Origin of the sequence: Rhizobium sp. BT03 (genome assembly GCF_030053155.1) — a bacterium.
Lineage (GTDB): Bacteria > Pseudomonadota > Alphaproteobacteria > Rhizobiales > Rhizobiaceae > Rhizobium.
Genome location: NZ_CP125640.1, coordinates 3,351,104 through 3,464,732 on the forward strand (window position 1 = coordinate 3,351,104; position 113,629 = coordinate 3,464,732).

At 62.5% G+C, this 113,629-nt stretch carries 104 protein-coding genes, 1 tRNA gene and 2 pseudogenes (2 of these 107 cut by a window edge); 45 read left to right on the forward strand and 62 right to left on the reverse strand.

The genetic code is table 11. The features are described from left to right. From QMO80_RS16380 to QMO80_RS16410, 7 genes are all read right to left on the reverse strand, one after another. Positions 1–737: the 5' portion of a pilus assembly protein gene (locus QMO80_RS16380; RefSeq protein ID WP_283197487.1), read on the reverse strand. The gene continues 466 nt to the left of window position 1, outside the view; 737 of the gene's 1,203 nt are visible here — the first part of the coding sequence; its start codon is at positions 735–737; the stop codon falls past the left edge of the window. A gap of 110 nt (positions 738–847) precedes the next feature. Next, positions 848–1,726: a transglutaminase family protein gene (locus QMO80_RS16385; protein ID WP_283197488.1), complete on the reverse strand. Its 879-nt coding sequence runs from the start codon at positions 1,724–1,726 to the stop codon at positions 848–850. 5 nt (positions 1,727–1,731) lie between these two features. Further along, positions 1,732–4,149 (reverse strand): circularly permuted type 2 ATP-grasp protein, encoded by a 2,418-nt coding sequence (locus QMO80_RS16390; protein ID WP_283197489.1) that lies wholly within the window; start codon positions 4,147–4,149, stop codon positions 1,732–1,734. 30 nt (positions 4,150–4,179) lie between these two features. Then, positions 4,180–7,506, reverse strand: coding sequence for a DUF2126 domain-containing protein (locus QMO80_RS16395; protein ID WP_283197490.1), 3,327 nt, complete (start codon positions 7,504–7,506; stop codon positions 4,180–4,182). A gap of 98 nt (positions 7,507–7,604) precedes the next feature. Next, positions 7,605–8,987, reverse strand: coding sequence for a sensor histidine kinase (locus QMO80_RS16400; RefSeq protein ID WP_283197491.1), 1,383 nt, complete (start codon positions 8,985–8,987; stop codon positions 7,605–7,607). Continuing rightward, positions 8,984–9,661 (reverse strand): response regulator transcription factor, encoded by a 678-nt coding sequence (locus QMO80_RS16405; protein ID WP_184694782.1) that lies wholly within the window; start codon positions 9,659–9,661, stop codon positions 8,984–8,986. The genes QMO80_RS16400 and QMO80_RS16405 overlap by 4 nt, the downstream gene beginning before the upstream one ends. 95 nt (positions 9,662–9,756) lie before the next feature. After that, the gene (locus QMO80_RS16410; RefSeq protein ID WP_283197492.1) at positions 9,757–11,625 is read right to left on the reverse strand and encodes an adenylate/guanylate cyclase domain-containing protein; all 1,869 of its coding nucleotides are present in this window, start codon (positions 11,623–11,625) and stop codon (positions 9,757–9,759) included. 416 nt (positions 11,626–12,041) lie between these two features. Here QMO80_RS16410 and QMO80_RS16415 point away from each other — a divergent pair, with 416 nt between their 5' ends. The 6 genes from QMO80_RS16415 (at position 12,042) to QMO80_RS16440 (ending at position 17,666) form a co-directional block, all read left to right on the forward strand. Continuing rightward, positions 12,042–12,911, forward strand: a complete 870-nt coding sequence (locus tag QMO80_RS16415; RefSeq protein WP_283197493.1) for an ornithine carbamoyltransferase — start codon at positions 12,042–12,044, stop codon at positions 12,909–12,911. Between the two features lie 64 nt (positions 12,912–12,975). After that, on the forward strand, positions 12,976–14,022 hold the full coding sequence (locus QMO80_RS16420) for an ABC transporter substrate-binding protein (protein ID WP_283200206.1): 1,047 nt from the start codon (positions 12,976–12,978) through the stop codon (positions 14,020–14,022). Positions 14,023–14,305: 283 nt separating this feature from the next. Next, on the forward strand, positions 14,306–15,250 hold the full coding sequence (locus tag QMO80_RS16425) for a tripartite tricarboxylate transporter substrate binding protein (protein WP_283197494.1): 945 nt from the start codon (positions 14,306–14,308) through the stop codon (positions 15,248–15,250). Continuing rightward, the gene (locus tag QMO80_RS16430) at positions 15,247–15,738 is read left to right on the forward strand and encodes a tripartite tricarboxylate transporter TctB family protein (protein WP_283197495.1); all 492 of its coding nucleotides are present in this window, start codon (positions 15,247–15,249) and stop codon (positions 15,736–15,738) included. The genes QMO80_RS16425 and QMO80_RS16430 overlap by 4 nt, the downstream gene beginning before the upstream one ends. Before the next feature lie 89 nt (positions 15,739–15,827). Further along, a complete protein-coding gene (locus QMO80_RS16435; RefSeq protein ID WP_283197496.1) occupies positions 15,828–17,345 on the forward strand; it encodes a tripartite tricarboxylate transporter permease in 1,518 nt (505 codons plus the stop codon). Positions 17,346–17,495: 150 nt separating this feature from the next. Further along, positions 17,496–17,666, forward strand: coding sequence for a hypothetical protein (locus tag QMO80_RS16440; RefSeq protein WP_012558938.1), 171 nt, complete (start codon positions 17,496–17,498; stop codon positions 17,664–17,666). Between the two features lie 159 nt (positions 17,667–17,825). Here the strand turns inward: QMO80_RS16440 and QMO80_RS16445 are convergent, their stop codons facing one another. Beyond that, on the reverse strand, positions 17,826–18,917 hold the full coding sequence (locus QMO80_RS16445; protein ID WP_283197497.1) for a DUF475 domain-containing protein: 1,092 nt from the start codon (positions 18,915–18,917) through the stop codon (positions 17,826–17,828). Between the two features lie 346 nt (positions 18,918–19,263). Here QMO80_RS16445 and QMO80_RS16450 point away from each other — a divergent pair, with 346 nt between their 5' ends. Further along, on the forward strand, positions 19,264–19,509 hold the full coding sequence (locus tag QMO80_RS16450) for a hypothetical protein (protein WP_283197498.1): 246 nt from the start codon (positions 19,264–19,266) through the stop codon (positions 19,507–19,509). 58 nt (positions 19,510–19,567) lie between these two features. Continuing rightward, the gene (locus QMO80_RS16455; protein WP_283197499.1) at positions 19,568–19,762 is read left to right on the forward strand and encodes a hypothetical protein; all 195 of its coding nucleotides are present in this window, start codon (positions 19,568–19,570) and stop codon (positions 19,760–19,762) included. Positions 19,763–19,817: 55 nt separating this feature from the next. On the opposite strand, the gene QMO80_RS16460 is transcribed toward QMO80_RS16455, so the two are convergent. Then, positions 19,818–20,330, reverse strand: a complete 513-nt coding sequence (locus tag QMO80_RS16460; protein WP_283197500.1) for an MgtC/SapB family protein — start codon at positions 20,328–20,330, stop codon at positions 19,818–19,820. A gap of 229 nt (positions 20,331–20,559) precedes the next feature. Between QMO80_RS16460 and QMO80_RS16465 the strand changes: the two genes are divergently transcribed. After that, positions 20,560–21,285: a hypothetical protein gene (locus QMO80_RS16465; RefSeq protein WP_283197501.1), complete on the forward strand. Its 726-nt coding sequence runs from the start codon at positions 20,560–20,562 to the stop codon at positions 21,283–21,285. Positions 21,286–21,354: 69 nt separating this feature from the next. Here QMO80_RS16465 and QMO80_RS16470 read toward each other — a convergent pair whose 3' ends face one another. The 4 genes from QMO80_RS16470 to cpdR1 form a co-directional block, all read right to left on the reverse strand. Next, on the reverse strand, positions 21,355–21,849 hold the full coding sequence (locus QMO80_RS16470; RefSeq protein WP_283197502.1) for a hypothetical protein: 495 nt from the start codon (positions 21,847–21,849) through the stop codon (positions 21,355–21,357). Positions 21,850–22,009: 160 nt separating this feature from the next. After that, positions 22,010–22,204 carry a hypothetical protein gene (locus QMO80_RS16475; protein WP_283197503.1) on the reverse strand — a complete coding sequence of 65 codons (195 nt, stop codon included), beginning with the start codon at positions 22,202–22,204 and terminating at the stop codon, positions 22,010–22,012. A 116-nt stretch (positions 22,205–22,320) separates the two neighbouring features. Beyond that, positions 22,321–22,395 (reverse strand) — tRNA-Val (locus QMO80_RS16480). A gap of 84 nt (positions 22,396–22,479) precedes the next feature. Then, positions 22,480–22,842, reverse strand: a complete 363-nt coding sequence (gene cpdR1 / locus QMO80_RS16485) for a response regulator CpdR1 (RefSeq protein WP_003542883.1) — start codon at positions 22,840–22,842, stop codon at positions 22,480–22,482. A 187-nt stretch (positions 22,843–23,029) separates the two neighbouring features. Here cpdR1 and QMO80_RS16490 point away from each other — a divergent pair, with 187 nt between their 5' ends. Beyond that, a complete protein-coding gene (locus QMO80_RS16490; protein WP_012558931.1) occupies positions 23,030–23,911 on the forward strand; it encodes an N-formylglutamate amidohydrolase in 882 nt (293 codons plus the stop codon). Positions 23,912–24,178: 267 nt separating this feature from the next. Next, complete coding sequence (gene hisN / locus QMO80_RS16495; protein ID WP_283197504.1) at positions 24,179–24,952, forward strand: histidinol-phosphatase; 774 nt, start codon at positions 24,179–24,181, stop codon at positions 24,950–24,952. 27 nt (positions 24,953–24,979) lie between these two features. Here the strand turns inward: hisN and QMO80_RS16500 are convergent, their stop codons facing one another. Further along, positions 24,980–25,954, reverse strand: a complete 975-nt coding sequence (locus tag QMO80_RS16500; protein WP_283197505.1) for an alpha/beta fold hydrolase — start codon at positions 25,952–25,954, stop codon at positions 24,980–24,982. A gap of 425 nt (positions 25,955–26,379) precedes the next feature. Between QMO80_RS16500 and QMO80_RS16505 the strand changes: the two genes are divergently transcribed. Beyond that, on the forward strand, positions 26,380–26,850 hold the full coding sequence (locus QMO80_RS16505; protein ID WP_283197506.1) for an Hsp20 family protein: 471 nt from the start codon (positions 26,380–26,382) through the stop codon (positions 26,848–26,850). Between the two features lie 63 nt (positions 26,851–26,913). Here QMO80_RS16505 and QMO80_RS16510 read toward each other — a convergent pair whose 3' ends face one another. Next, positions 26,914–27,918, reverse strand: coding sequence for a bile acid:sodium symporter family protein (locus QMO80_RS16510; protein WP_283197507.1), 1,005 nt, complete (start codon positions 27,916–27,918; stop codon positions 26,914–26,916). Between the two features lie 91 nt (positions 27,919–28,009). Between QMO80_RS16510 and QMO80_RS16515 the strand changes: the two genes are divergently transcribed. Further along, the gene (locus QMO80_RS16515; RefSeq protein ID WP_283197508.1) at positions 28,010–28,864 is read left to right on the forward strand and encodes a LysR substrate-binding domain-containing protein; all 855 of its coding nucleotides are present in this window, start codon (positions 28,010–28,012) and stop codon (positions 28,862–28,864) included. Between the two features lie 13 nt (positions 28,865–28,877). Here QMO80_RS16515 and QMO80_RS16520 read toward each other — a convergent pair whose 3' ends face one another. Then, a complete protein-coding gene (locus QMO80_RS16520; RefSeq protein ID WP_283197509.1) occupies positions 28,878–29,930 on the reverse strand; it encodes a low specificity L-threonine aldolase in 1,053 nt (350 codons plus the stop codon). 540 nt (positions 29,931–30,470) lie between these two features. On the opposite strand from QMO80_RS16520, the gene gltB reads away from it, so the two are divergent. The 3 genes from gltB to QMO80_RS16535 all read left to right on the forward strand — a co-directional run bounded on the left by gltB (position 30,471) and on the right by QMO80_RS16535 (position 37,723). After that, a complete protein-coding gene (gene gltB, locus QMO80_RS16525) occupies positions 30,471–35,192 on the forward strand; it encodes a glutamate synthase large subunit (protein ID WP_283197510.1) in 4,722 nt (1,573 codons plus the stop codon). 217 nt (positions 35,193–35,409) lie between these two features. Then, on the forward strand, positions 35,410–36,864 hold the full coding sequence (locus tag QMO80_RS16530; protein ID WP_071090930.1) for a glutamate synthase subunit beta: 1,455 nt from the start codon (positions 35,410–35,412) through the stop codon (positions 36,862–36,864). A 223-nt stretch (positions 36,865–37,087) separates the two neighbouring features. After that, on the forward strand, positions 37,088–37,723 hold the full coding sequence (locus QMO80_RS16535; protein WP_283197511.1) for a hypothetical protein: 636 nt from the start codon (positions 37,088–37,090) through the stop codon (positions 37,721–37,723). Positions 37,724–37,757: 34 nt separating this feature from the next. Here QMO80_RS16535 and QMO80_RS16540 read toward each other — a convergent pair whose 3' ends face one another. Further along, complete coding sequence (locus tag QMO80_RS16540; RefSeq protein ID WP_283197512.1) at positions 37,758–38,999, reverse strand: SGNH family hydrolase; 1,242 nt, start codon at positions 38,997–38,999, stop codon at positions 37,758–37,760. Between the two features lie 62 nt (positions 39,000–39,061). Next, complete coding sequence (locus QMO80_RS16545) at positions 39,062–40,285, reverse strand: lytic murein transglycosylase (RefSeq protein WP_283197513.1); 1,224 nt, start codon at positions 40,283–40,285, stop codon at positions 39,062–39,064. 205 nt (positions 40,286–40,490) lie between these two features. On the opposite strand from QMO80_RS16545, the gene galU reads away from it, so the two are divergent. After that, positions 40,491–41,378, forward strand: coding sequence for a UTP--glucose-1-phosphate uridylyltransferase GalU (gene galU / locus QMO80_RS16550; protein WP_064840699.1), 888 nt, complete (start codon positions 40,491–40,493; stop codon positions 41,376–41,378). Positions 41,379–41,512: 134 nt separating this feature from the next. Here galU and QMO80_RS16555 read toward each other — a convergent pair whose 3' ends face one another. Genes QMO80_RS16555 through QMO80_RS16565 form a run of 3 tightly spaced genes read right to left on the reverse strand, consistent with a single transcriptional unit; the run spans position 41,513 to position 47,683 of the window. After that, positions 41,513–42,748, reverse strand: a complete 1,236-nt coding sequence (locus tag QMO80_RS16555; RefSeq protein ID WP_283197514.1) for an aromatic ring-hydroxylating dioxygenase subunit alpha — start codon at positions 42,746–42,748, stop codon at positions 41,513–41,515. 34 nt (positions 42,749–42,782) lie between these two features. Further along, positions 42,783–45,236 (reverse strand): FAD-dependent oxidoreductase, encoded by a 2,454-nt coding sequence (locus tag QMO80_RS16560; RefSeq protein WP_283197515.1) that lies wholly within the window; start codon positions 45,234–45,236, stop codon positions 42,783–42,785. Beyond that, positions 45,233–47,683 carry an FAD-dependent oxidoreductase gene (locus QMO80_RS16565; RefSeq protein ID WP_283197516.1) on the reverse strand — a complete coding sequence of 817 codons (2,451 nt, stop codon included), beginning with the start codon at positions 47,681–47,683 and terminating at the stop codon, positions 45,233–45,235. The genes QMO80_RS16560 and QMO80_RS16565 overlap by 4 nt, the downstream gene beginning before the upstream one ends. A gap of 133 nt (positions 47,684–47,816) precedes the next feature. Between QMO80_RS16565 and QMO80_RS16570 the strand changes: the two genes are divergently transcribed. Next, positions 47,817–48,668 carry a LysR family transcriptional regulator gene (locus tag QMO80_RS16570; RefSeq protein WP_283197517.1) on the forward strand — a complete coding sequence of 284 codons (852 nt, stop codon included), beginning with the start codon at positions 47,817–47,819 and terminating at the stop codon, positions 48,666–48,668. A gap of 182 nt (positions 48,669–48,850) precedes the next feature. Here QMO80_RS16570 and QMO80_RS16575 read toward each other — a convergent pair whose 3' ends face one another. Next, positions 48,851–50,392, reverse strand: a complete 1,542-nt coding sequence (locus tag QMO80_RS16575; RefSeq protein WP_283197518.1) for an outer membrane beta-barrel protein — start codon at positions 50,390–50,392, stop codon at positions 48,851–48,853. 143 nt (positions 50,393–50,535) lie between these two features. On the opposite strand from QMO80_RS16575, the gene QMO80_RS16580 reads away from it, so the two are divergent. Then, positions 50,536–51,531 (forward strand): SIS domain-containing protein, encoded by a 996-nt coding sequence (locus QMO80_RS16580; protein ID WP_283197519.1) that lies wholly within the window; start codon positions 50,536–50,538, stop codon positions 51,529–51,531. Positions 51,532–51,545: 14 nt separating this feature from the next. Here the strand turns inward: QMO80_RS16580 and QMO80_RS16585 are convergent, their stop codons facing one another. The 13 genes from QMO80_RS16585 to QMO80_RS16645 form a co-directional block, all read right to left on the reverse strand. Then, a complete protein-coding gene (locus QMO80_RS16585) occupies positions 51,546–52,001 on the reverse strand; it encodes an NfeD family protein (protein ID WP_283197520.1) in 456 nt (151 codons plus the stop codon). 3 nt (positions 52,002–52,004) lie between these two features. Then, positions 52,005–53,042 (reverse strand): SPFH domain-containing protein, encoded by a 1,038-nt coding sequence (locus QMO80_RS16590; RefSeq protein ID WP_283197521.1) that lies wholly within the window; start codon positions 53,040–53,042, stop codon positions 52,005–52,007. Positions 53,043–53,189: 147 nt separating this feature from the next. Further along, positions 53,190–54,224 carry a ferrochelatase gene (gene hemH / locus QMO80_RS16595; protein ID WP_283197522.1) on the reverse strand — a complete coding sequence of 345 codons (1,035 nt, stop codon included), beginning with the start codon at positions 54,222–54,224 and terminating at the stop codon, positions 53,190–53,192. A 124-nt stretch (positions 54,225–54,348) separates the two neighbouring features. After that, positions 54,349–56,319, reverse strand: coding sequence for a 5'-nucleotidase C-terminal domain-containing protein (locus QMO80_RS16600; RefSeq protein ID WP_283197523.1), 1,971 nt, complete (start codon positions 56,317–56,319; stop codon positions 54,349–54,351). Between the two features lie 304 nt (positions 56,320–56,623). Continuing rightward, positions 56,624–56,941, reverse strand: a complete 318-nt coding sequence (locus QMO80_RS16605) for a hypothetical protein (protein WP_283197524.1) — start codon at positions 56,939–56,941, stop codon at positions 56,624–56,626. A gap of 25 nt (positions 56,942–56,966) precedes the next feature. Then, the gene (gene omp10, locus QMO80_RS16610) at positions 56,967–57,335 is read right to left on the reverse strand and encodes an outer membrane lipoprotein Omp10 (protein ID WP_071090891.1); all 369 of its coding nucleotides are present in this window, start codon (positions 57,333–57,335) and stop codon (positions 56,967–56,969) included. Positions 57,336–57,505: 170 nt separating this feature from the next. Further along, complete coding sequence (locus QMO80_RS16615) at positions 57,506–58,957, reverse strand: homospermidine synthase (RefSeq protein WP_283197525.1); 1,452 nt, start codon at positions 58,955–58,957, stop codon at positions 57,506–57,508. 130 nt (positions 58,958–59,087) lie between these two features. Beyond that, positions 59,088–59,456 carry a type II toxin-antitoxin system RelE/ParE family toxin gene (locus QMO80_RS16620; protein WP_283197526.1) on the reverse strand — a complete coding sequence of 123 codons (369 nt, stop codon included), beginning with the start codon at positions 59,454–59,456 and terminating at the stop codon, positions 59,088–59,090. Positions 59,457–59,458: 2 nt separating this feature from the next. Continuing rightward, a complete protein-coding gene (locus QMO80_RS16625) occupies positions 59,459–59,710 on the reverse strand; it encodes a transcriptional regulator (RefSeq protein WP_283197527.1) in 252 nt (83 codons plus the stop codon). A 97-nt stretch (positions 59,711–59,807) separates the two neighbouring features. Beyond that, a complete protein-coding gene (locus tag QMO80_RS16630) occupies positions 59,808–60,092 on the reverse strand; it encodes a YciI family protein (protein WP_283197528.1) in 285 nt (94 codons plus the stop codon). A 2-nt stretch (positions 60,093–60,094) separates the two neighbouring features. Beyond that, a complete protein-coding gene (locus tag QMO80_RS16635) occupies positions 60,095–60,724 on the reverse strand; it encodes an aminotransferase class IV family protein (protein WP_283197529.1) in 630 nt (209 codons plus the stop codon). After that, on the reverse strand, positions 60,721–61,827 hold the full coding sequence (locus tag QMO80_RS16640; RefSeq protein ID WP_283200207.1) for an aminodeoxychorismate synthase component I: 1,107 nt from the start codon (positions 61,825–61,827) through the stop codon (positions 60,721–60,723). The genes QMO80_RS16635 and QMO80_RS16640 overlap by 4 nt, the downstream gene beginning before the upstream one ends. 267 nt (positions 61,828–62,094) lie before the next feature. Further along, entirely contained in the window at positions 62,095–63,948 is a 1,854-nt protein-coding gene (locus QMO80_RS16645) for a M3 family oligoendopeptidase (protein WP_283197530.1), read from the reverse strand. Positions 63,949–64,155: 207 nt separating this feature from the next. Between QMO80_RS16645 and QMO80_RS16650 the strand changes: the two genes are divergently transcribed. After that, positions 64,156–65,700: a sigma-54 dependent transcriptional regulator gene (locus QMO80_RS16650; protein ID WP_283197531.1), complete on the forward strand. Its 1,545-nt coding sequence runs from the start codon at positions 64,156–64,158 to the stop codon at positions 65,698–65,700. A gap of 178 nt (positions 65,701–65,878) precedes the next feature. Further along, positions 65,879–67,711, forward strand: coding sequence for a DUF882 domain-containing protein (locus QMO80_RS16655; RefSeq protein ID WP_283197532.1), 1,833 nt, complete (start codon positions 65,879–65,881; stop codon positions 67,709–67,711). A gap of 162 nt (positions 67,712–67,873) precedes the next feature. Here QMO80_RS16655 and QMO80_RS16660 read toward each other — a convergent pair whose 3' ends face one another. The 3 genes from QMO80_RS16660 to QMO80_RS16670 all read right to left on the reverse strand — a co-directional run bounded on the left by QMO80_RS16660 (position 67,874) and on the right by QMO80_RS16670 (position 69,372). Continuing rightward, positions 67,874–68,137, reverse strand: a complete 264-nt coding sequence (locus tag QMO80_RS16660; protein ID WP_003585771.1) for a DUF2312 domain-containing protein — start codon at positions 68,135–68,137, stop codon at positions 67,874–67,876. A gap of 91 nt (positions 68,138–68,228) precedes the next feature. Then, a complete protein-coding gene (locus QMO80_RS16665) occupies positions 68,229–68,534 on the reverse strand; it encodes a DUF1244 domain-containing protein (RefSeq protein WP_283197533.1) in 306 nt (101 codons plus the stop codon). Between the two features lie 49 nt (positions 68,535–68,583). Further along, positions 68,584–69,372 carry an N-formylglutamate amidohydrolase gene (locus tag QMO80_RS16670; protein WP_283197534.1) on the reverse strand — a complete coding sequence of 263 codons (789 nt, stop codon included), beginning with the start codon at positions 69,370–69,372 and terminating at the stop codon, positions 68,584–68,586. Between the two features lie 212 nt (positions 69,373–69,584). Here QMO80_RS16670 and QMO80_RS16675 point away from each other — a divergent pair, with 212 nt between their 5' ends. The 3 genes from QMO80_RS16675 to QMO80_RS16685 all read left to right on the forward strand — a co-directional run bounded on the left by QMO80_RS16675 (position 69,585) and on the right by QMO80_RS16685 (position 72,274). Beyond that, positions 69,585–70,070, forward strand: a complete 486-nt coding sequence (locus QMO80_RS16675) for a DUF1036 domain-containing protein (RefSeq protein ID WP_184343277.1) — start codon at positions 69,585–69,587, stop codon at positions 70,068–70,070. Next, positions 70,070–71,509 (forward strand): pyruvate kinase, encoded by a 1,440-nt coding sequence (gene pyk, locus QMO80_RS16680; protein WP_283197535.1) that lies wholly within the window; start codon positions 70,070–70,072, stop codon positions 71,507–71,509. The genes QMO80_RS16675 and pyk overlap by 1 nt, the downstream gene beginning before the upstream one ends. A 129-nt stretch (positions 71,510–71,638) precedes the next feature. Further along, on the forward strand, positions 71,639–72,274 hold the full coding sequence (locus QMO80_RS16685; RefSeq protein WP_049734678.1) for a LysE family translocator: 636 nt from the start codon (positions 71,639–71,641) through the stop codon (positions 72,272–72,274). Between the two features lie 2 nt (positions 72,275–72,276). On the opposite strand, the gene QMO80_RS16690 is transcribed toward QMO80_RS16685, so the two are convergent. From QMO80_RS16690 to QMO80_RS16700, 3 genes are read right to left on the reverse strand one after another with little or no spacing between them, the layout of a single operon-like run. Further along, the gene (locus QMO80_RS16690) at positions 72,277–72,834 is read right to left on the reverse strand and encodes a DUF4865 family protein (protein ID WP_283197536.1); all 558 of its coding nucleotides are present in this window, start codon (positions 72,832–72,834) and stop codon (positions 72,277–72,279) included. Further along, positions 72,831–73,235 (reverse strand): cupin domain-containing protein, encoded by a 405-nt coding sequence (locus QMO80_RS16695; RefSeq protein ID WP_283197537.1) that lies wholly within the window; start codon positions 73,233–73,235, stop codon positions 72,831–72,833. Before QMO80_RS16695 ends, QMO80_RS16690 begins: the two co-directional genes overlap by 4 nt. Beyond that, positions 73,232–73,651, reverse strand: coding sequence for a tautomerase family protein (locus QMO80_RS16700; RefSeq protein ID WP_283197538.1), 420 nt, complete (start codon positions 73,649–73,651; stop codon positions 73,232–73,234). The genes QMO80_RS16695 and QMO80_RS16700 overlap by 4 nt, the downstream gene beginning before the upstream one ends. Positions 73,652–73,766: 115 nt before the next feature. On the opposite strand from QMO80_RS16700, the gene QMO80_RS16705 reads away from it, so the two are divergent. Both QMO80_RS16705 and QMO80_RS16710 read left to right on the forward strand, forming a co-directional pair. After that, positions 73,767–74,660: a LysR substrate-binding domain-containing protein gene (locus QMO80_RS16705; protein WP_283197539.1), complete on the forward strand. Its 894-nt coding sequence runs from the start codon at positions 73,767–73,769 to the stop codon at positions 74,658–74,660. Positions 74,661–74,888: 228 nt separating this feature from the next. Next, positions 74,889–75,026: pseudogene (locus QMO80_RS16710) on the forward strand (phytanoyl-CoA dioxygenase); the annotation flags it as partial. A gap of 66 nt (positions 75,027–75,092) precedes the next feature. Here the strand turns inward: QMO80_RS16710 and QMO80_RS16715 are convergent. Next, the gene (locus QMO80_RS16715; RefSeq protein ID WP_283197540.1) at positions 75,093–76,289 is read right to left on the reverse strand and encodes an IS256 family transposase; all 1,197 of its coding nucleotides are present in this window, start codon (positions 76,287–76,289) and stop codon (positions 75,093–75,095) included. A 97-nt stretch (positions 76,290–76,386) separates the two neighbouring features. On the opposite strand from QMO80_RS16715, the pseudogene QMO80_RS16720 reads away from it, so the two are divergent. After that, positions 76,387–77,061: pseudogene (locus QMO80_RS16720) on the forward strand (phytanoyl-CoA dioxygenase); the annotation flags it as partial. A 96-nt stretch (positions 77,062–77,157) separates the two neighbouring features. On the opposite strand, the gene QMO80_RS16725 reads toward QMO80_RS16720, so the two are convergent. From QMO80_RS16725 to QMO80_RS16760, 8 genes are all read right to left on the reverse strand, one after another. After that, positions 77,158–78,132, reverse strand: a complete 975-nt coding sequence (locus QMO80_RS16725; RefSeq protein WP_283197541.1) for a threonine/serine dehydratase — start codon at positions 78,130–78,132, stop codon at positions 77,158–77,160. 122 nt (positions 78,133–78,254) lie between these two features. Continuing rightward, on the reverse strand, positions 78,255–79,991 hold the full coding sequence (gene ggt, locus QMO80_RS16730) for a gamma-glutamyltransferase (RefSeq protein ID WP_283197542.1): 1,737 nt from the start codon (positions 79,989–79,991) through the stop codon (positions 78,255–78,257). Between the two features lie 102 nt (positions 79,992–80,093). Further along, complete coding sequence (locus tag QMO80_RS16735; RefSeq protein WP_283197543.1) at positions 80,094–81,149, reverse strand: alpha/beta fold hydrolase; 1,056 nt, start codon at positions 81,147–81,149, stop codon at positions 80,094–80,096. A 116-nt stretch (positions 81,150–81,265) separates the two neighbouring features. Further along, positions 81,266–81,880 (reverse strand): hypothetical protein, encoded by a 615-nt coding sequence (locus QMO80_RS16740; RefSeq protein WP_283197544.1) that lies wholly within the window; start codon positions 81,878–81,880, stop codon positions 81,266–81,268. A gap of 109 nt (positions 81,881–81,989) precedes the next feature. Beyond that, positions 81,990–82,115: a type B 50S ribosomal protein L36 gene (ykgO, locus tag QMO80_RS16745; RefSeq protein ID WP_003582204.1), complete on the reverse strand. Its 126-nt coding sequence runs from the start codon at positions 82,113–82,115 to the stop codon at positions 81,990–81,992. A gap of 164 nt (positions 82,116–82,279) precedes the next feature. Further along, a complete protein-coding gene (locus QMO80_RS16750) occupies positions 82,280–83,356 on the reverse strand; it encodes a 5-(carboxyamino)imidazole ribonucleotide synthase (RefSeq protein ID WP_283197545.1) in 1,077 nt (358 codons plus the stop codon). Beyond that, complete coding sequence (purE, locus tag QMO80_RS16755; protein ID WP_283197546.1) at positions 83,353–83,850, reverse strand: 5-(carboxyamino)imidazole ribonucleotide mutase; 498 nt, start codon at positions 83,848–83,850, stop codon at positions 83,353–83,355. Before purE ends, QMO80_RS16750 begins: the two co-directional genes overlap by 4 nt. Before the next feature lie 11 nt (positions 83,851–83,861). Further along, a complete protein-coding gene (locus QMO80_RS16760) occupies positions 83,862–84,065 on the reverse strand; it encodes a YdcH family protein (protein ID WP_003566445.1) in 204 nt (67 codons plus the stop codon). 228 nt (positions 84,066–84,293) lie between these two features. On the opposite strand from QMO80_RS16760, the gene QMO80_RS16765 reads away from it, so the two are divergent. Beyond that, positions 84,294–84,467, forward strand: a complete 174-nt coding sequence (locus tag QMO80_RS16765) for a YdcH family protein (RefSeq protein WP_003566443.1) — start codon at positions 84,294–84,296, stop codon at positions 84,465–84,467. A 193-nt stretch (positions 84,468–84,660) separates the two neighbouring features. On the opposite strand, the gene QMO80_RS16770 is transcribed toward QMO80_RS16765, so the two are convergent. Together QMO80_RS16770 and QMO80_RS16775 are read right to left on the reverse strand one after the other, a co-directional pair. Further along, positions 84,661–84,921, reverse strand: a complete 261-nt coding sequence (locus QMO80_RS16770; protein ID WP_003552646.1) for a helix-turn-helix transcriptional regulator — start codon at positions 84,919–84,921, stop codon at positions 84,661–84,663. A gap of 129 nt (positions 84,922–85,050) precedes the next feature. Further along, on the reverse strand, positions 85,051–85,815 hold the full coding sequence (locus QMO80_RS16775; RefSeq protein ID WP_283197547.1) for a sulfite exporter TauE/SafE family protein: 765 nt from the start codon (positions 85,813–85,815) through the stop codon (positions 85,051–85,053). A gap of 107 nt (positions 85,816–85,922) precedes the next feature. Here QMO80_RS16775 and QMO80_RS16780 point away from each other — a divergent pair, with 107 nt between their 5' ends. After that, a complete protein-coding gene (locus QMO80_RS16780; RefSeq protein ID WP_283197548.1) occupies positions 85,923–86,576 on the forward strand; it encodes a thiamine phosphate synthase in 654 nt (217 codons plus the stop codon). A gap of 10 nt (positions 86,577–86,586) precedes the next feature. Further along, positions 86,587–87,669, forward strand: a complete 1,083-nt coding sequence (locus QMO80_RS16785) for a tetratricopeptide repeat protein (RefSeq protein WP_283197549.1) — start codon at positions 86,587–86,589, stop codon at positions 87,667–87,669. A gap of 34 nt (positions 87,670–87,703) precedes the next feature. Here the strand turns inward: QMO80_RS16785 and QMO80_RS16790 are convergent, their stop codons facing one another. Beyond that, positions 87,704–89,452 carry a chemotaxis protein gene (locus QMO80_RS16790; protein WP_283200208.1) on the reverse strand — a complete coding sequence of 583 codons (1,749 nt, stop codon included), beginning with the start codon at positions 89,450–89,452 and terminating at the stop codon, positions 87,704–87,706. Between the two features lie 343 nt (positions 89,453–89,795). Here QMO80_RS16790 and QMO80_RS16795 point away from each other — a divergent pair, with 343 nt between their 5' ends. The 13 genes from QMO80_RS16795 (at position 89,796) to QMO80_RS16855 (ending at position 104,746) form a co-directional block, all read left to right on the forward strand. Next, positions 89,796–90,119: an STAS domain-containing protein gene (locus QMO80_RS16795; RefSeq protein WP_283197550.1), complete on the forward strand. Its 324-nt coding sequence runs from the start codon at positions 89,796–89,798 to the stop codon at positions 90,117–90,119. A gap of 4 nt (positions 90,120–90,123) precedes the next feature. Further along, positions 90,124–90,492, forward strand: coding sequence for a response regulator (locus QMO80_RS16800; protein ID WP_038691178.1), 369 nt, complete (start codon positions 90,124–90,126; stop codon positions 90,490–90,492). Further along, positions 90,489–92,525, forward strand: coding sequence for a chemotaxis protein CheA (locus tag QMO80_RS16805; RefSeq protein WP_283197551.1), 2,037 nt, complete (start codon positions 90,489–90,491; stop codon positions 92,523–92,525). The genes QMO80_RS16800 and QMO80_RS16805 overlap by 4 nt, the downstream gene beginning before the upstream one ends. Then, the gene (locus QMO80_RS16810; protein WP_283197552.1) at positions 92,522–93,034 is read left to right on the forward strand and encodes a chemotaxis protein CheW; all 513 of its coding nucleotides are present in this window, start codon (positions 92,522–92,524) and stop codon (positions 93,032–93,034) included. The genes QMO80_RS16805 and QMO80_RS16810 overlap by 4 nt, the downstream gene beginning before the upstream one ends. Before the next feature lie 31 nt (positions 93,035–93,065). After that, positions 93,066–94,754: a methyl-accepting chemotaxis protein gene (locus QMO80_RS16815; protein ID WP_283197553.1), complete on the forward strand. Its 1,689-nt coding sequence runs from the start codon at positions 93,066–93,068 to the stop codon at positions 94,752–94,754. Positions 94,755–94,966: 212 nt separating this feature from the next. After that, on the forward strand, positions 94,967–97,006 hold the full coding sequence (locus QMO80_RS16820) for a methyl-accepting chemotaxis protein (RefSeq protein ID WP_283197554.1): 2,040 nt from the start codon (positions 94,967–94,969) through the stop codon (positions 97,004–97,006). A gap of 214 nt (positions 97,007–97,220) precedes the next feature. After that, positions 97,221–99,029 (forward strand): methyl-accepting chemotaxis protein, encoded by a 1,809-nt coding sequence (locus QMO80_RS16825; RefSeq protein ID WP_283197555.1) that lies wholly within the window; start codon positions 97,221–97,223, stop codon positions 99,027–99,029. A 2-nt stretch (positions 99,030–99,031) separates the two neighbouring features. Continuing rightward, the gene (locus QMO80_RS16830) at positions 99,032–99,508 is read left to right on the forward strand and encodes a chemotaxis protein CheW (protein ID WP_003590275.1); all 477 of its coding nucleotides are present in this window, start codon (positions 99,032–99,034) and stop codon (positions 99,506–99,508) included. A 29-nt stretch (positions 99,509–99,537) separates the two neighbouring features. Then, the gene (locus QMO80_RS16835; protein ID WP_283197556.1) at positions 99,538–100,392 is read left to right on the forward strand and encodes a protein-glutamate O-methyltransferase CheR; all 855 of its coding nucleotides are present in this window, start codon (positions 99,538–99,540) and stop codon (positions 100,390–100,392) included. A 7-nt stretch (positions 100,393–100,399) separates the two neighbouring features. Then, complete coding sequence (locus tag QMO80_RS16840; RefSeq protein ID WP_283197557.1) at positions 100,400–101,497, forward strand: chemotaxis response regulator protein-glutamate methylesterase; 1,098 nt, start codon at positions 100,400–100,402, stop codon at positions 101,495–101,497. 197 nt (positions 101,498–101,694) lie between these two features. Beyond that, positions 101,695–102,495, forward strand: a complete 801-nt coding sequence (locus QMO80_RS16845; RefSeq protein ID WP_283197558.1) for an inositol monophosphatase family protein — start codon at positions 101,695–101,697, stop codon at positions 102,493–102,495. A 112-nt stretch (positions 102,496–102,607) separates the two neighbouring features. Beyond that, complete coding sequence (locus tag QMO80_RS16850; protein ID WP_283197559.1) at positions 102,608–103,711, forward strand: MotA/TolQ/ExbB proton channel family protein; 1,104 nt, start codon at positions 102,608–102,610, stop codon at positions 103,709–103,711. A gap of 3 nt (positions 103,712–103,714) precedes the next feature. Further along, positions 103,715–104,746 carry a peptidoglycan -binding protein gene (locus QMO80_RS16855; RefSeq protein ID WP_283197560.1) on the forward strand — a complete coding sequence of 344 codons (1,032 nt, stop codon included), beginning with the start codon at positions 103,715–103,717 and terminating at the stop codon, positions 104,744–104,746. Here the strand turns inward: QMO80_RS16855 and QMO80_RS16860 are convergent, their stop codons facing one another. The 5 genes from QMO80_RS16860 to QMO80_RS16880 all read right to left on the reverse strand — a co-directional run bounded on the left by QMO80_RS16860 (position 104,747) and on the right by QMO80_RS16880 (position 110,014). Then, on the reverse strand, positions 104,747–105,997 hold the full coding sequence (locus QMO80_RS16860; protein ID WP_283197561.1) for an RNA polymerase sigma factor: 1,251 nt from the start codon (positions 105,995–105,997) through the stop codon (positions 104,747–104,749). It lies immediately after the preceding gene. A gap of 7 nt (positions 105,998–106,004) precedes the next feature. Next, positions 106,005–106,343 (reverse strand): YciI family protein, encoded by a 339-nt coding sequence (locus QMO80_RS16865; protein ID WP_088937633.1) that lies wholly within the window; start codon positions 106,341–106,343, stop codon positions 106,005–106,007. Between the two features lie 276 nt (positions 106,344–106,619). Beyond that, positions 106,620–106,808 carry a YegP family protein gene (locus QMO80_RS16870; protein ID WP_039622103.1) on the reverse strand — a complete coding sequence of 63 codons (189 nt, stop codon included), beginning with the start codon at positions 106,806–106,808 and terminating at the stop codon, positions 106,620–106,622. A 267-nt stretch (positions 106,809–107,075) separates the two neighbouring features. After that, positions 107,076–108,068: a tripartite tricarboxylate transporter substrate binding protein gene (locus tag QMO80_RS16875; RefSeq protein WP_283197562.1), complete on the reverse strand. Its 993-nt coding sequence runs from the start codon at positions 108,066–108,068 to the stop codon at positions 107,076–107,078. A gap of 143 nt (positions 108,069–108,211) precedes the next feature. Continuing rightward, positions 108,212–110,014, reverse strand: a complete 1,803-nt coding sequence (locus tag QMO80_RS16880; RefSeq protein ID WP_283197563.1) for an ABC transporter transmembrane domain-containing protein — start codon at positions 110,012–110,014, stop codon at positions 108,212–108,214. A gap of 193 nt (positions 110,015–110,207) precedes the next feature. Here QMO80_RS16880 and rpmE point away from each other — a divergent pair, with 193 nt between their 5' ends. Beyond that, the gene (gene rpmE, locus QMO80_RS16885; protein WP_003566413.1) at positions 110,208–110,429 is read left to right on the forward strand and encodes a 50S ribosomal protein L31; all 222 of its coding nucleotides are present in this window, start codon (positions 110,208–110,210) and stop codon (positions 110,427–110,429) included. Positions 110,430–110,653: 224 nt separating this feature from the next. Here rpmE and QMO80_RS16890 read toward each other — a convergent pair whose 3' ends face one another. From QMO80_RS16890 to QMO80_RS16900, 3 genes are all read right to left on the reverse strand, one after another. Continuing rightward, positions 110,654–111,169 (reverse strand): DUF1465 family protein, encoded by a 516-nt coding sequence (locus QMO80_RS16890; protein WP_003542804.1) that lies wholly within the window; start codon positions 111,167–111,169, stop codon positions 110,654–110,656. Positions 111,170–111,560: 391 nt separating this feature from the next. Continuing rightward, complete coding sequence (locus tag QMO80_RS16895) at positions 111,561–111,752, reverse strand: DUF1192 domain-containing protein (protein WP_049734638.1); 192 nt, start codon at positions 111,750–111,752, stop codon at positions 111,561–111,563. Between the two features lie 174 nt (positions 111,753–111,926). Further along, positions 111,927–113,243: an MFS transporter gene (locus tag QMO80_RS16900; RefSeq protein WP_283197564.1), complete on the reverse strand. Its 1,317-nt coding sequence runs from the start codon at positions 113,241–113,243 to the stop codon at positions 111,927–111,929. Positions 113,244–113,416: 173 nt separating this feature from the next. Between QMO80_RS16900 and QMO80_RS16905 the strand changes: the two genes are divergently transcribed. Further along, positions 113,417–113,581: a hypothetical protein gene (locus QMO80_RS16905; RefSeq protein WP_172601230.1), complete on the forward strand. Its 165-nt coding sequence runs from the start codon at positions 113,417–113,419 to the stop codon at positions 113,579–113,581. A 15-nt stretch (positions 113,582–113,596) separates the two neighbouring features. On the opposite strand, the gene QMO80_RS16910 is transcribed toward QMO80_RS16905, so the two are convergent. Beyond that, positions 113,597–113,629: the final stretch of a PhzF family phenazine biosynthesis protein gene (locus QMO80_RS16910; protein ID WP_283197565.1), read on the reverse strand. Its footprint extends 891 nt past the window's final position; only the last 33 of its 924 coding nucleotides appear in the window; its start codon lies beyond the right edge, outside the window — the gene reads right to left on this strand; it ends in the stop codon at positions 113,597–113,599.

Consider the following 113,629-nt stretch of genomic DNA (forward strand, 5'->3'; position numbering starts at 1 on the left):
CTGGTGACCTTGTTGGTCCAATCACGCAATAGTCCGTTACTGTAAGAGATGACGCCTGTGCGTACGAGGGTATGCTGCGGATCGGCCTTGTCGAGCGCATCGAAGAGTGACGCCGATGCCTGTTTCAGGGCGTCGATCTTGATGACGTAGGTTTTGCAGGTCGTGCCATTCTTTCTGTATTGGGCGCATGTATTGGTATCGTAGCCCATGGACCCCGACTGGTCGAGGACGAGCTCCATCGACAGTGCGCTCCTTGTTTGGCTGGTGCCGCTCGTGGTCGAACTGGTTGTGGCGATGTCAATCGTCGAGTGGCCTAAAAGATTCATGAATGGTGTCAGGCCAAGGCGGTATGAGGTCGCGACCGTGACGCTGTAGCTCTTGCTGGTCGAGGAGGTGGATGTGGTGATGTCCACATTGGTGGCGTTCCTGATCGCGCTGCCTGATGCCGCGCTGACATAATTTGCCATCTGTCCGACGACAAAATCCTTCGCCAAGGTCTCTGCGGCCCCCTCGTCGGCGACCTTGCCGCTCGCAAGTGCGGTCGCCGCCGCGAGTGCTGCAGAATCCGTTGCTTCCTGGAGTTGGCGCTGCGACAGCGCCATATTCGAATAGTCGATCGCCAAGCCGGCGGCGCCGAGAAGGACGGGCGCCATAATCGCCGTCATAATGCCGAAATTCCCGCCTCGATCGCTCAACATGCGACGCAGGCAGGGGTACAAAGAGGAGGTGCTCATCATGTTCACCCGAAATAGACCCTGTGGGTGACATTACGCACGATGCTTCTTTACGCCTGCCTTACAGCGTCAATAGAATTTTAACGAATCGGCGGATTTTTCCAGTTTTGGGATTATTTCAGCGGGATCACGTCGACCGCCTGGACGGCGCGCTGGCCGCCATAGCTCTTCAACACGCCGATGACCGGGACGACGTCGGAATAGTCGCGGCCATAGGCGACGACGATGTGATCGGTGCCGGCTGATATGTCGTTGGTCGGGTCGAGTTCGATCCAGCCGATGGTCTCGCCGCACCAGATCCTGACCCAGGCATGCATGGCATCCGCCCCTTCGAGGCGTTCCTTGCCGGGTGGCGGGATGGTGCGCAGGAAACCCGAGACGTAACCGGCCGGAATGCCGAGGCTTCTGAGCGCCAGAATCATGATGTGGGTGAAATCCTGGCAGACGCCGCGCTTCAGCCTGAAGGCTTCGAGCGGCGTCGTGTCCACCGTCGTCGCGTCGGCGTCGTAGCTGAAATCCTTGTGGATGCGGGCACAGAGCGCATAGGCGATCTGCATTGCCGTCAGATCAGGCGTGGCGCAGCTTCGCGCATAGTCGCTGATCTCTCGCGCCTGGGTCAGGCGCGGGCTGTCGCCGAGGAAATGGTGCGGTGAATCCGGCGCCAGCGACCAGATGCCGGATATTTCCTCCGGCAGGTCGGCCAGCAGCGGCGAGAAATCGGCGGCGATCGGCTGGCTTTCCACCTGCACGCGGGCCTGCATGCGAATGTCGAGCGTCTCATGCGGCGCGCGCAGCATGAAGGCGGTGGCTGGATGATCGAAGAAATCGACGAAATGCGACTGCTCGTCCGGCGTCGGCGAAACGGTGATCGAGCCGGCGACCAGGCGCTGCCGATTGGTCAGCGACAGCGGCATCAGGCGCATGATGTGGCGGGCGCCGGAGGCGGGAACGTCGTAGCTGTAACCCATGCGCAACGAAAGATCGTAAAGCATCGCCGTCACCCGAGATAGGTCTGGGCGAGCAGATCGGAAAGCTGCTCCAATTCGCGTTCGAGCCGCTGATAGACCTCTGCCCCCATGCCCTCCGGCGTCATCACCGCGAGGCCCGAGTGGAGCCGCATCGCCTCGCGGTAGAAGGGCGACATCTGGCCGTTGATCAGGGCGTTCGGCAGCTGCTCGACCTCGTGGTGGATCTCGTTCACCTGGAAGAGCACCGAACGCGGGTTGAGGGGATCGAGCGCCAGCAGGTCGGTGACGGTCAGCCGCGCCGTGTTGACGTTGTAGCGGCGGCGGTGGGTCATGACGCTGTCGCCGATCTCGAGCAGCATGTCGAGCGCGCCGTCGGGCGCCTCCGAGCCGGACATGTGGCCGAGCAGCCGCGTCATGTGCAGGCCGCGCTCGATATAGCGGCCGAGCGAGAGGAAGCGCCAGCCCATGAAACGGTACATGTTCTCGTGCACGAGGCCGGCAAAGCCCGCAAGCTTGCGCAGCAGGATCGTCATCGCGTGGCTGGCGTCGTCGCCGGCGGCGACGGTGACATGGAAGCGGCGGGCGGTCTTGGCGAGATCGTTGAGCGCCAGCCAGCCGTCCGGCGAGAAGCGGTCGCGGATATTGCTCGCCGAATAAACGGCGCTGTCGATGTTGCGCAACAGCGTTTCCGGCACGGGTTCGGCGGTGTCGATATCGACGGCGGCGAGATAGGCGGAGACGTCGGCAAGCAGCGGCTGGCTCGGATCGGCGGCTTCGGCGTAACGCGCATGCCAGGCGCGCAGGATGCGCAGCGCCCCTTCGGCGCGCTCGATATAGCGGCCGAGCCAGAACAGATTGTCGGCCGCCCGGCTCGGCAGGCTGCCCGGCATGTTGCGGGTGAAGCTGCCCTCGGCCGGCAGCAGCGTGTGGCGCTCGACCGGCTTGTCGCTGACGATCCAGACGTCGGCGGCGGCGCCGCCCGACTGCATGGCGATCGCCGCGACATCGGCGCCGGAGCCGATGCGGGCAAAACCGCCGGGCATGATCTGCCAGCCGTTCGCCGTGCGGGCGGCAAAGACGCGCAGCGACATCGGCCGCGGCACCAGCTTGCCGTCCACCCAGGCCGGCGTCGTCGAGAGTGTGACGACCTCCTGTCCCACAAGTTTCGGGCCATCCGAACTCAGCCAGTCGGTGATGGAATCCCTGGCGGTCGCCCGCAGCGACGAGCCGAGCACGGATTCGCCGTCGTCGTCGAAGAAGGGCGCGCGGGAATAGGCCGGGCCGATCACCATCTTCTCGATATTCTTGGCGACGTGCTCGCGCTCTTCCTCCTGGCCGCACCACCAGGTGGCGATCGAAGGCAGCTGCAGATCCTGCCCCAGCAGACGGCGACAGATGGTCGGCATGAAGGCCAGCAGCGCCCGGGTTTCGAGAACGCCGGTGCCGAGCGCATTGACGATGGTGACGCTTTCGGCGCGCAGCGCTTCGACGAGGCCGGGTGTGCCGATATGCGAATTCTGGTTCAGCTCCAGCGGGTCGGCAAAGGCCGAATCGAGACGGCGCCAGAGCACGCCGATCGGCTTCAGGCCGGCAACGGTACGCACCATGACGCGGCCCCTGACGACCGTCAGATCCTCGCCCTCGAGCAGCATGAAGCCGAGATAGCGGGCGATATAGGCGTGTTCGTAATAGGTCTCGTTGGCCGGGCCCGGGGTCAACACGGCGATGCGGTCGTCGCCCGAATGTTTCATGCCCTGCAGCGCATCGCGGAAGCCGCCGAAGAACGAGGCGAGGCGGTGGACCGGGGTTTCGGCATAGATATCCGAAAAGGCCCGGGTGGTCGCGACGCGGCTTTCCAGTGCAAAACCGGCGCCTGAGGGCGCCTGCGTCCGGTCGGCCAGCACCCACCAGTTGCCGTCAGGCCCGCGGCCGATCTCGAAGGCGCAGAAATGCAGATAATGGCCGGAGGCCGGCCGGATGCCGGCGAGCGGGCGCTGGAATTCGGGATTGGCGGCCATCAGCGCCGGCGGCAGCACGCCTTCCGCCACCAGCCGGTTGTCGCCGTAGATATCGGCGACGATCGCTTCCAGCAGGTCGGCGCGCTGGACGAGGCCCGCCGACAGCGTCTGCCATTCGCGTTCGTCGATCAGCACCGGGATATGCGAGATCGGCCAGGCGCGTTCGCCGGTGCCCTTGCTGCCATAGGCCCGGTAGAAGACGCCGGCATCCCGGAGATAGCGGTCGGCGCGGGCAAAACGCTCGGCAAGATCCTTTTCCGGCATGGCGCTCAGATGCGAGAGAAAATGCTGCCAGACCGGGCGGACCCTGCCCTTGTTGTCAACCATCTCGTCGGCGGTGCCGGGAAGCGGCGCATAGTCGAAGGCCGCACGTTTGCCGGTGCGGTCCACGGTCTCTTCCCTGCGCTCTACTGCCGGCCTCTTACCCATCAAAACCCAAGCTACCCCTCACCCCCGGCCTCAAATTCCAGCAGGCCGCCTCAGATCCAGCGTCAGCGGGAATTCCAGCGAACCCGTCTCGGCGCGCGGGATATAGCCGCCCGCCGTATGCCCCCACGGCTCGAAGCGGGCGAGCCGCCTTGCTTCCGCCTCGTTGCCGTTGACCGGGAAGGTGTCATAGGTCCGGCCGCCCGGATGGGCAACATGATAGATGCAGCCGCCGATCGAACGCTTCGACCATGTATCATAAATGTCAAAAGTCAAAGGTGTGTTGACCGGCAGGACGGGATGCAGGCCGGAGGCCGGCTGCCATGCCTTGTAGCGGACGCCGGCGACCGAGACGCCCGACGTGCCGGTCGGCGTCAGCGGCAGGATGCGGCCGTTGCAGGTCACGGTGTAGCGCGCCGTATTGCTGGTTTCGAACCGCACCTGAAGGCGCTCGACGGAACTGTCGACGTAGCGCACGGTGCCGCCGACCGCACCTTCCTCGCCCATGACATGCCAAGGCTCCAGCGCCTGGCGCAGTTCCAGTTTCGAGCCCTCGTATTCGACTTCGCCGCAGAAGGGAAAGCGGAATTCGAGCTGGGCCTTGAACCATTCCGGGCTGAGGTCGAAGCCGTTTTCGCGAAGGTCGGCAAGCACGTCGAGGAAGTCGGCCCAGACGAAATGCGGCAGCATGAAGCGGTCGTGCAGGGTCGTGCCCCAGCGGACGAACTTGCCGTCGACGGGGTTTACCCAGAAACGGGCGATCAGCGCCCGCACCAGCAATTGCTGGGCAAGCGACATGCGCGCGTTCGGCGGCATCTCGAAGCCGCGGAACTCGATGAGGCCGAGCCTGCCGGTCGGGCCATCGGGCGAAAACAGCTTGTCGATGCAGATCTCGGCGCGGTGGGTGTTGCCGGTGACGTCGGTCAAAAGGTTGCGGAACAGGCGGTCGACGAGCCAGGGCAGCGGCGGCTGACCGCGGCCGGGAGCCGCGATCTGCGCCATGGCGATTTCCAGTTCGTAGAGGCTGTCATGGCGGGCCTCGTCGATGCGCGGCGCCTGGCTGGTCGGGCCGATGAACATGCCGGAGAAGAGATAGGAGAGCGAGGGGTGGCGCTGCCAGTGGAGGACGACGCTCTTCAACAGATCGGGACGGCGCAGGAAGGGGCTGTTGTTCGGATTGGCGCTGCCGACGACGACATGGTTGCCGCCGCCGGTGCCGGTATGACGGCCGTCGATCATGAACTTGTCGGCGCCGAGCCGGGTGGCCCGCGCCTCTTCGTAGACCGCCGTGGTGATGTCGACGCATTCCTTCCAGTTCGAGGCCGGATGAATGTTGACCTCGATGACGCCGGGATCCGGGGCGACGCGGATGACGTTGATGCGCTCGTCCTGCGGCGGCGGGTAGCCTTCGATATGAACGGGAAGCTTGAGCTCGGCGGCGGCGTTTTCCGCAGCTGCGATCAGCTCGAGATAGTCCTCGATGCGCTCGACCGGCGGCATGAAGACGCAGAGCCTGCCGTCGCGCGGCTCGACCGACATGGCGGTGCGCACGGCGCCGCGGAGTTCGCCGAGCGTCTGTTCGATCCGGCCGCGATTGCTCTCGTCGGCATGGAAAGAGGCTTCCGGCATGGCGCGGCCGGCCGGTACGAAGACATCCGGCAGCGGTTCGCGCGGGATCGTCGGATCGGCCGGGTGGATATAGGGATAACGCGCTGGGGGAACATAGGGCAGAGTGCCGAGCGGCAGGCGGTAACCGATCGGACTGTCGCCCGGGACGAGGAAGATCTTGCCGCGGCGGGTGCGCCATTTCTCGCTGACCCAGACTCGGCTTTCGGCTGCCTTGGCGTTCCACGCCTGGACTGGAAGGATGTAACCGGTCGCGACGGTGAGGCCGCGGGCGAAGACCCGGGCGATGCGGTTGCGCTCCTCGGGATCCTTCAGCTTCGAATTCGCCGGATCGACATTTTCGGGAAGGTTGCCTTCCTTGATGATCCAGTCGGCCGGATCTTCATAGGCCGGCTGCACCATGTCAGGCTTGATCGCCAGTTCCTTAGCGATTGCCGTCAGGAGCTTCTCGGCATCCTCGGCGGTGACGCCGGTATCCTTGCCTTCGGCGGCGACCAGATCGAGGTTCTGCCAGACCGGCTTGCCGTCGCGGCGCCAGTAGAGCGAGAAGGTCCAGCGCGGCAGGCTTTCGCCCGGATACCATTTGCCCTGGCCGTAATGCAGGAAACCGCCGGGGGCGAAGCGTTCTTGCAGCTTGCGGATCAGGATGTCGGCCTTTTCGCGCTTGGTCGGGCCGACCGCGGCGGTGTTCCACTCCTCGGACTGGAAATCGTCGATCGAAACGAAGGTCGGCTCGCCGCCCATCGTTAGATGCACGTCCTCGGCTTCGAGGACGCGGTCGACCTTCTCGCCGAGTTCATTAAGCTCCTCCCAGCTTTCATCGGAGAAGGGCTTGGTGATGCGCGGGTGCTCGGCGACGCGCGAGACCTTCATGTCGAAGGCGAATTCGGTTTCAGCCTCGCCGAAATAGCCGCCGGAGATCGGGGCGGCGTTGCGATAATGCGGCGTGGCGGCAAGCGGGATATGGCTTTCGCCGGTCAGGAGGCCCGAAGTGGGGTCGAGGCCGACCCAGCCGGCGCCCGGCAGATAGACCTCGGCCCAGGCATGCAGGTCGGTGAAATCGACTTCGGTGCCGGAGGGGCCGTCGAGCGCCTTCAGATCCGGCGTCAGCTGGATGAGGTAGCCGGAGACGAAACGGGCGGCAAGGCCGAGATGGCGAAGGATCTGGACGAGCAGCCAGCTGGTGTCGCGGCAGGAGCCCTTGGCGCTTTCGAGCGTCTCCTCCGGCGTCTGCACGCCGGTTTCCATGCGGATGACGTAGCCGATCTGCCGCTGCAGGCGGGCATTCAACCCGACGACCATATCGATCGTCGCCTGGCCGGGCGACCAGTCGAGCGTCGGCAGCAGCGCCTTCAGCCGCGGGCCGGCCGGTTCCGGCGTCATATAGATCGACAGATCCTCCTGGATCGTTTCCGGATAGCCGAAGGGCCACTTGGTCGCCTCTTCCTCGACGAAGAAGTCGAAGGGATTGTAGACCGTCATGTCGGCGACGAGATCGACCTCGATCTTGAATTCGGTCACCGGGTCCGGGAAGACGTAGCGGGCGAGGTAATTGCCGTAAGGGTCCTGCTGCAGGTTGACGAAGTGGTTTGAAGGCGTGACCTTCAGCGAGTGGCTGAGCACCCGTGTCTTCGAATGCGAGGCAGGTTTCAGCCGGATGATCTGGGGGCCGAGGCGGACCGGCTTGTCGTAGGTATAGTGCGTCAGATGATAGATGCTGGCTTTGATCGACATATTGCTCTTTTTATCCGGCTCGCATCGTCGTGCGGCTTGCTGTTCCCGAAATCAGTGTGTGCAATGCAGCGAAAGAAAGCAAGGAGGGCTGACGGCTTTTACGCCGCCTTGGCAAAGGTGACGACCGCCTTCAGGCCCTTGCCGTTCGGGCCCGGCTCCAGCGTCAGGTCGGCGTTGAAAAGATTGGCGATTTCCTCGACGATCGGCAGGCCAAGGCCGGTGCCTTGCGCCTCTGTCTGATTGCCGCGCGAAAAACGCCCACGCACCGCCTCCAGTTTATTGCGGGGAATGCCGGGGCCGTTGTCCTCGACTTCGAGGCGGATCGTCTCCGCGGCTGCGATGATGCGGACGGTGACCTCGGCTCCCTTGCCGGCATAGGCGATGGCATTTCCGGCAAGGTTGCGCAGCATTTCGCCGATCAGCAGCGGCTCGGCGCGGATCATCGCCGGGCTCTCGCCCTCGAAGCCGAGATCGATGCCGGCGCTGGCCGCCGTCGGGATCTGTTCGCCGGTGATGTCCTGGGCGATTGCCGCAAGATCGATGGCGGAGGCTGTCAGCGCCTCCTTGGCGGTGGCGGCATCGATCTTTGCCATCAGCAGAAGTTGGGCAAGGATGCGCTCGGCATGCGCCACGGCCTGATCGCCCTTCAGCGCCGCCGCCTGCGCCTCTTCAAGCGAGCCGGCGCGGGCGGAAAGCGCAAGCTGGGTGCGGATGATCGCCAGCGGTGTGCGCAGCTGATGGCTGGCATTGCCGGTGAAATGCCGCAGCGCATCGAGCGCCGATTGCAGGCGGACCATGAAGCTGTTCACCGTATCGACCAGCGGCTCGACCTCGCTCGGCACGGTCTGTTCGATCGGATGCAGGTCATCGGGGCTGCGTTCGCCGATGGCGTCGCCGAGCTTGTGGAGCGGGCGCAGTGCCACGGTGACCGAGATCCAGACGATGACGGCGGCACCCGCGATCATGAAGGCGAGGCGCAGGGCCGAGCGCACGAGGATCGCCTGCGCCAGCTGCCTTCGGGCGATCGTGGTTTCGGCGACCGTCACCACGAAGGGCACGGAGCGGATGCCTGTCGAGGCGGAGCGTTCGAGTGTGGCGACGCGGATCGGCTCGCCGCGGAAGGTGTCGTCGGCGAAGGCGGCGGCATTGGCGGGCGTCTTCTTCAGAACCGGCAGCGACTGGTAACCGGTGATGAATTTGCCCGGCGGACCGTCGACGCGGTAGAAGACGCGGTCCTGCGCGGCCGAGGTCAGCATTTCGAGCGCGACATAGGGGATATCGACCTGCAGCGTGCCGTCTTCGGCGACGACGACACGTTCGGCGATCGCCAGTGCCGAGCCGGCGAGCACGCGGTCGGAGACGATGTTCGAGGTCTGGACCGCCTCGCGATAGGTATCGGCAAGCGCCAGCGTGCCGATGACGGCCGTGGAGACGAGCAGCCAGAAGAGCAGCCGGCGCCTGAGGGAATAGGCGGCTTTCATGAGGCCTCGGGGAGCTTGTCGAGATAATAGCCGATGCCGCGGGCGGTCTTGACCGTCAGGCCGTGCGGCGAGAGGCGTTTCCTCAGGCGGCTGACATATTGCTCGATGGCATTTGAAGAAATGTCGTCGTCGAAGGCCGTCAGCGACTGGATGATCGCCTCTTTGGCGACGACCTTGCCGGCCCGCATGAAGAGAATTTCGAGCAGCCCAAGCTCGCGGGCGGGAATATCGAGCGGCGTGGCGCCTGATGAAAAGGCGCGGGAATTGAGATCGAAGGAGATGCCGCCAAAACTGACGGTCGCCGAGCGCAGGCCGGCCTGGCGCCGCAGCAGCACGCGCACGCGGGCCTCGAATTCTGATATGTCGAAGGGTTTGATCAGATAGTCGTCGGCGCCGAGATCGAGACCCTTCACCCGCTCTTCCGGCGTGCCGCGCGCGGTCAGGATGAGGACGGCTGCCTGGTTCTGCCGGGCGCGCATGGCGCGCAGCACGTCGAGCCCGTCCATCTCGGGCAGGTTGAGATCGAGAATGACGAGATCGAAATTTTCCGCGGCGATGACCGCATTGGCAGACGCCCCATCATGGACGACATCGACGGCATGGCCCGTGCCGCGCAAGATCGCCGACAGGCCGTCGGCCAGCGCGATATTGTCTTCGGTGAGCAGGATGCGCACGGATGGTCCCCCTGTTTTCACAGGACGTTACAGGGGCGACGAGAGGTTGTCACAGCGATTTTGAAGATTGGTGAACGGCCGTGGGAAAGCCGATTTCAGCTCCCGGTCCTTTCGACCCGTTCGCGCTGCATCATCGCGGCGGTGAGCAGCCTCCGGAAGCGGGGATCGTCGCGGATGTTGTCGAGATCGGAATCATTGTTGAACCATTTGATATGGTAGACGGAGCTGTGCGGCAGCAGCCTCTCGAGGAGGTCGATCGCCTGGTCGACGTCGCCGAGGACGGAATAGACGCAGGCGAGATTATACTGCGCGACGATGTCGTCGGGATCGATGGCGATGGCGCGGGCGGCCCAGTCGCGCGCCCTCTTGATATCGCCCATATGGGCAAGCGCCAGCGCGCCGCGGTGGGCCGGGCCGGAATTTTCCGGATTGAGGTTGAGCGCGCGTTCGGCGCGCAGCAGGCCGAGACGCGCCCAGTTTTCGGTATCCAACACACGGCCGAGCGAACGGTAGGCGGACATCAGGTGGATCGGCGAGACGTAGTCGTCAGGGCGGATCGCGGCGGCGCGGGTGAAATATTGAACCGATTCGGCAAAGTTGCCGTGCATGAAGAAGAACCGGGCATAATGGAAATTCGCCTCGAACAGGTTCGGGTCGAGCGCCAGGGCACGTTCGAAGGCCGCCGCCGCCCTGTCATCGAAGCCGCTTTGATGCAGGGCCAGACCATGGGAGGCGTGGGCCTCGGGAAGGTCGGGGTCAAGTGCCAGCGCGCGGGCGCTCATGTCGAGGATGCGCCGCAGCGGCACGTCGTCAGGCGCCCAGTCGCGGATCGCCGCGTCGCAATCGGCGATGCCGGCATAGGCGCGGGCATAATCCGGGTCGAGCTCGACCGCCTTGCAGAACATGCGCCTTGCGAGCTGGAGATAGGATTTGGTCCAGGTGTGGGAGAGCTGGCGGCCGCGGAGATAATAGGTATAGGCCTCGACATTGGCGGTCGGCTCGTTGGCGATCGCCTTCTTTTCCTCCGGCAGCAGGCGCACCTTCAACTGGCCGACGATCGCGTGGGTGATCTCGTCCTGGATGGCGAAGATGTCGGTCAGGTCGCGGTCATAACGTTCGGCCCAGAGATGATCGCCATTGGCGGTGTCGATCAGCTGGCCGGAAATGCGCACGCGATTGCCGAAGATGCGCACGCTTCCCTCGAGCACGTAGCGCACGCCGAGTTCCTGGGCGAGCCGCTTCACCTTCACCGATATGCCCTTGTAGGTGAAGATCGTATTGCGCGGCACGACGTGCAGGCTGGAGATCTTGGAGAGATCGGTGATGATGTCTTCGGTGATGCCGTCGGAGAAATAGTCCTGGTCGGCATCGCCGCTCATATTGGTGAAGGGCAGCACCGCGATGAAGCAGGTATTGCGGTTCTGCGCGACCAACTTCGCCGAGGAGGGCGGCGCCAGGGTGACGGTATAGACCTGGACCGGCTGCCGGATGTTCTTCAGCACATGCTCGCCGATGAATTCGAAGCCGAGATTGAGGCGCGCGCCGACCTGGTCGCGCACCGAGGCCGACACGGCGATGCCGCCCGGGGGCGCGATACGCTCGAGCCTGGCGGCAAGGTTGACGCCATCGCCGAAGATGTCGCCGTTCTCGACCACGACATCGCCGAGATTGATGCCGATACGGAATTCGACGCGCTCGTCCTTGGGCACGTTCTCGTTGCGGGCGGCCATGCTGCGCTGGATTTCGGCGGCGCAGGCGACGGCGTTCACCACGCTCTGGAATTCGGCAAGGATGCCGTCGCCGGTGAGTTTGACGATACGGCCCTTATAGTCTGAAATCCTGATATCGACCAGTTCGCAGCGGTGGCGGTTCAGCGCCTGCAGCGTGCCTGCCTCATCAATGCCCATCAGTCGGCTATAGCCAACGACATCCGCAGCGAGAATAGCGCTCAGTCGTCGTTCCATGACCCCTCCCATGGATCTTCTCAGTTTAGTCCAGCTTTTTATAGAGTTTTTGTCGTGTAGAGTCGCCTCCTGAATGGAAATTCGGGCGGATTCGACGTTTTGACACGGCAGCGCGACCATATATCGTCGCCGATCTTCATCAATACTCTGAATGGGTGAAGGATGGTGTTCGGCGCTAATCCTTTGTGGTGAAAATCCCCTTCCAATTGGAGAAACGGGAAATGATGTGCTTCGGTCGATGCTTCGCGATCGGCGATATAAAAAGTAGTCGCCGATCGGTTTCGGGCGTGAATCGCGGGCACGACCTGGAGGAATTTTGCCCGGGGGCACCACCACTGTAGCGAATGTGATTTGCGGTTGCCGTGAGGCCGATGCCGGTTATTGTGGCGGCGTTTCGTGCACGGTGGAGATTTTGGATGAAACGTTCGGCCCGGGATTTTCTGGCGTTTCATGATATTCCGGAGGCCGGACTTCGGTCGATTATCGCTCGCGCCGGGGCGCTCGCCATAGCTTGGGATGAGCGCGCCATGCCGCAGGGCCTGATGGGCAAACACGTCGCGTTGATTGCCGACGACGGTGGCTGGCGCAATACGACTGCCTTCGATCTCGGCGTCCAGGCGATGGGCGGTATCTGCGTGCATGTGCCGATCGGCTTCAATGCGCGAGAGGAGGCCGGCGATCTTGCGGGTTATCTCGGCAACTGGTTCGACATGCTGGTGATCCGCACGAAGGAGCTTAATAAGCTGAAGGCGGTGGCGGCAGCCGCGCCGGTGCCTGTCATCAACGCGCGCACACGCTCCAACCATCCTTGCGAGACGCTCGGCGATCTTGCCTATATCGAGAGCCGGCGCGGCTCGATCGACGGGTTGAAGGTCGTTGGGGTGGCGGCGGACGCAAATATCCTCCGCTCCTGGGTCGAGGCGTCGATCGTGTTGCCGATCGAGGTGGTGCAGGTCTATCCCGAACCCTGGCATATAAGTGATGCCGCACTGCTCAACGAGCGCTTTCGCGCGAGCATCGATATGGGCGAGCTATCGGATGCCGACGTCGTCATCACCGATTCATGGCCGGGCGACGTCGTCTCGCAGGCGCTTGCCGGCTACCGGATCGATACCGATCTGCTCGATCGTTTACCGGAAGATGCGATTTTCCTGCCGTGCCCGCCGGTGACGCGCGGCCAGGAGGTGACGGCCGGGGCGATGGAGCATCCGCGCTGCCTGAGCCGCGCCGCCAAGGCCTTTCTGCTGCACGCACAAAATGCGCTGATGGAGTGGGTCATCGCCTAGATTCGGCGCCCTTGCTCCTCCCGGCGCGCTCAGGCATTGTTGCTGCATGAGCAGAATTTTCATCTTGCTGCTGGCGTTCTGGCCCGGCTTTGCGCTGGCCGATCAGGCCTTCTATGCGGCGAAATCGGGCAATTCGGATGCGCCGGTGCTGACGGTTTATTCCTCGCTCGACGAGCCATTAGCGCAGCCGATGATCCGGGGCTTCCAGGAGGCCAATCCCGATGTCGCGGTCAAATATGAGGACATGCTGACCGGCGATATCTACGACCGGATCGTCAGGGAGACGGATGCCGGCAAGAAGACCGCGGATTTCGCCTTTTCCTCGGCGATGGATCTGCAGGTGAAGCTCTCCAACGACGGATATGCGCAGGTCAGCAACCTGCCGATGAGTGCGGCATGGCCGAAATGGGCGAACTGGCGCAACACCGCCTACGCGCTGACCTTCGAGCCGGCAGTGTTCGTCTACCACAAGCCGACCTTTGTGCATGAGCCGGTGCCGAGCTCGCGGGCGGAATTCGTCGATTACCTGAAGCGCAAGGGCAACGAGGTCTATGGGCGGATCGGCACCTACGATATCGAACGCTCCGGCGTCGGTTTTCTGTTCATGGCGCGCGACCAGGAGCAGTTCGGCGATATCTGGTCGGTGATCGGAGCGATGGGGGCTGCCGGCGTCAAGCTCTATTCGACGAGTTCGGCGATCCTCGAACGTGTCGCCGACGGGCGCTTCGTGCTCGGCTACAATATTCTCGGCTCCTATGCAGCCGACTGGGCCTCGCGCTATCCGGATGTCGGCATCGTGCTGCCGAAGGACTATACCGTGGTGATGTCACGGATCGGGCTGGTGCCGCAGGCGGCCGCCGAGCCGGAGCTCGGCCGGCGTTATCTGACCTTCTTCATGTCGAGGGAAGGGCAGACGATCATGGCGCGCGAGCTGCAGATCCCGGCCGTCAGCCCGGAGGTGGCGGGAGAAAATACCGCCAATACGCTGCAGGAGCTGCTCGGCGCCCAGCTGCGGCCGGTGCCGGTCAGCCCCGGGCTGATGGTCTATCTCGACCAGGTGAAACGGGCGCGGCTGATCGCCCACTGGAACGAGGTTCTGCGGGCGCAGTGAAGCGTTTCAGCGTTCGGCCGGTCCACACATAGGACCCAGGATTAGATCCGCGCCTGGCAATTACGGCAAAAAAGTGGCCTCTTCTCCTGGATATCTCACCGATGTCAGCTAAATGACAGCTTGTTGTGGTGGCTTTGGCTACTTCTTCTCCGTGGAGGCGGAGAGCTGAAGCCTTGGGAGGTATTCTGCTCGTCATCAGGACAATCGTGTCCGCTGCCGGCCGTTCCTCCCGATTCCCAGAGAATAACAGGCGGTTTGCTCAGCCGCCCATGGAGGACACATCGTGAAGCATACGTTCATCGCAACCCTTTTTGCAGCGACTATCGCGCTGCCGGCCTATGCGGCCGACTACACCATCATCGCGCCGGCTGCTCCCGGCGGCGGTTGGGACCAGACGGCCCGTTCGCTGCAGACGGCGCTGCAGCAGGAGAAGATCTCCGGCAACGTGCAGGTCCAGAACGTGCCCGGCGCCGGCGGCACCATCGGCCTGGCGCAGTTCAGCAGCCAGGCTGCCGGCAATCCGAATTCGCTGATCGTCGGCGGCTATGTCATGGTCGGCGCGATCCTCACCAACAAGTCGCCGGTGACGCTCAAGGACGTCACGCCGATCGCCCGTCTCACCGGCGAATATGAAGCCGTCGTCGTTCCTGCCTCTTCCGAGATCAAGACCATGGCCGATCTGGTTGCGGCGCTGAAGAAGGATCCGGGCGCGGTTTCCTGGGGCGGCGGTTCGGCCGGCGGTACCGACCACATCACGGTCGGCCTGATCGCCAAGGCCTCCGGCGTCGATCCGACCAAGATCAACTATGTCGCCTTCTCCGGCGGCGGTGAAGCGCTCGCCGCCATTCTCGGCGGCCAGGTCACGGCCGGCGTCTCGAGCTACAGCGAGTTCGAATCGCAGGTGAAATCCGGCACGCTCCGTCTTCTCGCCGTCTCCAGCGACAAGCGCATCGACGGCGTCGATGCGCCGACGCTGAAGGAAGCCGGCACCGACGTCACCATCCAGAACTGGCGCATGGTTGCCGCAGCCCCCGGCCTGTCGCCAGAACAGGTGGCAAGCGTCACCGCCGATTTCGAGAAGCTGCACAGCTCCGCCACCTGGCAGGAAACGCTGAAGACCAAGGGCTGGGCCGACACCTATCTGTCCGGCGACGCCTTCAAGGCGCAGCTCGAGAAGGATGTCTCCGCCACCGAAGGCATTCTCAAAGATATCGGACTTGTTCAATGAGCGAGGATAACACCTCCTCGGCAACGCCACGCCGCCCTGATTGGGCGGCGTTCATCATTGCCGTTTTCCTCTTCGTCGTCGCCGGCGTGATGGCCTGGGATGCCTCGCATCTGAAAACGATCGCCCAATACGACCGCATCGGCCCCGCGACAGTGCCTCAGGTGGTGGCGTTCGGCCTCTTCTGTCTCGGGATCTGGACGGTCGCCGAAGCCTGGCGCGGCGAGTTTCCGGAGCGCGATCGGCAGGAAGTGGCGCCGGTCATCTGGATCGTCGCCGGTCTTGCCGGCCAAATGCTGCTCCTGCGCGTTGCCGGCTTCTCGATCGCGACCGGCATCCTCTTCGCGCTGACGGCACGCGGTTTCGGCAAACGCAAGCTCTGGATCTCGCTGCCGCTCGGCATCCTCCTCAGCTTCGTCGTCTGGGCGATCTTCTCGCAGCTGCTGCAGCTGACGCTGCCGGCCGGCCCGCTCGAACATCTGTTCTTCTGACCGCGCGGCACGCGCTGTCAGCTCTTTTGATTTTGCGCGGCGCCTGACCCCGGAATCGGATCGTCGGGAACGCCGCTTGGGACACCAAGATGAGCACATTCGAATTCCTATGGCAGGGTATCCTGGTTGCGATGCAGCCGATGAACCTGGTTTATGCGCTGGTCGGCGTGACCCTCGGCACCGCCGTCGGCGTGCTGCCCGGCATCGGCCCGGCGCTCACCGTGGCGCTGCTGTTGCCCGTCACCTACAAGCTCGATCCCGGCGGCTCACTGATCATGTTCGCCGGCATCTACTACGGCGGCATGTATGGCGGTTCGACGACCTCGATCCTGCTCAACACGCCGGGTGAAAGCGCCTCGATCGTCACCGCGCTCGAGGGCAACAAGATGGCGCGCGCCGGGCGCGGCGGACCGGCGCTGGCGACGGCGGCGATCGGCTCCTTCGCCGCCGGCCTGATCGCGACGCTCGGGCTTGCCTTCATCGCTCCCTATATCGTCAAGCTGGCGCTGGTTTTCGGGCCGCGCGAATATTTCGCGCTGATGGTGCTGGCCTTCGTCACCGTCTCCTCGGCCTTCGGCGATTCAGCGCTGCGGGGCCTGACATCGCTGTTCATCGGCTTCGCGCTCGCTATGGTCGGCATTGACCAGCAGACGGGGCAGGCGCGGCTTTCCTTCGGCATTCCCGACCTGCTCGACGGTGTCGAGGTGACGACGCTTGCCGTGGCGATGTTTGCGATCGGCGAGACGCTTTATATCGCCGCGCAGGGCAACCGGATCGCCGAGAAGGTCGAGGCGGTCAAGGGTTCGCTGTGGATGACGGCGCAGGACTGGTCGCGTTCGTGGAAGCCCTGGCTGCGCGGCACGCTAATCGGTTTCCCGATCGGCGCCATGCCGGCGGGCGGCGCCGAAATCGGCACCTTCCTCTCCTACGCCACCGAAAAGCGGCTGGCGAAGAACCCCGAGGAGTTCGGCCATGGCGCAATCGAAGGGGTGGCCGGTCCAGAGGCTGCCAATAACGCCTCGGCCGCCGGCACGCTGGTGCCGCTTCTGACGCTCGGCCTGCCGACGACGGCGACGGCGGCGATCATGCTTGCCGGCTTCCAGCAATACGGCTTGCAGCCTGGGCCGCTGCTGTTTGCCACCAACCCGCAGCTCGTCTGGGGATTGATCGCCAGCCTGCTCATCGCCAATGCGATGCTGCTGGTGTTGAACCTGCCGATGATCGGGCTCTGGGTAAAGCTGCTGACGATCCCGAAGCCGTGGCTTTATGCGGGCATTCTGCTGTTTGCGACGCTCGGGACGATCGGCGCCAACCCGTCGGTGTTCGAACTCGGCATGCTGCTCGCTTTCGGCCTGCTCGGTTACGTGATGCGGCTCTTCGGCTATCCGATTGCGCCGACGGTCGTCGGCCTGATCCTCGGGCCGCTTGCCGAGCAGCAGCTCCGCCGCGCGCTGGCGATCAGCCAGGGCGACGTCACGACGCTGGTCATGTCGCCGATTGCGGCAGGCCTGCTGATCGTTGCGGCGGCGGCCTTTCTCATCCCGCTGATCCTGCGGATTCGCGGCCGCGGCCAGGTGCTGGCGCAGCTGGCGGCAAACGAAGATTAAAAGACGACATTACCCCTCCCTCAAGGCCGGCCCATGGAGACATGCGCCGGCCTCTTCTTTTTGCATGGCTGCGGTGATTTTCTGAGCATTGTAGCGGTATATGCGCGATGCCATCTATAAGCGGTCAATCAAAACAAGAGGAAATGGACAATGTCCGCCATCCGCAATTCAGTCCGCACGGGTTTCTTTGGTCGCGCGTTTGCAGTGCTCGGCGCCGCAAATGCCGTCAGCGCCGCCGTTGAAGCCGGCCGCCGGCCGCGTGCCCGCGACCTGAGGGAACTCGGCATCGACCCGACCGCCTTCGGTCAGGCTTCCCGCTAACCAGCGTTAAGCCATGCATGAATGAAATAGCCCGCAACCCCTGTGAACTGCCCCGAAGGTTGTCGTCCAACTTTCGGGGGCAGTTCACTAGTGGTCGCGGGCTTTATTTTTGTCCATGCCGCAACGCCAAGCGTTGCGGCTTTTTTCTACATGCAATCGTCAGGCGTGAAGCTCTTCCTGCCGGGCGGCGTGATCTTCCAGCCGCTCGCGCTTGTTGTGGCGGATCGACGACCAGAGCGACAGGCCGATCAGGGTTGCGCCGCCGAGACCGGTGATCACTTCGGGGATGTGCACCAGGGTCTGCGCATACATGATCACCGAGAGGATCAGGATGGCGTAGAAGGCGCCGTGCTCGAGATAGCGGTATTCGGCAAGCGTTCCCTTTTCCACCAGCATGATCGTCATCGAGCGCACATACATCGCGCCGATGCCGAGACCGATCGCGATGACGAAGAGGTTCTGCGTCAGCGCGAAGGCGCCGATGACGCCGTCGAAGGAGAAGCTGGCATCCAGCACCTCGAGATAGATGAAGGCGCCGAGGCCGCCCTTGGCGGCAGCGCTCATCGTCTGCTGCGACGCATCGAGCAGTTCACCCACCACCTCGACCGCGAGGAAGGTGAGCAGCCCGTAGATGGCGCAATGGACGAAGATGCTGGCTTCCTCGCCGCCGATCAGCCAGGAGAAAACCAGCATCAGCGCCAGCACGAAAGCGATCTCGATGCCCCTGATGGTGGCCGAGCGCGCCATCACTTTTTCCAGGCCGCGGAGCCAATGGATTTTCTTCTCGTGGTCGAAGAAATAGCTGAGGCCGACCATCATCAGAAAGGTGCCGCCGAAGGCTGCGATCGGCAGATGCGCGTCATTCATGATGCGGGCATATTCCTCCGGCTCACGGGCGGCAAGCACAAGCGCGTCCCAGGGGCCGATCCGTGCCGCGATCGCAACGATCGCCAGCGGAAAGACGATGCGCATGCCGAAGACGGCGATGATGATGCCCCAGGTGAGGAAGCGCTTCTGCCAGACCGGCGTCATCTCCTTCAGCTTGTTGGCGTTGACGATGGCATTGTCGAAGGAGAGCGAGATCTCCAGCACCGCAAGCACGGTGCAGATGAAGAAGACGGTCGCCATGCCGCCGATCGTGCCTGTCGTCTGCCAGCCGAGCACGGCGCCAAGAACGAGGCCGAGGGCAGTGACGATGAAGGCCCAGCGGAAATAGCTGAGCGAGGAGTGGTGGGTCGCGGGCTGGTTCATGGCCGCACCTCGCGGCCGCAAATCAGGGTGGAGAGGATGGAAAGGGAGAAATGCGGCATGCCACGACGGGCATGCGGATAAGGCATGTTGAGCTTGTTCATCGATGAAAAATCCGCCGGCTAAGCTGCAGGCGGTACCGACATCACGAGAGCGCCGTAAAAACTCTCGCCAGAGGGGCCCGGCACCAAAATTACCCGTAGCCGATGTCTGGAAGGCTGCGGGACAGGCCTTAGTTAATCAACTTCCCCGGTCAGTCAAGTCGGCGGCGGCACGGAAATGAAGTGTTTTTTTGGAACCATCCCGGTGCCTGCTCGTTAGACCCTGGTTGAGCTTAAAAAGGAGGCCGATGATGCACACTTCGACCCATGTTCCCGACAAACGCACGGAGGCGTCCGACCGCATGAAGCGGGCGAAGCCGAACCGCATGCAGAAGGCGCAGGTGCTGCCGCCACATCATGTCGACCTGACGCTGACGCCGGGTGTCTATCACGACATTCACGTGCCGGCCCACGTTACCGGTGCCGATCTGTCCAAAGGTGGTCCCGACATCAAGGGCCCCGACCTTAAAGGCAAGGCAGAGACCAAGAGATAATCGGCATTCCGCAAGCCTTCCTGGCGCCCCGACTGCAATTCGAACAGGTGAGAAATATATGACGATCAACTTTGTGCCCCGCGAGATCTTTATCCGGCACGAAAATGAATGGCAGGCTGCACGCGAGGCGGCGGATGAGCGCATCGAGATCGGCAAAGGCCAAGAGCCGCTTGCCCCGTCCATCGGCGCCCCGTCCATCGGCGCAAAGGCATCGGTTGGAAAAAGCGATCCTTCGGCCGCACGCTCGGAATGAGCAGACCGGCCATCACGCTGATACGGACGCCCGGCATATGCCGGGCGTCCGTTTTTTAATGGTCGTCATCCCGATCGGCACGCCGTGCGGAATTGTAGCCGAACCGCTGTTCGAGCTTGCCGAAGGCGAAGAGCACGCAGATGGCGGCGAGCGTCGTAAAGAAGGCGATCGGCCAATAACCGAAGCCCATGGCAAGGCCGATCGCGCCGGAGAGCCACATGCCGGCCCCCGTCGTCAGCCCGTGCACCCGACCTCTGGCAAAGACGATCATGCCGGCGGCAAGGAAAGCGACGCCGGCGGTCACTGCTTCGATGACGCGCAGCGGATCGATGCGAACCTGCTCGTCATCGGCAAAACCCGGCATGTGCACAGCCTCGATCGAAATGATGGCGAAGAGGGCCGCGGCAAGACTGATCAGAATATGGGTGCGGAAGCCTGCCGGGCGGTCGCGTGCCTCACGCTCGAAGCCGATCAGCCCGCCGAAGACGATGGCGCCGAGCAGGCGGGCGAAGATGACGGGATAGTGGATACGCGACGCCGGTATCAAGTCGGCGATGATCAGATCCATGGATTTTTCCTACAGCATATGAATTTTCGCTGGCTAACGTGTGAGCGCTGGATTTGTTCGGCTTTTTTCACCCGTGCGTGCGGATCCCCCCACGGGCTTCTCCCATGCCGGCCGCTGCCGGCATGTCGTTTGAGGCACAGATCGGAGAACCCGGCATCATCCTGTCGCCGCGCCAACCTTTCAGAAAGGATTGGGCGGCGATAATCCCGGCCTCACGGGAATCGGACAGATGGCCAAGACAGCGACACGCGGCCGCCGCAAGGCGCCGGCGAGAGGAAAGAGCAAAGCGCGCAGCGGCGGTGGCGGATTGCTGCCCTGGGCGGTGATCGGCATTGCCGCGATCGGCGGTATCGTCGCCCACGACCATTGGAAGAGCATTGAGCCGATGCTTGCACGGCAATCGGCGCCGGTTGCGCGGGAAGCGGCGGAGCCGAGACCTGTCGCCAGGAAGGACGTGCCGCCGAAGCCGGTGGCGCTTGCCACACCCACGCCGAAGGCCGCGCCGTCGGTGAAACAATCGCAGTTGCTGCCGCCGGCGACGATCCCGACGCCGGCAATCCAGCCGGTCAAGGCCGTGCCATCCCCGCTTACCCCTGCCAATCCGGAAACCGGCACGGTCGCCTTCGGCTATTGCGGCCAGGGCGCCCATATCAACTGTGTCGGCGATGGCGGCGTCTTCTGGTACAAGGGCGAGAAGATCGTGATCGCCGACATGGCAAGCCCCGTCGTCGACCAGGCACGCTGCGACGGCGAACGCAGGGTGGCCTTTGCCGCCAAGTCGCGGCTGCTGGGGCTTTTGAACGCCGGCCCCTTCACCATGAACGCCGCGGGCAAGACGGAGGCCTCAGGCGCGCCGCGCGTCGTCTCGCGCGACGGGCGCTCTTTCGGCGCGCAGCTGATCAATGAGGGGCTGGCGCGCAAGCCAGGGGCTGCCGGCGGCGCCTGGTGCGCCTGACGGCCGGAGCATTTCCGTTTTCACGCAATACCCGACGCAACACCGCGGCGCAGTTTTGCCGGAATTACCCTACTTTTCCTTTTTCACCAGCTTGCCGCCGGTGCGGAAGCTGCCGGCGAAGGAGGAATCCTTGCTTTCGGCCGTGCATTCGATCGCAATCGGCTTGCCGGCATAGGGGTTGCCGAAGGTGCAGAAGCCGGCGACCTTGACCTGTCCCGTCATCTTGTTGCCGACACCCGTGGTGACGAGGCTGAGCGGCAGGCGGGCGTTGCCGTTGGAAGCGGATTTGATGCCGCTGCCGTCGCCCTGAAAGCCGAGCGCCTTGCCGTCCGAGGTGAAGATGAAGGTCACCACGCCATTGGCGAGGGTGACGCTGGCAAGCTCGTTCTTGCAGCCCTTGGTGGCGTCGAACTTTGCGACAACCAGCTTGGCGCATTTGCCGGAAAGGGTGATGACGCCGGGTGCGCCGGGAAAGGTCTCAGGCGGAGAAGCCGACGCGGCAAAGGACGGCAAGGCGAGGGTGGTGGAAAAAAATGCGGCGACTGCCGGTGCGGAAAGTCTCATTCTCTGTCTCAACCCCATCTGTCTGCGGCGGCGAATCGGCCATGCGTTGATAGCCGTACGTTGGATAGCCAGGCATTGGCACTGTTCTGTGACTTATTTTGGTCTTTACCCGGCCGCCGCCCGGGGATTGAACAGCATCAATGCATGTGATGGCGCCGCATTAGGGATTTTTGAAATCGTCCCAGAGGATCGCTGCGCCAGCCGCGAATATGGTGATCGGAATCAGCCAAAGCTTGATGCTGATCGGTTCGACGACATGAAGCTGCATATAACCGAAACCGCCGAGGCCGACCCCAACCAGGGTAAGGCCGAGGATGATGGATATCGCCTTGCGTGTCCGTGTTCTCTGCGTCATCCGTCCCCATTCTCCATCTGCGGGGCTCCCGCAGCCTATTGAAAATCCGCGTGCCAATGACCGGAGCCGGAAAATCCCCGAGGCGGGGATCTATCAACGATGTCAGGGAGATCGGATGGTGGGCGTGACAGGGATTGAACCTGTGACCCCTACGATGTCAACGTAGTGCTCTCCCGCTGAGCTACACGCCCATCCGATGGCGGCGCATAGATCACAAAACCTTCGGAGCCGTCAATAGGCTTTTTTCAGTTTTGTGACACGCCGCCCGGCAAGCCTTATGCGGCAAGCATTTTGTTGACCTCGTCGACGAGATCGCGCAGGTGGAAAGGCTTGGAAAGCACCTTGGCATCCTTCGGCGCCTTCGAATCAGGGTTCAGCGCCACGGCGGCAAAACCGGTGATGAACATCACCTTCAGGTCGGGGTCGAGTTCGGTGGCGCGGCGCGCCAGCTCGATGCCGTCCATCTCGGGCATGACGATATCGGTCAGCAGCAGGGAAAACGGCTCCTCGCGCAGCCGGTCATAGGCGCTGGCGCCATTGTCATAGGAAAGGACCTTGTAGCCGGCCTTTTCGAGCGCTTTCACCAGGAAGCGGCGCATGTCGTTGTCGTCTTCTGCGAGAAGTATCTTCTGAGTCATCAATCCAGACCGCTGATCAATAGGTTTTTGGTAGGCTGCCAGGCGTTTACACTAGTCTTTACCCGGTAAACAACCGGTGAATTGCCCGTGCGCGGCCGCATCCCTCCTACATAGTATGGACTTGGGGCCGGGCAACTGGCAACATGGGCAAAGCAGCCAGTTCATGACATGGTAAAGAGGGCCGAAAGTGCCGGAGATACGCGAATACGAGCTTTTTGAGGTTCATGAGCCCGTGTCGCAGACCATTCCCTTCGTCTACAACTCCCCTCATAGCGGCCGTATTTATCCACCGGAATTTATCGCCCAGTCCAGGCTCGAAGGCATCGCCATACGCCGTTCCGAGGATCACTATGTCGACGAGCTGTTCGGCTCGGCCGTGGCGCTCGGCGCACCGCTCTTGGCCGCCAACTTTCCGCGCGCCTATCTCGACGTCAACCGGGAGCCCTACGAGCTCGATCCCAGGATGTTCGACGGGTTGCTGCCGCCCTATGCCAATGTCAATTCGCTCCGGGTCGCCGGCGGGCTCGGCACCATTCCGCGTATCGTCGCCGAGAATATGGAGATCTATGCGCGGCGGCTGCCGGTGCAGGAGGGGCTCGACCGGGTCGAAGCGGTCTACAAGCCCTATCATGCGACGCTCCGGCGGCTGATCGCGCGAACGCATGTGCAGTTCGGCTTCGGCGTGCTGATCGACTGCCACTCGATGCCCGGCAATGTGCGCGTCGCCGGCAGCACCGCGCGGCCCGATTTCATCATCGGCGATCGTTACGGCACCAGCGCTTCGGCCGAACTTTCGCGCGCCGCCATCGCCATCCTCGAGGAAATGGGCTTTGCGGCGATCCGCAACAAGCCCTATGCCGGCGGCTTCATCACCGAACATTACGGTCGGCCCTCGCGCGGGCTGCATGCGCTGCAGATCGAAGTGAACCGGGCGATCTATGTCGACGAGGTGACGCTGGAGAAACGCGCCGACTTCGCCGCGGTGGCTGAGGCGGTCACGGGTTTCATGCAGCAGATGGCGGATTATGTCGAGAAATTCGCCGGCGACCGGGCGCTGGCCGCCGAATAGCCTGCGTCGATTACCTATATTTTCCGGCCATGCATTCCGGCCAAAAAAAACCGCGCTTGTAAGCGCGGCTAAGTCTAGGGAGGAAACACCCAAGGAGGGTATTTACAGTCAGAAGACTGTACCAAGGACGCTACTATTGCATTGCACAAATGTCAAGCAATATATTGCGCTGCGACATCTTTGGGCAAACGGGCTGAGCCGCCGGCGTTTGCATTCCCGCTGCTTTTCGCTATGAAAGCCCCACTCCCGCCAGCAATCGGATCGACCATGCTTCCTGACCGCTCGTTCTTCAACCGTCTGGCGGAGGCCGCCAAGGCCGAGACGCTGCCGCGCTTCCGCTCCGGCCTCGATATCACCAACAAGCTTTCTTCCGGTTTCGACCCGGTGACGGAGGGCGACCGGGCGGCCGAGCTCGCCATCCGGGCGCTGATCGAGGAGAATTTCCCCGACCACGGCATTCTCGGCGAGGAGCACGGCAATGTCGGGCTCGACCGCGACTATGTCTGGGTGATCGATCCGATCGACGGCACGCGCGCCTTCATCTCCGGCCTGCCGGTGTGGGGAACGCTGATCGGCCTGCAGAAAGAAGGGCGGGCGATCATGGGCATGATCGAACAGCCCTTTACCGGCGAGCGGTATTTCGCCGATCAGAACGGCTCGATCTATAGCGGCCCCGAGGGCGAGCGGCGGCTGGCGACGCGCCAATGCGAGACGCTTTCGAACGCCATCCTGTTCACCACCTCACCGCATCTCTTCGCCGGCGAGGAGATGGAGAAATACCGCGAGATCGAGAGCCAAGTCCGGCTCTTCCGCTACGGCTGCGACTGCTACGCCTATGCGCTGCTTGCCGCCGGCCACATCGATCTTGTCGTCGAAAACAGTCTGAAGCCCTATGACGTCGGCGGCATCATTCCTGTTATCGAGGGGGCGGGCGGCATCATCACCACCTGGGACGGCGGACGGCCGGAGAATGGCGGCTCGATCATCGCCGCCGGCAGCCGGGCGGTCTACGAGCAGGCGATCGCCATCCTGCAGCGTTGATCCCCCGGTCAGCTTTGCTGATCCGGCTCAGGTGCCGAGGGCGGCGACGTCCTGGTTTTCTTCGGCATCGCTGCCGGGAATGAAGGCGTGGAAGGCGGCAAGGGCGGCAGCGCGGTAAGTATCGCGTTCCTGGAAAATCTCGTGGCGGGCGCCGTTGATCGGCACTAGCTGGCCGGCGCGGAAATAACGCGAGAGCCGCTCCTGGGCCGTATAGGGCACGACGCCGTCACGCGTCGGGGCGATAACGATGGTCGGGATGGTGATCGAGAAGAGATGGTTGGGCGAGGTGACGCGGTCCATCGTGCGGAATGCCTCGGTCAGCCAGCGGGCCGTCGGCGGCCCGAGCGTCAGCTCCGGATGGGCTTTCATCATCGCGACATTACGCTCGAAGCGGGTTTCGTCCGAGGTCAGCGGATTGTCGCGGAAATCCGGCTCCTTCAGTTTCGAGGTCAGCGGCAGGAAGCCGAGGCCGAGAGCCGTCAGCGTGCCGGCAAGGGTGCGGATGACGCGGGGCGAGGCCGACTGGCCGGTCAGGCCGATGAAGGGCGCCGACAGCACCATGCGATCGATACGGGTGGTGAGATAGGGCGCGGCCGAGAGCGCGATCAGCCCGCCTGTGGAGTGGGCGAGCAGGTAGAAGGGCAGGCGGGTATCCGGCAGCACGACCTTTTCGAGGAAGGTGTCGAGATCACGTTCGTAATCGGCGAAGCGGCGGATGTGGCCGTGGTTGCGGCGCTTCAGCAGCCGCCCCGAACCGCCCTGGCCGCGCATATCGAAGGTGGCGACCCAGAGGCCCTTGGCCGTCAGGTCGCGGATCGTCTCGAAATATTTCTCGATATATTCGTTGCGGCCGTGCAGGATGACGACCGTGCCCCTGGCGACCTGGGCACTGGCGCGGAAAACGGCGTAACGCAGCCGGTGGCCGTCATGGGTTTCGAAGAACCCTTCCGTGCGATTTTCCGGGGCGGGATTGTCGGGCGTCGAATAGAGAACCTGATCCATGACTTTGCCAATGCGCCGCTGCTGACTGCTTCGCATCAGGGATAGCGCATGGCATCCGGCTTGGAAAGCGGCGACCCTGCAAGGCTGTAAAGCAACGAAAAGGGCCGGCAGGAGCATGAGGGTGCTCACAGCCGGCCGAGTTTGAGGCTGAAGAAGAAGGGACGATGCACTTCAGCCATCGGGACCAGATTCACCCGACCCTGCGATTTCTAGGCGGATGCGTGTGAATGCGCTCCGAACCGGCCGTTCATGCGGGGTTCACGGGGCCGGTCGCGCGATTTCGGGAGGGTCTTGAACTCGTCAAATCCCATCACCATCTCCTTCGTGCGGGTGCCGAAGAGGGCCCGCGCAACCGTCCCGAGGCCGCCAAAGATGGGGTTTCAGGGGCATTTTATCGCAACACGTCGCTTCCACAGGAGGACATCATGCGTCACGTAGACTTCTCTCCCCTTTATCGTTCGACCGTCGGTTTCGACCGGCTCTTCACCATGCTCGACAGCCTTGCCCAGCCGGAGCAGGCCCAGACCTATCCGCCCTATAATATCGAGCGCACCGGTGAAAACACCTATCGGATCACCATGGCGGTCGCCGGTTTCGACGAGACCGAACTTTCGATCGAAGCCCATGCCCATGTCCTGTCCGTCAAGGGTGAAAAGGCCGAGGAACCTGCCGAAGGCGGCGAATTCCTCTACCGCGGCATTGCCAAGCGCGCCTTCGAGCGCCGCTTCCAGCTTGCCGACCATGTCGAGGTGACCGCCGCTTCGCTGAAGAACGGCCTGCTGCACATCGACCTTCTGCGCAACATTCCCGAGGCCATGAAGCCCCGTAAGATCGCGATCGCTGCAGATCCGGTCGAGGCTCCGAAGGCCATCGAGGCGCAGGTCATCAACGGCTAATCACATCTCTTAGAAAAAAACGGCGCTCCGATCGGGGCGCCGTTTTTTATTGCGGCAATCGGTTCAAGCCGGGCTGGCGGCTTCGTCTATTTCCTTTTCGGTTGCGCGGCGGGCCGCGGCGGCGGCGTATTTCTGAGCGATGACGGCGCAGACCATGAGCTGGATCTGATGGAAGAGCATCAGCGGCAGCACGATTGCGCCGATCGACTGGCCTGAGAAAATGACGTTTGCCATCGGCACGCCGCTTGCGAGGCTCTTCTTCGAGCCGCAGAAAGTGATGGTGATCTCGTCGGCCTTGCCGAAGCCGAGCCAGCGGCTGCCGGACATCGTCAGCACCAGCACTATCCCCAGAAGGACCATATCGGCGATGATGACGACGGCGATATCGGCGATCGAGAAGGTGTGCCACAGGCCCTCGACGACCGCCGTCGAGAAGGCGAGATAGACCACCATCAGGATCGAGCCCCGATCGACAGGCATCAGGATCTTCTTCTTGGCGCGGATCCAGTCGCCGATCCAGGGCTGCAGGATCTGGCCAACGATGAAGGGGGCAAGTAGTTGCAGCAGGATCTGCTGAAGCGCGTCGAAGGAGAAGCCGCCATGGCCGCCGACGGAAAACAGCAGGCCGACGAGCAGCGGCGTCAGGAACATGCCGAAGATATTGGAGGCCGAGGCCGAGCAGATGGCTGCAGGCACGTTGCCGCCGGCCATCGAGGTGAAAGCGATCGACGACTGTACCGTCGACGGCAGCACGCAGAGGAAGAGAATGCCGAGATACAGCGGCTGCGGCAGGATCGTGTCGGGGATCCATCCGAGCGCCAGGCCGAGCAGCGGGAAGATGCCGAAGGTGGTCAGCAGGATGGCGAGATGCAGGCGCCAGTGCAGCAGGCCTGCGATAACCACGTCGCGCGAGAGGCGGGCGCCATGCAGGAAGAACAGCAGCGCAATGGCAAGATCGGTGGCGATGCCGAAATAGGCTGCGAATGTGCCGCTCGCCGGCAGCAGCGAGGCGAGAATGACGGTGCAGACGAGCAGGATGGTGAAGGTATCGGGCAGAAAGCGGCGCATGGCGGTCTCGCGGCTTGATAGATAGTCATTGTTTTGTCGTCCATTATGATCCACGATGCAAGGAATAACAGTTATCGAGAAGCTGGATCTCATGCTGGACCTTTCACAGTTGCGCAGTTTTGTCGCCGTCGAGCAGATGGGCAGTTTTACGCTTGCCGCGGAAAGGCTCGGCCTCGGCCAGTCGACGGTCAGCCAGCACATTCAGCGGCTGGAGGCGGCACTCGGGCGCAAGCTCCTGGCGCGAGACACGCATAAGGTCATTCTGACCGGCGATGGCGAGGCGCTGCTGTCGCATGCGCGCAGCATGCTTTCGATCGAAGGGCAGGTGCAGTCGCTGTTTCGCAGCAACAGCCTGCGCGGCAGCCTGCGGCTCGGCGTGTCGGAGGATTTCGTCACCAGCCAGCTGCCGGCGGTGCTGGAGGATTTCGTTCGCTCACATCCCTCCGTCGATCTGGAACTGACGGTAGCGCTCTCCGGCGTCCTCTACGAGATGCAGGACAATGGCGAAATCGATCTGGTGCTCGCCAAGCGCCGGCTTGGCGATGCCCGCGGAAAGCTGGTCTATCGCGAACCGCTCGTCTGGCTGGCGCGCGATCCGGAGCGTGTGCTGGCCTCCGGTCCCCTGCCGCTGATCGCCTTTCCGCCGCCGAGCGTCACACGGGTGATCGCGCTGGAGGCGCTGGCGCGAAACGGCGTGGGGTGGCGGATCGTCTGCACCTGCGGCAGTCTCAGTGGATTGACGGCGGCCGCGCGGGCCGGGATGGGCGTGCTGGTGCAGCCGCGCAGCATGGCGCCTTCGGGCCTGAAGGAGATCGCTGCGGGAAGCCTCCCAATGCTGGAGGATGTGGAATTCGTGCTGGTGCCGCGCAAGGGGGCGGACCAGGAGCTGGTCGCCGCCCTTTCGGACGATATTCTGCAGAAGGTGAGGCGGCTGAGATCGGCGTGAGTGATTGCCGCGATCAGGAAGCCAGGCACTTCAGGAAACCATCCACATCCGCTTCCGTCGTCGCGAAGCTGGTGACGAGGCGGATCAGGGTTTCGTTTTCGGAAACCAGGTCGGGCGTTGCCGCCGGGACCGGCCATTCGTAGAATTTTGCGCCCTTTTTCTCAGCGGTTTTTGCCGCATGTTTGCTGACCACGGCGAAGACTTCGTTAGAAGCGGTCGGCCAGGCAAGGCGGGCGGCGTTGCTGGCGCCGATGCCGGCGCGCAGGCGGCCGGCCATGCCGTTCGAATGGCGGGCGAGATCGAGCCAGAGGCCGTTTTCGAAATAGCCATCGAACTGGGCGGCGATGAAACGCGACTTGGAGAAGAGTTGGGCGGCGCGCTTGCGGATGAAGGGCATTTCCCGGGCGCGATCCGGATCGAAGAAGACGATCGCCTCAGCACACCAGCAGCCGTTCTTGGTGCCGCCGAAGGACAGCATGTCGACGCCGCGTTTCCAGGTCATTTCGGCCGGGGTGGCGCCAAGCGCAATCAGCGCATTGGCGAAGCGCGCGCCGTCCATGTGAAGCGGCAGGTTGCGCTTTCTTGATATGGCGGCGATCTCGCCGATCTCGGGCAGGGAATAGACGGTGCCGATCTCGGTAGCCTGGGTGATGGTCACGGCGCTGGCGCGTCCGTGACGGAGGGCGTCCTCCGGAAAGTGTGCGATTTTCGCCGAAAGCTTGGCCGGATCGATCTTGCCGGCTTCGCCGTCGACGGCGACGAGGCGGGCGGAGCCGGAGAAAAATTCCGGCGCACCGCATTCATCCTCGATCACATGCGCCTCCGAATGGCAGAAGGTGATTCCGCCGGGGCGCTGGACGCTTGCCAGCGAGAGGGAGTTGGCGGCGGTGCCGGTGGCGACGAAGAAAACCGAAACCTCACGCTCGAAGATCTCGGAGAAACGGGCCTCGACCTTCTTGTCGAGATCGCCGGCGCCATAGGCCGGGGCAAAACCGGCCGATTCCGCCAGCAGGCGTTCAGCAATGGATCTGTGGGCGCCGGCCCAATTGTCGGATGCAAAGAACATAGCGGAGACCGTGGGAAGCGAAACAGGTTGGGAGGTTCGCAGCGGACATTACGTCAATCCTTTACGGGATCAAGGCTCCTGCCCATAATCCATCACGAAAACTGAATGGCGCAATCAATAAATAAAATGACCCTCCTTAACGTAATTTTATTTCGTGATGGCGACTGATTTGGTAATCTTCCTTCGCAAAATGACGATTTTTGGCGTGGCGCTCTTGCGAAGCCAAATGCTTTCTGGCATAGAGCAGATGAATTAGGACAGTGTTGCTGTCCTATTTTGGCCCGAATGGCCGAAGAAGCGCCGAAAACCCTGGAACGGACGGGCTTTCACGCTATAGTTCTTCCGAGCGTCGAGCCTCAAGGGCAGCGCGCGGAGGGCGAATGGCAGGCGCGGAACGCGACGGTTTGCTTTCCTTATAAGCAGATGTCTGCGGCCGATCTTCACCTTGCAACAGCGCTGTCATGCGCCGAACCTATTTTGGTTGCGGCCCAGGACGAAAAGCCGCCCGCGGCCCCGCGGGCTTCGACAGGAGGAAAGACGATGACGAAGACGCCATCCATGGAATTTGACCGGTTCGCTGCTGCCGAGGTGCGCGCGACGGCCAATATGTCCAAATCCGCCTCCGGCCTGCCGAAGAAACAAGGCCTCTACGACCCGCGCAACGAACATGATGCCTGCGGCGTCGGCTTCGTCGCGCATATGAAGGGTGAGAAGTCGCACCAGATCGTCAAGGACGGCCTGTTCATTCTCGAAAACCTGACCCATCGCGGCGCCGTCGGCGCCGATCCGCTGATGGGCGACGGCGCCGGCATCCTGGTGCAGATCCCCGACCGGTTCTTCCGCGAGGAAATGGCCGCGCAGGGCATCACCCTGCCGCCGGCCGGCGAATATGGCGTCGGCCATATCTTCATGCCGCGCGACGAAAAGCAGATCGAGCACTTCAAGAAGGTGATCAAGGACGTCATTGAAGAGGAAGGTCAGGTCCTCATCGGCTTTCGCGACGTGCCGGTCGACAACTCCTCGCTCTCCAAGGCGCCTGAAATCGCAGCAACAGAGCCGCATCATGTGCAGGTCTTCATCGGCGCCGGCGAGGATGCCGAAAACAACGACGAGTTCGAGCGCCGGCTGTTCACGCTGCGCAAGGTGATCTCCAACCGCATCTATGACGAGTTCGACGGCGAGGAGAGCAATTTCTATCCCGTGTCGCTGTCGTCGGCGACGGTGGTCTACAAGGGCATGTTCCTGGCCTATCAGGTCGGCGCCTATTATAAGGACCTGTCGGATCCGCGGTTCGAAAGCGCGGTCGCCCTGGTGCACCAGCGCTTCTCGACCAACACCTTCCCGTCGTGGAAGCTCGCGCATCCCTACCGCATGGTCGCCCATAACGGCGAAATCAACACGCTGCGCGGCAACGTCAACTGGATGGCGGCGCGCCAGGCCTCGGTCTCCTCGCCGCTGTTCGGCGAGGATATCTCCAAGCTCTGGCCGATTTCCTACGAGGGGCAGTCAGACACGGCCTGTTTCGACAATGCGCTCGAATTCCTGGTGCGCGGCGGTTATTCGATGGCGCATGCCGTGATGATGCTGATCCCGGAAGCCTGGGCCGGCAACCAGTCGATGGCTCCAGAACGCAAGGCCTTCTACGAATATCACGCCGCCCTGATGGAGCCGTGGGACGGGCCGGCTGCCGTTGCCTTCACCGACGGCAAGCAGATCGGCGCGACGCTCGACCGCAACGGCCTGCGGCCGGCGCGTTACCTCGTCACCGATGACGACCGTGTCATCATGGCGTCCGAAGCCGGCGTGCTGCCGGTTCCTGAGGAGAAGATCATCCAGAAGTGGCGCTTGCAGCCGGGCAAGATGCTGCTGATCGATATGGAAGAAGGCCGCATCATCTCCGACGACGAGGTGAAGTCGAAGCTGGCGACGGCGCATCCCTATCGCAGCTGGCTCGGCCGCACTCAGCTCATCCTCGAAGAACTGAAGCCGGTGGAGCCGCGGGCGCTGCGCCGCGACGTATCGCTGCTCGACCGCCAGCAGGCCTTCGGCTACACGACTGAGGATACCCGCATCCTGATGTCGCCGATGGCAACGACCGGCCAGGAGGCGATCGGCTCGATGGGGACGGATACGCCGATCTCGGCGATGTCGGAAAAGCCGAAGCTGCTCTACACCTATTTCAAGCAGAACTTCGCGCAGGTGACCAATCCGCCGATCGATCCGATCCGCGAAGAGCTGGTCATGAGCCTCGTCTCGTTCATCGGCCCGCGCCCGAACATTCTCGACCACGAAGGCATGGCGAATGCCAAGCGCCTCGAAGTGCGTCAGCCGATCCTGACCAATGGTGACCTCGAGAAAATCCGCTCGATCGGCCATACGGAGGACCGGTTCGACACCAAGACGCTCGATTTCACCTATGATATCGAGCGGGGTGCTGCCGGCATGCCCGAAATGCTCGACCGGCTCTGCGAGCGTGCGGAAGCGGCCGTCAAGGGCGGCTACAACATCATCGTGCTCTCCGACCGCCAGATCGGGCCTGATCGAATCGCCATTCCGGCCCTGCTGGCAACGGCTGCCGTGCACCATCACCTGATCCGCAAGGGGCTTCGCACCTCTGTCGGTCTCGTCGTCGAGACCGGTGAACCGCGCGAGGTCCATCATTTCTGCCTGCTCGCCGGCTACGGCGCCGAGGCGATCAACCCTTACCTTGCCTTCGACACGCTGCTCGACATGCATGCCAAGGGTGAGTTCCCCAAGGAAGTCGATGCGTCCGAAATCGTCTACCGCTACATCAAGGCGGTCGGCAAAGGCATCCTCAAGGTCATGTCGAAGATGGGCATCTCGACCTACCAGTCCTATTGCGGCGCGCAGATCTTCGATGCGATCGGCCTGTCGTCGGAACTGGTCGACAAGTATTTCTTCGGCACCGCGACGATGATCGAAGGCATCGGCCTCGAGGCGATCGCGGCCGAGACCGTCGACCGCCATAACGCGGCCTTCGGCGCGGATCCGCTGCTGGCCACGACGCTCGATATCGGCGGCGAATATGCCTATCGTATGCGCGGCGAAAGCCATGCTTGGACGCCGGATGCGGTCGCGGCCCTTCAGCATGCCGTGCGCGGCAATGCCGAGGATCGCTACCGCGAATTTTCCGAAATGGTCAACAATTCGGCGCTGCGGATGAACACGATCCGCGGGCTGTTCAACATCAAGAGCGCCGAGGCGCTCGGCCGCAAGCCGGTGTCGATCGACGAGGTCGAGCCGGCCGCCGATATCGTCAAGCGTTTCTCGACCGGGGCGATGTCGTTCGGCTCGATCTCCAGAGAGGCGCATACGACGCTGGCGATCGCCATGAACCGGATCGGCGGCAAGTCGAACACCGGCGAAGGCGGCGAAGAATCCGACCGCTACATGCCGCTCTCGGATGGTTCGATGAACCCGGAACGGTCGGCGATCAAGCAGATCGCGTCCGGCCGCTTCGGCGTCACGACCGAATATCTGGTCAATGCCGACGTACTGCAGATCAAGGTGGCGCAGGGCGCCAAGCCCGGTGAAGGCGGCCAGCTGCCCGGTCACAAGGTCGACGCGACGGTTGCCAAGACCCGCCACTCGACGCCGGGTGTCGGCCTGATCTCGCCGCCGCCGCACCACGACATCTATTCGATCGAGGATCTGGCGCAGCTGATCTACGATCTGAAGAACGTCAATCCGACCTCCGACGTCTCGGTCAAGCTCGTCTCCGAAGTCGGCGTCGGCACGGTTGCCGCCGGCGTCGCCAAGGCGCGCGCCGACCATATCACCGTCGCCGGCTTCGACGGCGGCACGGGTGCGTCGCCGCTGACCTCGCTGAAACATGCCGGCAGCCCCTGGGAGATCGGCCTTGCCGAGACCCAGCAGACGCTGGTGCTGAACGGCTTGCGTTCGCGCGTCGCGCTGCAGGTGGACGGGGGTCTGAAGACCGGCCGCGACGTCATCATCGGGGCGCTGCTCGGCGCCGACGAGTTCGGCTTCGCGACCGCGCCGCTGATTGCGGCCGGCTGCATCATGATGCGCAAGTGCCATCTCAACACCTGTCCGGTGGGTGTGGCGACCCAGGATCCGGTGCTGCGCAAGCGCTTCAAGGGCACGCCTGAACATGTCATCAACTACTTCTTCTTCGTTGCCAACGAAGTGCGCGAAATCCTCGCCTCGCTCGGCTTCACCCGGCTCGACGAGATCATCGGCGCCTCGGAGCTGCTGGAGAAGGATGAGATGCTGGCGCACTGGAAGGCCAAGGGCCTCGACTTCAGCCGCATCTTCCACAAGGTCGATGCCGCCAAGGAAGAGACCTTCTGGACGAGCCGGCAGCAGCACCCGATCGACGATATTCTCGACCGCGCGCTGATTGCGCAGGCTGAGCCGGCGCTGACCGACAAGACGCCCGTTGCCTTCGAGGTCGACATCAAGAACGTCGACCGTTCGGCGGGCGCGATGCTGTCCGGCGAGGTCGCCAAGCGTTATCGCCACCGCGGGCTGAAGGAAGACACGATCAATGTGACGTTGCGCGGCACGGCGGGCCAGAGCTTCGGCGCCTTCCTGGCGCGCGGCGTCACCTTCAACCTGATCGGTGACGGCAACGACTATGTCGGCAAGGGCCTTTCGGGCGGCAAGATCATCATCCGGCCGCCGGAGAATTCGCGGATCGTCGCTGAGAATTCGATCATCGTCGGCAACACCGTGCTTTACGGCGCGACCGAGGGCGAATGCTACTTCCGCGGCGTGGCGGGCGAACGGTTCGCCGTGCGCAATTCCGGCGCGATCGCCATCGTCGAAGGTGTCGGTGACCATGGCTGCGAATACATGACCGGCGGTGTCGTCGTCGTGCTCGGCGCCACGGGCCGCAACTTCGCGGCCGGCATGTCCGGCGGTGTCGCCTACGTGCTCGATGAAACCGGCGATTTCGCCAGCCGCTGCAACATGGCGATGGTTGAGCTCGAACCGGTGCCGGAGGAGGACGACATGCTGGAGAAGCTGCATCATCACGGCGGCGATCTCATGCACAAGGGACGCGTCGACGTCTCGGGCGACATGACGCGCCATGACGAGGAGCGCCTTTACCAGCTGATCTCCAACCATCTGCACTATACGGGCTCCACCCGCGCCAAGCAGATCCTCGATCATTGGGCCGATTACCGTCCGAAGTTCCGCAAGGTCATGCCTGTGGAATACCGACGTGCGCTCGAGGAAATGGAACGCAGCCGGATGGGCATCGCCGCGGAATGATTGCACCAGGACATCCGTCATCTGCTGACTGAGGTGACGGATGGCGAATATCTCGATGACCCGTGAAAGCCGACGGCGAAGGCCGGCCAGATCACACGGATGTCTTGCAAGGGATATGATCCATGGCGGTCAAGACAAGCAACTCGCTCGGGATACCGGGACTGACGATAGACAGATTGGCTGCGGTGAGGCGGTCATGAGGGTAAGGGACGAAGATATGGGTAAGGTAACAGGGTTTCTGGAAATCGACCGGCAGGTGGCGAAGTACCAGCCGGCGTCGGATCGCATCCGTCATTTCCGTGAGTTCACGATCCCGATGTCGGACCCGGAAGTGCAGAAACAGGCCGCGCGCTGCATGGACTGTGGCATCCCCTATTGTCACGGCCCCACGGGCTGCCCGGTTCACAACCAGATCCCCGACTGGAACGACCTCGTCTACAACAACAACTGGGAAGCGGCGATCCAGAACCTGCATTCGACCAACAACTTCCCGGAGTTCACCGGCCGCGTCTGCCCGGCGCCTTGCGAGGAAGCCTGCACGTTGAATCTCGAGGATGCGCCGGTTGCCATCAAGACGGTCGAACAGGCGATCGCCGACAAGGCCTATGAGCTCGGCTTCATCCGGCCGCAGCCGGCCACGGTTCATACCGGCAAGAAGGTCGCCGTCATCGGCTCCGGCCCAGCCGGCATGGCGGCGGCCCAGCAGCTCGGCCGCGCCGGCCACGAGGTGCATGTCTATGAGCGCGAGACCAAGCCGGGCGGCCTGCTGCGCTACGGCATCCCCGACTTCAAGATGGAAAAGAACTTCATCGACCGCCGCGTCGAGCAGATGAAGGGCGAGGGCGTCACCTTCCATTGCGGCGTCAATGTCGGCGTCGACGTCAAGGTCGAGCAACTGCTCGCCGATCACGACGCCGTTCTTTACTGCGGCGGCTCCGAGACGCCGCGCGAGGCGGGCATTCCCGGCACGGACCTCGCCGGCGTGCATGATGCGATGCCCTATCTCGTGCAGCAGAACCGCCGCGTCGGGCGTGAGAATATCGACAGCGTCGGCTGGCCGTCGGACCCGATCCTTGCCGGCGCCAAACATATCGTCGTCGTCGGCGGCGGCGATACGGCTTCGGACTGCGTCGGAACGGCGTTCCGCCAGGGCGCCGTCAAGGTCACCCAGCTCGACATCCGGCCGCAGCCGCCGGAGAAGGAAGACAAGCTTGCCGTCTGGCCCTTCTGGGCAACGAAGATGCGCACCTCCTCCTCGCAGGCCGAGGGCGCCGTGCGCGAGTTTCAGGTGGCGACGCTCGAATTCGTCGGCGAAGACGGCGTGCTGACCGGTGTCAAGTGCTGCGAGGTCGACGAGCGCCGGCGGCCGGTTCCGGGCACGGAATTCGTCATTCGCGCCGATCTCGCCTTCATCGCCATCGGTTTCCGCGGGCCCTTCACGACAAGCGTGCTGAAGGAACTCGAGGGAAAGCTGACGCTCAACACGGATAAGCGCGGCTCGACCAATGTCGTCGCCAACGACCGCGACTACAGGACGTCGGTCGACAAGTTCTGGACGGCGGGCGATGTGCGCCGCGGCCAGTCGCTGGTGGTCTGGGCAATCCGCGAAGGCCGCCAGGCGGCGCGCGCCATCGATGAGGCATTGATGGGTTCGAGCGTTCTGCCGAACTGACCGCAGGCCACATAGAGCTCCCGAGACAAAACTCCGCCTTTCCGGCGGAGTTTTTTTTGGAGGCTTGCGCTGGTGCGACCGCCACCGGTGCGACCGCTTGACGCGGAGACATCCGCCGCAAGCCTCAAGCAATGCCGGGACGCGAGATTTTCCAGCGGACGCCGAGCTCAGGAGGAGCCGGCGGCGACCGAAGCCGCACAGGCATTTCACCAGGATTTTTCAAATGGTTTCCGCAGTTGACAGCACAAGGCTGGTTTCGGCCCAATATGCCCTGAAAAACCTTCGCAGCTCCGACGACGACAGTTCTCAGGATAGTCAGACTTCGTCGGCCGCCGGTATCCTGAGCAGCTACGGGCTCGATTCGAGCTCCGCCTCGCTGCTTTCCAATCAGGCGCTGTCCGGGCTGCTGGACACGCTTTCATCCCAGAGCGAGACGTCTGATGAGGCCGACGCGACGGGTGACGGCGCCGACGTCACCAGCGCCTCCTTCATGTCGATGCTGAAGCAGCAGCTGCAGGATGCGGCGGCGGCCGAAGGCGAAAGCGGCAAGGCCCATGATATGCTGGCCGCGCTGGAAGCGGGCAAGCTCACCATCACCGATCCGACGCAGGGCGTATCGATTGCCGCCTGGGACGTCGACGATCCCGACGAGGCCGATACCGAAAGCAAGGCCGGCAAGCAGGTTGATGTCAGCGGCTGGAGCGACTTCCTCGATGCGCATCTGGAGCGCGGCGCCGACGGCGCTTTCGTCAAGGAAAACGGCAGCTATGTCGACCAGACGACCGACAGCAACGCCTTCTTCGGCCTGATCGGCTCGGATTATTATTATCTGAGCTGGCCGCAGGTGGGGGCGGTGTAAACGGAACGAAAAGGAAGGCCGCCGCGCGGACTTTTCATTTGACCGAGACTTCGGCCGGCGTCTTTGCCGCAGGCAGGCGGTAGTCGTCGACGCGGCCGGGCGGCGCGGGCGTCATTTCGCCCTGCTCGACCAGGAGGTCGCGGGGCGATCGTGTCAAAGCCATTGGCGGGGGCCTGGCGCCGAGAAGCTCGGCGCCGCCGTCGAGATTGGGATCGGAGAGGCTGATCGGCACGGTGTGTTCGACCGGATTGGCGGGAAGGCCGAGCCCGGGCAGATTGCTTTCGTCCAGGCGGATCAGATCCGGGCTTGCCTGGGTGCCGAGAATGCGCCGGGCCGGCTTTTCCACATAGAAGGCGAGCTTGCGCCGGCCGGCCTGTGTCAGGTTGATGCCATCGGAGGTGCGCAGGCGCACCTGCTGGCCGTTCACATCCGAGCCGGTGACGATGAAGTTGCTGTTTTCATCGACGAAACCATCCCAGATGTCGACGAATTCGCCGCCGATGCTTTCGACCTGGTTGCGGTAAAGCTGATTCATCTGGACGGCATCGGCCGTCATCTGATCGGATTCGAAGGCGGGAAGGCCGACCCAGAGCAGCGGGATCTTGCGGTCGGTAACCTCTTTGCCGAAGGAAAGGACGCGGCGGCGGTATTCAGTAAACCAGCCGTCGGTGCGGAACTTCTCCTTGGCGGTATCGGTCACCATCTGCTGGCGGTCGTTGGCGCCGATCATGACGACGACCATGACCGGCTTCAGCTCGTCGACCATCTTCGGCAGCTGTTCCGGCCAGTCGTAATAGTCGTCGCGCACGAGACCCGATGAGACATTGCCGCGGGCTTCGACGACCACCCCGGGCGAAGTCTCGAAGGCGGCGGTCAGGCCGTCGCCGAGGCCGCTGGCCAGGAAATCGCCGACGATCAGGATCTTCTTGGCATTGCCGAGCTTCTGCACCGCCGGCTCCTCCTCCTGCACGGGTGCGCGGAGCGGCGGCGCGGTGCGGGTGTTGACGACGGCTTTCTGCGCCGGCGGGCGCTTTCGCTGCTGCTGGCGCTTCGGCTGCGGGGCGTCGGGCGCCTGCGGCCCGTCGTCGAGGTAGCGCCGGCCGAGGAAGAAATCGAGGATCGAACGGCGCTGGTAGCGCTGCTCCTGGGCTTCCGCCATATGCACCGGCGCAAGTGCGCCGAGGCATAGCGAAGCCGCCGCCAGGGCGAGCACGAGCCAACGGATGGGTGTCCGGTCAGTTTTCTTCATCATGGGCAGTTCCGCATCTGCCGGCATCTTGCACGCAGGGCAGGCCAGCGTCCACTCCCGCTATTATCTAGGTCACGATTCCGCCGCTTCTAGCGACGCAGTGCGTTCAGAAGCGGCAATGAGGGTTCGCCGTCCGGCTGCATGCCGATGCGCGACTGCACCGCCGATATCGCCGCCTTCGAACCCGACCCAAAATTACCGTCGACCTCGCCATTATAATAGCCGAGCGTCTTCAGACGGGTCTGCAGCTCGAATTTCTCGGTGATGTCGAGGGCGCCGTCCGGCCGCGGCCAGCGCTGCTGCATGCCGCCATAGCCGGCGATCTGGTCGGCGAGCAGGCCGACGGCAAGCGCATAGCTGTCCGAGGCATTGTAATTCTTGATGGTGAAGAAGTTGGCGGTCATCAGGAAGCCCGGGCCACTGGGCCCGGCCGGCATTTTCAGCACGGCTTTGGTGGCGCTCTCGCGGAAGGCCTTGCCGTTCGGCCGGGTCAAGCCGAGGGCTGCCCATTGGGCGAGTGTATGGGTCTTGCCGGCCTGCTTGGCGGCTGCGGCGGGAACGACAACTTCGTAGCCCCAGGTCTTGCCGGTATCCCAGCCGTTCTTCATCAGCAGATTGGCCGAGGTCGCCAGCGCATCGGGCACGGAGTTCCAGATATCACGATGGCCGTTGCCGTCGGCATCAACGGCATAAAGCAGGTAGCTTGTCGGGATGAACTGGGTGTGGCCCATGGCGCCGGCCCAGGAGCCGGTCATCTCGCGGGCCGGCACATCGCCGTTCTGCAGGATCTTCAGCGCGGCGACCAGCTGCTTCTTGGCGAATTTGGCGCGGCTCGGATCAGCATAGGCAAGTGTTGCCAGCGCGCGCGGCACGTAATGCAGCCGGTCGTCCTTGTCGAGAATCGCGCCGTAATTGGATTCCATCGACCAAATTGCGAGTAGAATGGTCTTGTCGACGCCGAATCGCTGTTCGATCGCCGCGAGCGTTCTTGCGTGCTTGGCGGCCATCTCGCGGCCGATCTTGACCGTATAGGGATTGACGCGGGAATCGACGTAGTCCCAGATCTTCGACGTGAATTCAGGCTGGTAGGCCGCCTTTTCCAGCACGGTCGGATCGGGCTCGCTCACCCCGGAAAAGGCCTTTTGATAGGTTGCCTTACTGATGCCACTCTGAGCGGCTGTTTGGTAAAAATCCGCGATCCATTTCTGGAATCGGGAATCGGCTTTCGCGTTGTCGGGGACCAGTCCCACCTGGGCGGCGACAATGAGGGCGAGAGCAAGACCACGAAGGGAGTTTTTGTGATTCTGGGTCATCGACAGTGTTATCCGTCATCTTCAGTTTCTGGCGCAGCGGGGCATCATGTCCGCCCAGACCCGAGACTACAGGAACGGAGTCAACAAATTCTTTACCATGGCGATCCGCTGCGGTCACCATTTGCAAAACAGTAGCAATTCTATACTAGTTAAAGCTAAAAAGCTCCATTTCCAAAGCGATATGAATCGAAGCAGGAGGCCGGGTGTGGCTCAACACAATAAAGTTCGTAAAGCAGTATTTCCGGTTGCCGGGTTGGGAACGCGATTCCTGCCGGCAACCAAGGCTGTTCCGAAGGAAATGTTGACCGTCGTCGACAAGCCGATCATTCAATATGTCGTCGATGAGGCGATCGAGGCCGGGATCGAACATCTGGTGTTCGTCACCGGACGCAACAAGCACGTCATCGAAGATTATTTCGACATCCATTTCGAGCTGGAGCAGACGCTCAAGGAACGTGCCAAGAAGGCTGAGATTACCCTTCTCGCCCAGCAATTGCCGAAGGCCGGCACGGTAAGCTTCACCCGCCAGCAGGAGCCGCTCGGCCTCGGCCATGCGGTGTGGTGCGCCCGCGAGATCGTCGGTGACGAGCCCTTCGCCCTGCTGCTGCCCGATATGATCATGAAGGGCGACAAGGGCTGCATGAAGGGCATGATCGATCTTTACGGCCAGAGCGGCGGCAATATCATCGCCGTCGAGGAATGCGCGCCCGATCAGGCGCATAAATACGGCATCGTCGGCGTCGGCGAGGCGATCGGCGAGGGCTTCCGCATCACCGGCATGGTGGAAAAGCCCGCCAAGGGAACCGCGCCTTCCAACTTCTTCATCAACGGCCGCTACATCCTGCAGCCGGAAATCTTCAAGATCCTCGAAACCCAGGAGCGCGGCGCCGGCAACGAGATCCAGCTCACCGACGGCATGCTGAAGCTCTTGAAGGAGCAGGATTTCGCCGGCTATCACTTCCGCGGCACGACCTATGACTGCGGCGCCAAGGACGGCTTCATTCTGGCGAATGTCGCCTACGCCCTCGAACGCGCCGATATCCGCCCGACCGTCGAAGGCGGTTTCAAGGAATTGCTGGCCGGCCTGCGGTAAGGTTCTCTTCCGCGCATCAATGACAGAGCGCCGCGCATCCCATAGGATGCGCGGCGCTTTAGCTTGTTGTTTTTATGCATGTCGTTATCCCGGAACCGCTGCACACTTCCGGGCAACATGCATTTAGAATTCGCTCAATTCGGCCGACTGATCTCGTCCAGATACCAGTTAATGTAGCGCAGCTCGTTCTGCTCCATCGGCGCGATCGGTCCCGGCAAGAAATAGTGCGAGAGAACGCCGCGCGACGTGTGCTCGATGATGGCCTTGTCCTCGTCGGTCGTCACCGTCCAGAGCCACACGAGCTTGGCGAGATCATAGTCTCTGCCCTCCTCGGCTTTACTGTTGACGAGCCAGATCAGTTCCATCTCGCAAGCTCTCGGGCCCTTCGGAATGAAGCGGTAGATCATACCGTGGTCGGGATAGCAGACGAGAAATGAGGTGCCGCCGAGATGGACGGAGGTGACGCCACCATCAAATTCGGTAAATCGGCCCATCAGCATGCTGAGCGGCGAGCCGTCTTGGCTGCCGGTCTTAACACCGTCATAAAGCGCATAGCGGAACGCGTGGATGGCTTCTCTGCCTGTCGCGGATGTCTTCCAGTGATCGCCGGAACCGACCTCGATGCCGAGGGCGCATGTGCGTTCCTCCATCGAGGCGTTTAGCGCCTCAATCATGTGCAGCGGCTGTTCCAGCGCGTGAGTCTGCGAATATTCGGGGTGCGCCGGGCCGCAATGGTAGCATTCCACATAGTTTTCCACTGCCAGCTTCCAGTTGGCGTCGACCGGATAGGTCTGCCGATGCGCCACCTTAGCCTGCCCCCAGCCATATTGGCCGCAGGTCGCATGAAGCAGATTCTCGACCTCGGAGAAATCGAGCGGGTCGTCTGCGAAGGAAATGAAGATCAAGCCTTCGACCACACGGACATGCAGCGTCTTCAGCCCGTAATCCTCCCGCTTGAAATCCTTTGGCATCAGCCTTGCTGCCTTCAGGCTTCCGTCATTGCCATAGGTCCAGGCATGGTAGGGACAGACAAAGACACGGGCATTGCCCTTATCCCGGGTGCAGACCTCGGCGCCGCGATGGCGGCAGACATTGAGCAGAGCATGAATTGTTCCATCGGCGTGTCGCGTGACGATCACCTGCTCCGAGGCCATGCGAAACACTTCGAAGTCATTCGGCTGCGGAACAACGCTCTCATGCGCGAGGCAATGCCAATGGCGGCGGAACACGCGCTCCAGATCCCGCTCATAAATGTCCGGATCCATGTAGAATGGCCGGGCAAGACCGTGGCCCGGTCTATGAGCCGCAATGAGCTGATCGATGCGGTCGACCGATGGCGCAGCCGGTGTTTTGGTTTCAGGTGCTAGCATGGGAATGTCTCCGGAAATACCGATAGGTCCGTCATCACATCCGGACCCTCGCGGCATTCGGATCATACATCGGCGCAAGCGATGGCTCGGCTCTCACCCTCGTTCCTGCAATCTCGATCTCGTAACATGAGCCAAGCACTTCCGCCGCGCTCTCACCCTTACAGGGCACGTAACCCAGACCGATCGCACCGCCGAGGAAATGGCCGTAATTGCCGGAGGTTGTCGTGCCGACGATCTCTCCGTCGCGGACGATTGCCTCGTTGTGAAAGAGCAACGGTTCAGGATCTGTGAGCTTGAATTGCACCAGCCGGCGATCAATGCCCGTTTCCTGCTTGTGCAAGACGGCATCGCGGCCGATGAACTCCCCTTTGCCGGTTTTGACGGCGAAGCCGAGGCCTGCTTCCAGCACATGATCCTCATCGGTAATGTCATGGCCGAAATGGCGGAACGCCTTTTCGATGCGGCAGCTATCGAGCGTGTGGATGCCGCAAAGCTTCAGGCCGAGGTCCAGGCCTGCCAGTTCCAGCGCCTCAAAAACGTGGGCGGCCTGGTCGGTGGAGACGTAAAGCTCCCAGCCGAGCTCGCCGACATAGGTGACGCGGTGAGCGCGCGCCAGTCCCATGCCGATCTCGATTTCCCGCGCGGCGCCGAAGGGATGGGCGTCGTTGGAGAAATCGTCAGGGCTGATCCTCTGCATCAGCTGACGCGACTTCGGACCCATCACGCAGAGCACGCTTTCGGCGACCGTCATATCGGTAACCACGACATTTTCATCGGCCACGTGCCTGCGCAGCCAGGCAAGATCACGCTGCAGTGTCGCAGCTGGAACAATGAGCAGGAAGGCGGTTTCGGTCAGCCGGGTTGCCGTGAGGTCGCTTTCGATGCCGCCACGACGGTTCAGCATCTGCGTGTAGACGATACGGCCGGCGGGCACGTCTATCTGGTTGGCGCAGAGCCGTTGCAGGAAGCGACAGGCGCCGCGCCCTTCGACCCGGATTTTCCCAAAGGAGGTCATGTCGAAGAAACCGACGCCGGTCCTGATCGCCAGATGTTCCTCGCGCTGGTTTTCAAACCAGTTCTGCCGCCGCCAGCTATACTCGTATTTCCGCTCTTGCCCTTCCCTGGCGAACCAGTTGGCGCGCTCCCAGCCGGCCACTTCGCCGAACACGGCGCCACGCGCCGCAAGGTGCTCATGGATCGGCGAGCGGCGTATGCCGCGCGCGGTCGCCATCTGCCGATAGGGGAAATGGTCGGCGTAAAGCAGGCCGAGCGTCTCCGTGACTCGCTCCTTCAGGTAGAACCGGTTCTTCTGGAAGGGCTGGGCGCGGCGGATGTCTACCTCCCAGAGATCGAAGGGCGGTTCGCCGTCGTTCATCCATTGAGCAAGCGCCATACCGGCGCCACCGGAAGATACGATGCCGATCGAATTGTATCCGGCCGCCACCCAATAGCCTTTCAGTTCCGGCGCCTCGCCTAGATAATAGCGATCGTCGGGCGTAAAGCTCTCCGGTCCATTGAAGAAGGTGTGGATGCCGGCAGTTTCCAGCATCGGCATCCGGTTGATCGCCATTTCGAGGATCGGCTGGAAGTGATCGAAATCCTCCGGCAATTGGTCAAAGCAGAAGTCCTCGCGGATCGCCTCGCCCGCCGGCGGCCAGGGCTTGGCGACCGGCTCGAAGGCGCCAATGAGCATCTTGCCGGCATCTTCTTTGTAATAGGTACACTCGTCCGGCACACGCAGCACAGGCAGAGACTTCAATCCCCCAACCGGCTCGGTGACGATGTAGAAATGCTCGCAGGCATGCAGCGGCAAGGTGACGCCGGATTGCCGAGCGAGATCTCTGCCCCACATGCCGGCGGCGTTGACGACATTTTCCGTCTCGATCGTGAAACGCTCGCCGGCCTGCTCGCAGACGACGCCGACGACTCGACCATCCCTGGCAAGCACCTCGATGACCTTTACGCCTTCGATGATGTTCGCTCCCTGCTGCCGAGCGCCCTTGGCGAGCGACATGGCAATGTTTGCCGGGTCGCATTGTCCGTCGAGCGGCAGGTGAACCGCTGCCTTGACGTCGCCGATGTTGAGATGGGGGTAAAGCGCCTTCGCCTCTTGCGGCGAAATCTCGCGAACGTCGATTTTGAACGCCCGGGCCAACGAGGCCTGACGGTAGATCTCTTCCTTACGCTCGTCGGTCAGGGCAACGGTGATCGAGCCATTTTGGCGCATGCCGGTGCCGATGCCGGTTTCGGCCTCCAGCCTGATGTAGAGATCGGCGGAATATTTGGCGAGGCGCGTCATGTTTTGCGAGGCGCGGAGCTGACCGATGAGGCCAGCCGCGTGCCATGTGGTGCCCGAGGTGAGCTGCTTGCGTTCGAGCAGTACGACATCGGTCCAGCCAAGCTTCGCCAGATGGTAGGCGATGGAACAGCCTGAGACCCCGCCGCCGATGATCACCGCGCGTGCCTTTTGGGGGATGGGTTTCGTCATGCTCGCAGCCTACCGTTTTCGGGATCCCATAACGGCCGGTCGGGCTGGACGACGGCCTTGAACCGGTCGCCGAAGATTTCAACCTCCAGCTCCGTGCCCGGCACCGCCAGATCCGACCGCAGCATGCCGAGCGCCACGGACTTGCCGACTCGGTAGCCCCAGTTGCCCGACGTTGTCTCTCCGACCACCTGACCGTCACGCCAGAGCGTCGACATATAGGGGGCGTCGCATTCGCCGGCATCGACGGCCAATGTGACGAAGCGCTTCGTCACGCCTTGCTGCTTCTCGCGCTCGAGCGCCGCCTTGCCCTTGAAATCGGGTTTCGCCCAGTCGACGAAACGTTCCAGCCCGCCCTGCAGTATGGTGTAATCGGTCGAAAGGTCGCCCTTCCAGGCGCGGTAGCGCTTCTCGATACGCAGGCTGTCGAGTGCTTCCATGCCGAATGGCTTCAGGCCATGCTTCCCGCCTGCAGCCCAGACCGCGTCGAAGACCGCGGCCGTGTCGTCCACCTTCGTGTGAAGCTCCCAGCCAAGCTCGCCGACGAAGGAAACGCGCACCAGCTGCAGCCGGCGGCCCGCTATCCGGCAGGGCTGGTGCGTCAGCCACGGCTTGGAAAGATCGGCATCCGTGATGTCTGCGAGGATGGCACGCGATTGCGGCCCTGACAGTATCTGGCAGGCCAAATCGTCCGTCACATCGTCGAGCGTGAATCGCGCGTCTTTCGGCAGATGCTTCTGCAACCATGCAAAATCGTGCCACTGCGCTGTCGCCGCGGTGGTCAGGAAGAAAAGGTTCTCTTCCAGCGCCATCACCGACATTTCGGTGACGATACGGCCTTTGTCGTCGGCAAAATAGGCAAGTCCGATGCGGCCGGTTTTCGGCACCTTGCCGGTGATCAGGCCGAGCAGCCAGTCGCGTGCGCCCTCACCCTGCAGGCGGTAGCGGGAAAAGCCCGGCAGATCGAGAATGCCCGCGGTATCGCGCACTGCCAGGCATTCCTCCTCGATCCGTTTCTGCCACGGCCCCGCCCGATTCCAGGTCTGCGTTGACTGTTCCGACGTGTCATCGCCTGATTTGGCGTACCAACTGGCGCGCTCCCAGCCATTATAGGGCTTGAATTGCGCACCAAGTGCTGCGATCCGGTCATGGATCGGCGAGAGTTTCCTGTTGCGACCGGCAGGCCAGGCGTGGTTCGGGAAATGCATCGCATATTCGTGGCCGTAAACTTCCATGCCCTTGGCGACGCAGTAGTCCTGGTCGGAAGCAAAGTGCGTGTAGCGACGTGGGTCGCAGGACCACATGTCCCATTCGGTCTGGCCTTCGGTCACCCATTCGGCCAGCACCTTGCCGGCACCGCCCGCCTGGCAGATGCCGAAAGTGAAGACGCAGGCCTCAAACGCATTCGGCACGCCCGGCATCGGCCCGATCAGCGGATTGCCATCCGGCGTATAGGGGATAGGCCCGTTGATCATGCGCGACAGGCCGGCAGTGCCGAGGATCGGCACGCGCTCGACTGCGTCATTGAGATACCATTCCAGCCGCTCAAGATCGTCGGGGAAAAGCTGGAAGGAGAAATCCTCCGGCATCGGATCGTCGGCCGTCAGCCAATGCGCCTTGCAATTGCGCTCATAGGGACCGAGGTTCATTCCGGTCTTTTCCTGCCGCAGATAATAGGAACTATCGACGTCTCGCAGCAGCGGCAGTTTGTGGCCTACCTCCTTCGACCAAGCGGCAAGCTCAGGAATTTCTTCGAACAGCATGTACTGATGGCTCATCACCATCATCGGTACCTCGCGGCCGAACCATTTGCCGACTTCGCGGGCGTAATAGCCGGCGGCGTTGACGACATATTCGCAGCGGATATCACCCTCCGGGGTGGAAACGACCCATTCGTCGTTTTCCCGGCGCGCACCGGTTGCGGGACAGAAGCGGAAGATCCTCGCCCCCAGGTCGCGAGCGCCCTTCGCCAAGGCCTGGGTCAGCTGCGCCGGATCGATGTCGCCGTCATGCGGATCGTGGAGCGCGCCGATGAGGTCATGGGTCTCGACAAAAGGATATTTCGACTTGATCTGCTCAGGCGACAGGATGTCGAGATCCATGCCCTGGTAACGTCCCATGCCGACCACACGCTTGAATTCCTGCAGCCGCTCGTTCGAGTGGCCGAGCCGGATCGAGCCGGTCACGTGGTAATTCATCGGATAGTCGACCTGAGCGCCCAGCTCGCGATAGAGCGAGGCCGAATAGCGCTGCATGTTCATGATCGACCAGGAGGCAGAAAACGTCGGCACATTGCCCGCCGCATGCCAAGTCGATCCAGCCGTCAATTCGTTTTTTTCCAGAAGCACTGCGTCGGTCCAGCCCGCCATGGCCAGATGATAGAGCGCGGAGACGCCGACAGCGCCTCCCCCGATGATCACAACGCGCGCTTGAGATGGCAAATTCGACATGGCTGCTCCTCGTTCGAAGGCAAGTCTGGCAACGAACGGGAACGGCATCAAGCGGAGGGAACTTGCTTTATTGATCGAAGAATTCGATTAGATAACGCGAAGATTGCCCTCGCCCAGTGAGCCCGGAAAGAACATGCAGATTGATCTTATCGAGACTTTTCTCGACCTGATGGAAACCCGCAGCTTCAACCGCACGGCGGAGCGGTTGAACATCACGCAATCAACCGTTTCCCATCGCGTCAAGGCGCTGGAGGCGCAGTTCAACCGAAAGCTCTTCACTCGCAACAAGGGTGGCACCGCACCGACGGCGTCGGGCCTGCGTTTCCTAGATCATGCGAAAGCCCTGCAATACCAGTGGCATGAAGCAACTCGGGCGGTCGAGAATGCGGGCGCCTATGAGCGATCCATGCGGCTCGGCATTCAGCACGACCTTGCCGAAATCTTTGCCGGACGCTGGCTTTCTGCGGTCCGCGCCGAGCTGCCTGCGACATCGATCTACGTGGAAGCGGACTACTCGATCCAGATGAACCGAGACCTCGCAGCCGGAGATCTCGATCTGGCCGTTCTCTATACGCCGCACTACCTGCCTGACCTTTACTATGAAAGAATCGGGGAAATGACATATAATCTGGTCAGCACCGTCGCCTGTACGGTCGGCGCACTTCGACCCGAAACCTATATCCAGGCCATCTATTCGCCGGCCTTCGACCGTGCCCACAGACTGGCTTTGCCGCATCTGTCGGCAGCACCGCTGGCGTCGGGGCAGAACACCGCCATCACGGGGTTGCTGACGACGCTGGGGGGCGCTGCCTACCTCATGAAAAGCAGCGCCGCGCGACTTACGAGGGAGGGCGTCGCTTTCCCGATAGAGGACGCTCCACCCATTCAACAGACGGTCTATGCCGCAACCAGCATCCGCACACGTCACGCCCATCAGCACCGTCGCATCATCGGCATCCTGCAGGATCTGATAGCATCAGCCTGAGCGGGCGGCGGATCACTTCGGAGCAATTTCGGAAGACGCTTTTGCGTGTGGTCTGGGGCAGGTACCGCTGCGCTAGAACAGGATGATTTAAGGCCGGGTCGGCCTTAAATCATCCTGTTCTAAATTAAAGAGTTAGAGCATGATGTCGCCCGAAAACCGCTCACACTTTTCGGCATCATGCTCTAGCGTTTGAGCTTGAGGCCGACGCCGGCGCGGAATTGCTGCGAGTCGTCGCCGTCCTTGCGCGTGGTCAGCTCGTAGCCGAGCGTGCTGGTCAGATCGAGATAGCGGTTGATATTCCAGGTCAGCCCGGTCGCCGCGGTGTAGACGAGCTCGTCGTTGATGCTGCTGTCAGTGGGATAATCGCGCCATATGACGCCGCCGATCATCGTGCCCACCAGATTGTCGCGCAGCTGGTGGGTGACCGTCGTGGTCAAGGCGTGCGAGACGTAGCCGCTCTCGCCCGCCGTGGTCGAGGGCTGGATGCTCGTCTGCAGGTCGAAATTGACGTCGGTGCCGCGGATCGGCGACCAGAGCAGGCTCGCATCGAGCGTCGCGGTATCGATCGAAGACAGACGGCTGTCTTCAAAATCGGCCATCGCGTAACCGACACCGACCTCACCTTTGAGCTTTTCGCCGAGATCGACTTCGACGCCGGCCTTGGCGCCATAGCTGTGGCCGGAACGCTCGTAGCCGGCGGAATCGCGCGTTTCGTCATAGAGAGTACGGCCGATCGTGGCTTCGATGAAGGGGATGAGCGCGGGCGACAGCTCGTAGCCTACGCGGCCGCGCAGCGTGCCGGTCGTCTGGTCGCGGTCGCTCAAGGTCACGGTCGTGCCGTTCGAAAGCGTGGCATCGGAATAGATCGAGCGGGTCAGCGCCAGTGCCGTCGTGCCGCGCAGGATGCCGAAATCGCGTTGAACGGAGGCGCCGGCTGTGAATTCCTGCACGTCGGACTGTTGCGCGGCATTGGCAATGGCGTCGGGGTCGTCTGTATCTTCCCGATAGAAATTATAACCGGCGGTGAGGTGGGCGACCGTATCGTCGGGAAGATCCAGCCTGAGGTCGCTGTTGATCTTGAAGGAAGGTTGCTCCTCGCCTTCGCCGCTGACATTCTTTTGCCAGGCGCCTTCCGAAGTTACTGTCAGCTGGTGTAGGCCCCAGTCTGAGGTCAGCGTCGCGGCCGCATCGGTTTCCAGGAAGGAGCGCTGCTCTCTGGTATTGCCGTCCTTGGTAGTCTCGGTGTTGATGCTCTGGGTCACGCTCGGGCGGAGCACGAAGGTGCCGATCGGAATGCCCGGCGTTTCCGCCGTCGAGGTGCTTTCGGCAGCCTTGCGGCGCGGCAGCGTTTCGTCGATCGGCGCTTCGCGGGTGTTCAGCCGGCGGATGTCCTCATCGAGGATTGAGCCGGTAATGTCGTCGCCGGATTGCGCATCCGGTATGGCGGGCCTCTGGGCATCATCCGCATTCGCAGTCGCGCCGTTTGCCGCAGGCGTGACCGCATCGTCGGTGCCGTCATCGACAGCGGCGGCTGCGGTGTTCGTGGTGCTATTGTCCTGAAAGACGGTGGAGCGGTTATTTGCCGTCGTTGTGGGCTGCTGCGAGGCGGACTGCGCCAGGGCAGCCGTCTGGCTGAGAAGCAGGCCACCGAACGCAGCAAAAGAGACGGCACGGCTCATGGCGCGGAGCGGCGTCACACTGCTCGTCTGTTTTGGTTGGCCCATGCAATTCGCGCCTGACATGCTTTCGGTTCTTACCCAAAGGTAAAGCCTCGTGGTTAATCATTCGTTGCCGATGGCGGGCGCCGTTCACATTTCGGAAAGAGTGCGGGGTGGACTTGGAAAGTGAAAAGGTCTAACGCAGCTTCATGAACAGAAGAGCGATAAACCTCGTTGAAAACACCGTCCTCGAATCGGCAAAACGCACGATAGAGATCGAAAGACGCGGTCTTGAAGCGCTCGAACAGGCCTTCGCCAATGGATTGGCCGGTCCCTTCACCCGCGCTGTCGAAACCATCGGCGACATCACCGGGCGTGTCATCGTCACCGGTGTCGGCAAGAGCGGGCATATCGGCGTTAAGATTGCTGCGACGCTTGCTTCGACGGGCACGCCCGCATTCTTCGTGCATGCGGCCGAGGCCAATCACGGCGATCTCGGCATGATCGGGCAAGGTGATGCAATCATCGCCGTTTCCTGGAGCGGGCAGGCGCAAGAACTCAAGGCGATCCTCTCTTATTCCAGGCGTTTTTCCATTCCGCTGATCGCCATTACCTATGATGAGGAATCGAGCCTCGGCCTGGCCGCTGATATCGTGCTGAAACTGCCCAAGGAAACGGAAGCCTGCCCACATGGTCTGGCGCCGACAACCTCGGCTATCATGCAGCTTGCGATCGGCGACGCTTTGGCGGTGGCGCTGTTGGAGGCGCGCGGCTTTACCGCCACGGATTTCCACGTCTTCCATCCCGGCGGCAAGCTGGGCGCGAGCCTGATGCATGTTGCCGATATCATGCATACCGGCGAGCGGCTGCCGCTCGTGGCCAGGGGCACGGCGATGCCGGAGGCGATCACGGTGCTGTCGCGCAAGCATTTCGGCTGCGTCGGTGTGCTTGACGAGGATGGGCGGCTCTGCGGCATCGTCACCGAAGGCGACATGGCGCGCAACCTGACCCGCAATCTTGCCGAACTTGCCGTCGACGATATCATGACGCGGACGCCGAAGACGGTGAAGCCGACGATGCTGGCGACCGCCGCGCTGGCGCTGCTCAACCAGCATCACATCGGCGCGCTGATCGTCATCGACGACGACCGCCGGCCGGTCGGCCTGGTGCATTTCCACGACCTGCTGCGGATCGGCGTCGCCTGATCAGAGCTGTTACATCAGACGGGCTCGACTGTCAGATCGCGGCCGTTGCTCGAAACCACCTTCACCTGCGTTCCCGCCGGCACGTCGGGTCCCATCACCTGCCATAGCGTATCGTCGAGGCGGATGCGGCCGCGGCCCTCGCGGATCGGTTCGTGCAGCGTCGCCGTGCGGCCGACCAGGCTGGCGCCGCGCTGATTGAGGAAGGGCTCGTCGGTCGTCGAATTGCGCAGCGTCAGCCGGCGGCCGGCGAAGGTCGTGGCGACGGCGAGCAGTGCAAAAAGGATCGCCTGCAGCTCCCAGACCCAGAAGGCGCTGTCCCAGAAGATGAGCGACAGCGCGCCGACGATCAGGGCGGCAAGGCCGATCCAGACCAGGAAGAAGCCGGGCACGATCATTTCGGCGGCGAGCAGCACGAGGCCCGCGACCCACCAGCTCCAGGGACCAAGTTCGGCGATGATCTTCGCCAGCATGGCTTAGCGCTCCTGATCGGGATTGAACGGATTGGGGGTCGAAGGGCTGATCGGCGGCGTCGAGCGCGCCGGCGCCGGACGCGGACGCGGCAGGGGCGGCGGCGATGCCGGGTTGTTGCCGGCATCGCCGAACACTTCGCGGGCAATGGCGCCGATGCCGCCGAGCGAGCTCAGGATGGAAGAGGCTTCCATCGGCATCATCACGATCTTGGAATTGGATGCCGAACCGATCGAGGTGAGCGCCTCGGTGTATTTCTGCGCGACGAAATAGTTGATTGCCTGAATGTCGCCGGCGGCAATCGCTTCGGAAACCATCTTCGTCGCCTTGGCTTCGGCCTCGGCCAGGCGCTCGCGGGCTTCGGCGTTGCGGAAGGCGGCCTCGCGCTGGCCCTCGGCCTGGAGAATGGCGGATTGCTTGGCGCCTTCGGCCCTGAGGATCTGTGCGTTACGCGAGCCCTCGGCTTCCAGCACCTGGGCGCGTTTCTCGCGCTCGGCCTTCATCTGCCGGGCCATCGCGTCGACGAGGTCGCGCGGCGGCTGGATGTCCTTGATTTCGACGCGGGTGACCTTGATGCCCCAGGGCTGCACGGCCTCGTCGACGACGCGCAGCAACCGGTCGTTGATCGCATCGCGGTTGGACAGCAGTTCGTCGAGATCCATCGAGCCCATGACCGAGCGGATGTTGGTCATGGTTAGGTTGAGGATGGCGTTTTCGAGGTTGGCAACCTGATAGGCGGATTGGGCGGCGTTCAGCACCTGATAGAAGGCGACGGCATCGGCCGATACCGAGGCATTGTCCTTGGTGATCACCTCCTGGGTCGGCACGTTCAGCACCTGCTCCATCACGTTCATCCGGGCGCCGACACGCTCGATGAAGGGTGTGATGAGGTTGAGGCCGGGCTCCAGCGTGCGGGTGTAGCGGCCGAAGCGCTCGATCGTATAGCGATAGCCCTGCGGCACGGTCTTGATCCCGGCAAAGAGCACCAGGATGACGAAGATGACCAGCACGATCACGACGATGTCGAAGCCGCCGAACAGCATGAATTCCTCCTATCGGCGCATGCATGCGCGCCTCACAACTGATGTGGTGAGGTAGCATGTTCTTTGCGAGGAAGAAATGACCCACGAAGGCCCCGCCTCCAAGGAAAAGAAGGATGAGTCAGGGCGGATTTTTCAGTATGGGATCTCTCAGATCCAGCCCTGCAATTCGCGGCGGACGACCTTTTCCAGCACCTTCATGCCGTCCTCGCCATCATTGAGGCAGGGAATATGTGCGAACTTCTCGCCGCCATTCTCGTGGAAGGAATGGGCGGCCTGTTCGGCGATCTCTTCCAGCGTCTCCAGGCAGTCGGAAACGAAGCCGGGATTGATGACGGCGATTCGCTTGACGCCGTCCTTGGCGAGCTTCTCCACCGTCTTGTCGGTATAGGGCTGCAGCCATTCCTCCGGCCCGAAGCGGGACTGGAAGGTGACCATGAAGTTTTCCTTGGTGAGCCCGAGCCGCTCGCGCAGCAGCCGGCCGGTCTTCTGGCATTGACAGTAGTAGGGATCGCCCTGCTTGAAATAGGACATCGGAATGCCGTGGAAGGAGGCGAGCAGCATCTCCGGCTTCCAATCGAGCGTCGCAAGATGCTTGTCGACGGACTGTGCGAGGGCTTCGATATAGGTCTCGTCGTCGTGATAGTCGGGCACGGTGCGCAATGCCGGCTGCCAGCGCATCGAAAGCAGCTTCTGGAACGCCTTGTCGTTGACGGTGGCGGTGGTCGCTGCCGCATATTGCGGATAAAGCGGGAAGAGCACGATACGGTCGCAGCCTTCTTGCTTCAGCGCCTCGATGCGCGAAGCGATCGACGGCGTGCCGTAACGCATCGCCCAGTCGACCTTGACGTTTTCGAGATCCCTCAGGCGCTCGGCCATCAGCTCGGACTGGTTGCGCGTATAGGTGCGGAGATAACTTTCGTTCTTCTCCTTGTTCCAGATCAGCTCATAGGCCTTGCCGACCTTCTGCGGGCGGGTGTTGAGCACGATGCCGAACAGGATCGGATACCACTTCCAGGGCGACCATTCGATGACGCGGCGATCAGTCAGGAACTCCCGGAGATAGCGGCGCATCGACCTGTAATCGGTGCCATCGGGCGTGCCGAGATTGACCAGCAGCACGCCGATCTTGCCTGACTTGACGGCCGGATGGTCTGCCGGGCGGAGTGAAATATCTGCTGTCATTCTGGCCCCAACGCTCTTCTGTCTCGTCGGCTCATACGCAGCCCCAAGATCGTGGTTCACCCTATAGAAAGAAAAGCCGGCCCGGGAAAGCCCGGGCCGGCGATGGAAATCGGGACAAATCGTCTTACTTGGCGGGAACCTCGATCTCTTTGCCCACCGCCAGGTGACGCGGGTTCGGACTGCCGTTGGCCTCCGAAAGCTTCCGCCACAGCGTGCCGTCGCCATAGAAGGTCACGGCGAGATCCCAGAAGGTATCACCGGCGGCGATCACGTGGGTGGAAGGCGTCGTTGCGGCAGGTGCGGAGGCTGCCGGCGCCGGCGCTGGTTCCGCAGCGGGGGCGGGTGTTGCTGGTGTTGCCGGGGCAGGCGCTGCCGGGGCAGGCTCGGTGGCTGGTGCGGGTGCCGCAGGGGCGGGCGCGGGTTCGGCGGTTGGTGCAGGGGCTGCCGGCGCTGCCGGTGCGGCAGCCGGCGCCTGCGCCTGCGCCACAGCCGCGCCGTTTTCGGTGACGCGGCCGTCGGTATAGGGCTTATAGGGTGAGTGGGCGGCCAGATATTCGGCGGTCACGTCGGCAAGATCCGGACCGAAATCATAGGCGTTCTTGCCTTCCTTGAAGATCGAATAGCCGTCGCCGCCTGAGCGCATGAAGTTGTTGGTGGCGACTTTGTAGGTCTTGGCCTGGTCGATCGGAGCGAAATTGTCGCCCTCCTTCACCTGGATATCGCTGACGCGGCTGCCGACAGGCTTCGACTGGTCGAAGGCGAATTTCAGGCCGGCGACCTGCGGGAAGCGGCCGGCGCCCTGATCGATCTGGCTGACGCCGTTTTCGAGCGCCTTGACGACATCTGCACCGGTCGTCTCGAAAGTGGCGAGCGTATTCTGGAAGGGCAGGACGGTGATGACTTCGCCCTGGGTGACCTCACCGCCGTCGATCGACGCACGCAGGCCGCCGCCGTTCTGGAAGGCGATGGTGACGCCCTGGTTCTTGGTGCGGTCAAGCATGGCATCGGCCACCAGATTGCCCATCGAGCATTCCTTGACGCGGCAGACCTTGCGATCGCCGTCGATCGGGGCTTCGGAGGAGCCGATGACCTTCTTGCGCAGTTCTTCGATCGGTTTGGCGAGTTCCGCGATGCGGGCAACAACAGCCGGATCGGGCGTAAAGCTTGAATCGATCAGGATCGGATCGCCCTTGGCATCCTTGACGACGCCGCTATCGTCGAAATTGACCACGAGATCGCCGAGATATTTGCTGTAGGAGGCCGCCTGGACGACCGGCACCTTGTAGCCGCCCGGATTGTCGACCATCGTCGGATAGGGGCCCTCAGCCTTGGGGTCGGTATTGGAGAGCAGGCTATGGGAATGGCCGCCGACAACGACGTCGACATCCGGGATCTTGGCGATCAAAGCGAGGTCGCGGGGATAACCGACATGGGTCAGCGCGATGATCTTATTGACGCCCTGGCCCTTCAGATCCTGAATGGCCGCGGTGATCGCCTGGACGTCGTCGGCGATGGTGACGTTCGGGCCGGGGGAGGAAAGTTCTGATGTGTCATTGGTGACGGCGCCGACGATGCCGATCTTCTGGCCGCCGACATCGAGCACCAGCGAGGGCTTGATGCGGTCGCCGAGCTTGGAGGCGGCTGTCGCCTTGACGTTCGCGGTGACCACAGGGAACTGCACCTTGTCGAGGAAGGTCGCAAGCCCGTCCTCGCTGTCGTCGAACTCATGGTTGCCGACGGTCATGGCGTCGAACTTCATCAGGTTCAGGAATTCGGCTTCGGCCGCGCCCTTATAGGTCGTGTAGAAGAGCGAGCCCTGGAAATTGTCGCCGGCATTCAGCAGGAGGACATTCTTGCCGGAAAGCGCCTGACGGCGCTGGTCGATCGCGGTCTTCAGGCGGGCAGCGCCCCCGAAGCATTCCTTCTTGCCTTCTTCCTCGGCCGAGCAGGTGGAGTCGAATTTGTTGATCGATTCGATGCGCGAATGGAAATCGTTGATATGAAGAATATTGAGTTCGTAATCCGCAAAAGCGGCGCCCGTGCTCAGCGCCAGCATGGACGCGGTCAAAAGACCGAAGCTGAAAGACTTCGTCATCCCTGTTCTCCTGATTGAGGCGAGAGATCCCCCTGATCCTCGCCAATCCCTTCCTTAAAGCGCGTCGCATCAAACTTGCTTCATGTGACGCGCTTTAGCTCTTTGTTTTTATGCATGTCGTTATCCCGGAAGCGCTGCACACTTCCGGGCGACATGCATTAGTCCGCCGGGGCGTTTCCCGGCCTGCGGATGTTCCATCAGACGATGGACGACCGCAAGAGAAAGCTGGGCCAGGACGGGCGCTTTCCAAGGGGGCGGGGCAAAAAAGGCCGGGTGCCTATCCCAGGAAAGCCGGACTGGCCTATCACAGGCATTCGCCGTCGGCGGCGTTTCGGTAGAGTTCGTGCACGGCCTCCGCGATATTCGCAGCCGTGGCGAGGGCGATGATCAGACAAAGAAGAAAAACGAGGCGGTGAAAGCGCCGGCCGGCCCGATAGGCAAAGAGCGCGCCGGCGCCGTAGATCAATATTGTCGGCACAGCCAACATCAGCACCTGGCCCGGTCCGTCGCAATCGAGAGCGGCGATGCCCTGGGCACGATAGACATTGGCCGGAAAAAGGACGGCAAGCGCCGCAAGCGGCAGCGCGAGCAGCAGGACGAGGTAAACGGCGAGGGCGCGCATGGTGTGCTTAGCCTACGCCTTATCTTCAGCCTCGGCGGGACAGCGTGAACTGCGCGCCGGAATCGGAGGTGCAGTTGAGCTGGCTCGGGTTGACGAGGGCGCAATTGACCTTGGACTGGGTCTTGCGCACCAGCGAGGTCATGTTGATCTCGACCAGGGTCGGCGAGGTATTGATATAGGTGCCTGAGGCAAGAAGCTGGTTGCTGTCGGTCGTGCGAGTGGTGAAACTACCGCCCTGGAAGGTTGAAACGATACCGTTCGGATCGCTCCAGTTGCCTTCGACGCCGGTGGCGGCCGGTGCTGTGGCAACCGGCAGGCTGCGCGGCTCTGGCGAAACGCAGGCGGCGAGCGCGGCGGCGGCACCGACAAGAACGAGACCAGTTCTGATTTTCATAAGGCTTCTCCCGGCGATTCGGCGTGGCGGACAGCCGCCAAGTTCGGGCAAAACATGGCGCGCGCCCGCCGCGAAGGCAAGCCTTGGCGGGTGCCGGGCGGCATTTAGACAGCAGGCGTTACAAAAATGCCCGCCTTGCGGCGGGCATCTTCAAACTCGCGCGAGCGATCTCAGCGAACGAGAATGTTCCTGAACTGCCACGGATCCTTGGTGTCGATATCCTCAGGGAAGAGGCCCGGGCGGCCATCGAGCGGGGTCCAGTCGGTGTAATGTCCCTCGACCGGGCCGAGATAGGGCATCTGCACTTCGAGGCAGCGCTTGTAATCGATCTCGTCGGCTTCGACGATGCCGGCAGTCGGGTTTTCCAGCGCCCAGACCATGCCGGCGAGAACGGCTGAAGTGACCTGCAGGCCGGTGGCGTTCTGATAGGGCGCGATGCGGCGGGTTTCTTCGAGCGACAGGCGCGAGCCGTACCAGTAGGCGTTCTTCTCATGGCCGTAGAGCAGGACGCCGAGTTCATCGATGCCGTCCTCCAGCTCGTCCTCGTCGAGAACATGGTGGACCGGCTGCGGCGTGCCGCCATTGCCGAACATTTCATGCAGCGAGAGCACGGCGTCGTTGGCCGGATGGTAGGCATAGTGGCAGGTCGGACGGAAGGTCACTTCGCCGTCCTTGTCGCGAACCGTGAAGTAGTCAGCGATCGAGATCGACTCGTTGTGAGTGACGAGGAAGCCATATTGCGGGCCGGGCGTCGGGCACCAGGTGCGTACGCGGGTGTTGGCGCCCGGCTGTTCCAGATAGATCGCCGCCTTGTTGCCCTTCTTGTGCTTCTTGGCGTTCTTCGGCATCCATTCTTCATGCGTGCCCCAGCCGAGTTCGGCCGGCTGCATGCCTTCGGAGATGAAGCCTTCGACCGACCAGGTGTTCCAGAAGACGTTGAGCGGCTTCGGATGCTTGGTGCGCTGGGTGTCGCGCTCGGCGATGTGGACGCCCTTGACGCCGAGCTTCTTCATCAGCTTGGCCCAGCCTTCGCGATCGTGCTGATCCGGTTCGTCGAACTTCAGGCCGGTGTCGTTGGCGAGGTTGACGAGCGCCTGCTTGACGAACCAGGAGACCATGCCCGGATTGGCGCCGCAGGTGGAGACGGCGGTGGCGCCGCCCGGGTTCTTCGCCTTTTCCTTGCGCACCGTTTCACGCAGCGCATAGTTGGTGCGGTCGGCATTGCTCATGCCCTTGTCGAAATAGAAGCCGAGCCAGGGTTCGACGACGGTGTCGACATAGAGCACGTCATGCTTGCGGCAGAGCTTGATGAGGTCGAGCGAGGAGGTGTCGACCGAGAGGTTGACGCAGAAACCCTGGCCTTTGCCTTCCGTCAGCAGCGGCTTCAGCAGGTCCTTGTAATTGTCCTTGGTGACATATTCCTTGATGTGGCGGACGCCGTGCTTCTTCAGGATCTCCATGTCGGAGGGCTCTTCGCGCGGGTCGATGACGACCATCCGGCTCTTGTCGAATTTGAAGTGGCGCTCGATCAGGGGCAGGGTGCCGCGACCGATGGAGCCAAAGCCGATCATCACGATCGGACCGGTAATTTCGGCATATACCGGATAGTTCTGTTCCGTCATTCTTTTCTCCTGTGGAAGGGGACGAAAGCGTTCAGCCCGAAGAATTCTTTTGAAATTGCCGCAGAAATTGCGAGGTGACCGGCTCTAACCATAAAACCGCGTCACAATAAAGAGTGTTGAGGGGGAAAGCTCAAATATCGGGCGGGCGAGAGGTGGGTTTGGTGTACAGGGCCGCCAAGTCCTCTCTGAGCCGTACCGGCAGATTCAGCCGCTCGTGAAGAATGCTCATCACGCCGATGTCGCCGTTTTCGAGTTCACGTAAGAAAATATAGTGGTGTTCGTAACGGCAAAAATAAGCCCGACGCTTGATATCGGCAGGAACCACCAGGCGCTGCGGAAGTTGCCGCCAGATCAGTCGGTTCTCGCACAAGCGCTGCAACTGCCCATGCAGTCCGAGTATATAGGCATCCGCCTGCGTCTCTCCCCACCTCTCGAGCGTATCGCGCCAAATCTTATCCTGAGCGACATCCGCGCGCGGATAAAAGCGATAAGCCGCCATGATCAGCGGTGCTTATTGCGGCGAATAACGTCCTCGGCGGTGACGGTGATAAACTCACTGTCTGCGGCCCGCATCGCGGGTGCGAGTTCCTTTTGCAGGGCATCCCATGCCTCATCGCGGGTCTGCAAATCGCGGCGGATCAAAGCGCGGATGTATTCGCTCGCGTTTTCGTACAAGCCGCCATCGCCTATCTGCTGTTGGATGTGATCCTGCAGCGCGCCGCTAACCTTTACGTGAATGCTACCCGAGGCCATTGGCGGATCCCTCATCTTCTTCTATTGTGGGTAGCGTAGCACATATTGTCAATATTCTTCACCGACGCCGTCTGATCATCTGACCGACTCCCGCCAATCAGCGTTTCAGGATTTCCAGTCCCTCGACCGTCGTCGTCACGGCGAGCTCGGTGATGTCGTATTCGGCGACGCCGTGGAGGGTGAAAGGATCGGCGGCGACATAGGCTTCGATCGCGGCGCGGTCGCCGATTGCGAGGATCGCGCCGCCGGTGCGCGGCACCTTGCGGCCGGAGGCGAGGAACCAGCCCTTGGCATAACCTTCCTTCACCCAGGCCATGTGCGGCTCCATGTGTTTGTCGGCTTCCTCGTTGGATTTGCGGTAGGTGAGGGAGAGGATGAACATGATCAGTTCCTGATGAGATTGGCGCGGATCAGGCCGCGCAGCGAGTTGCCGAGGTAAAGCGTGCCGGCGTCGAGATCGGCAAGGCTGAGGCGGCCGACGCGGGCCTTGCGTTGGCAGATGAGCTCGGTGCGCAGCACGCCGGCGAGCAGGCCGCAGGAGATCGGCGGGGTGCGCAGGATGCCGGTGCCGTCATCCAGGAAGATCGAGGTGATGGTGCTCTCGCAGACCTCGCCGCGCTCGTTCAACAGGATGACGTCATCGGCCTCATCAGGCCGGTATTCGGCGCGCGCTCTCTCGTAGACGGCGCGGCGCGTGGTCTTGTGACGCAGCAGCCTGTCGGCGGAGTTCAGGCGGGTCTCGGCGAGGCGGACGGTCCAGGTGGTCTCGGGCGACAGCGGAACGAAGGCGGCACTGGTCACCTCGATGCGGCCTTGGGCGTCGAAGGTCAGGCGGACGCGCAACGGAGCGGCGGCACCTGCAACGGCTTCGTCAAGCCTTGCCACAGCATCGATCGGCTGCGGGAAGCCAAGGCGGCGGGCGGAGCGGGAGAGCCGGGCGAGATGCAGCCGCAGGCGGATAAAACCGTCGGCGGGCTGCCAGCGCAGCGTCTCGATCAGCGAAAAATCGGTCATCGCGCGATCCATTGATCGCCGACGGCGAAGCGGGCCTTGAGCAGGCATTCCTCATATTCGGCCTCGGCGGTGGAATCAAAGACAATGCCGCCGCCGACGTTAAAGACGGCCCGGCCGCCGTCAAAAAGCGTGATGGTGCGGATGGCGACGGAAAAACGCATGGCGCCGCTCGGCGAAATCATGCCGATCGCACCGCAATAGGCGTCGCGGGGTCCATCTTCGAGCGCGTGGAGGATTTCCATCGCGCGGATTTTCGGCGCGCCGGTGATCGAGCCGCAGGGAAAGAGGGCGGAAAAGATGTCGCGGATCGAAAGGCCGGGGATGAGCCTTGCCTGCACATGGCTGACCATCTGGTGAACGGTCGGATAGGTCTCGATGTCGAAGAGCTTCGGCACGTCGAGCGTGCCGACCTCGGTAATGCGGGAGATATCGTTGCGCAGCAAATCGACGATCATGCGGTTTTCGGCCTGCGTCTTGATATCGCGGCGCATGGCCTCGACGATTTCGGCATCCTCAGTGGCGGTGGCGCCGCGTTTCGCCGTGCCCTTCATCGGATGGGTCTCGATCCAGCCGTCTTCATCGGTACGGAAGAACAGTTCAGGTGACCGCGACAGGATAAGCGGGCCGCCGAGATCGATCAGCGCGCCGTATTTGACCGGCTGGCGCTCGATCAGCGACCAGAAGGCGGCACGGGGATCGCCGTTCCAGCGGGCCTCGACCGGCATGGTGAGGTTCGCCTGATAGGCATCGCCGAGCCGCAGGTGCTCGTGAAGGCGGTCGAAACGCTCTTTATATATGGGGAAATCCCAGGCCGCCTTGGGGGCGGTGAGAAACTCCTCGTTTTCGAGGCGCTGTTTCGGCTGGGCGAGCGGGTGTGTATCCGCCTGCGGCGCGTCGAAGACGCCGAAACAGAGCAGCGGGGTTTCGCGATCTTCACGGGCGAAGGGAGCGAGTTTCTCCTCGAAGAGATATCCGGCCTCGTAGGCCATATAGCCGGCAAGCCATTTGCCCTCGGCCTTGGCCTTTTCCATCCTGGCAAGGCCGGCGAAGAACTCGGCGCATGTTCGCGCGACGATGATCTCGGCCGGCTCGGCGAACAGCATCACCTGTTCGATCGTGTCGTCTCGGAAGAGAATATAGGGTTGACTGGCCACGCAACGCTTTCGGTTTGTTCTGCTCCCCATTGCTCGGATGCGATCGGGAGCCTCGGATATTTTCTCTCTTCTCCCCTCGGGGAGAAGATACCCGAAGGGCAGGCGAGGGGGGAGCGAAGCGACGTCCTGAGCGTATGCAAAGGAGAGGTTCTGCCGTGTCGCCCCCTCATCCGCCTGCCGGCACCTTCTCCCCGAGGGGAGAAGGGACTCGCTCTCTTACGCCCTATCCAAAGCCTCCAATTCGTCGATCAGCCCTTCGATCATCGACAGGCCCTGGCTCCAGAACGACGGATCGGTGGCATCGAGGCCGAAAGGCTTCAGCAGCTCCGAGTGATGCTTGGTGCCGCCGGCCTTCAGCAGTTCGAAATACTTCTCCTGAAAACCCTTCTCGGCCTTCTGGTAGACGGCGTAGAGCGAATTCACCAGGCAATCGCCGAAGGCATAGGCGTAGACATAGAAGGGCGAGTGGATGAAATGGGGGATATAGGCCCAATAGGTCTCGTAACCTTCAGAAATGCTGATCGCCGGCCCGAGGCTTTCGGATTGGACGGAGAGCCAGAGTTCGCCGATATCGTCGGCGGTGAGTTCACCAGCCTTGCGGGCGGTGTGCAGTTTGCGCTCGAATTCGTAGAAGGCGATCTGGCGCACGACCGTGTTGATCATGTCCTCGACCTTCTGAGCGAGCATCGCCTTGCGCTCGCGCGTGTCGCTGGTCTTTTCCAGAAGCGCGCGGAAGGTCAGCATCTCGCCGAAGACCGACGCGGTCTCGGCAAGCGTCAGCGGCGTCTGGCACATCAGCGCCCCTTGCGCGCCGGCGAGAACCTGGTGCACGCCGTGGCCGAGTTCATGGGCAAGCGTCATCACGTCGCGCGGCTTGCCCATATAGTTGACGAGCACATAGGGGTGGGCCGAGGGAACCGTCGGATGGGCGAAGGCGCCGGGCGCCTTGCCGGGGCGGACCGGGGCGTCGATCCACTGCTCGTCGAAGAAGCGCCGGGCGATATCAGCCATCTCGGGGGCGAAATTGCCATAGGCCGAAAGCACCGTATCCTTCGCCTCTGGCCAGGAGATGACGGCGCTGGAGGTTTCCGGAAGCGGCGCGTTGCGGTCCCAGAAATTCATCTGCTCCATGCCGAGCCACTTCGCCTTCATCTTGTAATAGCGGTGCGAAAGGCGGGGATAGGCTTCACGGACGGCCGCGGCCAGCGCATCGACGACCTCACGCTCGACGCGATTTGCGAGATGCCTGGAGTCGGCGATGTCCTCGAAGCCGCGCCAGCGGTCGGAGATATCCTTGTCCTTGGCAAGCGTATTGGTGATCAGCGTGAAGATGCGGATATTGGCCTTGAAGGTTGCGGCGAGCGCCATGGCCGCCTTGCGGCGCACTTCGGGATCCTTCTCCTGCAGCATGTTCAGCGCCACTTCGAGCGGCACTTTTTCGCCATCGATCTCGTAGCGCAGTTCCGCCATGGTTTCGTCGAAGAGGCGATTGAAGGCGGCCGCCGATGTCATCGACTTCTCGAGGAAGAGCTGTTCCAGCCGGTCGTCGAGCTGGTAGGGCTTGTCTTTCCTGAGATCGACCAGCCACGGGCGATAGTGGCCGGCGGCGGGGTCTTTGGCCATGCTGGCATCGATCACCGCGTCGTCGATGCGGTTGAGTTCGAGCGCGAAGAACAGCAGGTGCCCTGAGAATTCGGTGATCTTGGTCTGCACGTCGCCATAGAGCTTGCCGTTGGCCGGATCGGTGGTGTCGGAGAAATAGGTGAGGCCGGCGAAGGAGCCGAGGCGGCCCATGATATCGTCCAGCGCCTCATATTCCTTCAGCGCCGCGCCGATGCCTTCGTCGCCGGTTTTCGTTGCCGCCTCGGCGAGTTTGCCCTTCCATTTTTCTTCAAAGGCGATCGCGGCCTTGCCGGCCTTTTCCATGTCGGCGACGAAAGCGGTCGAGGTGGCGGAGGGATAAAGATCCTGCAGCTTCCAGACCGGCAGATCGCCGAGCCCCGGATCGGAGGGCCCGGCTGGCGCTGCTGCCGACAAAAGAAGGCGGGCGTGCGGGAGCTCGATTTTCATGGGGCAATTCCTCTCCACTTTCATAACAGGTCTGCTTGAATAAGCGCGAGAAGGCCCGGCATCAAGGGCCTTTCGGCGCAAGAAAGGCGTCGGTTCGGCACGAAAATGACCTGTTCCAATCGTTAAAATGCAATTGTTTCTCAAAACTGGATGTTCAAGCCTTCCTGTCAGAGTGCGCTTCATGGTTTCGCATGAAGTGAGGCGACAATGACCGGTTACAATGAGCTCAAGGGAGCAGGGCAAATCCTCGTGGTCGAGGACGACCCGGTGCAGCGGCGCCTGCTCAAGAACGCAATCGAGCGTCACGGCCATGTCGTGCACCAGGCGGAAAACGGCCGTATCGGCCTGGAAATGGTCAAACGCGACAGCGGCCTTTTCAACGTCATCGTGCTCGACCTGATGATGCCGGAGATGACCGGCCTCGAATTCCTCGACGCACTTCACGAATTCGGCACGCAGATCCCCGTGATCGTGCAGACGGGCCAGGGCGGCATCGAAACGGTGGTGCAGGCAATGCGCGCCGGCGCCTTCGATTTCGTCGTCAAGCCGGTCTCGCCCGAACGTATCGCCACCTCGATCTCGAACGCGATGAAGCTCGACCAGCGCGAGGTGAAGGCGCGGGCCGGGCGCCGGTCGCGCTCGGGCGCGGTCGGCTTCGACGACATCGTATCGGCAAGCCCGGCGATGATCCGCGTCATCGATCTCGCCCAGCGGGCGGCTCAGTCCAACATCCCGGTTGTGCTCGAAGGTGAATCCGGCGTCGGCAAGGAACTGGTGGCGCGTGCCATCCAGTCCGGCGGCGACCGCGCAAACAAGCCCTTCGTCACGGTCAATTGCGGGGCGATCCCGCACAATCTCGTCGAGAGCATTCTGTTCGGCCATGAGAAGGGCGCGTTTACAGGCGCGACCGAGCGCCACATCGGCAAATTCATGGAAGCCGACGGCGGCACCATCTTCCTCGATGAGATCGGCGACCTGCCGCTCGAGGTGCAGGTGAAGCTGTTGCGCGCCGTGCAGCAGGGCGAGATCGAGACCGTCGGCGCGCGCACCGCGCATAAGGTCAATGTCCGGCTGATCTCGGCGACCAACAAGGATCTGATCGAGGAGGTCAAGAACGGTCATTTCCGCGAAGATCTCTACTATCGCCTGAACGTTTTCCCGATCACCATCCCGGCGCTGCGCAAGCGCAAGGAGGACATTCCGCATCTGGTGCGGGTCTTTGCCGACCGCTTCTCCAGCGAGCAGAAGAACGGCCGCCGCATGACGGTGAATTCAGGCGCGCTGGCGCTGCTGACCGCCTATGACTGGCCGGGCAATATCCGCCAGCTCGAAAACGCGATCTTCCGCGCGGTCGTTCTGGCCGAAGGGCCGGAGCTGACGGAAGGGGACTTCCCGCAGATCGCCGCCCAGCTTCCGGAATATGAAGTGGTGGATCACCTGGCGCTGGTTGCCGACAATACCGGCCTCGATCCCGACGACAGCTATGGCGAGGAATTCAGGGCGTCGATCTCGGGAGAGGTGCACCACCGTCTGTCCGAAACCTCCGAAAATGCGATCGCCAGCGTCAATCCAGCCGGCGACGTGCGCAAGCTTGCCGATGTCGAGGAGGAGCTCATCCGATTCGCACTCAAATTCTATCGTGGGCAGATGAGTCAAGTGGCGCGCAAACTTGGCATCGGCCGGTCCACACTTTATCGCAAACTCAAAGATTACGGCATAGACCCCGATAATCCCCAGAAAGATGCGGCTTAAGCGCTTTTTATTAAGACTAAGGCAACCACGATTTGTTACTGATCATAAACCACTTGTTAGTGGCTCGTTCACTATGTAAAGAAAAGGTTGATCATGTGTGGCATTTTTGCCATCGTGTGACCGCATTTGACAGTCATCTGAGACAGTACGGGACATTGTCTGTCTGACGGGGATCGAGTTGCCGAATCTGAATGGGAATTCCAAGCCTTCGCGCTTGAGCTGGCGCTTGTTGTGCGCCGACATCTGCGGAAAGGCAGCAAGGACGGCAGCGGCCGCCCTTCTTGCGCTCGCGGTCTCCTCACCGGTATTCGTCAGTACACCTTCTGAAGCAGCGGGCGACACCCGCAGCCTCAAGCTCTATTTCATCCATACCGGCGAAAAGGCCGTCATCACCTACAAGCGCAACGGCAAGTTCGACCCCAAGGGTCTGGAGCAGCTCAACCGCTTCCTGCGCGACTGGCGTAAGAACCAGCCGACGAAGATGGATCCGCGGCTGTTCGACCTGATCTGGGAAGTCTATCGCCAGAGCGGTTCGCGGGATTATATCAACGTCGTCTGCGGTTTCCGTTCGCCGGGTACCAACGAGATGCTGCGCGGCCGTTCGCGCAACTCGGGCGTCGCCGAAAAGAGCCAGCATATGCTCGGCAAGGCGATGGACTTCTTCATTCCGGACGTCAAGCTCGCGACATTGCGCGGGATCGGCATGAAGATGCAGGTCGGCGGCGTCGGCTTCTATCCGAAATCGGGTTCGCCCTTCGTGCATATGGACGTCGGCGGCGTTCGCGCCTGGCCGCGCATGAGCCGCGACGAGCTGGTCCGGCTTTTCCCGAACGGTAACACCATTCATATTCCGGCTGACGGCAAGCCGCTGCCGGGCTATCAGCAGGCAATGGCAGACTATAAGCGCCGCGTCAGCGGCACGCAGATCGAGATCGCCAGCGCTTCCGAATCGGCGCCGAAGCACAAGACGCTGTTTGCCGCGCTGTTCGGCGGCGGAGCGGACGAGCAGGAAGACGAGTCGGACGATTCGACGCCTGTGGCCGTCGCCAAGGCGACGCCGCCGAAGGCCGCGCCCGCGCCTGCCGAACCGCAGCAGACCGAAGTCGCCGATCTGAACGCGCCGGTGCCGCAGGTTCGCCCGGCATTCAGCAACCAGCCGGCCGGCAGCGACATGGCGAGCGCGCTCATCGCACCGCCTTCGGGTAATGCCGCGCAACAGGCTCTTGCAGCGGCCCTTCCGGCCGATCAGGCCCGGCCACAGCAGTTTGCCGATCTCAGCGCCTACAGCATTCCGGTTCCCTCGCTTCTCGGCCCGCGCCGCGCGCCTGGCGACGCAGAGGTTGCGTCGCTGACGGGCGACAACGGCCTGCCGGTTCCGACGCCGATCGAGCGCCCTGCCGTTGCCGAGAACCTTCTTGCCGCGGCCGATGCCGATCCGGAAGCCGAGGCCGACGAAGCCGATCAGGATGCACTGTCTCCCGCTGTCGCCGATGCGCTCGAGCAGCAGCGGAACGAGGGGGACAGTCAGATCGCGTCGAAGGCGCCTGAGATGACGGTGGAGCAGGCGATCAATGCCGCGATGACGCAAAAGCCGCCTGCCGCAAAACCGCCGCTCGAGCTCGCAGCCTTGGCGCCGATGACCAAATCGGCAAGCTTTGGCGACGGCTTCGACGAACCGGCCACCGAAAATGCCGTGGCGCAGGGCCTGCCCACCAAGGGCGGCCGCCCGACGCACAAGGAAGCCGCCGCGGCGGACGCCAGCCGCGCGACGGTTCGTACCGAGCCGAAGCTGACGCAGAAGATGATTTCGCAGTGGGCGCTGACCAATGCCCGCCTGGAAATGGCCTCCAAGCAGGTCAAGGCGCCGCGTTTCGTCAGCCAGACGATGCGCGCCCAGCCGACCGCCGTCTATGCTGAAGGCTTCAACGTCAAGACCGCTTCGGTCGATCCGGCCCGCTTCAGCGGCACGGCTGTGAACTTCATGGAAGTGCGCAAGTTCAACACGAACTGAGCCGGCCGATCAGGAAATATCAAAAAACCGCCGGAGCGATCCGGCGGTTTTTCATTTGGCTGCTTCGACTGGATCAGGCCATCGTTTAACCTGGCGCGTTCTCCGCAAAAGAAAAGCCGCCGGGCGTCCGGCGGCTTGTCGGCATCCGCGGTGCGAAGCGGATCAGCCTTCCGGCGGTGATTCGATCATGCCGAGCGCGTGCAGGTAGGTGTCGAGGATGGCTTCCTCTTCCATGCGTTCCTGCTCGTCCTTCTTGCGCAGCGCCACGACCTTCTTCAGGATCTTGGTATCGAAGCCCATTCCCTTGGCTTCGCCATAGACGTCCTTGATGTCGTCGGCGATGGTCTTCTTTTCTTCTTCCAGCCGTTCAATGCGCTCGATGAAAGCGCGAAGCTGATCGCGGGCGACGCCATGAGCATCAGACATCGTGTTCTCCTGGTTTTTCGGTGATCAATTTTGGATGCCAGTGACTGCCGCGAAGCGGCGTCAGGGTCAAGCCTGTTCGCGGCCAGCCAAGCTATTTGTGTGGGTTGTTCAGTTCAAATGCAGCCTTTTGCACAGGCGAGGCCTCGTTCTGGTGAAGATTCTTCCAGTTCTCATAGGACATGCCATAGACCATCTCGCGCGATTCGTCCCTGCTAACCGGGACACCTTCAGCCTCGGCGGCTTCGCGATACCAGTTCGACAGGCAGTTGCGGCAGAAGCCGGCCAGATTCATCAGATCGATGTTCTGAACGTCGCTGCGTTCGCGAAGATGTGCGACGAGGCGGCGGAAGGCGGCAGCTTCGAATTCAATCTGTTGTTCCTTGCTGAGCGCGGTCATCTCGCTTCCTTTCGTTAAAGTGAGGCCTTTCGTTAAATGGGGCTGTCGTTCAATAGGGGCCGGTGCGCGACAGATGAACGTCGTATCCGTGCAAGGCGGGATCGGCGTTCATCGCCGCAAAGATCGGCGCCAGGCGTTCGGCCCATGCCGATATGCCGGTCTCGTCTGCGATCAGGTCCTGCCGCACCTCGAGCAGCGCGTGCGGAATGCCAGTGATCATGCAATGGCGGTACATGGTATCGCCCTTCAGCGCGCCGTCATAGGGTTCGTTGTCGCCAACGGCGAGATCGGGATCGGCACGTAGCATGTCAAGCAACGGGCCGACGGCGCGATGGTCGCTATCCCAGAGCACGGCAGCGTGCCAGGGACGGGGAATGCCTTTCCAGGCCGGCGTGAAGGAGTGCAGCGACAGCACCAGCGGTGCTCTGCCGGTGGCATTCGCCACGCCGTCGATCGTTGCGGCCACGGCATCGTGATACGGGCGATGGAAGGTTGCGATCCGGTCGTCCCATTCCTGCGGCGTGATCGGGTGATTGCCTGATATGACGGCGCCGTCTGATATCTTCATGATCAGCGTCGGATCGTCCTCGCCGCGGTTCGGGTCGATCAGCAGGCGCGAGAAGCCGCCTAGCACCGCGGGTACGCCGAGGCTCGCCGAAAGCTGCCGCGTCAGCCCCTCGATGCCGATGTCATAGGCGATGTGACGGGCGAAGGCCGCCTCCGGCAGGCCGAGCCGGCCATAGCGCGCGGGAAGGCGGTTCATCGCGTGATCTGCGAGGATCACCATGCCTTTGTCATGTTTGCCGGATAGGATTTCGAAGGATTGGAAGTCGTCCATCAGGAATTACCGATCGTCATTGGGTAGTCGGGTGCGGTCGGGCGCAGTGATCGCATGCGACTGCGCCACGTTCAAGCGCCCGCAGTCGGACAGAGGCTGAGCCGGACCCTCGGCGGGCGGTTTGTGAAAGGAAATATAATCGATTAGCATTGCGTTGACTTTCGCTTGACGGCGGCGCAAGAAGACAAGCATACGAATAACCGTGGAGCTATTTGGGAGCCGTGTTGATCCAAGCCGCGCCAAGTTTCCTCACGCGGTCCGGACCGCTGGTCCGTCTCGCTCTGTTTGCTCTTGCAGCCTTTATGCCGTTCTTCATCGCAGATGCTGCGCGCGCCGATTTTCGCGTCTGCAACGGAACACAAAATCTCGTCGGTGTGGCGATCGGCTATCGGGCCAAGGATGGCTGGATGACCGAAGGTTGGTGGCAGGTGCCGGCAACGACCTGCGCCACCTTGATCGAGGGCGAATTGCAATCGCGTTATTATTACCTCTACGCAGAGGACGCTGCCCGGGGAGGACGTTGGACGGGTGACGTGCAGATGTGCGTGGCGGAAAACGAGTTCAAGATCACGGGTGTGCAGGATTGTTATGCCCGGGGTTACCAGAAGATGGGATTCAAGGAATACGACACGGGCCGCCAGGGCAGCTGGATGGTCCAACTCTCCGACACCCCAGGGACGCAAGAAAGCCAGAATTGATGAAGCGTAATCGCAAAATTAAAATCCTCGCCACCCTCGGGCCAGCCTCCGCCGAGGAATCGATGATCGAGAAGCTGCACCAGGCCGGTGCCGATGTCTTCCGCATCAATATGAGCCATGCGAGCCACGACGTGATGCGCACGCTGATCCAGCGTATCCGCTCGGTCGAAGCCCGCTCCGGCCGGCCGATCGGCATTCTCGCCGATCTGCAGGGACCGAAACTGCGTGTCGGCAAATTCGTCGACAGCAAGGTCGACCTGAAGCCCGGCCAGACCTTCACGCTCGATAACAACGAAGCGCTCGGCGATCAGACCCGCGTCTATCTGCCGCATCCCGAGATCCTGGAATCGGTGCAGCCCGGCCACCGCCTGCTGATCGACGACGGCAAGCTGGCGCTGCGCGCAGAAAAATGCGACGGCAAGAGCATCGTTTGCACCGTTATTTCGGGCACCCGCATCTCCGACCGCAAGGGCGTCAGCCTTCCCGACACGCTGCTCGGCGTCGGTGCACTGACCGACAAGGACCGCGCCGATCTCGACGCCGTGCTCGCCACCGACGATGTCGACTGGGTGGCGCTGTCCTTCGTCCAGCGCCCCGACGACCTTGCCGAAGTGCGCAAGATCGCCCGTGGCCGTGTCGGCCTGATGTCGAAGATCGAAAAGCCGCAGGCGCTCGAGCGTATCGAGGAAATCATCGAGCTTTCCGATGCATTGATGGTCGCCCGCGGCGATCTCGGCGTCGAAATGCCGCTTGAATCGGTTCCCGGCATCCAGAAGCAGCTGATCCGCGCCTGCCGCCGTTCGGGCAAGCCGGTGGTCGTCGCCACGCAGATGCTGGAATCGATGATCTCGGCGCCGGTGCCGACGCGCGCCGAAGTGTCCGACGTCGCGACCGCCGTCTTCGAAGGCGCCGATGCCGTCATGCTCTCGGCCGAATCGGCCTCGGGCGACTATCCCGTCGAAGCCGTCTCGACCATGGCGTCGATTGCCACCGCCATCGAGCGCGAGCCGCATTATCCGGGCATCATCTATGCCCAGCGCGCCCAGCCGGAAGCAACCGGCGCCGATGCGATCTCGCTGGCCGCCCGCCAGATTGCCGAGACGCTGAAGCTCTCGGCGATCGTCTGTTATACCTCGTCGGGTACGACAGGCCTTCGCGCCTCGCGTGAGCGTCCGCAGGTGCCGATCCTGGCGCTGTCGCCGATCATCAAGACGGCACGCCGCCTTGCCGTCGTCTGGGGCCTGCATTGCGTCGTCACCCATGACGCGACCGATCTCGACGACATGGTCAACCGCGCCTGCCGCATCGTCGCGGACGAGGGCTTCGGCAAGCCGGGCGACCGCATCATCATCTCGGCCGGTGTACCGCTCGGCACGCCCGGCGCCACCAACATGATCCGCATCGCCTATATCGGTTCCGACGGCCAGAGCGGCATCTGATCCGATCGCATCTCTTTTAAGCCCGCCGTCTCCCGTTCACGGAGGTGGCGGGCTTTTTCTTTGACGGGGCGGCATTGCCAAGGGCTGCGGTGCATGCAAGTTTCGGTCCCTGGATTGGGAGGGATCACCATGGATATCGTCACGCTTCTGGCTTTCGCAGCCGTTTCCTTCGTCGGCATCGCCACACCGGGGCCGACGGTGCTGCTGGCGCTGACCAATGGTTCGCGGCATGGCTTGCGCCGGGCAATTGCCGGCATGATCGGCGCGGTGCTTTCCGATTTCGTGCTGATCGGCGCCGTCGCGATCGGGCTCGGCGCCTTGCTGGCGGCATCGGAATTCTGGTTCTCGATGCTGAAATGGGCAGGTGCCGCCTATCTCGCTTTTCTCGGCATCATGCTGCTGCGCTCAAAGGGCACGATCGATGCGGCGCTGAAGCCCGGGGCGCCTGCGGGGGCGGCGTCGCCCGTCTCGATCGGACTGAAGAGCTTCATGGTCGCGGCGACCAATCCGAAGGGCTATCTGTTCTTCTCGGCCTTTCTGCCGCAGTTCATCGACCCGGCCCTGCCGCAGGCAACGCAATATGCGCTGCTGGCGCTCACCTTTGCCGCGCTCGATTTCCTCATCATGTTCGGCTACGCCTTCTTCGGCTCGCAGGCGGTGCGTTTCCTGAAAACCTCGGGCGCCCTATGGCTGGAGCGCGCCTGCGGCGGTGCGCTGCTGGCGCTGGCCGGCTCGCTCGCCCTCTACCGCCGGGCCACCGTTTAAGGTCAGGTTCGAGCCAGGGATAGGTGACCGACGCGATAGGCCTGCATGGGCTCGCCGCTCTCGGGGATCTCTCTCCATAGCCTGAAGCGCACCCGCGTCCATGTCGTCGGTTCGAAACCGCGGACGGAGGCAAGGGCGCCGCCTGTCGCAACATCGGCTTCAGCCTCAGCGCTTTCGGCGCTGCGGATATCGGCAAGCGGTGCGTAAGGCTCTATTTGCAGGACTTCGCGGGTCGCAAACCTGGCTGCGGCGATATCGGGCGAGACTTCTGCCTGCCATACGATCCAGGTCTTCACCTGCGGCCAGCCGAAGGCGCCGGTGAGCGCCTGGAATGCCGGGCCGCAGAGGAAGTCGCTTGCCCCTTCCGGCTTCTGCCAGAGATAGAAGGGTGCGTAGAGGTTTTCACGGCTGGCGAATTCGCGCCGGCGGGCGCTGAGATAGGCCTTGAAACCGAGATTGGGGAAGCCGTCGAGCAGCGGACCTTTGTCGCGCATTCGGCGGTCGATGATCGACATGTCGTAATCGGCGGGCAGGGTGAAGCTGTATTGCATGGCGATCATGATCGTGCCTCCACCGGCTGCAGCCATTCGACGATGCTGCCGTTATCCGTCGCCTGGATGCTGAGATAGCCGAAGGGGCTGTCGTCCGCGGCACCGTGCCAATGGCGCTCGCCGGCCGCAAACCAGACAGCATCGCCGGCGCGCAGTTCCTCGACGGGACCACCCTCGCTTTGCGCCAACCCATGCCCCGAAAGCACGTAAAGCAACTGGCCTCGAGGGTGCGTATGCCAGCGGGTGATGGTGCCGGGATCGAGTGTGGCGCGCATGGCAGTGTTTTCGCCGTCGGCGCTTCCTTCGAGCAGCATCTCGACCCAGAAAGGCGCTGTTGCGACACCCTCGGGCGAGCGGACCGCCTTTCCGGGGCGCCGGACGGTCATCGTCCTCGGGTTCGAAGCGCTCATCTTTGGCCTCCGGCTGCCCGTAACCGCCAATCAGGATTGGTCATCTGGGCGATGCCGTCGCCGAAGGACCAATCACCAGGGGCGCTGGTGCTGATGACGATCATCACGTCCTCGGGCCGGAGAGCCGGTGATTGGCTGAGCAGATCGGCCAGCCGCCGATAGAGCGCCGCCTTCATCTCGGCAGTGCGCGGACGGCCGATGGTGATCGAGATATAGACGAAATCTGCTGAGCGCGGACCGGCGAGATAGTTGCGGTCGAAGATCAGCTCGTTTTCGTCATGCTGATGGATGGCCTGGAAACGGTCGTTTTCGGGCACGTCGAAGGTCTCGACCAAGGCGCGTTGGATGGTGTCGGCGAGTGCAGCGAGATAGTCCGGCGACTTGCCTTTGCGAAGGGAAATGCGAACGAAGGGCATCGGGATCTCCATGGTTCGGGCCGTCCTCGGCCTTGACAGCAGCACCATCGCACGGCACGATGATGCTGAAAATCAGAATATTCTGAATAAATGATCCTGAAAATCGGGAATATTGATGCGACGGACGATCTTCGATCTCGATGTGCTGCGCACGTTTTCGACCGGCATGGAGCTCGGCAATTTCGCCAAGGCGGCCGAAAAGCTCGGACGCTCCACCTCGGCGGTCAGCGCGCAGCTGAAGAAGCTGGAGGAGCAGGCGGGCACGCCGATCTTCCGCAAGGCGGGGCGCGGGCTGGCGCTCACCGATGCCGGCGAGACGATGCTCGGTTATGCCAGGCGGCTGCTGGAGTTGAACGACGAGGCGGCTGCGGCCGTGCACAGCATCGAGCTGGAAGGCTGGGTGCGGCTCGGCCTGCAGGAGGATTTCGGCGAGACCCTGCTGCCGGAGGTGCTCGGCCGCTTCGCGCGGGCGCATCCGAAGGTGCGGATCGAGGCGCGGGTGGTGCGCAATGCCGAACTGCTCGAGCGCGTCACCTCAGGCAAGCTCGATCTGGCGCTTGCCTGGAGCGACGGCGCGCTGACGGCGCATTGCGAGCGGATCGGCGAGGTGCCGATGCGCTGGATCGGACCTGCCGAGGGATCGCCTGGCTGGCATGCGGCGAGCGGCGAGCCGATGCCGCTCGCCTCGCTGGAGGCGCCGTGCCTGCTGCGCAGCGCGGCGACCCGGGCACTTGACGCGGCCGGCATTTCCTGGCGGCTCGCCTTCGTCAGCCCCAGCCTCGGCGGCCTCTGGGCCGCGGCGGCAGCCGGCCTCGGCATCACCATCCGTACACCGATCGGCCTGCCGGCAAAGGTCCGGCCGCTGGCGCCGGAGACGATCGGCCTGCCTGATTTGCCAAAGCTCGGTCTGGTCCTGCATCGGGCCGAAGCCGAACCGCAGCCGGCTGCAGCCCGGCTTGCCGAACTCGTGTTGCAGTCGGTGCATGGCGCGCTCAGCGGAAAGGCCTGACATTTGTGCATTGACCCTTCGGCTGCTGGGTTATAGCGTCGGGTCGCTATGAAGATGATCACCCTCAATATCGCCACGGCCTTCTTCTTGAGCCTTTAAAGCTCTGCCTTCGGGCATCGGAAGATGCGGCCGCTTACCAGCCTTCACGGCTGGCGCGTTGCCGTCGATGTAACGACCCTGCATCTGGCCAAGGAAGAGCCGGCAGGATTGGCGATAGAGAGATATTTCATGACATCAAATGTTTACCCGCCGGGGCTGAGCGCCGCGCAGATCGAGCAATTCATCGAGGACGGCTTTATCCGGATCGACGAGGCGTTTCCATGCGAATTGGCCGAGGAAGCTCGCGCCATCATGTGGCGCGATATTCGATCGTGTCCCAGGGAGTGGTGTAGCTTAGACGGCCACGGCTGATCCCAGAGGGCCGGATGAGTGTCAGCTTGCTGCTGGCAGGCTGATGAGTGGATCATCGCTCATCGTAGCGATTGTCTCAAGGGTCATATAGCGAGATCGCTGGACGGCCCATTCATCATTCTGTTCGAGCAGCAGCGCACCGACCAGGCGCACGATGGCGTCGTCGTTGGGGAAGATGCCGACGACCTCTGTCCGCCGCTTGATCTCGCCGTTCAATCGCTCAATCGGGTTGGTCGAGTGAAGTTTGGCCCAATGCTGCTTGGGAAAGGTCATGTAGGCGAGTACGTCTTGCTCAGCGTTGTCCATCAAACTGGCAAGCTTCGGGACCTTTGGCCTGATCTGGTCGGCGACGTTGCGCCACTGAGTGCTTGCCGCCTCCGGCGTGTCTTGAGCGAAGGCCGTGGCAATGAAGGCGGAGACGACGCGCCGTCCGCTCTTTCCAGCATGGGCCAAAGCATTGCGCATGAAGTGGACCCTGCAGCGCTGCCAGGTGGCGCAGAGCACCTTCGATACTGCGGCTTTGATGCCCTCATGGGCATCGGAGACGACGAGCTTGACGCCACGCAGACCCCGCCTGGTCAGCTTGCGCAGGAATTCCGTCCAGATCGCCTCGGCCTCGGACGTGCCGATCTCCATGCCGAGCACTTCGCGTCGGCCGTCGGTGTTGACGCCGACGGCGATGATGACTGCAACAGAGACGATGCGCCCGCCACGCCGGACCTTCAGGTAGGTAGCATCGATCCACAGATAGGGCCATTCGCCCTCGATAGGCCGGTCGAGAAAGGCCTTCACCTTCTCGTCGATCTCCTCGCACAGCCGGGAGACCTGGCTCTTGGAAATGCCCGACATGCCCATCGCCTTGACGAGGTCATCAACCGAGCGGGTCGAAACGCCCTGGATATAGGCCTCCTGAATAACCGCCGTCAGAGCCTTCTCGGCCATACGGCGTGGTTCAAGGAAGCTCGGGAAATAGCTGCCGGTACGAAGCTTGGGAATGCGCAGCTCGACGGTGCCCGCCCGCGTCTCCCAGTCTCGGTCGCGGTAGCCGTTGCGCTGGGCAAGTCGAAAGCCATTCTTCTCGCCATAGCCCGCACCGGTCTTCGTGCCGACTTCCAGCGCCATCAGTTTCTCGGCAGCAAAGCCGATCATCTCGCGCAGCAAATCGGCGTCAGCGCTCTTCTCAACGAGTGAGCGTAGGTTCATCATGTCGTCGGTCATCGGTGGAGTCCTTCAGGTTGGCTCTAAGCAACCCGACCCTACCGGAAATCACCGATGGCTATGAAATCCAGCTACACCACTCCCTGGGACACGATCCGATATTCCCTTCGACGCGGATGAGCCAAAGACTTGGACGCAGCCTGTCGTGCGGCTTCCCGGCTATGGCGGAGGACCATTCGAGAAAGCCGTCAACACACCGGTATTGCATTCGGCGTTCGACCAGCTTGTCGGCAAAGGGCGCTGGGAGCCACGCAGCGGGCTTGGAAGTTTCCCGGTGCGATTTCCCCATCCGGACGATCCCGGCGATGCCGGCTGGCATGTCGATCTGAGCTTTCCCGGTGTGGATTCCGATCCGAACGAGCAACGGGACTTTTCCGCCTGGCGGGTGAATATCACCTCGCGCGGGCGGGCGCTGCTGATGCTTTTCCTGTTCTCGGATGTCGGGGAAGAGGATGCGCCGACCCGCATCCGTATCGGCTCGCACAAGGATATCGCGCGCCTTTTGGCACCGGCGGGCGAGGCGGGTATGGCGCATCTCGGGCTGGAGCATGTCGGCGAAGACCGGCCGCTGGCCTTGGCGACGGGGCAGGCGGGCACGGTCTATCTGTGCCATCCGTTCCTTATCCATGCAGCGCAAATGCATCGCGGCAAAGAACCGCGCTTCATGGCGCAGCCCGGCCTGGTACCCTCCGAACCCCTTCGGCTCGAACGGGAGGACGGCGCCTATTCGCCGGTCGAGATGGCAATCCGCCGGGCGCTTCACTCCATCTGACGGCTGAATGCGGCATTCGGCTCGAGAGAGCCGGATGCCTCACGACTTGCATCTGTTATCGGGCGTTGCCGGGCCGCTGGCTGCCTGACGATGTCCTCAGCCGAAGCGTTCCAGCGCCATGGAGAAGATATCGGAATCGACGTTGCCGCCCGAGGTGACGGCGACCACCGTGTCGCTTTCCAGTTCCTCGCCGTGGAAGAGGGCGGCGGCGAGTGCCACCGCGCCGCCGGGCTCGACGACGATCTTCAGCCTGACGAAAGCGAGCGCCATGGCGCGCAGCGCCTCCTCGTCGGTGACGACGATGCCGGCGCCGGCGAGGCGCTTCAAGATCGGGAAGGTGATATTGCCGGGCTGTGGCGTCAGGATCGCATCGCAGAGCGAGCCGGATATCGACGCGTTGCGTTCGATCCTGCCGGAGGCGAGCGAGCGGGTGGTATCGTCGAAATCCTTGGGCTCGCACGGGCGCACGCGAAAGCCGGGGGCGCTGGCTTCGAGCGCTAACGCGATGCCGGAGGTCAATCCGCCGCCGCCGCAGGGCACGAGGACTTCGGCTGATGTCACGCCTTCCTCTTCCGCCTGCTCGGAGATTTCGAGACCGGTCGTGCCCTGGCCGGCGATCACCAGCGGTTCGTCGAAGGGCTTGATCAGCGTCAGGCCGCGCTCGGCCGAGAGCTTAGCGCCGATCGCGTCGCGGTCCTCGTTGATACGGTCGTAGAGGACGACGTCGGCGCCGAAGGCGCGGGTGTTGGCGATCTTCAGCTTCGGCGCGTCGCTCGGCATGATGATGACAGAGGGCACATTGTGCAGCTTGGCGGCAAGCGCGACGCCCTGAGCATGGTTGCCGGAGGAGAAGGCGATGACACCCTTCGAGCGTACCGCCGGATCGAGGCCGGAGACGGCCGACCAGCCGCCGCGAAACTTGAACGAGCCGGAATGCTGCAGGCACTCGGCCTTCACGAAAAGGCGCCGGCCGGCGATCTCGTCGAGGAAGGGAGAGGAGAGAAGCGGCGTGCGCCTCGCGTGACCGCGCAGACGGGCGCGGGCGGCGACAATCATTTCAATGCTGGCCATTCGGGAATCGTCCTGCTTGCGGGTTCGCTCATGCTTAGGGCGCGGCAAGCCAATTGTGAACGGAGACTTTGTCACCGTGACATGAATGGCCCATCGCGTTTGTCGCCCGCCGCTGCCGACCGTCAGTAGCCGTTCGCGGAGCCTTCTGTCGCGCGGCTGTCCATGGCGCCATTGTACCGGGCACCGCCGCCCTTTTCGATGGCGGCGAGACTTTTGCCGCCGACGAGGATGCCGGCGGCCTGGCCCCAGAGCGGCGCGTCATTGCCGCCGTCGAAGCTGTAGCCCATGGCGGCGAGGGTCTTTTCCGTATCGGGCGAAATTGCATAGGGTTCGAGATAGATCTTGTCCGGCTGCCATTGATGGTGGATCCGCGGCGCGTTCACCGCCTGGCTGATATCCATGCCGAAATCGACGACGTTGAGGATCGCCTCCAGCGTGATGGTGATGATGCGCGAGCCGCCGGGGCTGCCGATCACCATGAAAGGCTTGCCGTCCTTGGTGACGATCGTCGGGCTCATCGAGGAGAGCGGCGTTTTCTTCGGTGCGATGGCGTTCGCCTCGCCCTGCACGAGGCCATAAAGGTTCGGCACGCCGGGCTTGGAGGTGAAATCGTCCATCTCGTTGTTGAGCAGCACGCCGGTGCCGGGGGCCACGACGGCGGCGCCGAAGGAGCCGTTCAGCGTATAGGTGACGGCGACGGCATTGCCCTCGTCGTCGATGATCGAATAATGCGTCGTCTCGGTGCTTTCCTTGCCGCCGAGCGGCTTCAGGTTCGCCGAAATGCCGGCCTTGTAGGGATCGATCTTGGCGGCGATCTCCTTGGCATAGGCCTTGTCGGTGAGCTTTGCGACCGGGTTCTCGACGAAATCGGGATCGCCGAGCGCAGTATTGCGGTCGACATAGGCGTAGCGCATGGCCTCGACCATCACATGCACGGTGTCGGCCGACCCGTAACCCAGGTAGGAAAGCGGATAGGCTTCGAGAACGTTGAGGATCTCGCAGATAATGACGCCGCCGGAGGAGGGCGGCGGCGAGGAGATAATGTCGTAACCGCGATAATTGCACTCGACCGGCTTCAACTCGCGCACGGCATATTGCTCGAAATCTTGCCTGGCGAGAATGCCGCCCTTGGCCTGGCTTGCCTTGACGATCTCCTCGGCGGGTGCAGCCTTGTAGAAGGCATCGGGACCTTTCTCCGATATGGCTGCCAGGACCGCGGCAAGGTCGGGCTGCTGGAGCTTTTCGCCCGATGCATAGGGTTTGCCATCGGGTTTCAGAAAAATCTTCGCCGCCGCCTCGTCTTTGGCAAGGCGCTTGGCGCTGCCGGCGAAGCTTGCGGCATCGCCCTGTTCGAGCGTGTAGCCTTCCCTGGCGAAGCGAATCGCCGGCGCGATCAGATCCTGGCGCGGCTTCGTCCCGTATTTCTCGCGTGCGGTTTCGAAGCCCATGACCGAGCCGGGAACGCCGACGGCCAGATAACCGTCCAGGCTGGCGCGCGGCACGATATCGCCCTTGGCATCGAGATACATGGTTTTCGTGGCGGCAAGCGGTGCGCGTTCGCGGAAATCGAGAAAGGTCTTGGTGCCGTCTTTCAGGCGAATGGTCATGAAGCCGCCGCCGCCGAGATTGCCGGCCGAGGGATAGACGACCGCCAGCGCATAACCGACGGCAACGGCTGCATCGACAGCATTGCCGCCGCTCTTCAGCACTTCGACGCCGACATCGGTCGCCAGATGCTGGGCGGTGACGACCATGCCGTGCTCTGCCTCGACAGGGGCGGGCGAGGCGGCGAAGGCCGACGTCAGGCTCAGCGACAGTGCCGCTATGACGGAGATCGTCCCGAGATGCAGACGGCCCATGATTTCCCCTCCTATGGACAATGATGGAAACATATGGGGCTGCGGCAGCCTCAGGCAATGCAAGGGATTGGTTTTATGTGACGAGTTCCGAAGCTCGCGAGGTCATGCGCCGTGCAGGGCGTCTGGTCGCAACGACGGCGCCGTCGCGACCGTCCGATCAGGGGATGCGGCGGCGAGCCTCTCCTCGGCCCGGCGGGCAATTGCCTGCAGGTCGCGCGGCTTGCCGGCGATCTTTTCGATGGCGGCGATGGCGACATCGGTTGCGAGATAATCCGGCTTGTGGCCGACGCCGCGAACGGTGATGAGCTCGGAGCCTGCTATGTCGCGGGCCAGGCCGCGCGAATGCAGGTGCTCCCAGACGATCGCGTCGCTGTCGCCGGTTATGATGACGGTCGGTGCGGTGATCTGCGCATAGAGCGGCGACTGTTCCTTCACAAAGGCAAGCAGTCTCTTGAAATCGGCGGCGTTGTTGTGGAACGCGTTGGGTCGCAGCACCAGCGACGGACCGGTCTTTTCGATGTAGTCGGCCGGGCGCGGATTGGGCCGGAAGACGTTCTGCGTGCCGCGTTCCAGCCGGCTGAGCCCAAGCGGCACGACGATCGCGTGATTGAAAAGCCAGCCGAGGACCGGCACGGTCGCCACGTGATAATACCAGTCGATGCCGCCCGGCCAGGGGTGGGTGGCGGGTGCGAGGAAGAGCAGGCCCGACGTCTTATCGGGATGGCGCAGGCCGAAGGCGGCGGTGATCGCGCCGCCGAAGGAATGGCCGACGATAACCGCCTTTTCGATGCCGCGCTTTTCCATCAGCCTGGCGATCGCATCGGCCTGACCGGAGGGAACGGCATTATCGGGACCGCCGCGTTCGGAATAACCGTGACCGGGACGATCGACGAAGAGCATTTCCGCCCGGCCTTCGAGTGCGGCGCGGAAGGCGACGACCTGGTCGAGCAGATTGCCGCTGGCGCCATGAATGAAGACGAGCGCCGGCAGATCGGCATTTTCGGGACGCTCGATATGGACGGCGTTCATGCGGTAACCGCCGACATCCGTCAGTTCGCCGATGTTCGGATAGGTCTGTTCGAATTGCCGCGCCTTGTAGGAGGAGTAACCGATGGCGGCGGCGAGCGGAGCGAGAAGAGCGGAAACTTCTGCAAGCATGATCTTAACGGGCGATAGTTGCGGCTGTTTTGCCGAGAGCGGACGCGCTGCGTCTTTTCCCGTCTACAGTTCTAAATTGCGCGGCTTGGCCGGAGATCAAGATCACGCTCCGAGGATCACGTGCGATTGCCGGCGAGTTTTTCCGCAAGCGTGTTGGCCTGTTCCTGCGCGGTGCGTTCGGCGGGATAGATATCAAGAAAACGCTCCCAGGCCTTCAAGGTCAGCTGGTCGTTGCCGGAATTGCTGAGGATTGCCGCCAGGCCGGAGAGCGCGCCGAAATGGCGCGGCTCGAGATCGAGCACACGTTCGATGTCGGACATCGACTTGCGATAATTGCCCATGACGAAATTCAGCGTCGCGCGGCGATTCCAGCTTTCGGCATAATCGGGTTTCAGCGCGATCGCCTCGTCAAGGAAATCGAGAGCGGCGGGATTGCGCTTTTCCTCGATCGCCTTGTCGGCCCACTGCATCAGCAGATTGATGGTGGCGCTGCCGGAATCGTTCCATTCCATGCGGATCTCATTGGCGATACCGCTGGCTTTGTCGGGGTCGCGCTCGCGTTTCAGCTGACTGAAGAGCTGGTCGAGGTGCTGTTTCGGGGAAGAATTGACATCCGCCTGCTCGACGATAACGTCCTTTTCCGCCGCAGTGGCCGGAAAGGTGGACGTGAGAAGGATGAGGGCGAGCGGCAGCGCCGCTGACGTCAAAGCAAAAAAGCGCATGGCGGACATATTAGCCCGCCAACGCCGAAGATCAAACAAATTTGACGTGATCACCGCAGTGACCCACCGGATATCTGCCGGAGCAAGCTCACGCGGCAGATGATCCGGACGCGCGAAATCAGCCCTGACGAGCCTTGTAGCGCGGGTTCAGCTTGTTGATGATGTAGATGCGGCCCTTGCGGCGAACCAGACGGTTGTCACGGTGGCGAGCCTTGAGCGACTTGAGCGAATTCTTGATCTTCATTTTTCTGATCCGCGATCTCTGTGGGGGAATTCACATTCGCCCGTATCTTTAACAATCAAAAGCGCGCCATCGGGCGCGCTCTTTAGGTGGGGGAGCAGATACCGCGTCACCTTTTCCGTGTCAACCGCATGACGGTGTTTTTCCCAAGGCGCAAAGGTGTTTTCTCAGGCCGAAACCGGTGATTTCGGCGTCAGGGTAGTGACATGGCCCATCTTGCGGCCGGGGCGCCATTCGGTCTTGCCGTAGAGATGAACCAGCGTATCGGGGCGCTGCAGCCAGTCGGGAACGGCCAGGATATCGTCGCCGATCAGGTTCTGCATGACACAGTCGGAATGACGTCCGGCGTCTCCCAAAGGCAGACCGGCAACGGCGCGGATATGCTGCTCGAACTGGCTGACGACGCAGGCGGCCTCCGTCCAGTGGCCGGAATTGTGGACGCGCGGCGCCATCTCGTTGGCAATCAGTCCGCCATCGGCAAGCACGAAGAATTCGATGCCGATGACGCCGACATAATTCAATGCTGCGAGGATCGTTTCGGCCGACCGGCGTGCGGCGTCCGCCGTCGCCGGCGAGATCGCAGCCGGAACCGTCGAGGTGTGGAGGATGCCGCTGCGATGGACATTCTCGGCGGGATCGAAGCAGACGACCGTGCCGTCGGTGGCGCGGGCGGCGATGATCGAGACCTCGCGCTCGAAGGCGACGAAACTCTCGAGGATCAGCGGCACGGCCCCGAGCGCGGCATAGGCACCATCGGCGCTGTCGGCCGCGGAGCGGAAAACCTTCTGGCCCTTGCCGTCATAACCGAGACGGCGGGTCTTCAGCACGCCCTGGCCGCCGAAATCGTCAAGCGCCATTTCGAGATCGGCCTGGCTGTCGACCGCGTGGAAGCGGGCGGTTGTTATGCGGCAGCCATTGAGAAAACGCTTTTCGACGAGGCGGTCCTGGGCGGCTTCCAGCGCCTTCGGCGGCGGATAGACGGATAGGCTTGCCGAGAGCGCCTCGGCGGCTGCGACCGGCACGTTCTCGAATTCGTAGGTGACGACATCGCAGAGATCCGCGAGTTCGGCCAGCGCCGCCGGATCGTCATAGGCGGCGGCAATCTGCCGGTTGGCGAGCTGGGCAGCCGGGCAGTCCGCCTGCGGCTCGAGAATGACCGTGCGAAAATTCAGCCTGGCGGCGGCAATGGCCAGCATGCGGCCGAGCTGGCCGCCGCCGATAATACCTATCGTCCCTACAGTCATTGGTCGTCCATCGGGTATTCGGCGATGGCGGCACTCTGACGTTCGCGCCATTCGTCGAGCCGGTCGGCGATGTCTTCGTCGGAAAGGGCAAGCACGGCGGCGGCGAGCAGGGCGGCGTTGACCGCGCCGGCCTTGCCGATGGCGAGCGTTCCGACAGGAATGCCGGCCGGCATCTGCACGATCGACAGAAGACTGTCCTGGCCGGACATGGTTTTCGATTGGACCGGCACGCCGAAGACCGGCAGCGGCGTCATCGATGCAGTCATACCCGGCAGATGGGCGGCGCCGCCGGCGCCGGCGATGATGACCTTGAAGCCCTCGGCGCGCGCGCCCTTGGCGAAATTCGCCATGCGATCGGGCGTGCGGTGCGCTGAAATGATGCGCGCATCATAAGGGATCTCAAGCGCCTCCAGCGTGTCGGCGGCGTTCTTCATGGTCTCCCAGTCGGACTGGCTGCCCATGATGATGGCGACGGAGGGTCTGTCTGTCGTCATTGTTATCCCCCTCAGGCGATGATGTCAGGGATGATCTGATCTTCCAGCTTCGAAAGCCTGTCCTTGATGACGAGCTTCTTCTTCTTCATGCGCTGGATCCGCAGAGCATCGCATCCGATCTGGATCATGGCGTTGATCGCGGCGTCGAAATCCTCGTGCTCCTGGCGCAGCCGCGCTACGGTGAGCCTGATTTCCGCCTGTTCCTGATCGGCCATATGCATTCCCCGTTATCGTCCTCGGACCTTGTCCGATCTGCCGATGATTTCCGCAAGCTCCTATCACCAAATACAGGTAACGGCTAGTTAGTCTTGATCATGAAATTGCCATCCAGTCTTCATCTTTTGGCCTTCGACAAGCCTTCAAAAATATGTCACAGTCCGCCGCGTTGACACCTTGATCCCCGACGATGTTGGCCGGGGAGGGTAAGAGGAAGGAAGGGTCAAATGACAGTTCAAGCTCATCTTGAATCACTCCAGAAAAAGCATGTCGCTCTCGAGGAGGAGCTGCACGCGCTCAGAACAGCTCCCTCTATCTCCGATACGGAAATTGCCGAATGCAAGCGCCGCAAGCTGCGCATCAAGGACGAGATTATGCGTCTCAAGTCATCCGTCCACTGATCTTCCCAAGGGTCGCCGGTCGATCATCTTGCGAAAAGGTAAATCCATCCATTCCGCCTAAAATCAGCAAGAACCGGTGATTTCACACCAGATTTGCGCCAGCCCGATGCCTGCAGCATTGCGGCTGGCGCTTTTGCGAGCGCCCTGCTTCAAATCACATTCATCATGGGTAGCGCGGTGATGAGAGCCTGTTTCAAGCCCAAAACTGATCCAGCCATAAATTGAGCTTGTCGAAACCGCGGTTGTTGACCGCGTAGATGCGTTTCGTGCCTTCCGAGGTCACCGAGACGAGGTTGCTGTCGAGCAGCGCCTTCAGGTGCTGCGACACGGCCGGCCGGCTGATCGGCAGGCCCTCGGCAAGCTCGTTGACCGTCCGTGGGGCGCGACGCAATTCCTCCAGCAGAAACCGCCGGTTCGGATCGGCAATCGCAGAGAAAGGGTCCGTGTTCGACATGACGGGAAAGCTACGTCAAACCGGCCGTTCCAGCAAGGAAATTGTGCGTTGCAGCGTACTGCAGCGCCGTGAGTCTTTTCAGGCGCGATGAGGGATGCTGCTACACCTAGAATTGATGCAGGGCGGGCTCTACCAGCCAAGACCCTCTCGCACGATGAGGAAGGCGGCGATCAAGGCCATCGCATACATGAAGGGATAGAAGATCGCCGGCTTCATGCGGCGCACGCACCAGGCGCCGGCAAGGGTGGCGAGCGGGGCAAAGGGCAGGAGCGTCGCGGAGGTTGCAAGGTTCTGGGTGTCGAGCTGGCCGAGTGCGAAATAGGGGATCAGCTTGATGGCGTTGAGGATCGCGAAGAAGCGCACGCTGGTGCCGGTATATTCGCGCGGCTGCAGCTTGAGCGGCAGGGCGTAGATCTGGAAGGGTGCACCGCCGGCATGGGCGACGAAGCTGCCGTAGCCGGAAAATGTACCCCAAAGGCTGGCGGCCACCGGCCGCTGGCCGCGCGGCGGGACGATCCTGCCGGCTCCCGGGCCGTAATTGTTCCAGAAATAGCGCAGGCAGAAGAGGATGGTCACCGCGCCGATGACGATGCGCAGCATATTGCCCGGCACGAGCGCCGATGTCGCCCAGCCCAGCGCGATGCCGAAGACTGCGCCCGGCAGCATGATCTTCAGCGTCGTCCAGTCGCCATGTCTGCGCCAGATGACGAGCGAAATCATGTCCATGAAGACCAGGATCGGCAGCAGGATCGCCGCCGCCTCGACCGGTGAGACGACGAGGGCGAGGAAGGGCAGGCCGATCAGCGACAAAGCGTCGCCCATACCGCCCTTCGCGAGGCCCACCAGCAGAACGGCGGGCACGGCGGCATAGTAGAATGACAAATCCTGCGGCATGCTTTCGACGTCCTCCTCTTGCAAGCCTCGTCTAACGGAACTACTCACACAAAACGAGTGCGGATCCCTCATCTCAACGGGGAAATCGCAGGAAACGGAAAGACCTCATGACCGAACCGGAAAACCGCTGCCGCCTTGTGCTCATCGCACCCGATATTGCCGATGCCGATGAACAGGCGAGGATCGTCGCCGATGCGCTGAAGAGCGGCGATGTCGCCTCGGTGATCGTGCCGCAATACGGGCTCGACGACGGCACCTTCCAGAAACATGCCGAGAGGCTGGTGCCGTTGATCCAGGATGCCGGGGCGGCCGCGTTGATTGCCGGCGACAGCCGCGTGGCGGGGCGGTCAAAGGCCGATGGCCTGCACCTTTCCGGCAATGCCGAGGCACTTTCGGAAGCGATCGAAAAACATGCGCCGAAGCTGATCGTCGGCGGCGGCAACGCAGCCGATCGGCACAATGCGCTCGAGATCGGCGAAGCCAGGCCCGACTATATCTTCTTCGGCAAGCTCGACGGCGATATCAAGCCGGAGGCGCATCCGAAGAACCTTGCGCTCGGCGAATGGTGGGCCTCGATGATCGAGATTCCCTGCATCGTCATGGGCGGCACCGATCCGGCCTCGGCGCTCGCCGTCGCCGAGACCGGAGCGGAATTCGTGGCGCTGCGGCTGGCGGTCTTCGGCGAGCCCAGCCGGGCGCCGTCTATCGTCGCTGAAGTCAACGCGCTTCTTGACGAAAAAGCGCCACGGTTTGAGGATTGAAATCGCGCTCATGCCGATCCCGACCGCCCGCCTGTTGAAATTTATCCTTGCCAGCATGGCCGCCCTCGTTGCGGCCGGGCCGGCTGTCGTCTCGGCGCAAGCTAGCGACAGCGTCATCAGTCAGCCGGGCTCAGCGCCGGCTTCGACCTTCCGCACCGGCCGGCCCTCCGGCCCCGATGTGCGGCCCTCCGATGGTGTCGGCGTGTTCGACCGCATGGGTGCTAAACTGCCGGACCTGCCGCCGGAGAAGGATTACAAGGGACCCATCGACGAGGCTTACGGCGCCTTCCAGCGCGGTTATTACCTGACGGCAATGGACAAGGCGCTGCCGCGCGCCCAGCTCGGCGATGCCGCGGCGCAGACGCTGATTGGCGAAATCCTCTCGCAGGGGCTCGGTGTCAAGAAGGACGCGAAGAATGCCGCCTTCTGGTACGGCAAGGCGGCCGAAGGCGGCGATGCGGCGGCAATGTTCAAATATGCGCTGATCCTGATGGAAGGCGAGGGCGTACCGCGTGACAAGGTCAAGGCCGACGACTACATGCGCAAGGCGGCCGAGGCCGGCAATCCTTCGGCGGAATTCAACTGGGCGCAGCTTCTCATCGCCGACAATCCCGGCGAGAAGGGGCTGAAGCTCGCGCTGCCGTTCTACGAGAAATCGGCCGAGCAGGGCATTGCCGATTCACAATATGCCGTGGCGCAGATCTATGCGACGCTGAAGGACCTGCCTGAGGAAAAGAAGCAGCTTGCCCGTGAATGGATGGTACGTGCGGCGCGCGCCGGTTTCGACACAGCTCAGCTCGATCTCGGCATCTGGCTCGTCAACGGCGTCGGCGGGCCGAAGGATTACGTCAAGGGCTTCGAATGGCTGAAACTTGCCGCCAATGGCGGCAACGTCGCGGCACAGAACAAGCTCGCCCATCTTTATATCAACGCCATCGGCACGGCGCCCGATCCAATCGAGGCGGCGAAATGGTACGTCCTGTCGCGCCGGGCAGGCCTCGCCGATCCGTCGCTCGAGGATTTCTATCTCGGCATCGAGGACGATCAGCAGAAAGCGGCGATCGACGCCGCCAACAAATTCCGGCGGCGATAAATTACGGCGCTGCACGTCCCGACCGGGGGCGGCTTTAAAACAGCGCGTCGGCGAAAAGATCCTCGTCGCTTTCGACTTTGGCAGGTTCGGCGGGAGCAGGGGCAGGAGCGCTGTCCTCGCTTGCCGGGATGATGTCGCGATGAATGCTGCGCTCCTGAACCATCGTATAGTGCTTGAAGATCTTGCGGTCGAGCGGCGCTATCACCTCGGTGAGATCGGAGATATCGGCGACCTCGGTGCCGGCCGCCTCATCAAGCACCTGGGCGCAGCGGGCAAAGACTTCGCCGAGATCGCGCTGGAAATCGAGCTTGCCGATCAGCAGGCCGATCTTGGCGGCGACCTCGCGGCCGTTCTCGGCAAGCACCTTCAGCTCGTTTTCCATGACGTCGGCGGCGGAGTGGATGTTGCCGACGGCTGACGTCAGGCTCTCTCCCAGGCCGCCGGCCCCGGCATCAATGGCGGGGGCGATGCGTCCGGCAGCGGCTTCGAGCACCGGCAGGCCGGTGACGATGGCATCGGCGGATTCGTCGAGCTTGCCGGCGAAAATGCGCAGCTCGGCCGTGACGACGTTGATCGACCTGCCTTCCTCGCCGAGACGGCTGCAGCGCAGGTTGGTGTTCAAAGCCATATAATGGATGTCGGTCTTAACGGCGCGGATATTGGCGATCGCTTCGGAGAGCTTGGCGGCCGTGCCGATCGTTGACTGGCTCACCTGGTCGGCCTGCCGGCTTGCCGTGTCGACCTGCTGGACGATTTCGTGGGCGGCCGAAACGCTGGATTCCAGCGCGCGCATGAAATTGCCGCCGGATTCGCCGCTTGCGCCGCTCATCTGGTCGCGCAGCTTGAGGATCTCCCGCATGTCGTGATCGAAACTGGCGATCGTGGTGACGACGTTTTCCGATTCCCGCTGGAAATTGGCGCACATGTCGCTCATCTGCGCCGCGGTCAGGTGGTGAACGACATTCTGCAGACGCTTGCGCGCGCCGGCATCGAGCTTCGCGCCCTCCTCGCCTGCAAAGAATTCCTCAAGCAGCGAAAGGGTGGCCTGCACATGCTCGATGCGCTGACGGGTGATATCGCCGATCTGCAGGGCAGACAGCGTCGAGGCGACCTTGCTCTGGACGCCGCGTGCGATTGCGCCGACCTCGCGGGCGATGACGCCGAGATGCTTGCGGTGTTCTGCGATCTTGGCGGCATCGTCGCGCAGGGCGGCGGCGACGGCCGGAACGGTATCGGCGTAACCCTTGGAGACACTGGCACCGAAGGAGGCCGCGAGTTTGACCTCCTTGTCGAGACTGTCGAGATGGGTGGCGAAACGGTTGACCTCATCGGTGCCGGAATAGATTCGTTCCAGGATCTCCTGTGCGAAGCCGGCGAATTCGGCAATGCCGGCGCCGGTGATCTTCACGGTCACGGCGAAAGTTCTGAGATAACGCATTGTCTCCTGCATGTCGGAGACGTGCTTGCGTAGTTCCCTGCCGGTCTGCGCCAGCGAGAGGAGTGCCTGCTGACGGTTTTCTTCGGTGACCGGCAGCGCCGTCAGGCTCTGAACCGTGGCTCGGAGATCGGCGCCGGTATCGCTCGACTCGCCATTGTCGAGCGCCGCGGTGACACTCTCGAGAGAATTCAACAGGCGGTTGAGAACATCCATCACCGAGAGCAGCACGGTGCCGCCTTCCAGAAAACGTTCCTCGACCCGGCTGCGAGCCGATTCCAGGGTGCGGCCGATGTCCCGGCCGGATGTGTGGGCTGCAGCGATCGGCGATACCAGAGCGTGTGCCAACATTTATACCTTTTCTTAAAACACAGGCTTATTTGACTCTATTTCTACGGGCAGGATGGAAACGTCCGGTAAACGCGCCAGACTCGTCAGCGTTGTGATTAACGAAAGATGTGGATGGGTGCCGGCCCGGATCTCATCGATGGTTAATATTGCTTAACCTGTTGCTTTTATTTTATTTGTTTCTAAATTTTGAGAAGAAAATACAACTTTTTCCGGATGAGAAATTGGGAGTCCGAGGACTCGTTATACGACAGTTTCATACAACCGCTGTTTACCCTGCATTAACGCTGCCGTGAGAGTCCTTTAAAGGTCGTCAAGTATTTCTCCGGCCGAGGGGGCTGCATTGGATACTCCTAACCAATATTGCGAATCTATAAATTTGCCTGAATCGCTCAGTATTCGCTCGGTATCCGAACTATATTCAAAGTTTACTGATGCATTTCGCGTCCACGATACAATCACAATTAGCATTCCCGAAAGTGCGGAAGCGGATCTGAGTTTCGTTCAGCTCATCGAGTCCTCGCGCCGCCAAGCAAAAGCTGAGGGGAAGACATTCAAACTTTCTAGGCCTGCAAGCGGTTCGGTCCTGAAGGTACTTGAGCGCGCAGGTTTCATCGAATCCTTCGATCAAGAAGATTCCAAGTTTTGGTTGCATAAAGAGGTATAAAGTTATGAGTGCAAACATCCTGACTGTTGACGATTCCGCCAGCATCCGCCTGACCACCAAGGTCACACTCACCAATGCCGGGTACAGCGTCACCGAGGCTGCCGACGGGGCCGAGGGCCTGGCGACGGCCAAGGGCAGCCGCTTCGATCTGATCGTGACCGATCTCAACATGCCTGTCATGGACGGGCTGACGATGATCGAGGAACTGCGGAAGCTGCCTGGGCAGGCCGGCGTTCCGATCATCTTCCTGACGACGGAGTCGGACGCCGATCTCAAGGCGCGCGCCAAGGCCGCGGGTGCGACGGGTTGGCTGACCAAGCCGTTCGATCCGGAAAATCTCGTGAAGATCGTGAAGAAGGTTCTCGGACGATGAGTACGCTCGATCCCGTTGCCGTGTTCCGCATGGAGGCTGCCGAATGCCTTGAAGCGATCGAGGCCGGTCTTCTCGACCTGACCCACCAGCTCGACAACAAGGATCTCGTCGATGCCGTGTTCCGCGGGCTCCATACGCTCAAGGGCTCCGGCGCGATGTTCGGTTTCGAGGCGCTCGCCGCCTTCACCCATCATTGTGAAACCGCTTTCGACCGCGTCCGCAAGGGCGAGGTCGCGGTGACCAGCGAACTCGTCGCCGCCGTTCTTGCCGCCCAGGACCATATGCGTGCTCTCGTCGACCAGCCGGACGCCGATCACGGCGATACCGGCCGCAAGCTTCTGGCACAGCTGCAGGCGGCCGTCGGCGGCAAGCAGGCGGCGCCTGCTGTCGCACCGGCCGCTCTCGCTGCACCTGCGGTCGTGCGGGAGGTATCGGCGAAGAAGAAAAACAGCTGGTGTATCGGCTTCAGCCTACCGGCCAATTCGATGGCCAACGGCACCAACCCGCTCGGCCTGCTGGACGAGTTGCGCGATCTCGGTGAATGCACTGTGCGCGCCAACACCTCGGCCATTCCGCCGCTCGGTGAACTCACGCCGACGGAACTCCACATTTCCTGGGACGTGATGCTGACCAGCGAGCAGGACCGCTCGGCGATCGACGACGTCTTCATCTTCGTGCTCGACGATATGGAGCTTAGCGTCGAGGAAATCGACACTGCTGCGACGACCGTAGCTCCGATCGAGGAAAAGGCCGCAGCGGCACCGGTCGCTGCGGTAGCGGCGGCCGTTCCTGAGTTTCGTCCGGTCGAGGCGGTGCCGGTCAGGCGCGAGCCGCCCGCCGCCGCCAGCCAGGCGAAGACGGCCGAGAATGTCCGCGTTCCGGCCGAGCGTCTCGACGAGCTGATGGACCGCGTCGGCGAGCTCGTCATCGCGCAATCGCGACTTAGCCAGCTGGCCAGCGCCAGCGCCGATATCGGACTGCGCTCGGTGTCGGAAGAAATCGAACGCCTCTCCGGTGAATTGCGCGATACGATGATGGTGCTGCGCATGGTGCCGGTCACCACCCTGTTCTCCCGTTTTCGCCGCCTTGTCCACGATCTCGCCCGCGAGACCGGCAAGGTGATCGAACTGGTGATGGAGGGCGAGAGCACTGAAGTCGATAAAACAGTCATTGAGCGGCTGGCCGATCCGCTGGTGCATCTGGTGCGCAATTCTATCGATCATGGCCTCGAGATGCCGGCCGACCGACTTGCCGCCGGCAAGACCGAAGCCGGCACGGTGGTCCTTTCGGCTCGCCAGGCCGGCGGCGAGGTGATTATTTCTATCAAGGACGACGGCCGCGGCATCAACCGCGAACGGGTTCGCGCCAAGGCGGAATCCTCCGGGCTTATCCACCCCGGCCAACCGCTTTCCGACTCCGAGCTGCTGCAGCTGATCTTCGCGCCCGGCTTCTCCACGGCCGCGGCGATCACCAATCTCTCCGGCCGCGGCGTCGGCATGGACGTGGTCAAGAAGACGGTCGAAGCGCTGCGCGGCGCGATCGACATCGTCAGCGTGCCGGGACAGGGTTCGGAAGTTTCGCTGCGCATCCCGCTGACGCTTGCCATCATCGACGGGCTCTTGGTGCGTGTCGGTTCCGGCCGCTACGTCATCCCGCTTTCGGCGGTCGAGGAATGCCTCGAACTGTCGCTCGAGGAGGATCTCCGCTCGCGCGGCCGCAGCTTCATCTCGCTGCGTGACAGCCTGGTGCCGTTCCTGCGCCTTCGCGACCTCTTCCGCACCGGCACCAAGCCCGACGTGCATCAGAAGGTCGTCGTCATCTCCACAGGCACGGAGCGTGTCGGCCTCGTCGTCGACCAGATCATCGGCGACCACCAGACGGTCATCAAGTCGATGTCGAAACTGCACAACGACGTCGCGACCTTTTCGGGCGCCACCATTCTCGGCGACGGTAGCGTCGCCCTCATTCTCGACGTCGGGCACCTGGTTGCCGCGGGTCAGCAGCAGGAGGCGCAATTGCGGGTAGCAGGATGAGTACAAAAGCAGCAACAGTCGAACGATTCGACAACCATTGGAGCCATGCCGAGGAAGTCGAGGTGCTGACCTTCGATCTCAACGGCGAGACTTTCGCCCTGGAAGCGGTCATCGTCCAGGAAATCCTGGACCTGCTTCCGGAGACCGCGGTGCCGGGAAGCCAGCCTTTCGTCGCCAGCGTCATCAACTTCCGCGGCAAGGTCATTCCGCTGGCCGACCTGCGTCTTGCCTTCGGGATGGAGGCGGCGGAGGCGACGATCGACAGCCGCTTCATCGTCATCGAGATCGATCTACAGGGCGAGCGGACGCTCGTTGGCCTCAGAACCGACAAGGTGAACGAGGTGACGACGCTTGCAAAATCCGCGAGCGAGGCGCCGCCGAGCGTCGGCATGCGCTGGCGCGCCGACTACATCAACTGCCTGGTGAAGAGGGGCGGAGAGTTCATCATTCTCCCCAATCTACAGGCAATTTTTTCATCCAGGCACAAGGCGGCGGGAGCCGTCACCTGACGCTGGACGAATTCAAAATGGGGGTTTGACGATGCGACTGACAATCAAGACGAAACTGGTAACGGCGTTCACCTTCATCATTCTGATGCTGGTGGGCACCGCCGCCTACGGTGTCCTCAGCCTTGGATCGCTGAACGACACGATCGATAAGCTTCTCTCCGGCCCGGCAGCCCGCCTCGATCTCGCGCAGCAGATCAACATTGCCCAGCTCGAGGCCATCCGCCAGCAGAAGAACCTGCTCACCGCCCGGACCGCGGATGAGACGGCCAGTTCGATCGCAAAGGGCAATCAGGCCCGCAAGGACTTCGCCGATGCCTTCGGCCAGGTGCTGGCGCTGGCAACGGAAGAGGGCAAGGCACGCTGGGCGCGCATCGCCGAGCTTTCCAAGACCTTCAATGCCGCCGACGATCAGATCCGCGACTATGTGAAGGCCGGCAATGCCGAAGGCGCGAATACCGTCTCCGTCACCACGGCGCGGGCCGCTGCCAACGACATCGACGCAACGCTCAGCGAAATCCTGACCCTCGAAAAGCAGCGCATGAAGGCTGCCGACGACGGCGCCGAAGCGCAGTATATGACGACACGCACGACGATGGTTGCGGTCGCCGCCGCAGCCCTGCTGATTGCCGCCGTCACCGCCTTCTGGATCGCCAGCTCGATCAGCAAGGGCCTCAACCGCGCCAACAATGTGGTGCGCGAAGTGTCGGAAGGCGATCTGACGAAGATGGCCGATATCACCAGCCATGATGAAATCGGCGAGCTTCTGGGCAACGTCAACACGATGATCGAACGCCTGCGCGGTGTCGTCGCCGACGCCCTATCGGCCGCCGACAACGTCTCTTCCGGCAGCCAGCAGCTTTCGGCAAGTTCGGAGCAGGTGTCGCAGGGCGCCACAGAACAGGCCGCTTCGGCCGAAGAGGCTTCCGCCTCGATGGAGCAAATGGCCGCCAACATCAAGCAGAATGCCGACAATGCCGCGCAGACGGAAAAGATCGCCCGCCAGTCGGCCAAAGACGCGGAGATGAGCGGTGAAGCGGTGACGCGCGCCGTCGACGCCATGCGCACGATCGCCCAGAAGATCAGCATCGTCCAGGAAATCGCCCGCCAGACCGACCTCCTGGCGCTCAACGCCGCCGTCGAAGCTGCGCGCGCCGGCGAGCACGGCAAGGGATTTGCGGTCGTCGCCTCGGAAGTGCGCAAGCTTGCCGAACGCAGCCAGTCGGCCGCCGCCGAAATCAGCTCGATGTCGAGTGATACGGTCAAGGCTGCAGCCGATGCGGGCGACATGCTCGGCCGGCTGGTGCCCGATATCCGCAAGACGGCCGAACTGGTTTCGGAAATCAGTGCGGCCTGCCGAGAACAGGATATTGGCGCTTCGCAGATCAATGAGGCGATCCAGCAGCTCGACAAGGTGACGCAGCAAAATGCCGGCGCCTCCGAGCAGATGTCGGCGACTTCGGAAGAACTCGCGAGCCAGGCCGAAGAACTGCAGGCCTCGATCGCCTTCTTCAAGGTCGATACGGCAGGGGCGCGGCGTGAGCTTGCGCCGGCTGCAAAACTCGCCGCCCGCAGCCGGGGACAGGCTGCACCGCGCAAGCCGGCCGGCAGGGCGCCGATCAATACGGTTGCCGGTCAGCAGGCTCGCGCGAAGGGATTTGCCCTCGATATGTCGATGGGTGGGCCTGATACGGCCGATGACGAATTTAGGGAAAGCGCCTAGCTTCCCCTTGGGGGAGTGCGTAGCCCTCCCCGGTCATAGCCGTCGCGGGCCGGCCAATACGGCCCGCGGAATATACTTTCGGCGCCGGCGAATGCCGGTACGGGAGCCCTGATTTATCCGCGGCATGTTTCGCCCGACGGAATTTCTTCGCTGCATGATGCTGCGCCCCCCAGACCATATTTATTGCTTCGCTCTCAGAGAGGAATATTGAGATGCGTATTACGATCAAACTCAAACTCGCAGCCGCATTCGGCTTCGTCATACTGTTGCTGGTGGGCAGCGCGGTTTATGGAATCCTCAGCCTCGGCTCGCTGAACGATGCTGTCGGCAATCTCGTCGCGGGGCCTGCAAAAAGGCTGGAACTGGCTCTGGAAGCGAAGACTGCTGAGCTCAATGCCGTTCGCTGGCAGAAGAACGCGCTTCTGGAAATGGATCCTGAAGTGGCCAGGAAGGATTATCAGAACGCGGCGAAGAGCATGGAAGAAATGCTCGCCTTCGCGGCCGGCGGCCAGCAACTCGCCACTCCTGAGGGCAAGCCCACCTGGGACAGGCTGGTGGAGCTCGCCAAACGCTTTACCAACGATTCCAACAAAGTCGCTTCCATTCAGGAAGGCGGCGACCGGGCAGGTGCTGCCGCGCTTTCGGCGGGAGAGGTTCGCGCCCTCGTCATGGAACTGGAAGATGTCTTCGAAACGCTGGTCACGCTTCAGCAGAAGGCGATGGCGCAAGCCGACGGCGACACAGACGTTCTTTATAGTTCGACGAGGAACATGCTGATCGCCATTGCTATCGGCGCATCCCTTATCGCTTTCGGCGCAGCACTGTGGATCGCGCTCGGCGTCAACGGCGGCCTGCGCAAGATCATGAACGTTGCCAGCGCCGTCGCGGTCGGCGACCTGAACCAGAAGGTCGAGATCAGGAGCAACGACGAGATCAAGGACCTGGTCGATACGATCAATGTCATGACGAACAATCTCCGCAATACCGCGGAGATCGCAAACGAGATTTCGAACGGTGATCTCAGCGTCACGCCGAAGCCGCTTTCCGACAAGGATACGCTCGGCATGGCCATGCTCGGCATGGTCAACAACCTGCGGGCCACTGCCAATGTCGCCAACCAGATCGCTGAAGGTGACCTTTCCATCGATATCAAGCCGCTTTCGGCCAGCGACACGCTCGGCATCGCGATGCAGAGCATGGTTGCCAATCTTCGCATCACCGCCGACATCGCAACGCAGATCGCAAATGGCGACCTGATGGTGTCTCCGAAGCCGCTTTCAGCCAAGGACACGCTCGGCATTGCGCTCGAGCAGATGGTCGAGCGTCTGCGTGGCGTCGTCGCCGATGCGATCTCTGCCGCTGAGAACGTCTCCGCCGGCAGCCAGGAACTTTCGGCAAGCTCCGAGCAGGTATCGCAGGGCGCCAGCGAACAGGCGGCTTCGGCCGAAGAGGCTTCCGCCTCGATGGAGGAGATGGCTGCCAACATCAAGCAGAATGCCGACAATGCCGCCCAGACGGAAAAGATCGCCCGCCAGTCGGCCAAGGATGCCGAGGCGAGCGGGAGCGCGGTTGCCCGGGCTGTCGACGCCATGCGCACCATTGCCCAGAAGATCGGCATCGTCCAGGAGATCGCCCGCCAGACCGACCTCTTGGCGCTCAACGCCGCCGTCGAAGCCGCACGTGCCGGTGAACACGGCAAGGGCTTTGCAGTCGTCGCCTCGGAGGTGCGCAAGCTTGCAGAACGCAGCCAGTCGGCCGCGGCCGAAATCAGCGCCATGTCGAGCGATACGGTAACGGTCGCCCAGGACGCCGGCGACATGCTCGGCCGGCTGGTGCCCGATATCCGCAAGACGTCGGAACTCATTGCCGAGATCAGCGCCGCCTGCCGCGAGCAGGATATCGGCGCCTCGCAGATCAACGAAGCGATCCAGCAGCTCGACAAGGTGACGCAGCAGAATGCCGGCGCTTCCGAGCAGATGTCGGCAACCTCCGAGGAACTTGCCTCGCAGGCTGAGGAACTGCAGACGTCGATCGCCTTCTTCAAGGTCGATAGGGCAGGGGCAGGCCGCGAGCGTGCGCCGGCTGCAAAGGTCACCGCCCGCGGCCGGGCACAGGCAGCACCGCGCAAACCGGCCGGCAAGGCACTGATCAATACGATCGCCGGTCAGCAGGCCCGCCTGAAGGGCTTTGCCCTCGACATGTCGATGGGCGGTCCGGACATGGCCGATGACGAATTTAGGGAGAGCGCGTAGGCGCTCTCGGGGAAAGCGCAGGAGCGCTATCCCTCTTCGCAACGGTCGTGGGCCAGCCAGTATGGCCCATGACGCAGGCTTTCGGCGCTTGGGGAAGCGACACGGAAGTTTATTCGTGCCTTCCGTCGGTTTCGCCGGATGGAATTTCTTTGCTGCATGATGCCGCGCCACTTGGACCATATTTATTGCTTCGATCTCGGAGAGGAATATTGAGATGCGTATTACGATCAAACTCAAACTCGCGGCTGCATTCGGCTTTGTCATATTATTGCTGGTGGGCAGCGCGATGTATGGGATCTTCAGCCTCAGCTCGCTGAACGATGCCGTCAGCGAACTTATTTCCGGTCCTGCAAAAAGGCTGGAACTGGCTCTGGAAGCGAAAACTGCCGAGCTCGATGCCGTTCGCTGGCAGAAGAATGCGCTTCTGGAAATGGATCCCGAAGCGGTCAAGAAGTACTATCTGAATTCGGCGAGAAGCGTGGATGAGATGCTCGCCCTCGCGACAAACGGCCAACAGCTCGCCACCGCCGAGGCAAAACCCACCTGGGACCGGCTGATTGAACTGGGCAAACGTTTCGGTGAAGAGTCCGCCAAAGTCGCCTCCATGCAGGAGAGCGGCGACAGGGCAGGCGCCACCTCATTTTCGTTGAGAGAGGTTGTCGCGCTGGTTGCGGAAATAGAAGAGGTTTTCGAGACGCTCGTCACGCTTCAGCAGAAGGCCATGTCGAAAGCCGATGGGGACACCGACGCTCTTTATAGTTCGACGAGGAACATGCTGGTGGGCATCGCGATCGGGGCTTCCCTCGTTGCGTTCGCCGCCGCGCTCTGGATCGCCCTCGGCGTCAACAGCGGCCTACGCAAGATCATGAACGTTGCCAGCGCTGTCGCGATCGGCGACCTGAACCAGAAGGTCGAAATCAGGACCAACGACGAGATCAAGGACCTGGTCAACACGATCAATGTCATGACGGATAACCTTCGCGTCACCGCCGGTATTGCCAGGCAGATTGCCGACGGCGACCTGACGGTCTCCCCGAAACCGCTTTCAGCCAAGGACACGCTCGGCATTGCGCTCGAGCAGATGGTCGAGCGTCTGCGTGGCGTCGTCGCCGATGCGATCTCTGCCGCTGAGAACGTCTCCGCCGGCAGCCAGGAACTTTCGGCAAGCTCCGAGCAGGTATCGCAGGGCGCCAGCGAACAGGCGGCTTCGGCCGAAGAGGCTTCCGCCTCGATGGAGGAGATGGCTGCCAACATCAAGCAGAATGCCGACAATGCCGCCCAGACGGAAAAGATCGCCCGCCAGTCGGCCAAGGATGCCGAGATGAGCGGCGAAGCGGTGTCGCGCGCCGTGCAGGCGATGCGGACCATCGCCGAGAAGATCAGCATCGTCCAGGAGATCGCCCGCCAGACCGACCTCTTGGCGCTCAACGCCGCCGTCGAAGCCGCACGTGCCGGTGAACACGGCAAGGGCTTTGCGGTCGTCGCCTCGGAAGTGCGCAAGCTTGCCGAACGCAGCCAGTCAGCGGCCGCCGAAATCGGCTCGATGTCGAGCGATACGGTCAAGGCCGCTCAGGACGCCGGCGACATGCTCGGCCGGCTGGTGCCCGATATCCGCAAGACGGCCGAGCTGGTTTCGGAAATCAGTGCGGCCTGCCGCGAACAGGATATCGGTGCCGGCCAGATCAACGAAGCGATCCAGCAGCTCGATCGGGTGACGCAGCAGAATGCCGGCGCCTCCGAGCAGATGTCTGCGACCTCGGAAGAGCTCGCGAGCCAGGCGGAAGAGCTGCAGACGTCGATCGCCTTCTTCAAGGTCGATACGGCAGGCGATCGCCAATTCCGCATGCCAGCCGCCAGGGTAACGGTCCGCAGCGCGGCGCCGGTCGCCGGCCGCAGCCTCGGCGGCAGGAAGCTCGCCGCCAACAGCGTCGCCGGCCAACAGGCTCGGGCAAAGGGCTTCGCTCTCGATCTCTCCATGGGCGGTCCCGATGATGGGGACGCCGAATTCAAGGAAAGCGCCTGATCATGGCTCCAACATCTCTGGAAGCGCAATTCGTGACCTTCAGCCTCGGCGAGGAGATTTTCGCCGTGCCGGTCGAGGTCGTCCGGGAAATCCTCGACTATGCGGAAGCTTTCAAGATTCCGAACGGTCCCGACTATCTGCTCGGCCTGCGCGATGTGCGCGGGCAGGGCGTGCCGACGATCGATCTTCGATTGAAGCTCGGCATGACGAAGACCGAGCCGACGCCGCATACGCGGGTGCTCGTCCTCGACGTGCCGATGGAAAGCCGGCTCCTGACCCTTGGTCTCGTCGCCGACCGCGTCTTCGAGGTCACGCCGTTTCGGCGTGACCAGATCGAGGCGGCGCCCGATATCGGCGTGCGCTGGCGCTCGGACTATATTGCCGGCGTCGTTCGCCGTGAAAACGGTTTTGTCGTCATCATCGATCTCGCGCGGCTCTTGTCGCGCGAGGACGCCTCTGCACTGCAATCGGCGGCCTGACCGCCGCGTCATTCGGAGTACTGCGTTTTATGAGTATGGCAGCAGCGGAAACCCAATTGCAGGGCGACCGGATCAGCAAGCGCAATTTCGAGCGGCTTGCCCGGTTCATCTACGACTATAGCGGCATCAAGATGCCGCCGACCAAGCTGACGATGCTCGAGGGGCGGCTGAGGCGCCGTCTTCGGGCAACCAACCATGCGACCTTCGACGATTATTGCGACTTCCTGTTCAATCAAGACGGTCTTGCCCGGGAAACCGTCTACCTGATCGACGTGGTGACAACCAACAAGACCGACTTCTTCCGCGAAGCCAAGCATTTCGACTATATGCAGAGCGTGGCATTGCCGGCGATCGCCGACGGCGGCGTTCGCACCATTCGCACCTGGAGTTCGGCCTGCTCGACGGGAGCCGAACCCTATACGATGGCGATGGTGCTGGCGGAATTCACCGAAGGCCGCAACGACGTGTCCTACAGCGTGCTGGCAACCGATCTTTCCACCGACGTGCTGCAGACCGCGCGCCGGGGCATCTATCCGGAAGATCTCATCGCGCCGGTGCCGCGCGATCTGCAGCGCAAATATGTGCTGACGGCCAAGCAGCCGGACCGGCGGGAGGTGCGCATTACGCCGAAGCTGCGCAGCAGGATCGGCTTTGCCCGCATGAACCTGATGGACGAGAAATATCCGATCGGCGAGCCGATGCATGTCATCTTCTGCCGCAATGTGCTGATCTACTTCGACAAGCCGACCCAGGCCGGCGTGCTCAACCGCCTTTGCGATTGCCTGTCGAAGGGCGGCTACATGTTCATCGGCCATTCCGAATCGATCACCGGCTTCGACCTGCCTTTGAAGCAGGTCTCGAATACGGTGTTTCAGCGCATTTAGAGGCTTCATGGCTAAGAAAATCCGCGTTCTCATCATCGACGATTCCGCCAGCATCCGTCAGACACTGACGCATGTGCTGGAGCAGGATCCCGATATCGAGATCATGGCGGTGGCGTCCGACCCCTTCGTGGCGGCGCGCAAGCTGCTGGAGGAAACCCCCGACGTCATCACGCTCGACGTCGAGATGCCGCGCATGGACGGCATCACCTTCCTGCGCAAGCTGATGGCGCAACGGCCCATCCCCGTCGTGATGTGCTCGTCGCTGACGGAAGCGGGTTCGCAAACGCTGATCCAGGCGCTGGAGGCCGGCGCCGTCGACGTCATTCTGAAATCGAAGATCGGGGCCGCCGACGGCCTCGCCGAAGATGCCATGCGTATCCGCGAAATCGTCAAGAGCGCCTCGCATGCACGGCTTACCACCGTGCGGCGCGCCGCCGGCACCATTCGCTCGGCTTCGGCCGACGGGCCGGCCAAGAAGCTGACGGCGGATGCGATGCTGCCGCCGCCGACCGGGCAGGCAATGGCGAAGACCACCGAGATGGTCGTTTGCGTCGGCGCCTCCACCGGCGGCACGGAGGCGCTGCGTGAATTTCTGGAGGAATTGCCGGCCAATGCGCCCGGCATGGTGATCGTCCAGCATATGCCGGAGAGATTCACCGACGCCTTTGCCAAGCGGCTGAACGGGCTCTGCGAGGTCGAGGTCAAGGAGGCCGTCGACGGCGATCCCGTGCTGCGCGGCCATGTGCTGATCGCGCCAGGCGACAAGCACATGCTGCTCGAACGCCAGGGTGCGCGCTATTATGTGAGCGTGAAAACCGGGCCGCTGGTGTCGCGGCACCGGCCTTCCGTCGACGTGCTCTTTCGTTCGGCGGCGCGCTCGGCCGGCTCGAACGCCATGGGCATCATCATGACCGGCATGGGTGACGATGGTGCGCGCGGCATGCTGGAAATGCATCAGGCCGGCGCCTATACGGTGGCGCAGGACGAGGCGAGTTCGGTTGTTTTCGGCATGCCGAAGGAGGCGATCGCCAAGGGCGGCGTCGACCGTATCCTGCCGCTCGATCAGATCGCCCGCGAAGTGATGATGACGCAGCAGAAGTTCTGAGACTGTTTGCCCGATAGTCCGGTATCGATCCCGGTTTCCGGCAGAGGATGGCAGCCATGCGCGGCGGCCCTTGAAATTTCCCTGATTTTGTGGTCTTGAGGCCGCCAATCTTTGCAGCGCTGCCTGTCATGCATGTTCAGGGACATTTCCCGCCCCTGGCAGCGCGCGTCCCGTATCAGTCCCAAGGAAATGCGCCGATGGCCCGTTCAGCTCTTCTCAATGTCATGGTTCAGGCTGCCCTCAAGGCAGGAAAATCGCTGGGACGTGATTTCGGCGAAGTGCAGAATCTGCAGGTTTCCGTCAAGGGACCGGGCGATTTCGTTTCCACGGCCGACCGAAAGGCTGAAAAGATCGTCCGGGAAGAGCTGCTCAAGGCGCGCCCCACCTATGGCTTCCTCGGCGAGGAAAGCGAAGAGATCAAGGGCACGGACGGCGCGCATCGCTGGATCGTCGACCCGCTCGACGGCACGACGAACTTCCTGCATGGCATCCCGGCCTTCGCCGTCTCGATCGCGCTCGAGCGTAACGGCGAGATCGTCGCCGCAGTCATCTTCAATCCGGCGACCGACGAACTCTATACCGCCGAGCGCGGCGGCGGCGCCTTCCTCAACGACCGGCGCCTGCGCGTCGCCGCGCGCCGCGTACTCTCGGATTGTGTCATCGGCTGCGGTGTACCGGCGCTCGGCAAGCGCAATCATGGCAAGTTTCTGGTCGAGCTTCGCCACGTGATGGGCGAAGTCGCGGGTATTCGCCGCTTGGGATCGCCGACGCTCGATCTCGCCTATGTCGCCGCCGGGCGTTTCGATGGTTTCTGGGAAGCCGAGCTTGCGCCGTGGGACATGGCAGCCGGCATTCTGCTCATCCGCGAAGCCGGCGGGTTCGCCACCGATTGGGATGGTGGGACGGCGATTCTGGAAAGCGGCGCGATCGTCGCAGGCAACGAAGCCATCCACAAGGCGCTGATCGAAGTCGTCAAGCGGCCGATCCCCGCCAAGTAAGCGAAGGAAAATCCGGCTGTTGTAAAGTCACGGTTTTCGCCTCGGCATACTTCAATTCGGCACAATGTTGCTCTAGTCTCCGCCAGCAATGACTCCGGAGGCAGCGGACCCTATGGAAAATGTGAATGTGGCGGAGATCGGCTCCACCGAAAAGACGGCCGGCGGTTATGCCTACAGGCTTTCGAGCCCCATGCCCTTCCTCTGGACGATGCTGCTTTTCCTCGTCATCGTCGGCTTTATCGCCGCCATCCTCTTCCGGCAGACGCAGACCGCCTTCATGCACAATCCGGGCCTCAACGGTCTGATCGTCGGCGTTCTCGCAGTCGGAATCATTCTTGTTTTCAACCATGTGCTGGCGCTTCGCCCCGAAGTGCGCTGGTTCAACTCGTTCCGCGCCGCCGGCAGCGCCGACAAGGTCAACCGCAATCCGCGGCTGCTCGCACCGATGCGGGCTCTGATCGGCAGCCGCAAGTCCTCGGTGGCGCTGTCGACGACGGCGTTGCGCTCGATTCTCGATTCGATCGCCACCCGCCTCGACGAATCGCGGGATGTCTCGCGCTACCTGATCGGCCTCCTGGTTTTCCTCGGCCTGCTCGGCACCTTCTGGGGCCTGATCGGCACGATCGGTTCGATCAGCATGGTCATCCAGTCGCTCGATGCCGGCTCGAACGGCACGGGGGACGTGCTCTCGGCGCTGAAGGAAGGGCTTTCCACGCCGCTTTCGGGCATGGGCCAGGCCTTCTCATCCTCGCTGCTCGGCCTTTCCGGTTCGCTCATTCTCGGCTTCCTCGATCTTCAGGCCGGCCGCGCGCAGAACCGTTTTTACATGGAGCTGGAAAACTGGCTGTCCTCGGTCACCGATGTCGGTTCCGACCTGGCGCCGGCCCTCGACGCTGTTTCCGGCGCTTCCTCCGACGATATGCGCGCGCTCTCCGATTATCTGCGCAAGGTCTCCGAGGAAGGAGGCGCCGGCAGCCAGCGCTCCGTCGCCGCCATGGCGAGCCTTGCCGAAGGCATTCAGGGCCTGGTCAAGAACATGCGCAACGAGCAGCAGATGCTGCGCGACTGGATCGAGGCGCAGCAGGACGAGGCCAAGGCGGTGCGCCGCACGCTAGACCGGCTGGCCGAACGCATCGGCATGCAGGAGCGCACGGGCGAGCGGAGCGAGCGCGTGCGCGACCGCGCCAGCCACGCAGAAAAGAGCGAGGGCAAGTAAGCCATGGCTCTTGCCCGCAACCGGCGCCGCGAACGCAGCGTGGATTATTGGCCGGGCTTCGTCGATGCGCTGTCGACGCTGCTCATCTCGATCATGTTCGTGCTGACGGTTTTCGTCGTCGGGCAATTCATCCTCAGCCGCGAAATAACAGGACGCGATGAGGTGCTCAGTCGCCTCAACAGCCAGATCAACGAGCTGACGCAGCTTCTTGCGCTCGAAAAGGGCAGCAATCAGGACCTCCAGGATTCGGTCGCCAATCTGCAGGCCTCGCTTGCCAGTGCCGAGGGCGATCGCTCGCGGCTGCAGGCGCTGCTGAATGCCGGGTCGGGCGGCCAGGACGCGGCGCAGAAGCGGATCGGCGCGATGACACAGGAGCTTGACGAGCAGAAACAGGTCAGCGAGCGGGCGCTGAGCCAGGTCGAGCTGCTGAACCAGCAGATCGCAGCGCTTCGCAGCCAGATCGCCGCCGTCGAAGCGGCGCTTCAGGCTTCGGAGGAGAAAGACCGGGTCTCGCAGACCAAGATCGCCGATCTCGGCAGCCGCCTCAACGTTGCGCTCGCCGCGCGCGTGCAGGAGCTGAACCGCTACCGCTCCGACTTCTTCGGCCGCCTGCGCGAGATCCTTTCGGACCGCGAGAATATCCGCATCGTCGGCGACCGTTTCGTCTTCCAATCGGAAGTGCTGTTTCCCTCGGGCAGCGCCGATCTCAACCCGGAGGGGCAGACCGAGATGGGCAAACTCGCCGCCGCCCTTCTCGATCTCGCCAAGGAAATTCCGCCGGAGATCAACTGGGTGCTGCGTGTCGACGGCCATACCGATAATGTGCCGCTTGCCGGGACGGGCCGCTATCGCGACAATTGGGAGCTCTCCTCGGCACGTGCGATTTCGGTCGTCAAGTTCCTGATCGGCCAGGGCGTGCCGGCCGACCGGCTCGTTGCCGCCGGCTTCGGCGAGTTCCAGCCGATCGCGCCCGGCGAAACGCCGGATGCGCGGGCCACCAACCGTCGCATCGAGCTGAAGCTGACCGAGAAATAATCAGCCCGGCGTGGCTTGCCGCGCCTCTTTCAGCCGGTCGGCGAGAAAATCGCGCACGGCGGGGCTGTCGCTGAGGCCGATCGCCGTCATGTAGGCGTCGACTGCTGCGGCATCGTCACCGGCTCGTGCCAGAAGAAAGGCGCGCACGGCCCAATAGGGCTGATAGGCCGCAACCTCGCGCGGATCGAGCCTGTCGAGCCGCTCCAGGCCGGCGGCAGCGCTCAAGGCCCTGCCGAGTACCGCAGCCTGGGCGACATGTGCGCCGAGCGTGGGTTTTATCGTCACCAGCGCCGCGTAGAGTGTCGTCAGCGCCTGCCAGTCGGTCGCTCCCGAAAGCCGGCGCGCCGCATGCACGGACTGGATCGCAGCCTGGCACTGAAAGGGACCGAAGCGATCGAAACCTCCGGCCTTGCGCAGCAGCGCATCCGCCTCGGCGATCATCATCGCGTTCCAAGCCGCCGTATTCTGTTCGTCCAGCGGCACATAGCGGCCGTCACAGTCGCGCCGGGCGTTGCGGCGGGCCTCGCAGTGAAGCATCAGCGACAGCAGGCCGATCGCTTCCGGTTCGTCCGGCAGCACCGCCAGCAGCGCGCGGCCGAGCCAGATCGCCTCGCCGGCAAGCGAATGGCGTTCCTCCTCGCCGTCGAGACCGTCCCATCCGAGCCCATAGGCGGCGTAGATCGCCGAAAGCACGGCGGCGAGCCGCTCCGGCAGAGCGGGACGAGGCGGGACGGCGAAGGGAATGCCGGCATCGCGGATCTTCGCCTTGGCCCGCACCAGCCGCTGGCTCATCGCTTCAGGCGAAACGACGAAGGCCCGTGCGATGGTTCTCGCCTCGATGCCGAGAACGGTCTGCAGCATCAGCGCCGTATGTACGGAGCTGTCGATGGCGGGATGGGTACAGGCAAACAGCAGCTTCAGCCGCTCATCGGGAAAGACGGCGTTGCCGGCCGCGTTCATGCGTTCCTCCGCTTCCTCGAAGGCCACCATTATCGTCGTCTGCGCATTGGTCTCGACGGTGCGGCGGCGGGCGGCCTGCATGAGGTTGCGGCGTGCGGCCACCAGCAGCCAGGCTTCCGGGTTGCCGGGAACGCCGCGCTCCGGCCAGATGCGAAGGGCCGAAGCCAGCGCTTCCGACAATGCGTCCTCCGCCGCCGGCACGTCACGCGAGCGAGCGGCGAGGAAGGCGATCAGCTTGCCGTAGGACCGACGCGCCACCTTTTCGGCGGCGCGTCCGGCATCGGGCGGCATTGCCGCCTCACATCTGCAGGCGCGGACGCACCTCGACCGACCCCTTGTCGGAGATCGGCACGCGGGTCGCCCATTCCAGCGCGGTGTCGATGTCGGGAACGTCGATCAGATAGAAGCCGCCGAGCTGTTCCTTGCCTTCCGGATAAGGGCCATCCTGAACGTCGTGCTCCTCGCCTCTGCGGCGCACGACCGTGCCGGTCTCCGGCGCCGTCAACCCGGCGCCGCCGGTCATGATCCCCGCCTGGGCAAGCGCCTTGCTGTAGGCGACCCAGCCGTCGCGATAGGCGGGATCGCTGCGGTTGGCGAAGTCCTCGGCGGCTTCACGAATGATGAGAGCATATTGCATGGAAAACTCCTGATCTCGTTGTGGCGTTGATCCGGGCATCCGATATCGGGGGCCGATATCCCGAAAGCTGAGAGGCCCGGCAGAACGGTTCCGCCGTTCCGATACAATGAGGCGCGGCGACGGGTCGTTTCGACATGGCTTTCGAAAAAATATGCGAAAAAGAAAAATGTCGCCGAAAATGACAAGCGACCAGGCCGGGCGGGCTCAAGGGTACCGGCGCTGCTCAGGGCGCGCGGGGGGGCAGGGGCGGCATTCAAGCCGCCGCTGCCATTCTGCTCAGGCTTCAGCCTTCGTCTGGTCGACGACGTCGGCGCCCGGCGTGTTCTTCTTGATCGATTCGATGGCACTCATGGCGGACGCCTTCGCCTTGTAGCCTTCGGAAAGGAACATGGTTTCGCCGTTCGATGCCTTGAAGCGGAAGCGGAACTCGCCTGATTTATCCTTATAAACTTCGAATTTATACATGGATGTCTCCCGAAACGCTGAATTGCAACCATCAGCGTCAGCGAGGCTAGATCAAAATGGCGAGCTTTTCCACTACCTTAATTAGAATTGGCTGCTTAGAGCATGATGCCGAAAAGTGCGCGCGGTTTTTGGACAACATCATGCTCTAGCTTTTTAATTTAGAAAAGGATTCAGATTTTAGGCCAACCGGCCTAAAATCATCCTGTTCTAGCGTCCAATTGTCGCCGTTTCCCGCGGCTGCAACCGGAGGGGCCTGCGCCGCCGCCGTCACTCCATCTGGATGTTCGCGCCCTTGACCACCGGTCCCCATTTGGCGAGCTCGGCCTTCACATGGGCGGCGAGTTCATCCGGCGTCGAGCCGACGATGGTGGCGCTGAATTCCTTCATCCGCTCGGCAACGGCGGGGTCTTTGAGCGCCTTGTTGGCCGAGGCGTTGAGACGCATCACCACCTCGTTCGGCGTCTTGGCCGGGGCGAAAAGCGCATTCCAGGTATAGGTTTCATAGCCCGGTATGCCTGACTCTGCGACCGTCGGCACATTGGGGAAGGAGGACGCGCGCTTGGCCGTGGTCACTGCCAACGCCCGCAAGGTGCCGGCCTTGATGTGGCTCGATGACGAGGGCAGGTTGTCGAACATGATGGGCACCTGATTGCCGATGACGTCGTTCAAGGCCGGGCCGGCACCCTTATAGGGAATATGCTGCATGCTGACGCCCGCCATGGACTTGAACAATTCGCCGGACAGATGCAGCGGCGTGCCGTTGCCCGACGAGGCATAGCTGTATTTTTCGGGCTCGGCCTTCAGCAGCGCGATCAGCTCCGGCACGGTCTTTGCCGGCAATTCCGGATTGACGACCAGCACGTTCGGCACGACGACGAGCAGCGAGACCGGCGCGAAGTCCTTCTCGGGATCATAGGGGGTCGATTTGAGGATCAGCGGATTGAGCGCGTGGGTTGCGACCGTGCCCATCAGAATGGTGTAGCCGTCAGGTTCGGCGCGGGCGACGTTACCGGCGCCGAGATTGCCGCCGGCGCCGGCGACGTTCTGGACGATCACCTGCTGGCCGAGATCCTCCGACATTTTCTGGGCGACGATGCGGGCAACGACATCGGTCGAGCCGCCGGCCGCGAAGGGCACGACCATGGTGATCGCATGATCGGGAAAATCCGCAGCAGCGGCAGACGTGCCTGATGCAAAGGCCGCAAGCACACCGAAACCGAGCGCAAGGCCCGCGCGTCGCGTCATATCGAAAGGCGCCATTCCTATCTCCTCCCAAGGATTTCAATAGCCATCCCCTACCCGGGGGCATGAAGAGGTTAGGGCGGGAGGCGCGAAAGACAACCGCGGGGAGGTGCGTGACGGATGAGACTTTAGTCGCTATCGGCGCAGCAGCGGATGGCCGCCTATTTCGCGCCAGCGAGCACGTCTTCGTTGGCGGCGTCGAATTGCAGCCGCGCCAGCCGCGCATAGATGCCGCCGTGGCGGATCAGGCTCTGATGGGTGCCCTCCTCGACGACGCGGCCCTGATCCATGACGAGGATGCGGTCGGCCTTCAACACCGTTGCCAGGCGATGGGCGATAACGAGCGTCGTGCGGCCGTCGACAAGGCCGTCGAGCGCCTTCTGCACCAGCGTCTCGCTTTCGGCGTCGAGCGCCGACGTCGCCTCGTCGAGCAGCAGCACGGGCGCGTTCTTCAGGATGGCGCGCGCGATGGCGATGCGCTGGCGCTGGCCGCCGGAGAGGGTAATGCCGCGTTCGCCGACCTCGGTCTCATAACCCTGATCCAGCCGCGTGATGAATTCATCGGCCTGGGCCGCAAGGGCTGCGGCGCGAATCTCGTCACGCGAGGCTCCGGGACGGCCGAAGGCGATGTTGTCATGAATCGAGGCGGCAAAGATGGTGACATCCTGGGGCACGATGGCAATGCGCCGGCGCAATTCGTCGGGCGTCGTCAGCTGCGCGTCGACGCCATCGATCTTCACGCTGCCCTGCTGCGGATCGTAAAAGCGCAGCAGCAGCGAAAAGACGGTGCTCTTGCCGGCGCCGGAGGGGCCGACGATAGCAACGGTCTCGCCTGGCGCAATGGTGAAGCTCAAGCCATGCAGCGCCGATTTGCCGGGGCGCGAGGGATAGGCAAAATGCACGCCGGAAAATTCGACGCGGCCAAGGCTGGGCGACGGAAGGGCCTGCGGACTGGCGGGGGCTGATATCGGCGAGATTTCGTCGAGAAGCTCGGTCAGCCGGTCGGCGGCACCGGCTGCCTGCGAGAGTTCGCCCCAGACCTCCGACAGCGCGCCCAGCGAACCGGCGGAGATGACGGCGTAGAGCAGGAACTGGCCGAGCGTGCCGGCCGAAAGCGTGCCGGCAAGGACGCTGTGGGCGCCGACCCAGAGCACGGCGACGACGCTGCCGAAGATCAGCGTGATGGCGATCCCGGTGAGCAGCGCGCGCGAGCGGATGGCGGCGCGGGCCGCCTCATAGGCGGATTCGACGGCGGTGCCGTAGCGCGTCGCTGCCGCATCCTCGCCGTTGAATGCCTGGACGGTGCGGGTCGCGGCGATCGTCTCGTTGGCGAAGGCGGAGGCATCGGCGAGCGTATCCTGGGCGGCGCGGGAGCGCTTGCGCACGGAGCGGCCGAAAGCGACGAGCGGGAAGACGATCAGCGGGATCGCCCCGATGACGAGGCTCGAAAGCTTCGGCGAGGTGACGATCATCATACCCATCGCGCCGATACAGAGGATGAGGTTTCTGAGCGCCACCGAGGCCGTGGCGCCGACGGCGGATTTGATCTGCGTCGTATCGGCGGTCAGGCGCGAGACGATCTCGCCGGACTGGTTGACGTCGAAGAAGGAGGGCGACAGCCGCGTCACATGGGAAAAGACGTCGCGGCGAAGATCGGCGACAATGCGCTCGCCGATGGTGATGACGAAATAATAGCGCAACGCGCTTGCGACCGCGAGAACGACGGCCATGATCATCAGCATGGCGAAGTAGCTGTTGATGAAGCGGCCGTCGGACTGGGTGAAGCCGTGATCGATCATGCGACGCACGGCGAGCGGCAGCGCCAGCGAGGTGATGGCGGCAAGCGCCAGCGACGTCAGCGCACCGGCCACCAGGCCGCGATAACGCATGACGTAGGGCGTCAGCCTGCCGAGCGGCCGTAGCGACCGCCTTTTGTTTTCCTCAGCCCGTGCCTGCTCTGCCAAATCGTCTCCGATCACCCTCAGGACCCGCGCAATGCGGCCTGTTGGCTCTTGTTATCTAAGCGCCCTTCATGTATAGGCACGCCATCCTAATGGGAAGCCGTAGCCATCACGACTGCGGCTTCATTTATTCAATCGGTTCGGTGGCCGCAACTGCATGCGGCAAATTGAACTCCGGTATCGCAGGAAGATTGTTATGAAGGCAGGCATCCATCCCGACTATCACATGATCAAGGTGGTCATGACCGATGGCACCGAATACGAAACCCGCTCGACCTGGGGTTCGGAAGGCGCCGTCATGAACCTCGAAATCGATTCCAAGTCGCACCCGGCCTGGACCGGCGGCAACCAGCAGCTCATGGACCGCGGCGGCCGCGTTTCCAAGTTCAACAAGCGTTTCGGCGGCCTCGGCCTCTAAAGCGCGCTTCTCGCGCTTTAGCTCTTCGTTTTTGCGCATGTCGTTGCCGCAAAACCGCTGCACACTTTTGCGCGACATGCTTTAGTCGCTTCTGCCCGACGGAATTCGAAAAGAGCCCGGTTTTGCCGGGCTTTTTTGCGTGGTTCGGGAGGCGGCGTTTTCAGGCAAAGAAAAACCGGCCGCGTCGGACGCGGCCGGTTTGTATGGAATTCCCGCAGATCTGGTCAGTTGTTGCCGAAGGCAGTCTGCAGCAGCGAAAGCTGGGCCTGGACGCTGTTCTGATTATCGTGAACGATCACGGCTTCGGACGGGCGATATATCTCGCGGTCGAGCAGGGCAATGCGGTTCTGCAGACGGAGCGAGCGCTCGACGAGGTCGCGGAAGGATTCCGGCAGGTCGCCCCAGCCGGGCGCGGCGCGGTCGACGTTGAAGCCGTCGAGGCGAACCTTGTTCTTCTCGGCCAGCACCTGGTCACGGGACATTTCGCCGTTATTGACGGCGCGCTGCAGCAGCAGCCAGGAGGCCATCTGCATGAGACGGGTGGTGAGACGCATCGATTCCGCGGCGTAGAGAACCGAGGCCATCCGCGGCAGAACCTTGGAGGCGGCGCGGCCCTGGCCGTCGAGATAGGCGGCGGTCTCTTCGACCAGCGACATGCCTTCCGCATAAAGTGCCTTGAACTGCGAGGATGCAGCAGCGCGGCCTGCAAAACTGATCGTGTTCAATCCAACTTCCGACATCGCAATAGTCCCTGTTTGCACGCAGCTACTTTATGGTCAGGTAACGCCAGCACCGACGGAAAAGTTTCGGAGCCCGGTCTTTATGTCTTTAAGATGGTATCATTAGCCCAATTGCGCAAGCCGTTTCTTAAGAAAGGGTTAATCTCCACAGTTTCGTGGAAATGCGCCGGGCACAAGGAAAAAGAAGAGCCGCAAAAGCGGCTCTCAAGGTAAAACAGGGAGAAAAATCAGACCAATTCACCGCTTGGAAAACTGTCTGAAATCCAGAGAAAATCTGGATGAGTACAGTAATACCTTATAAAGCTTAATATTTTATTAACATTGTGCCGAAGCAAGACTTGAGGCGGGCTCATTTATCCGCCTATGGCCTTGTTTTTCGGGGGTTATCGGCTCACGAGCGGAAGAAGCCTTCCGCCGCCTGCCGCCCGGAGGCCTTGCGGGCGGCCTCGGCTTCGAGGCGGGCGATCTCCGCCTTCAGCAAATCCACCCGCGCCTTCAGCTCGTCGACCGAAAGCATGGAGAGATCGGCGCCGATCTCGTGGGCGGTCTTCTTCTGCGGCCGGTCGTCATCGATGAAGCTCATGGGTTCCTCCTTTGCTGCCTCGAACATAAAGACCCAAAGCGCGGGAGCGAAGCTGAAAGATCGCGCCGCGCTCTAGAGCGATTCAGCTCTTCATAGAAGCGCAGAACCGCTCTAGCTTTTTTGCTTTATCGCAATTCCGGACGGAAAACTGCTTCGCACTTTTCCTGAAATTGCTTAGCCGAACTTTACAGCAGGATCGCTGCTTTCGGGAGACTTCCCCGCTTCAGAAGGTTTGCCGGTTTCTGCAGGTTTGCCGCTGCCGCGATCGGCAAGCGACATGCTTTGCGGTGTCAGCATCGGCGAGGTGCCGGTCGGGATCGTCGTGTAAGCGTCGCGGTCGCTGGCCGGGACGGCGGCGCGGATGCGGCTTCGGATGATGGCGTAAACGGTGATCAGCACGTGGGCGATGGCGGTGACGAGGAAAAGCGCATGCGGGGTGATCACCGACATGACGGGGCCGCCGATCGTCGGGCCGATCACCGTGCCGATGCCGTAGAGCAGTAGCAGGCCGCCGGAGACCTTGACGAAATCCTCCGATGCCGCGAAGTCGTTCGCGTGGGCGACGGCGATCGGATAGAGCGTATTGGCCACCGCGCCGTAAAGGACGACGAGCCCGATCAGCAAGGCTGGTGATGTCGGGTGGAGCATGAAGATCAGCAAGCCGGCAACGGCGGCGATCCCGGACATGGCGGCGAGCACATAGCGCCGGTCGATGCGATCGGAAAGCCGGCCGGCCGGCAGCTGCATCATGGCACCGGCGAAGATGGTGGCGCTCATCATGACGGCGATGCTGGTATCGGAGAGGCCGGCACCGGCGCCGAACACGGCGCCGAGCGTGCCATAGGCGCCGTTGGCGATGCCGACGAGCAGGATGCCGAGGCAGGAGACCGGCGAATTGCGATAGAGCGCCGGCAGGTCGAGGCGTACCGCCTTCAGCGGCTGCGGCGAAGCGGCGGTCGAAAGCGTCGTCGGCAGCATGGCGATGCAATAGAAGATGCCGCAGATCATGAACAGCACCGGCGTGCGCACATCCTCGAGCGGGATCATCATCTGGCCGCCGACGACGCCGAGCAGCGTGATGCCGATATAGAGCGAGAAGATCGCGCCGCGGCTCTCGTTGCTGGCCCGCTCGTTCAGCCAGCTTTCGATGATCATCGAGGTGCCGGCGGTCGAGAAGCCGGTGACGGCGCGCAGGACCACCCACCAGATCGGATCGATGATGATGCCGCTGACCAGGGCGATGATGGCGATGATCGAGATGAAGCCCGAGAAGGCGCGCACATGGCCGACGCGGCGCACCAGCTTCGGCGCCACCAGGCAGCCGATGACGAAGCCCCCAGCCCATGAGGTGCCGAGCAGGCCAAGCGTCGTGGTGGCGTAGCCTTCGAGATTGCCGCGCACGGGAAGCAGGATGCCCTGCAGGCCGTTGCCCATGAAAAGGAAGAGCGTGCCAAAAAGCAGCGCGGCGACGGACAGAAGGTTTCTCTTCATTTCCCCAGACTCGGTCTCTGTGATTTTGAAATAGACATAAGGCATGACCTGCGTCAGCCCAGTCTCAAGATGATTGATTGTGCCCCGGAATGTCTTTACGGCGTGCGAAGCACCTGTGTTGGCGCGGAAAGATGTCCGTCCTGTGACATTCCGAAAAATGGAAAAAATAAAGCATGACAAAGCTGATAGCCTTGCTGCTCATCCTTGCCATGGCGATACAGCTGATCAAGCCGCTCGGGCTTCCCGGCCTCCGGCGGCGGATGGATTTCTGGAAGATCGCGCTGATCGCTTTCGGCGTCTGGGCATTGGCCCTGCTTTCGCGCGATTTCCTGATGTAAGCCGATATGCGCTCGTCAGTCCTGCAGAATAATTTCTCCGCGCATGAC

Bases quoted from the DNA above. Each gene is read 5' to 3' on its own strand.
- QMO80_RS16385 (WP_283197488.1), bottom strand. From the start codon at position 1,726: ATGCTTTACGATCTTTCGTTGCGCATGGGTTACAGCTACGACGTTCCC.
- QMO80_RS16390 (WP_283197489.1), bottom strand. From the start codon at position 4,149: ATGGGTAAGAGGCCGGCAGTAGAGCGCAGGGAAGAGACCGTGGACCGC.
- QMO80_RS16395 (WP_283197490.1), bottom strand. From the start codon at position 7,506: ATGTCGATCAAAGCCAGCATCTATCATCTGACGCACTATACCTACGAC.
- QMO80_RS16400 (WP_283197491.1), bottom strand. From the start codon at position 8,987: ATGAAAGCCGCCTATTCCCTCAGGCGCCGGCTGCTCTTCTGGCTGCTC.
- QMO80_RS16410 (WP_283197492.1), bottom strand. From the start codon at position 11,625: ATGGAACGACGACTGAGCGCTATTCTCGCTGCGGATGTCGTTGGCTAT.
- QMO80_RS16415 (WP_283197493.1), top strand. From the start codon at position 12,042: ATGAAACGTTCGGCCCGGGATTTTCTGGCGTTTCATGATATTCCGGAG.
- QMO80_RS16430 (WP_283197495.1), top strand. From the start codon at position 15,247: ATGAGCGAGGATAACACCTCCTCGGCAACGCCACGCCGCCCTGATTGG.
- QMO80_RS16435 (WP_283197496.1), top strand. From the start codon at position 15,828: ATGAGCACATTCGAATTCCTATGGCAGGGTATCCTGGTTGCGATGCAG.
- QMO80_RS16440 (WP_012558938.1), top strand. From the start codon at position 17,496: ATGTCCGCCATCCGCAATTCAGTCCGCACGGGTTTCTTTGGTCGCGCG.
- QMO80_RS16445 (WP_283197497.1), bottom strand. From the start codon at position 18,917: ATGAACCAGCCCGCGACCCACCACTCCTCGCTCAGCTATTTCCGCTGG.
- QMO80_RS16450 (WP_283197498.1), top strand. From the start codon at position 19,264: ATGATGCACACTTCGACCCATGTTCCCGACAAACGCACGGAGGCGTCC.
- QMO80_RS16455 (WP_283197499.1), top strand. From the start codon at position 19,568: ATGACGATCAACTTTGTGCCCCGCGAGATCTTTATCCGGCACGAAAAT.
- QMO80_RS16460 (WP_283197500.1), bottom strand. From the start codon at position 20,330: ATGGATCTGATCATCGCCGACTTGATACCGGCGTCGCGTATCCACTAT.
- QMO80_RS16465 (WP_283197501.1), top strand. From the start codon at position 20,560: ATGGCCAAGACAGCGACACGCGGCCGCCGCAAGGCGCCGGCGAGAGGA.
- QMO80_RS16470 (WP_283197502.1), bottom strand. From the start codon at position 21,849: ATGAGACTTTCCGCACCGGCAGTCGCCGCATTTTTTTCCACCACCCTC.
- QMO80_RS16475 (WP_283197503.1), bottom strand. From the start codon at position 22,204: ATGACGCAGAGAACACGGACACGCAAGGCGATATCCATCATCCTCGGC.
- cpdR1 (WP_003542883.1), bottom strand. From the start codon at position 22,842: ATGACTCAGAAGATACTTCTCGCAGAAGACGACAACGACATGCGCCGC.
- hisN (WP_283197504.1), top strand. From the start codon at position 24,179: ATGCTTCCTGACCGCTCGTTCTTCAACCGTCTGGCGGAGGCCGCCAAG.
- QMO80_RS16500 (WP_283197505.1), bottom strand. From the start codon at position 25,954: ATGGATCAGGTTCTCTATTCGACGCCCGACAATCCCGCCCCGGAAAAT.
- QMO80_RS16505 (WP_283197506.1), top strand. From the start codon at position 26,380: ATGCGTCACGTAGACTTCTCTCCCCTTTATCGTTCGACCGTCGGTTTC.
- QMO80_RS16510 (WP_283197507.1), bottom strand. From the start codon at position 27,918: ATGCGCCGCTTTCTGCCCGATACCTTCACCATCCTGCTCGTCTGCACC.
- QMO80_RS16515 (WP_283197508.1), top strand. From the start codon at position 28,010: ATGCTGGACCTTTCACAGTTGCGCAGTTTTGTCGCCGTCGAGCAGATG.
- QMO80_RS16520 (WP_283197509.1), bottom strand. From the start codon at position 29,930: ATGTTCTTTGCATCCGACAATTGGGCCGGCGCCCACAGATCCATTGCT.
- gltB (WP_283197510.1), top strand. From the start codon at position 30,471: ATGACGAAGACGCCATCCATGGAATTTGACCGGTTCGCTGCTGCCGAG.
- QMO80_RS16530 (WP_071090930.1), top strand. From the start codon at position 35,410: ATGGGTAAGGTAACAGGGTTTCTGGAAATCGACCGGCAGGTGGCGAAG.
- QMO80_RS16535 (WP_283197511.1), top strand. From the start codon at position 37,088: ATGGTTTCCGCAGTTGACAGCACAAGGCTGGTTTCGGCCCAATATGCC.
- QMO80_RS16540 (WP_283197512.1), bottom strand. From the start codon at position 38,999: ATGCCGGCAGATGCGGAACTGCCCATGATGAAGAAAACTGACCGGACA.
- QMO80_RS16545 (WP_283197513.1), bottom strand. From the start codon at position 40,285: ATGACCCAGAATCACAAAAACTCCCTTCGTGGTCTTGCTCTCGCCCTC.
- QMO80_RS16555 (WP_283197514.1), bottom strand. From the start codon at position 42,748: ATGCTAGCACCTGAAACCAAAACACCGGCTGCGCCATCGGTCGACCGC.
- QMO80_RS16560 (WP_283197515.1), bottom strand. From the start codon at position 45,236: ATGACGAAACCCATCCCCCAAAAGGCACGCGCGGTGATCATCGGCGGC.
- QMO80_RS16565 (WP_283197516.1), bottom strand. From the start codon at position 47,683: ATGTCGAATTTGCCATCTCAAGCGCGCGTTGTGATCATCGGGGGAGGC.
- QMO80_RS16570 (WP_283197517.1), top strand. From the start codon at position 47,817: ATGCAGATTGATCTTATCGAGACTTTTCTCGACCTGATGGAAACCCGC.
- QMO80_RS16575 (WP_283197518.1), bottom strand. From the start codon at position 50,392: ATGGGCCAACCAAAACAGACGAGCAGTGTGACGCCGCTCCGCGCCATG.
- QMO80_RS16580 (WP_283197519.1), top strand. From the start codon at position 50,536: ATGAACAGAAGAGCGATAAACCTCGTTGAAAACACCGTCCTCGAATCG.
- QMO80_RS16585 (WP_283197520.1), bottom strand. From the start codon at position 52,001: ATGCTGGCGAAGATCATCGCCGAACTTGGTCCCTGGAGCTGGTGGGTC.
- QMO80_RS16590 (WP_283197521.1), bottom strand. From the start codon at position 53,042: ATGCTGTTCGGCGGCTTCGACATCGTCGTGATCGTGCTGGTCATCTTC.
- hemH (WP_283197522.1), bottom strand. From the start codon at position 54,224: ATGACAGCAGATATTTCACTCCGCCCGGCAGACCATCCGGCCGTCAAG.
- QMO80_RS16600 (WP_283197523.1), bottom strand. From the start codon at position 56,319: ATGACGAAGTCTTTCAGCTTCGGTCTTTTGACCGCGTCCATGCTGGCG.
- QMO80_RS16605 (WP_283197524.1), bottom strand. From the start codon at position 56,941: ATGCGCGCCCTCGCCGTTTACCTCGTCCTGCTGCTCGCGCTGCCGCTT.
- omp10 (WP_071090891.1), bottom strand. From the start codon at position 57,335: ATGAAAATCAGAACTGGTCTCGTTCTTGTCGGTGCCGCCGCCGCGCTC.
- QMO80_RS16615 (WP_283197525.1), bottom strand. From the start codon at position 58,957: ATGACGGAACAGAACTATCCGGTATATGCCGAAATTACCGGTCCGATC.
- QMO80_RS16620 (WP_283197526.1), bottom strand. From the start codon at position 59,456: ATGGCGGCTTATCGCTTTTATCCGCGCGCGGATGTCGCTCAGGATAAG.
- QMO80_RS16625 (WP_283197527.1), bottom strand. From the start codon at position 59,710: ATGGCCTCGGGTAGCATTCACGTAAAGGTTAGCGGCGCGCTGCAGGAT.
- QMO80_RS16630 (WP_283197528.1), bottom strand. From the start codon at position 60,092: ATGTTCATCCTCTCCCTCACCTACCGCAAATCCAACGAGGAAGCCGAC.
- QMO80_RS16635 (WP_283197529.1), bottom strand. From the start codon at position 60,724: ATGACCGATTTTTCGCTGATCGAGACGCTGCGCTGGCAGCCCGCCGAC.
- QMO80_RS16640 (WP_283200207.1), bottom strand. From the start codon at position 61,827: ATGCTGTTCGCCGAGCCGGCCGAGATCATCGTCGCGCGAACATGCGCC.
- QMO80_RS16645 (WP_283197530.1), bottom strand. From the start codon at position 63,948: ATGAAAATCGAGCTCCCGCACGCCCGCCTTCTTTTGTCGGCAGCAGCG.
- QMO80_RS16650 (WP_283197531.1), top strand. From the start codon at position 64,156: ATGACCGGTTACAATGAGCTCAAGGGAGCAGGGCAAATCCTCGTGGTC.
- QMO80_RS16660 (WP_003585771.1), bottom strand. From the start codon at position 68,137: ATGTCTGATGCTCATGGCGTCGCCCGCGATCAGCTTCGCGCTTTCATC.
- QMO80_RS16665 (WP_283197533.1), bottom strand. From the start codon at position 68,534: ATGACCGCGCTCAGCAAGGAACAACAGATTGAATTCGAAGCTGCCGCC.
- QMO80_RS16670 (WP_283197534.1), bottom strand. From the start codon at position 69,372: ATGGACGACTTCCAATCCTTCGAAATCCTATCCGGCAAACATGACAAA.
- pyk (WP_283197535.1), top strand. From the start codon at position 70,070: ATGAAGCGTAATCGCAAAATTAAAATCCTCGCCACCCTCGGGCCAGCC.
- QMO80_RS16685 (WP_049734678.1), top strand. From the start codon at position 71,639: ATGGATATCGTCACGCTTCTGGCTTTCGCAGCCGTTTCCTTCGTCGGC.
- QMO80_RS16690 (WP_283197536.1), bottom strand. From the start codon at position 72,834: ATGATCGCCATGCAATACAGCTTCACCCTGCCCGCCGATTACGACATG.
- QMO80_RS16695 (WP_283197537.1), bottom strand. From the start codon at position 73,235: ATGAGCGCTTCGAACCCGAGGACGATGACCGTCCGGCGCCCCGGAAAG.
- QMO80_RS16700 (WP_283197538.1), bottom strand. From the start codon at position 73,651: ATGCCCTTCGTTCGCATTTCCCTTCGCAAAGGCAAGTCGCCGGACTAT.
- QMO80_RS16705 (WP_283197539.1), top strand. From the start codon at position 73,767: ATGCGACGGACGATCTTCGATCTCGATGTGCTGCGCACGTTTTCGACC.
- QMO80_RS16715 (WP_283197540.1), bottom strand. From the start codon at position 76,289: ATGACCGACGACATGATGAACCTACGCTCACTCGTTGAGAAGAGCGCT.
- QMO80_RS16725 (WP_283197541.1), bottom strand. From the start codon at position 78,132: ATGGCCAGCATTGAAATGATTGTCGCCGCCCGCGCCCGTCTGCGCGGT.
- ggt (WP_283197542.1), bottom strand. From the start codon at position 79,991: ATGGGCCGTCTGCATCTCGGGACGATCTCCGTCATAGCGGCACTGTCG.
- QMO80_RS16735 (WP_283197543.1), bottom strand. From the start codon at position 81,149: ATGCTTGCAGAAGTTTCCGCTCTTCTCGCTCCGCTCGCCGCCGCCATC.
- QMO80_RS16740 (WP_283197544.1), bottom strand. From the start codon at position 81,880: ATGTCCGCCATGCGCTTTTTTGCTTTGACGTCAGCGGCGCTGCCGCTC.
- ykgO (WP_003582204.1), bottom strand. From the start codon at position 82,115: ATGAAGATCAAGAATTCGCTCAAGTCGCTCAAGGCTCGCCACCGTGAC.
- QMO80_RS16750 (WP_283197545.1), bottom strand. From the start codon at position 83,356: ATGACTGTAGGGACGATAGGTATTATCGGCGGCGGCCAGCTCGGCCGC.
- purE (WP_283197546.1), bottom strand. From the start codon at position 83,850: ATGACGACAGACAGACCCTCCGTCGCCATCATCATGGGCAGCCAGTCC.
- QMO80_RS16760 (WP_003566445.1), bottom strand. From the start codon at position 84,065: ATGGCCGATCAGGAACAGGCGGAAATCAGGCTCACCGTAGCGCGGCTG.
- QMO80_RS16765 (WP_003566443.1), top strand. From the start codon at position 84,294: ATGACAGTTCAAGCTCATCTTGAATCACTCCAGAAAAAGCATGTCGCT.
- QMO80_RS16770 (WP_003552646.1), bottom strand. From the start codon at position 84,921: ATGTCGAACACGGACCCTTTCTCTGCGATTGCCGATCCGAACCGGCGG.
- QMO80_RS16775 (WP_283197547.1), bottom strand. From the start codon at position 85,815: ATGCCGCAGGATTTGTCATTCTACTATGCCGCCGTGCCCGCCGTTCTG.
- QMO80_RS16780 (WP_283197548.1), top strand. From the start codon at position 85,923: ATGACCGAACCGGAAAACCGCTGCCGCCTTGTGCTCATCGCACCCGAT.
- QMO80_RS16785 (WP_283197549.1), top strand. From the start codon at position 86,587: ATGCCGATCCCGACCGCCCGCCTGTTGAAATTTATCCTTGCCAGCATG.
- QMO80_RS16800 (WP_038691178.1), top strand. From the start codon at position 90,124: ATGAGTGCAAACATCCTGACTGTTGACGATTCCGCCAGCATCCGCCTG.
- QMO80_RS16805 (WP_283197551.1), top strand. From the start codon at position 90,489: ATGAGTACGCTCGATCCCGTTGCCGTGTTCCGCATGGAGGCTGCCGAA.
- QMO80_RS16810 (WP_283197552.1), top strand. From the start codon at position 92,522: ATGAGTACAAAAGCAGCAACAGTCGAACGATTCGACAACCATTGGAGC.
- QMO80_RS16815 (WP_283197553.1), top strand. From the start codon at position 93,066: ATGCGACTGACAATCAAGACGAAACTGGTAACGGCGTTCACCTTCATC.
- QMO80_RS16820 (WP_283197554.1), top strand. From the start codon at position 94,967: ATGCGTATTACGATCAAACTCAAACTCGCAGCCGCATTCGGCTTCGTC.
- QMO80_RS16825 (WP_283197555.1), top strand. From the start codon at position 97,221: ATGCGTATTACGATCAAACTCAAACTCGCGGCTGCATTCGGCTTTGTC.
- QMO80_RS16830 (WP_003590275.1), top strand. From the start codon at position 99,032: ATGGCTCCAACATCTCTGGAAGCGCAATTCGTGACCTTCAGCCTCGGC.
- QMO80_RS16835 (WP_283197556.1), top strand. From the start codon at position 99,538: ATGAGTATGGCAGCAGCGGAAACCCAATTGCAGGGCGACCGGATCAGC.
- QMO80_RS16840 (WP_283197557.1), top strand. From the start codon at position 100,400: ATGGCTAAGAAAATCCGCGTTCTCATCATCGACGATTCCGCCAGCATC.
- QMO80_RS16845 (WP_283197558.1), top strand. From the start codon at position 101,695: ATGGCCCGTTCAGCTCTTCTCAATGTCATGGTTCAGGCTGCCCTCAAG.
- QMO80_RS16850 (WP_283197559.1), top strand. From the start codon at position 102,608: ATGGAAAATGTGAATGTGGCGGAGATCGGCTCCACCGAAAAGACGGCC.
- QMO80_RS16855 (WP_283197560.1), top strand. From the start codon at position 103,715: ATGGCTCTTGCCCGCAACCGGCGCCGCGAACGCAGCGTGGATTATTGG.
- QMO80_RS16860 (WP_283197561.1), bottom strand. From the start codon at position 105,997: ATGCCGCCCGATGCCGGACGCGCCGCCGAAAAGGTGGCGCGTCGGTCC.
- QMO80_RS16865 (WP_088937633.1), bottom strand. From the start codon at position 106,343: ATGCAATATGCTCTCATCATTCGTGAAGCCGCCGAGGACTTCGCCAAC.
- QMO80_RS16870 (WP_039622103.1), bottom strand. From the start codon at position 106,808: ATGTATAAATTCGAAGTTTATAAGGATAAATCAGGCGAGTTCCGCTTC.
- QMO80_RS16875 (WP_283197562.1), bottom strand. From the start codon at position 108,068: ATGGCGCCTTTCGATATGACGCGACGCGCGGGCCTTGCGCTCGGTTTC.
- rpmE (WP_003566413.1), top strand. From the start codon at position 110,208: ATGAAGGCAGGCATCCATCCCGACTATCACATGATCAAGGTGGTCATG.
- QMO80_RS16890 (WP_003542804.1), bottom strand. From the start codon at position 111,169: ATGTCGGAAGTTGGATTGAACACGATCAGTTTTGCAGGCCGCGCTGCT.
- QMO80_RS16895 (WP_049734638.1), bottom strand. From the start codon at position 111,752: ATGAGCTTCATCGATGACGACCGGCCGCAGAAGAAGACCGCCCACGAG.
- QMO80_RS16900 (WP_283197564.1), bottom strand. From the start codon at position 113,243: ATGAAGAGAAACCTTCTGTCCGTCGCCGCGCTGCTTTTTGGCACGCTC.
- QMO80_RS16905 (WP_172601230.1), top strand. From the start codon at position 113,417: ATGACAAAGCTGATAGCCTTGCTGCTCATCCTTGCCATGGCGATACAG.